General features: G+C 69.4%; 108 protein-coding genes, 2 tRNA genes and 1 pseudogene (2 of these 111 only partly in view). 75 read left to right on the top strand and 36 right to left on the bottom strand.

The window, feature by feature from the left end:
• Window positions 1-215 carry the start of a multifunctional oxoglutarate decarboxylase/oxoglutarate dehydrogenase thiamine pyrophosphate-binding subunit/dihydrolipoyllysine-residue succinyltransferase subunit gene (locus ncot_RS13190; protein ID WP_206064963.1) on the bottom strand. The gene continues 3,544 nt to the left of window position 1, outside the view, so only the first 215 of its 3,759 coding nucleotides appear in the window; the start codon lies at window positions 213-215; its stop codon lies beyond the left edge, outside the window.
• A 144-nt stretch (window positions 216-359) separates the two neighbouring features.
• Between ncot_RS13190 and ncot_RS13185 the strand changes: the two genes are divergently transcribed.
• Window positions 360-1,106 (top strand): hypothetical protein, encoded by a 747-nt coding sequence (locus tag ncot_RS13185; protein ID WP_168618030.1) that lies wholly within the window; start codon window positions 360-362, stop codon window positions 1,104-1,106.
• A complete protein-coding gene (locus ncot_RS13180) occupies window positions 1,106-2,002 on the top strand; it encodes an LCP family protein (protein ID WP_168618029.1) in 897 nt (298 codons plus the stop codon). Before ncot_RS13185 ends, ncot_RS13180 begins: the two co-directional genes overlap by 1 nt.
• 137 nt (window positions 2,003-2,139) lie before the next feature.
• Here ncot_RS13180 and ncot_RS13175 read toward each other — a convergent pair whose 3' ends face one another.
• Window positions 2,140-3,486, bottom strand: coding sequence for a choice-of-anchor P family protein (locus tag ncot_RS13175; RefSeq protein WP_168618028.1), 1,347 nt, complete (start codon window positions 3,484-3,486; stop codon window positions 2,140-2,142).
• 274 nt (window positions 3,487-3,760) lie between these two features.
• Window positions 3,761-3,833 (bottom strand) — tRNA-Arg (locus ncot_RS13170).
• A 93-nt stretch (window positions 3,834-3,926) separates the two neighbouring features.
• Between ncot_RS13170 and argS the strand changes: the two genes are divergently transcribed.
• From argS to ncot_RS13030, 28 genes are all read left to right on the top strand, one after another.
• A complete protein-coding gene (gene argS, locus ncot_RS13165) occupies window positions 3,927-5,600 on the top strand; it encodes an arginine--tRNA ligase (RefSeq protein WP_168618027.1) in 1,674 nt (557 codons plus the stop codon).
• A 6-nt stretch (window positions 5,601-5,606) separates the two neighbouring features.
• Window positions 5,607-7,043: a diaminopimelate decarboxylase gene (gene lysA, locus ncot_RS13160; RefSeq protein ID WP_168618026.1), complete on the top strand. Its 1,437-nt coding sequence runs from the start codon at window positions 5,607-5,609 to the stop codon at window positions 7,041-7,043.
• 14 nt (window positions 7,044-7,057) lie between these two features.
• Window positions 7,058-8,353 (top strand): homoserine dehydrogenase, encoded by a 1,296-nt coding sequence (locus tag ncot_RS13155; protein WP_168618025.1) that lies wholly within the window; start codon window positions 7,058-7,060, stop codon window positions 8,351-8,353.
• A complete protein-coding gene (thrC, locus tag ncot_RS13150) occupies window positions 8,350-9,429 on the top strand; it encodes a threonine synthase (RefSeq protein ID WP_168618024.1) in 1,080 nt (359 codons plus the stop codon). The genes ncot_RS13155 and thrC overlap by 4 nt, the downstream gene beginning before the upstream one ends.
• Window position 9,430: 1 nt before the next feature.
• Window positions 9,431-10,360, top strand: a complete 930-nt coding sequence (gene thrB / locus ncot_RS13145) for a homoserine kinase (RefSeq protein ID WP_168618023.1) — start codon at window positions 9,431-9,433, stop codon at window positions 10,358-10,360.
• Window positions 10,361-10,636: 276 nt separating this feature from the next.
• Window positions 10,637-12,790 carry a transcription termination factor Rho gene (gene rho / locus ncot_RS13140; protein WP_168618022.1) on the top strand — a complete coding sequence of 718 codons (2,154 nt, stop codon included), beginning with the start codon at window positions 10,637-10,639 and terminating at the stop codon, window positions 12,788-12,790.
• 80 nt (window positions 12,791-12,870) lie between these two features.
• Window positions 12,871-13,245 carry a response regulator gene (locus tag ncot_RS13135; protein ID WP_168618021.1) on the top strand — a complete coding sequence of 125 codons (375 nt, stop codon included), beginning with the start codon at window positions 12,871-12,873 and terminating at the stop codon, window positions 13,243-13,245.
• Complete coding sequence (locus ncot_RS13130; protein WP_168618020.1) at window positions 13,242-14,291, top strand: HEAT repeat domain-containing protein; 1,050 nt, start codon at window positions 13,242-13,244, stop codon at window positions 14,289-14,291. Before ncot_RS13135 ends, ncot_RS13130 begins: the two co-directional genes overlap by 4 nt.
• Complete coding sequence (locus ncot_RS13125; RefSeq protein WP_168618019.1) at window positions 14,288-15,754, top strand: glycosyltransferase family 2 protein; 1,467 nt, start codon at window positions 14,288-14,290, stop codon at window positions 15,752-15,754. Before ncot_RS13130 ends, ncot_RS13125 begins: the two co-directional genes overlap by 4 nt.
• The gene (locus tag ncot_RS13120) at window positions 15,754-17,280 is read left to right on the top strand and encodes an ATP-binding protein (protein ID WP_168618018.1); all 1,527 of its coding nucleotides are present in this window, start codon (window positions 15,754-15,756) and stop codon (window positions 17,278-17,280) included. Before ncot_RS13125 ends, ncot_RS13120 begins: the two co-directional genes overlap by 1 nt.
• A gap of 171 nt (window positions 17,281-17,451) precedes the next feature.
• On the top strand, window positions 17,452-17,676 hold the full coding sequence (rpmE, locus tag ncot_RS13115; protein ID WP_168618017.1) for a 50S ribosomal protein L31: 225 nt from the start codon (window positions 17,452-17,454) through the stop codon (window positions 17,674-17,676).
• Between the two features lie 97 nt (window positions 17,677-17,773).
• Entirely contained in the window at window positions 17,774-18,847 is a 1,074-nt protein-coding gene (gene prfA, locus ncot_RS13110; RefSeq protein ID WP_168618016.1) for a peptide chain release factor 1, read from the top strand.
• Window positions 18,844-19,731: a peptide chain release factor N(5)-glutamine methyltransferase gene (gene prmC, locus ncot_RS13105; RefSeq protein ID WP_168618015.1), complete on the top strand. Its 888-nt coding sequence runs from the start codon at window positions 18,844-18,846 to the stop codon at window positions 19,729-19,731. Before prfA ends, prmC begins: the two co-directional genes overlap by 4 nt.
• Window positions 19,732-19,735: 4 nt before the next feature.
• Window positions 19,736-20,389, top strand: coding sequence for an L-threonylcarbamoyladenylate synthase (locus ncot_RS13100; RefSeq protein WP_168618014.1), 654 nt, complete (start codon window positions 19,736-19,738; stop codon window positions 20,387-20,389).
• A 56-nt stretch (window positions 20,390-20,445) separates the two neighbouring features.
• A complete protein-coding gene (locus tag ncot_RS13095) occupies window positions 20,446-21,576 on the top strand; it encodes an MraY family glycosyltransferase (RefSeq protein WP_168618013.1) in 1,131 nt (376 codons plus the stop codon).
• A gap of 108 nt (window positions 21,577-21,684) precedes the next feature.
• Window positions 21,685-22,128, top strand: coding sequence for a hypothetical protein (locus ncot_RS13090; RefSeq protein WP_168618012.1), 444 nt, complete (start codon window positions 21,685-21,687; stop codon window positions 22,126-22,128).
• Between the two features lie 30 nt (window positions 22,129-22,158).
• On the top strand, window positions 22,159-22,401 hold the full coding sequence (locus tag ncot_RS13085) for an AtpZ/AtpI family protein (RefSeq protein ID WP_168618011.1): 243 nt from the start codon (window positions 22,159-22,161) through the stop codon (window positions 22,399-22,401).
• A 25-nt stretch (window positions 22,402-22,426) separates the two neighbouring features.
• Window positions 22,427-23,251, top strand: a complete 825-nt coding sequence (gene atpB, locus ncot_RS13080) for a F0F1 ATP synthase subunit A (RefSeq protein ID WP_240937899.1) — start codon at window positions 22,427-22,429, stop codon at window positions 23,249-23,251.
• 90 nt (window positions 23,252-23,341) lie between these two features.
• Window positions 23,342-23,551, top strand: a complete 210-nt coding sequence (gene atpE / locus ncot_RS13075; protein ID WP_057324598.1) for an ATP synthase F0 subunit C — start codon at window positions 23,342-23,344, stop codon at window positions 23,549-23,551.
• Window positions 23,552-23,588: 37 nt separating this feature from the next.
• Window positions 23,589-24,125 (top strand): F0F1 ATP synthase subunit B, encoded by a 537-nt coding sequence (locus tag ncot_RS13070; RefSeq protein WP_168618010.1) that lies wholly within the window; start codon window positions 23,589-23,591, stop codon window positions 24,123-24,125.
• Window positions 24,125-24,934 carry a F0F1 ATP synthase subunit delta gene (locus tag ncot_RS13065; RefSeq protein WP_168618009.1) on the top strand — a complete coding sequence of 270 codons (810 nt, stop codon included), beginning with the start codon at window positions 24,125-24,127 and terminating at the stop codon, window positions 24,932-24,934. Before ncot_RS13070 ends, ncot_RS13065 begins: the two co-directional genes overlap by 1 nt.
• Before the next feature lie 52 nt (window positions 24,935-24,986).
• Window positions 24,987-26,627, top strand: coding sequence for a F0F1 ATP synthase subunit alpha (gene atpA, locus ncot_RS13060; protein WP_168618008.1), 1,641 nt, complete (start codon window positions 24,987-24,989; stop codon window positions 26,625-26,627).
• A gap of 47 nt (window positions 26,628-26,674) precedes the next feature.
• Window positions 26,675-27,607 carry a F0F1 ATP synthase subunit gamma gene (locus ncot_RS13055; RefSeq protein ID WP_168618007.1) on the top strand — a complete coding sequence of 311 codons (933 nt, stop codon included), beginning with the start codon at window positions 26,675-26,677 and terminating at the stop codon, window positions 27,605-27,607.
• A gap of 18 nt (window positions 27,608-27,625) precedes the next feature.
• On the top strand, window positions 27,626-29,080 hold the full coding sequence (gene atpD, locus ncot_RS13050; RefSeq protein WP_168618006.1) for a F0F1 ATP synthase subunit beta: 1,455 nt from the start codon (window positions 27,626-27,628) through the stop codon (window positions 29,078-29,080).
• Window positions 29,080-29,481 carry a F0F1 ATP synthase subunit epsilon gene (locus ncot_RS13045; protein ID WP_168618005.1) on the top strand — a complete coding sequence of 134 codons (402 nt, stop codon included), beginning with the start codon at window positions 29,080-29,082 and terminating at the stop codon, window positions 29,479-29,481. Before atpD ends, ncot_RS13045 begins: the two co-directional genes overlap by 1 nt.
• Window positions 29,482-29,539: 58 nt before the next feature.
• Window positions 29,540-29,995, top strand: a complete 456-nt coding sequence (locus ncot_RS13040; protein WP_168618004.1) for a DUF2550 domain-containing protein — start codon at window positions 29,540-29,542, stop codon at window positions 29,993-29,995.
• Between the two features lie 113 nt (window positions 29,996-30,108).
• Window positions 30,109-31,020 (top strand): ATP-binding cassette domain-containing protein, encoded by a 912-nt coding sequence (locus ncot_RS13035; RefSeq protein ID WP_168618003.1) that lies wholly within the window; start codon window positions 30,109-30,111, stop codon window positions 31,018-31,020.
• Window positions 31,017-31,841 (top strand): ABC transporter permease subunit, encoded by an 825-nt coding sequence (locus ncot_RS13030; RefSeq protein WP_168618002.1) that lies wholly within the window; start codon window positions 31,017-31,019, stop codon window positions 31,839-31,841. Before ncot_RS13035 ends, ncot_RS13030 begins: the two co-directional genes overlap by 4 nt.
• A 131-nt stretch (window positions 31,842-31,972) precedes the next feature.
• On the opposite strand, the gene ncot_RS13025 is transcribed toward ncot_RS13030, so the two are convergent.
• On the bottom strand, window positions 31,973-32,545 hold the full coding sequence (locus ncot_RS13025; RefSeq protein ID WP_168618001.1) for a cob(I)yrinic acid a,c-diamide adenosyltransferase: 573 nt from the start codon (window positions 32,543-32,545) through the stop codon (window positions 31,973-31,975).
• Between the two features lie 274 nt (window positions 32,546-32,819).
• Here ncot_RS13025 and ncot_RS13020 point away from each other — a divergent pair, with 274 nt between their 5' ends.
• The 4 genes from ncot_RS13020 to ncot_RS13005 all read left to right on the top strand — a co-directional run bounded on the left by ncot_RS13020 (window position 32,820) and on the right by ncot_RS13005 (window position 36,510).
• On the top strand, window positions 32,820-33,128 hold the full coding sequence (locus ncot_RS13020; RefSeq protein ID WP_168618000.1) for an STAS domain-containing protein: 309 nt from the start codon (window positions 32,820-32,822) through the stop codon (window positions 33,126-33,128).
• Between the two features lie 128 nt (window positions 33,129-33,256).
• Window positions 33,257-35,275, top strand: coding sequence for a protein meaA (locus ncot_RS13015; protein ID WP_168617999.1), 2,019 nt, complete (start codon window positions 33,257-33,259; stop codon window positions 35,273-35,275).
• 87 nt (window positions 35,276-35,362) lie between these two features.
• The gene (locus ncot_RS13010; protein WP_168617998.1) at window positions 35,363-35,536 is read left to right on the top strand and encodes a hypothetical protein; all 174 of its coding nucleotides are present in this window, start codon (window positions 35,363-35,365) and stop codon (window positions 35,534-35,536) included.
• Window positions 35,537-35,604: 68 nt separating this feature from the next.
• Complete coding sequence (locus tag ncot_RS13005) at window positions 35,605-36,510, top strand: FAD-dependent oxidoreductase (protein WP_168617997.1); 906 nt, start codon at window positions 35,605-35,607, stop codon at window positions 36,508-36,510.
• Window positions 36,511-36,515: 5 nt separating this feature from the next.
• Here ncot_RS13005 and ncot_RS13000 read toward each other — a convergent pair whose 3' ends face one another.
• Together ncot_RS13000 and nucS are read right to left on the bottom strand one after the other, a co-directional pair.
• On the bottom strand, window positions 36,516-37,118 hold the full coding sequence (locus ncot_RS13000; RefSeq protein WP_168617996.1) for a DUF952 domain-containing protein: 603 nt from the start codon (window positions 37,116-37,118) through the stop codon (window positions 36,516-36,518).
• Window positions 37,119-37,202: 84 nt separating this feature from the next.
• The gene (nucS, locus tag ncot_RS12995; RefSeq protein WP_168617995.1) at window positions 37,203-37,901 is read right to left on the bottom strand and encodes an endonuclease NucS; all 699 of its coding nucleotides are present in this window, start codon (window positions 37,899-37,901) and stop codon (window positions 37,203-37,205) included.
• Window positions 37,902-38,273: 372 nt separating this feature from the next.
• On the opposite strand from nucS, the gene ncot_RS12990 reads away from it, so the two are divergent.
• Window positions 38,274-39,503, top strand: coding sequence for a 3-hydroxyacyl-CoA dehydrogenase NAD-binding domain-containing protein (locus tag ncot_RS12990; RefSeq protein WP_168617994.1), 1,230 nt, complete (start codon window positions 38,274-38,276; stop codon window positions 39,501-39,503).
• Between the two features lie 82 nt (window positions 39,504-39,585).
• Window positions 39,586-41,418, top strand: coding sequence for a 3-hydroxybutyryl-CoA dehydrogenase (locus ncot_RS12985; RefSeq protein WP_168617993.1), 1,833 nt, complete (start codon window positions 39,586-39,588; stop codon window positions 41,416-41,418).
• Between the two features lie 71 nt (window positions 41,419-41,489).
• Here ncot_RS12985 and ncot_RS12980 read toward each other — a convergent pair whose 3' ends face one another.
• The 4 genes from ncot_RS12980 to ncot_RS12965 form a co-directional block, all read right to left on the bottom strand.
• Window positions 41,490-41,957, bottom strand: coding sequence for a VOC family protein (locus ncot_RS12980; protein WP_168617992.1), 468 nt, complete (start codon window positions 41,955-41,957; stop codon window positions 41,490-41,492).
• Entirely contained in the window at window positions 41,957-42,559 is a 603-nt protein-coding gene (locus tag ncot_RS12975) for a DUF664 domain-containing protein (RefSeq protein ID WP_168617991.1), read from the bottom strand. The genes ncot_RS12980 and ncot_RS12975 overlap by 1 nt, the downstream gene beginning before the upstream one ends.
• Window positions 42,560-42,650: 91 nt before the next feature.
• Window positions 42,651-43,259 (bottom strand): hypothetical protein, encoded by a 609-nt coding sequence (locus ncot_RS12970; RefSeq protein WP_168617990.1) that lies wholly within the window; start codon window positions 43,257-43,259, stop codon window positions 42,651-42,653.
• A 76-nt stretch (window positions 43,260-43,335) separates the two neighbouring features.
• Window positions 43,336-43,947, bottom strand: a complete 612-nt coding sequence (locus ncot_RS12965) for a hypothetical protein (RefSeq protein WP_168617989.1) — start codon at window positions 43,945-43,947, stop codon at window positions 43,336-43,338.
• A gap of 112 nt (window positions 43,948-44,059) precedes the next feature.
• Between ncot_RS12965 and ncot_RS12960 the strand changes: the two genes are divergently transcribed.
• On the top strand, window positions 44,060-44,857 hold the full coding sequence (locus tag ncot_RS12960) for an alpha/beta fold hydrolase (RefSeq protein WP_168617988.1): 798 nt from the start codon (window positions 44,060-44,062) through the stop codon (window positions 44,855-44,857).
• Between the two features lie 95 nt (window positions 44,858-44,952).
• On the opposite strand, the gene ncot_RS12955 is transcribed toward ncot_RS12960, so the two are convergent.
• Entirely contained in the window at window positions 44,953-45,492 is a 540-nt protein-coding gene (locus ncot_RS12955) for a CGNR zinc finger domain-containing protein (protein ID WP_168617987.1), read from the bottom strand.
• A gap of 39 nt (window positions 45,493-45,531) precedes the next feature.
• Here ncot_RS12955 and ncot_RS12950 point away from each other — a divergent pair, with 39 nt between their 5' ends.
• Window positions 45,532-46,512, top strand: a complete 981-nt coding sequence (locus tag ncot_RS12950) for a DMT family transporter (protein ID WP_168617986.1) — start codon at window positions 45,532-45,534, stop codon at window positions 46,510-46,512.
• A 49-nt stretch (window positions 46,513-46,561) separates the two neighbouring features.
• Here the strand turns inward: ncot_RS12950 and ncot_RS12945 are convergent, their stop codons facing one another.
• From ncot_RS12945 to mce, 4 genes are all read right to left on the bottom strand, one after another.
• On the bottom strand, window positions 46,562-47,776 hold the full coding sequence (locus ncot_RS12945; protein ID WP_168617985.1) for an AI-2E family transporter: 1,215 nt from the start codon (window positions 47,774-47,776) through the stop codon (window positions 46,562-46,564).
• Window positions 47,777-47,784: 8 nt separating this feature from the next.
• Window positions 47,785-49,113 carry a hypothetical protein gene (locus ncot_RS12940; RefSeq protein WP_168617984.1) on the bottom strand — a complete coding sequence of 443 codons (1,329 nt, stop codon included), beginning with the start codon at window positions 49,111-49,113 and terminating at the stop codon, window positions 47,785-47,787.
• Between the two features lie 125 nt (window positions 49,114-49,238).
• Window positions 49,239-50,579 (bottom strand): crotonyl-CoA carboxylase/reductase, encoded by a 1,341-nt coding sequence (gene ccrA / locus ncot_RS12935; protein WP_168617983.1) that lies wholly within the window; start codon window positions 50,577-50,579, stop codon window positions 49,239-49,241.
• Window positions 50,580-50,669: 90 nt separating this feature from the next.
• Window positions 50,670-51,122: a methylmalonyl-CoA epimerase gene (gene mce / locus ncot_RS12930; protein ID WP_168617982.1), complete on the bottom strand. Its 453-nt coding sequence runs from the start codon at window positions 51,120-51,122 to the stop codon at window positions 50,670-50,672.
• Between the two features lie 127 nt (window positions 51,123-51,249).
• Between mce and ncot_RS12925 the strand changes: the two genes are divergently transcribed.
• From ncot_RS12925 to ncot_RS12900, 6 genes are all read left to right on the top strand, one after another.
• On the top strand, window positions 51,250-52,452 hold the full coding sequence (locus tag ncot_RS12925) for an acetyl-CoA C-acetyltransferase (RefSeq protein WP_168617981.1): 1,203 nt from the start codon (window positions 51,250-51,252) through the stop codon (window positions 52,450-52,452).
• A gap of 1 nt (window position 52,453) precedes the next feature.
• Window positions 52,454-53,455 carry a methylmalonyl Co-A mutase-associated GTPase MeaB gene (meaB, locus tag ncot_RS12920; protein WP_168617980.1) on the top strand — a complete coding sequence of 334 codons (1,002 nt, stop codon included), beginning with the start codon at window positions 52,454-52,456 and terminating at the stop codon, window positions 53,453-53,455.
• A 141-nt stretch (window positions 53,456-53,596) separates the two neighbouring features.
• Window positions 53,597-53,767 carry a hypothetical protein gene (locus tag ncot_RS12915; protein WP_168617979.1) on the top strand — a complete coding sequence of 57 codons (171 nt, stop codon included), beginning with the start codon at window positions 53,597-53,599 and terminating at the stop codon, window positions 53,765-53,767.
• 6 nt (window positions 53,768-53,773) lie between these two features.
• Window positions 53,774-54,295, top strand: coding sequence for a PH domain-containing protein (locus ncot_RS12910; protein WP_168617978.1), 522 nt, complete (start codon window positions 53,774-53,776; stop codon window positions 54,293-54,295).
• 59 nt (window positions 54,296-54,354) lie between these two features.
• The gene (locus ncot_RS12905) at window positions 54,355-54,843 is read left to right on the top strand and encodes a MarR family transcriptional regulator (protein ID WP_168617977.1); all 489 of its coding nucleotides are present in this window, start codon (window positions 54,355-54,357) and stop codon (window positions 54,841-54,843) included.
• A gap of 23 nt (window positions 54,844-54,866) precedes the next feature.
• Window positions 54,867-56,150: a hypothetical protein gene (locus tag ncot_RS12900; RefSeq protein WP_168617976.1), complete on the top strand. Its 1,284-nt coding sequence runs from the start codon at window positions 54,867-54,869 to the stop codon at window positions 56,148-56,150.
• A 111-nt stretch (window positions 56,151-56,261) separates the two neighbouring features.
• On the opposite strand, the gene ncot_RS12895 is transcribed toward ncot_RS12900, so the two are convergent.
• On the bottom strand, window positions 56,262-57,365 hold the full coding sequence (locus tag ncot_RS12895) for a serine/threonine-protein kinase (protein WP_168617975.1): 1,104 nt from the start codon (window positions 57,363-57,365) through the stop codon (window positions 56,262-56,264).
• 20 nt (window positions 57,366-57,385) lie between these two features.
• A complete protein-coding gene (locus ncot_RS12890) occupies window positions 57,386-58,141 on the bottom strand; it encodes an SDR family oxidoreductase (protein WP_168617974.1) in 756 nt (251 codons plus the stop codon).
• A 259-nt stretch (window positions 58,142-58,400) separates the two neighbouring features.
• Here ncot_RS12890 and ncot_RS12885 point away from each other — a divergent pair, with 259 nt between their 5' ends.
• On the top strand, window positions 58,401-59,360 hold the full coding sequence (locus ncot_RS12885; RefSeq protein ID WP_168617973.1) for a tetratricopeptide repeat protein: 960 nt from the start codon (window positions 58,401-58,403) through the stop codon (window positions 59,358-59,360).
• A 100-nt stretch (window positions 59,361-59,460) separates the two neighbouring features.
• Here the strand turns inward: ncot_RS12885 and ncot_RS12880 are convergent, their stop codons facing one another.
• The 6 genes from ncot_RS12880 to ncot_RS12855 form a co-directional block, all read right to left on the bottom strand.
• A complete protein-coding gene (locus ncot_RS12880) occupies window positions 59,461-60,240 on the bottom strand; it encodes an NUDIX hydrolase (protein WP_168617972.1) in 780 nt (259 codons plus the stop codon).
• Between the two features lie 85 nt (window positions 60,241-60,325).
• Entirely contained in the window at window positions 60,326-61,222 is an 897-nt protein-coding gene (locus ncot_RS12875; protein ID WP_240937898.1) for a phosphotransferase, read from the bottom strand.
• Entirely contained in the window at window positions 61,219-63,396 is a 2,178-nt protein-coding gene (glgB, locus tag ncot_RS12870; RefSeq protein WP_240937897.1) for a 1,4-alpha-glucan branching protein GlgB, read from the bottom strand. The genes ncot_RS12875 and glgB overlap by 4 nt, the downstream gene beginning before the upstream one ends.
• A gap of 14 nt (window positions 63,397-63,410) precedes the next feature.
• Window positions 63,411-64,802: a hypothetical protein gene (locus ncot_RS12865; RefSeq protein WP_168617969.1), complete on the bottom strand. Its 1,392-nt coding sequence runs from the start codon at window positions 64,800-64,802 to the stop codon at window positions 63,411-63,413.
• Window positions 64,799-66,499 carry a maltose alpha-D-glucosyltransferase gene (treS, locus tag ncot_RS12860; protein WP_168617968.1) on the bottom strand — a complete coding sequence of 567 codons (1,701 nt, stop codon included), beginning with the start codon at window positions 66,497-66,499 and terminating at the stop codon, window positions 64,799-64,801. The genes ncot_RS12865 and treS overlap by 4 nt, the downstream gene beginning before the upstream one ends.
• Window positions 66,496-68,559, bottom strand: coding sequence for an alpha-1,4-glucan--maltose-1-phosphate maltosyltransferase (locus ncot_RS12855; protein ID WP_168617967.1), 2,064 nt, complete (start codon window positions 68,557-68,559; stop codon window positions 66,496-66,498). Before ncot_RS12855 ends, treS begins: the two co-directional genes overlap by 4 nt.
• Before the next feature lie 158 nt (window positions 68,560-68,717).
• Here ncot_RS12855 and glgP point away from each other — a divergent pair, with 158 nt between their 5' ends.
• Complete coding sequence (gene glgP, locus ncot_RS12850; protein ID WP_168617966.1) at window positions 68,718-71,312, top strand: alpha-glucan family phosphorylase; 2,595 nt, start codon at window positions 68,718-68,720, stop codon at window positions 71,310-71,312.
• Window positions 71,313-71,367: 55 nt separating this feature from the next.
• Here glgP and ncot_RS12845 read toward each other — a convergent pair whose 3' ends face one another.
• Together ncot_RS12845 and glgX are read right to left on the bottom strand one after the other, a co-directional pair.
• On the bottom strand, window positions 71,368-72,138 hold the full coding sequence (locus ncot_RS12845) for a potassium channel family protein (RefSeq protein WP_168617965.1): 771 nt from the start codon (window positions 72,136-72,138) through the stop codon (window positions 71,368-71,370).
• Window positions 72,139-72,149: 11 nt separating this feature from the next.
• On the bottom strand, window positions 72,150-74,324 hold the full coding sequence (glgX, locus tag ncot_RS12840; RefSeq protein ID WP_168617964.1) for a glycogen debranching protein GlgX: 2,175 nt from the start codon (window positions 74,322-74,324) through the stop codon (window positions 72,150-72,152).
• Window positions 74,325-74,389: 65 nt separating this feature from the next.
• Here glgX and ncot_RS12835 point away from each other — a divergent pair, with 65 nt between their 5' ends.
• From ncot_RS12835 to ncot_RS12775, 13 genes are all read left to right on the top strand, one after another.
• On the top strand, window positions 74,390-75,187 hold the full coding sequence (locus tag ncot_RS12835) for an enoyl-CoA hydratase-related protein (RefSeq protein WP_168617963.1): 798 nt from the start codon (window positions 74,390-74,392) through the stop codon (window positions 75,185-75,187).
• Between the two features lie 114 nt (window positions 75,188-75,301).
• Entirely contained in the window at window positions 75,302-75,688 is a 387-nt protein-coding gene (locus ncot_RS12830; protein WP_240937896.1) for a hypothetical protein, read from the top strand.
• 162 nt (window positions 75,689-75,850) lie between these two features.
• Window positions 75,851-76,717: a DUF6801 domain-containing protein gene (locus ncot_RS12825; protein WP_168617962.1), complete on the top strand. Its 867-nt coding sequence runs from the start codon at window positions 75,851-75,853 to the stop codon at window positions 76,715-76,717.
• Between the two features lie 248 nt (window positions 76,718-76,965).
• On the top strand, window positions 76,966-77,766 hold the full coding sequence (locus ncot_RS12820) for an electron transfer flavoprotein subunit beta/FixA family protein (RefSeq protein ID WP_168617961.1): 801 nt from the start codon (window positions 76,966-76,968) through the stop codon (window positions 77,764-77,766).
• 11 nt (window positions 77,767-77,777) lie between these two features.
• Entirely contained in the window at window positions 77,778-78,728 is a 951-nt protein-coding gene (locus ncot_RS12815) for an electron transfer flavoprotein subunit alpha/FixB family protein (protein ID WP_168617960.1), read from the top strand.
• A gap of 153 nt (window positions 78,729-78,881) precedes the next feature.
• Entirely contained in the window at window positions 78,882-80,132 is a 1,251-nt protein-coding gene (locus tag ncot_RS12810; protein WP_168617959.1) for a glutamate-5-semialdehyde dehydrogenase, read from the top strand.
• A gap of 43 nt (window positions 80,133-80,175) precedes the next feature.
• Window positions 80,176-80,634, top strand: a complete 459-nt coding sequence (locus tag ncot_RS12805) for a hypothetical protein (protein ID WP_168617958.1) — start codon at window positions 80,176-80,178, stop codon at window positions 80,632-80,634.
• A gap of 22 nt (window positions 80,635-80,656) precedes the next feature.
• Entirely contained in the window at window positions 80,657-80,806 is a 150-nt protein-coding gene (locus ncot_RS12800; RefSeq protein WP_168615749.1) for a hypothetical protein, read from the top strand.
• Between the two features lie 2 nt (window positions 80,807-80,808).
• Window positions 80,809-81,420 carry a nicotinate-nucleotide adenylyltransferase gene (gene nadD, locus ncot_RS12795; protein ID WP_168617957.1) on the top strand — a complete coding sequence of 204 codons (612 nt, stop codon included), beginning with the start codon at window positions 80,809-80,811 and terminating at the stop codon, window positions 81,418-81,420.
• Window positions 81,417-81,794 carry a ribosome silencing factor gene (rsfS, locus tag ncot_RS12790; protein WP_168617956.1) on the top strand — a complete coding sequence of 126 codons (378 nt, stop codon included), beginning with the start codon at window positions 81,417-81,419 and terminating at the stop codon, window positions 81,792-81,794. The genes nadD and rsfS overlap by 4 nt, the downstream gene beginning before the upstream one ends.
• Entirely contained in the window at window positions 81,791-82,447 is a 657-nt protein-coding gene (locus ncot_RS12785; RefSeq protein WP_168617955.1) for a histidine phosphatase family protein, read from the top strand. The genes rsfS and ncot_RS12785 overlap by 4 nt, the downstream gene beginning before the upstream one ends.
• Window positions 82,448-82,483: 36 nt before the next feature.
• A tRNA-Ala gene (locus tag ncot_RS12780) sits at window positions 82,484-82,556 on the top strand.
• Window positions 82,557-82,700: 144 nt separating this feature from the next.
• Window positions 82,701-83,510: an alpha/beta fold hydrolase gene (locus tag ncot_RS12775; RefSeq protein WP_168617954.1), complete on the top strand. Its 810-nt coding sequence runs from the start codon at window positions 82,701-82,703 to the stop codon at window positions 83,508-83,510.
• A 12-nt stretch (window positions 83,511-83,522) separates the two neighbouring features.
• Here ncot_RS12775 and ncot_RS12770 read toward each other — a convergent pair whose 3' ends face one another.
• The gene (locus ncot_RS12770) at window positions 83,523-83,930 is read right to left on the bottom strand and encodes a hypothetical protein (RefSeq protein ID WP_168617953.1); all 408 of its coding nucleotides are present in this window, start codon (window positions 83,928-83,930) and stop codon (window positions 83,523-83,525) included.
• 167 nt (window positions 83,931-84,097) lie between these two features.
• Between ncot_RS12770 and ncot_RS12765 the strand changes: the two genes are divergently transcribed.
• Both ncot_RS12765 and ncot_RS12760 read left to right on the top strand, forming a co-directional pair.
• Window positions 84,098-85,054, top strand: a complete 957-nt coding sequence (locus ncot_RS12765; protein ID WP_168617952.1) for a sensor histidine kinase — start codon at window positions 84,098-84,100, stop codon at window positions 85,052-85,054.
• Window positions 85,051-85,704, top strand: coding sequence for a response regulator transcription factor (locus tag ncot_RS12760; protein WP_168617951.1), 654 nt, complete (start codon window positions 85,051-85,053; stop codon window positions 85,702-85,704). Before ncot_RS12765 ends, ncot_RS12760 begins: the two co-directional genes overlap by 4 nt.
• 95 nt (window positions 85,705-85,799) lie before the next feature.
• Here ncot_RS12760 and ncot_RS12755 read toward each other — a convergent pair whose 3' ends face one another.
• Together ncot_RS12755 and ncot_RS12750 are read right to left on the bottom strand one after the other, a co-directional pair.
• Entirely contained in the window at window positions 85,800-86,561 is a 762-nt protein-coding gene (locus ncot_RS12755) for a 3-oxoacyl-ACP reductase family protein (protein WP_168617950.1), read from the bottom strand.
• 75 nt (window positions 86,562-86,636) lie between these two features.
• Window positions 86,637-87,260: a hypothetical protein gene (locus ncot_RS12750; RefSeq protein WP_168617949.1), complete on the bottom strand. Its 624-nt coding sequence runs from the start codon at window positions 87,258-87,260 to the stop codon at window positions 86,637-86,639.
• A gap of 283 nt (window positions 87,261-87,543) precedes the next feature.
• On the opposite strand from ncot_RS12750, the gene leuS reads away from it, so the two are divergent.
• The 5 genes from leuS (at window position 87,544) to holA (ending at window position 95,415) form a co-directional block, all read left to right on the top strand.
• A complete protein-coding gene (leuS, locus tag ncot_RS12745) occupies window positions 87,544-90,072 on the top strand; it encodes a leucine--tRNA ligase (RefSeq protein ID WP_168617948.1) in 2,529 nt (842 codons plus the stop codon).
• A 75-nt stretch (window positions 90,073-90,147) separates the two neighbouring features.
• The gene (locus tag ncot_RS12740) at window positions 90,148-91,014 is read left to right on the top strand and encodes a DegV family protein (protein ID WP_168617947.1); all 867 of its coding nucleotides are present in this window, start codon (window positions 90,148-90,150) and stop codon (window positions 91,012-91,014) included.
• Between the two features lie 107 nt (window positions 91,015-91,121).
• Window positions 91,122-92,072 (top strand): helix-hairpin-helix domain-containing protein, encoded by a 951-nt coding sequence (locus ncot_RS12735; protein WP_168617946.1) that lies wholly within the window; start codon window positions 91,122-91,124, stop codon window positions 92,070-92,072.
• 9 nt (window positions 92,073-92,081) lie between these two features.
• Window positions 92,082-94,382, top strand: a complete 2,301-nt coding sequence (locus ncot_RS12730) for a ComEC/Rec2 family competence protein (RefSeq protein WP_240937893.1) — start codon at window positions 92,082-92,084, stop codon at window positions 94,380-94,382.
• 40 nt (window positions 94,383-94,422) lie between these two features.
• Window positions 94,423-95,415, top strand: coding sequence for a DNA polymerase III subunit delta (holA, locus tag ncot_RS12725; RefSeq protein WP_168617945.1), 993 nt, complete (start codon window positions 94,423-94,425; stop codon window positions 95,413-95,415).
• Between the two features lie 81 nt (window positions 95,416-95,496).
• On the opposite strand, the gene rpsT is transcribed toward holA, so the two are convergent.
• The 3 genes from rpsT to ncot_RS12710 all read right to left on the bottom strand — a co-directional run bounded on the left by rpsT (window position 95,497) and on the right by ncot_RS12710 (window position 97,515).
• The gene (gene rpsT / locus ncot_RS12720) at window positions 95,497-95,757 is read right to left on the bottom strand and encodes a 30S ribosomal protein S20 (RefSeq protein ID WP_168617944.1); all 261 of its coding nucleotides are present in this window, start codon (window positions 95,755-95,757) and stop codon (window positions 95,497-95,499) included.
• Between the two features lie 164 nt (window positions 95,758-95,921).
• Window positions 95,922-96,866 carry a phosphotransferase gene (locus ncot_RS12715; protein ID WP_168617943.1) on the bottom strand — a complete coding sequence of 315 codons (945 nt, stop codon included), beginning with the start codon at window positions 96,864-96,866 and terminating at the stop codon, window positions 95,922-95,924.
• A 154-nt stretch (window positions 96,867-97,020) separates the two neighbouring features.
• Window positions 97,021-97,515: a DUF4189 domain-containing protein gene (locus ncot_RS12710; protein ID WP_168617942.1), complete on the bottom strand. Its 495-nt coding sequence runs from the start codon at window positions 97,513-97,515 to the stop codon at window positions 97,021-97,023.
• A gap of 265 nt (window positions 97,516-97,780) precedes the next feature.
• Between ncot_RS12710 and lepA the strand changes: the two genes are divergently transcribed.
• The 5 genes and pseudogenes from lepA (at window position 97,781) to hemW (ending at window position 104,714) form a co-directional block, all read left to right on the top strand.
• Window positions 97,781-99,664, top strand: a complete 1,884-nt coding sequence (lepA, locus tag ncot_RS12705; RefSeq protein ID WP_168617941.1) for a translation elongation factor 4 — start codon at window positions 97,781-97,783, stop codon at window positions 99,662-99,664.
• Window positions 99,665-99,716: 52 nt separating this feature from the next.
• Window positions 99,717-100,646, top strand: a pseudogene (locus ncot_RS12700) (aminoglycoside phosphotransferase family protein).
• Between the two features lie 65 nt (window positions 100,647-100,711).
• Entirely contained in the window at window positions 100,712-101,350 is a 639-nt protein-coding gene (locus tag ncot_RS12695; protein WP_168617940.1) for an MOSC domain-containing protein, read from the top strand.
• A 123-nt stretch (window positions 101,351-101,473) separates the two neighbouring features.
• A complete protein-coding gene (locus tag ncot_RS12690) occupies window positions 101,474-103,294 on the top strand; it encodes an AMP-dependent synthetase/ligase (RefSeq protein ID WP_168617939.1) in 1,821 nt (606 codons plus the stop codon).
• Between the two features lie 157 nt (window positions 103,295-103,451).
• Window positions 103,452-104,714: a radical SAM family heme chaperone HemW gene (gene hemW / locus ncot_RS12685; protein ID WP_168617938.1), complete on the top strand. Its 1,263-nt coding sequence runs from the start codon at window positions 103,452-103,454 to the stop codon at window positions 104,712-104,714.
• A 178-nt stretch (window positions 104,715-104,892) separates the two neighbouring features.
• Here hemW and ncot_RS12680 read toward each other — a convergent pair whose 3' ends face one another.
• Window positions 104,893-105,747: a DUF3097 domain-containing protein gene (locus tag ncot_RS12680; protein ID WP_168617937.1), complete on the bottom strand. Its 855-nt coding sequence runs from the start codon at window positions 105,745-105,747 to the stop codon at window positions 104,893-104,895.
• 19 nt (window positions 105,748-105,766) lie between these two features.
• Window positions 105,767-106,594, bottom strand: a complete 828-nt coding sequence (locus ncot_RS12675; protein ID WP_168617936.1) for an MBL fold metallo-hydrolase — start codon at window positions 106,592-106,594, stop codon at window positions 105,767-105,769.
• A gap of 297 nt (window positions 106,595-106,891) precedes the next feature.
• Between ncot_RS12675 and hrcA the strand changes: the two genes are divergently transcribed.
• The 4 genes from hrcA to ncot_RS12655 all read left to right on the top strand — a co-directional run bounded on the left by hrcA (window position 106,892) and on the right by ncot_RS12655 (window position 111,311).
• Window positions 106,892-107,914 carry a heat-inducible transcriptional repressor HrcA gene (gene hrcA / locus ncot_RS12670; RefSeq protein ID WP_168619332.1) on the top strand — a complete coding sequence of 341 codons (1,023 nt, stop codon included), beginning with the start codon at window positions 106,892-106,894 and terminating at the stop codon, window positions 107,912-107,914.
• 47 nt (window positions 107,915-107,961) lie between these two features.
• On the top strand, window positions 107,962-109,140 hold the full coding sequence (gene dnaJ / locus ncot_RS12665) for a molecular chaperone DnaJ (protein WP_168617935.1): 1,179 nt from the start codon (window positions 107,962-107,964) through the stop codon (window positions 109,138-109,140).
• Entirely contained in the window at window positions 109,140-109,880 is a 741-nt protein-coding gene (locus tag ncot_RS12660; protein ID WP_168617934.1) for a 16S rRNA (uracil(1498)-N(3))-methyltransferase, read from the top strand. The genes dnaJ and ncot_RS12660 overlap by 1 nt, the downstream gene beginning before the upstream one ends.
• 78 nt (window positions 109,881-109,958) lie before the next feature.
• Entirely contained in the window at window positions 109,959-111,311 is a 1,353-nt protein-coding gene (locus ncot_RS12655; RefSeq protein WP_206064961.1) for a cytochrome P450, read from the top strand.
• On the opposite strand, the gene ncot_RS12650 is transcribed toward ncot_RS12655, so the two are convergent.
• The 3 genes in view from ncot_RS12650 to ncot_RS12640 are tightly spaced (at most 28 nt apart) and all read right to left on the bottom strand, a layout consistent with a single transcriptional unit that may run on beyond the window.
• Entirely contained in the window at window positions 111,294-112,337 is a 1,044-nt protein-coding gene (locus tag ncot_RS12650) for a winged helix DNA-binding domain-containing protein (protein ID WP_168617933.1), read from the bottom strand. The genes ncot_RS12655 and ncot_RS12650 overlap by 18 nt on opposite strands.
• Before the next feature lie 28 nt (window positions 112,338-112,365).
• On the bottom strand, window positions 112,366-113,337 hold the full coding sequence (locus ncot_RS12645) for a Gmad2 immunoglobulin-like domain-containing protein (RefSeq protein ID WP_168617932.1): 972 nt from the start codon (window positions 113,335-113,337) through the stop codon (window positions 112,366-112,368).
• Between the two features lie 25 nt (window positions 113,338-113,362).
• Window positions 113,363-114,229, bottom strand: the 3' portion of a protein-coding gene (locus ncot_RS12640) for a Gmad2 immunoglobulin-like domain-containing protein (RefSeq protein WP_168617931.1). It continues 180 nt past the right edge of the window; only the last 867 of its 1,047 coding nucleotides appear in the window; the start codon falls outside the window, past its right edge — the gene reads right to left on this strand; it ends in the stop codon at window positions 113,363-113,365.

Here is a 114,229-nt window from a genome sequence, read left to right as displayed (position 1 = left end):
GTCTTGGGGGCCTGAGCGGCAGGCTTGCTCGCCGGACCGGCGTCACCCGAGGCCGCAGGACCGGCCCCGTTGGAGCCGCCCTTGCCCTTGAAGTAGGCGGCCCATTCCGAGCCGACACTGGACGGATCCTTCTTGTACTGCTCATACATCTCGTCGACGAGCCACTCGTTGGCTCCGAAGTCGATGAGGGGGTTGTTCTGCGAGGACTCAGCCACGGCTAGGTTCGCCTCTTCCAGTGCGGCATTGTGGGTTGACGATTCAAGCGTCAAGGCTAGACCCACCCGGCAACAAATGCAGAGGCCGGTGGCACCTTTCGTGCAAGGTGTTGCGAGACACACCGTGGAGGAGGTCGAGGAGTCGTGGAGAAGAAGCGATGCAGAGGTCCGCTGGGAGCGCTGGTGGCGCTGGTGCTGGTCCTGTCGATGGGGGCCTGCAGCGGCGATGACGACGCCGACGATCCGGCCCGACCGGGGCCTTCTGACCCGGGATCCAGCCGGGCCGAGCGCGTCGTGCAGCTGAAGGCCAGCACCGGCAAGGTGACCGGCGCGCTGCCGCGCAAGGTCCACCGGCGCGTGGTCGCCAAGGTGGCCAAGCGGGTCGACCAGTGGTTCGTGGCCGCGTGGCTGGGTGGCGAGTACCCGCGCAAGGCCTCGCGCAAGGCCATGGGTCGCGCCTGGCCCGGCTTCACCCGGGGGTTGTCCGTCCAGGCTCGCAAGGACCTGGACGAGACGACGAACGCCAGGCTGGCGCCGCGGATCGATGACGTCACGGCGGTGCGCAAGAAGGTGAAGGTCGACATCCTTGCGGTGCACGGCAGGGCCGCCGGTGCCACGGCTCGGTTCCGCCTGGTCTTCGACACCTCGGGCGACGTGGAACGACGAGTCCAGGTACGCGGCCAGCTGTCGCTGACCCAGGCCGGGAACGGCTGGAAGGTCTTCGGTTACGACGTACGCCGGTCGCAGGGCGCCATACCCGAGCCCGGCCAGGGGGCCGAACGCAAGAAGGACCGGAAGGCCCACGGGAAGAAGCCCGGCCAGGGGGCCGAACGCAAGAAGGACCGGAAGGCCCAGAAGGCCAAGGAGAAGCGGAAGGAGGACAAGAAGTGATGCGACGCATGATCCGCAACGTCGCCGTTGCTGCGACGCTGGCACTCACGGCACTGGTCGTCCCGAACGGTGCGGTGAACTCGACCGACGCCACCCTCGTCAAGGTGCAACGGGCACACGCCGTGGACCTCTCGCCCGACGTCATCTGGATCCTCGCCCTCGGATCCGATGCCCGGCCGGGGCAGAACGTGACGCGCAGTCGAGCCGACGCCATTCAGCTCGTCGGCATCAACACCCGCACCGGTGCTGCCACCAGCATCGGGATCCCTCGTGACTCCTGGGTCTCGATCCCCGGCCACGGCTCCAACCGGATCAACACCGGCCTCTACTACGGCGGACCCCAGTTGATGGCCCGTGCCGTCGAGGGCCTGACCGGCGTCGAGGCCGACTACGTCATGGTGGCCAGCTTCTGGGGCCTGCGCCAGATGGTCGACGCGATCGGTGGGGTCAGCGTCGACTCACGTCACGCGTTCAGCGATCCCTACCTCCGCCCCCGTGGGTTCAGGGTCGGCCGGCAACACCTCAACGGGATGGGTGCCCTTGCCTTCTCGCGCGTGCGCAAGTCACTGCCTCGCGGTGACTTCGACCGCTCCGCCAACCAGCAGGAGACGCTGCGCGCGATCCAGGAGCAGGTGCACCGTCGCGCCGCCGAGCCGGGCTTCCTCGACCGCGGGGCGCTGGCGGTGCTCAAGCACATGGACGCGCAGGTGGCGCCCAAGGAACTGTTCAAGATTGCCCGGGCGGTGGCAGCGGTGCGCTCCGACCGGATCACCCGCTGTGTGGTCAACGGCAGCATCGGCAACATCGGCGGAGCCAGTGTCGTCCTGCCGTTCACGGCGCAGGCTCGCAGGTACGGCAACGACGCTCGCCGGGACGCAGTCATCTCCAGATGCTGACGGGGCTCGGCTGAACGGGCTCGGCTGAACCGAGTGCTGCTGAACGGGCTCGGCCGAACGGGATCGGCTGAACGGGCTCGGAAATCACGGAAGGGACGGTCCCGTTCGGGGGCCGTCCCTTCCGTGATCTCAGCGGGTCAGGACTTGCGGATGCGTGCCTTGGCGAAGCCGAGGTTGAGCGTGCCGAGCGAGCCGTCGAGCAGGTCGAGGCGCAGCGCAGTCACCTCGATCGAGGTCTTGGACTTCTTCTTCACCATGAAGGAGATCTTGACGACTCCGGGGATCTCGACCGCCTTGCCCGGGGCGGGCAGGGCGATCTTCTCTCCGCCGATGAGGATCTCGGCGACCTTGCTGCCCTTGATGGACTTGACCAGCTTGCCGTTGGCCCTGCGCTTGACGTTGGCGCGGCCGACGACACCGCTGACCTCGATGCCGGTGTCACCTGCCTTGAGGGACAGGTTGGCGACGCGGCCCATGGTCCAGGCCGTGGCCCGGTTCCGGGAGCGCTGCTTGCCGTAGGTCAGGGCCTCGACCGCGCCGACCTTGAGCAGGTTGGCGTTGAGCAGGTCGACGCCGGCGGTGGAGTTCTTCAGGACCTTGCCGTCGGTGCCCTCGCACTTGAGGACCTTGTTGCCCAGGGGACCGAGCTTGACCGTGCCGTCGAGCAGCGAAGCCTTGATCGCCTGGCCCTTGCCGGTCATCACGCCCGAGGTCACACCCTTGGCGATGCGGGCGTTGGCCCGGCCGATGCGCACGGAGATGTCGTCACCGCCGCCGGGGGCGGCGTCGGGGCCGTAGAGCTTCACGCGCAGGCTGGTGGCGCGGGCACGAGCGTGCTTCTTGGTGACGTTCTCGGTCTTGTCGCCGAGGTTGAGCACTCCGAGACCCGGGATCGGCAGGCTCCCACCGTTCTTCTGGATCTCCTTGAGGAGGACGTTCAACGGGTTGGCCACGCCGTCGAGGATGTCGTCGAGGACGGTTCCGGTCTTGGCGTTGATCTTCAGCGCGTCGAAGGTGGCCTTGGCGTGCAGCTTGCCGGACTTGCCCGCAAAGGCGTTCGCCTTGGTGGACAGGCCGGTGATCTCGATGCGGATGCCGTTCGGGTCGCCCAGCGTGACCGCAGCCACCTGGTTGGTGCTGAGCGTGCCGACGCGACCGTTCTTGCGGTAGCTCGAGGTGTTGCTGGTGATCGTGCCGACCTTCAGCACCCCGGCGACGTTCGTGTCCGCGATCGACTTGTGGTCGCGCTTGCCGGTGTTGCGGGTGCAACCGACGGTCGAGTTCGCCGTCGGGGACGAGGTGACCCCGACCAGTCCGGTGGTGGCCTTGGTGCCGTAGGCATATCCATTGAAGACGTAGTCGGTGGTGCGCTTCGCGGCTTGGGCCGACTGGGCGTCGGCGCCCGCAGTGATGGACAAGGTGCCTGCCGCGGCCATCGCGGCCACGGTCGAGGCGGCAAGGAATCGCCGCACGGACGTCTTCATGTGTTCTCCCCAGAATGAATGAAATTGGTTGTTCGGCCGAAGACTGCTCCCGAGTGGCCTCTTAAGCTAGAACGTTTGGGGGGCAGATCTGTTACGAAGTCTTTCGCAAGTTCTTGCAAGGCGTGGCGCTTTCGCGAGAACTGGGATGAGGGCGCCCCACGCCACTTGGGCCGCGCAGTGATGCGGCACACAGGCCGGATCGGCCCGAAATCCAGGAGTCCCGGGCCCAACGAGTGGGACCGGGACTCCTGCGATCTCTTCCGAGATGATTGTGCGCCTCCGGCAGGATTCGAACCTGCGGCACCTGGTACCGGAAACCAGTGCTCTATCCCCTGAGCTACGGAGGCATGCGCACCCAGTGCTGTGACCGGGCGCGCTGCAGAAGACTACCGGTCGATACTCGAGTGAGGGAAACCGACTCCCGCCGATAGGCTGGGCGGGTGAATCCCGAGCAGCTCTCCTCCGCCGTCGTCACCGTCCTCACCTCCCTCGTCGACGAGGGAGCCCTCGTCCTCCCCGACGGGGTCCCGACCGAGGTGACGATCGAGCGTCCCCGCCAGAAGGGCCACGGAGACTACGCCACGAACGTGGCGCTGCAGCTGGCCAAGAAGGCCGGGACCAACCCGCGCGCCCTGGCCGAGCTGGTCGCAGCGAAGCTCGCCGACTCCGACGGTGTCGCGGGCGTCGAGGTCGCCGGCCCGGGATTCCTCAACATCAGCGTCGACGCCGGGGCCCAGGGCCAGGTGGCCGCGAGCGTGGTCGCGGCAGGGACGTCGTACGGCACCTCCGAGACGATGGCCGGCCAGCGGATCAACGTCGAGTTCATCTCGGCGAACCCGACCGGTCCGCTGCACCTCGGCCACACCAGGTGGGCCGTGCTCGGTGACGCCATCGGGCGCGTGCTCTCGGCGGCCGGTGCCGATGTGACGCGTGAGTTCTACATCAACGACCGCGGCGTCCAGATGAACCACTTCGCCGACTCCATCGTCGCCTCGGCGCTGGGAGAGCCCAAGCCCGAGAACGGCTACGCCGGCGGCTACATCGACGACCTCGCCCGCCAGGTGGGAGCGGCCAGTCCCGGCATCTTCGACCTGCCCGACGAGGAACGTCGGGCTGCGGTGCGGGCGAAGGGGTACGAGATCCAGCTCGCGGAGCAGCAGCGGGCACTGGAGGTCTTCAACACTCACTTCGACGTGTGGTTCTCCGAGCTGTCGTTGCATGACGACGGTGCGGTGCCCGAGACCCTGGCCAGGCTCAAGGAGCTGGGCCACGTCTTCGAGGAGGGGGGCGCCCTGTGGATGCGCACCACCGACTTCGGCGACGACAAGGACCGGGTGCTGATCAAGTCGGACGGCGAGCTGACCTACTTCGCCTCCGACACTGCCTATTACCTCAACAAGCGCGCCCGGGGCTTCGACCACTGCATCTACCTGCTCGGCGCCGACCACCACGGCTACGTCGGACGGCTCCGGGCGATGGCAGCCTGCGCGGGCGACGACCCGGCCGAGACGCTCGACGTGATGATCGGCCAGCTGGTCAAGATCCTGCGTGACGGCGAGGAGCTCAAGCTCTCCAAGCGGGCCGGCACGATCGTCACGCTCACTGAGCTCGCCGACGAGATCGGTGTGGACGCGTTGCGCTACTCCCTGGCGCGCTATCCCGCGGACTCCCCGCTCACTCTCGACGTCGAGGAGATCACCAAGGCCTCCAACGACAACCCGGTCTACTACGTGCAGTACGGCCACGCCCGCACCTGCCGGATGATCGAGAACGCCTCCGACCTGGGGATGAGCCTGCCCGAGGGCGACTCGTTCGACCCGGGCCTTCTCTCCCACGAGCTCGAGGGCCGCCTCCTCCGGGCCCTGGCCGAGTTCCCGCGGGTGGTGGCGAGCGCCGCCGAGCTCAGGGAACCGCACAGGGTCGCGCGTTACCTGGAGGACACCACGTCGGTGTTCAACAAGTGGTACGACACCCGCGAGTGCCGGATGTTGCCGCAGGGTGATGAGCCGGCAGGTCCGCTCAACGAGGCGCGCCTGGTGCTGGTCCACGCGACCCGGACCGTGCTCGGCAACGGGCTCGACCTGCTCGGTGTCTCTGCTCCCGAAAGGATGTGAGCCGCAGTGCCCACCGCCCACCCGTCCGGCTGGGCGCACGCCGATGGTGCCCTGCGTGGGCCCCAGTGGTTGCGCGAGCCTGACGACTCCAACACCCTGGTCCAGCAGCTCTGGTCCTCGACCGCCCACAAGAACGACGACGGCGCGCTGGTCGTGGGGGGAGTGGACCTGCGTGACCTGGTCGCCGAGCACGGCTCTCCGGCGTACGTCCTCGACGAGGACGACTTCCGTGGCCGCGCCCGCGCCTTCCGCGATGCCTTCGCGGCCTACGACGTCTACTACGCGGGCAAGGCGTTCCTGTGCACGACCGTCGCCCGGTGGATCGCCGAGGAGGGCCTCTGTCTCGACGTCTGCTCCAACAGCGAGCTCACCGTCGCGCTGAGGGGCGGCGTGGACCCGGCCCGCATCGGCTACCACGGCAACAACAAGTCGACGGCAGACCTGCGCCGCGCCGTGGAGGTCGGGGTCGGCCGCATCGTCGTCGACTCCTTCCACGAGATCGACCGGCTGGTCGAGATCGGTGCGCGCGCGAAGGTGATGATCCGGGTCACCGCCGGCGTCGAGGCGCACACCCACGAATACATCGCCACCGCCCACGAGGACCAGAAGTTCGGCTTCTCCATCACGGCAGGCGACGCCTTCGAGGCGGTACGCCGGGTGCTCGCGGCGCCTGGCCTCGAGCTGCTCGGACTGCACAGCCACATCGGCAGCCAGATCTTCGACTCCTCCGGGTTCGAGGTGGCCGCGCGACGGGTGCTGGCCCTGCACGCCCGGGTCTCGGACGAGCTGTCGGTCACCATGCCCGAGATGGACCTCGGCGGGGGCTTCGGCATTGCCTACACGACGCAGGACGACCCGTCCGACCCCGCACAGCTGGCCACCGAGATGAGCAAGATCGTCGAGCACGAGTGCCGGGCGCTCGGCGTCGACGAGCCGCGGCTCTCGATCGAGCCCGGCCGGGCGATCGTCGGACCCAGCATGTGCTCCATCTATGAGGTGGGCACAGTCAAGGAGGTCGCACTCGACGGCCCCAAGGACGCCAACCCCCGGCGCACCTACGTGTCGGTCGATGGGGGCATGAGCGACAACATCCGCACTGCCCTCTATGACGCTGACTACTCCTGCACCCTGGCCTCACGACGCTCCGACGCGGCGCCGGTGCTGGCGCGGGTGGTCGGCAAGCACTGCGAGGCCGGTGACATCATCGTCAAGGACGAGTTCCTGCCCGGCGACGTGGCCCCCGGCGACCTCGTGGCCGTCCCCGGGACGGGTGCCTACTGCCGCTCGATGGCGTCCAACTACAACCACGCCCTGCGCCCACCGGTGATCGCTGTGCGGGACGGTGTCGCGCGCGTCGTCGTACGACGAGAGACTGAGGACGACCTGCTGGCCACGGACGTGGCCGCTCAGGACGCACGGCACACGGATGGAGCAAGCAGTTGAGTCAGGCAAGCAGCATGGGGTCCGGGAAGCGGCTGAAGGTCGCCGTCCTGGGCTGCGGATCGGTCGGGTCCCAGGTGGTGCGACTGCTCACCGAGCAGAGCGACGACCTGACCGCCCGGATCGGCGCCCCCGTCGAGCTCGTGGGCGTGGCGGTCCGCCGCCTCGACGCGCCGCGTGAGATCGAGGTGCCCGAGGGCCTGCTGACCACCGACGCCGAAGGACTGTTGACGCGCGGTGACATCGACCTCGTGGTGGAGGTCATCGGTGGCATCGAGCCGGCCCGTGGGCTGATCCTGACCGCCCTGGAGAACGGCGCCTCGGTGGTCACCGCCAACAAGGCGCTGCTGGCCGAGGACGGCCCGACCCTGTTCGACGCCGCCGCCAAGGCCGGCCGCGACGTCTACTACGAGGCCGCGGTCGCCGGCGCCATTCCCATCCTGCGTCCCCTGCGCGAATCACTGGCCGGCGACAAGGTCACCCGTGTGCTGGGCATCGTCAACGGCACCACCAACTTCATCCTCGACAAGATGGAGACCTCCGGGGCCGGCTTCGCCGAGGCCCTCGAGGAGGCCCAGGAGCTCGGGTACGCCGAGGCGGACCCCACCGCGGACGTCGAGGGTTTCGACGCAGCCGCGAAGGCCGCGATCCTGGCCAGCATCTCCTTCCACACGCGCGTGAACGCCGCCGACGTCTATCGCGAGGGCATCTCCGAGGTGAGCGCGGCCGACGTGCAGTCGGCGCGCGACATGAAGTGCGTGGTCAAGCTGCTGGCGATCTGTGAGCTGAAGGACGGTGCGGTCTCGGCGCGCGTCCACCCGGCGATGATCCCGGCCACGCACCCGCTGGCGTCGGTGCGAGAGGCCTACAACGCAGTGTTCGTGGAGTCGGAGGCTGCCGGCCAGCTGATGTTCTACGGCCCCGGTGCCGGTGGTTCACCGACCGCCTCGGCCGTCCTGGGCGACCTGGTCTCGGCGGCTCGCAACCGGCTCAGCGACACCCGCGGCCCGGGTGAGTCGGCGTACGCCGATCTCGCGGTGCTGCCGATGGGCGAGACCGTGACCCGTTATCACGTCGCCATCGACGTGATGGATCGAGCCGGTGTGCTCGCCGCGGTGGCGCAGGCGTTCGCCGAGCACGGCGTCTCCATCCAGACGGTGCGTCAGGAGGGCCGTGGTGAGGACGCTCAGCTCGTGGTGGTCTCGCACCGTGCGACCGACGCCCAGCTCGCCGCGACGGTGGCGCACCTGCAGGACATGGACATGGTTCGTGAGGTCACTTCGGTGATGCGTGTGGAAGGGGAGAGCGAATGAGCGGCAGCACCGGCGTCCACCAGTGGAGGGGCGTGATCGAGGAGTACCGCGACCGCCTCGACATCCCCGCGGGCACACCGGCGATCACCCTTCGCGAGGGTGGCACCCCCCTGGTCGAGTCGGGCTGGCTCTCCGGGCTGACCGGCGCGCAGGTGTGGTTGAAGGTCGAGGGCGACAACCCGACCGGCTCGTTCAAGGACCGTGGCATGACCGCCGCGATCTCGGTGGCCGCGTTCGAGGGTGCCAAGGCCGTGGTGTGCGCGTCGACCGGCAACACGTCGGCATCGATGGCCGCCTACGCGGTCAAGGCCGGGCTCAAGCCGTTGGTGCTCGTGCCCGAGGGCAAGATCGCGGCCGGCAAGATGGCCCAGGCGATCGTGCACGGGGCCCAGGTGATCATGGTCCGCGGAAACTTCGACGACTGCCTGCAGATTGCCCGCGGCCTGTCGGAGAACTACCCGGTGGCGCTGGTGAACTCGGTCAACCCGATCCGGCTGCAGGGACAGAAGACTGCCTCGTTCGAGATCGTGGACTTCCTCGGTGACGCCCCCGACTTCCACTTCCTGCCGGTCGGCAATGCCGGCAACATCTCGGCGTACTGGTTGGGATACAACGAGTACGTCGCCTCCGGCAACGCCACCCGTCGACCGGTGATGCGAGGCTTCCAGGCCGAGGGCGCGGCCCCGCTCGTCACCGGTGAGCCGTTCCCGGACCCGGAGACCAAGGCGACCGCGATCCGCGTCGGCAACCCGGCGTCGTGGAAGCTCGCCGAGGCAGCCGCGAGTGAGTCCGGCGGCCACTTCACGGCGCTGAGCGATGCCGAGATCCTCGCCGCGCAGCAGAAGCTGGCCTCCAGTGACGGCGTCTTCGTGGAGCCCGCCTCGGCGGCCGGCGTCGCCGGGCTGCTCAAGGCACTCGAGGCGGGGGAGAGCTTCACCGGCACGACGGTCGTGATCACCGTGACGGGCCACGGCCTCAAGGACACCGCCACAGCGCTGGAGGGGTTCGGCGAGCTGGTCGACAACGTGGTGGATCCCGATGTCGACGCGGCAGCGGCCGCCGCCGGCCTCGTCTGACATGGTCCGTTTCATCGAGGGACCGATCACCGTGTCCGTCCCGGCCACCTCGGCCAACCTCGGGCCCGGCTTCGACTCCCTCGGGCTGGCTCTCGCCCTGAGGGACGAGCTGACCGCCGAGGTGACCGATGACGGAATCGTGATCGGGATCGAGGGGAACGGTGCTGACGACGTGCCGCGCGACGAGTCGCACCTGGTCGTGCGGGCGATGCGGGCCGCCTTCGACGTCATGCAGGGCCAGCCCCGGGGGCTGCGGCTGCACTGCCTGAACCGGATCCCCCACGCTCGCGGGATGGGGTCGTCGTCGGCCGCCATCGTCGGAGGCATCGTCCTGGCACGGGCGCTGGTGGCCGGCGGACAGCTGGTGATGGACGACGAGGCGGTGTTCCGCCTGGCCGCGGAGCTGGAAGGTCACCCCGACAACGTCGCGCCCGCGCTCCACGGAGGGTTCGTGATCTCCGGTCGGGAGGCCAACGACTTCTGGGCCGCGACGTCCGCCCTCGATCCCCGGGTGTCCGCGGTCGTCTTCATCCCGCCCACACCGGTCTCCACCGAGTCCGCGCGGGGCCTGTTGCCGGAGTCGGTTCCCCACGCCGACGCGGCAGCGAATGCCGGGCGTACGGCGCTCCTGGTGGCCAGCCTCGCCGGAAAGCCCGAGCTGCTTCCGCTCGCCACTCGCGACTACCTGCACCAGGACTACCGCGAGTCGGCGATGCCCGAGTCCTGGGCGCTGATGCGTGCGCTGCGTGCTGACGGGCACGCCGCCATCATCTCCGGGGCCGGACCGACGGTCCTCGTCTTCACCGACGGACCCATGCAGCCGCTGGGTGACTGGTCGACCGGGGCTGCGGCACTGGTGGCACGCTGCCCGGAAGGCTGGACCGCGTTGCACCTGGACCTCGAGACGACCGGGGCACGCCTCGCCGGCTGACCGGGGATCCCCGCGTGGCGGCGTTGTCGTCGCCGCGCCGGTCGGGGTGGTCCCGCCCGGGAGTCGTCGACGCCGGTGTTAGGCTGACTGCGCGCCATGATCATTCGGCGTTCGCACTTGACCCGGCTCGCCCGGCGCGGTGCACCTCTCCTTGTTCGTCCGTCGTGAGTCGACCGTCACCCACGGTGATCCCGCCTCCGGAGGCGACGAGGCACACACACGAGATGTCGACGGCACTCGAGCCGCATCGGCACAGATACGTGGTAAGGACCTCACGTGACGGAATCCACCGAATCGACCACCGCCGCAGCCTCGGCTCCGAAGAAGCGCAGTGGTGGACTCAACTCCATGCTGATCGCCGACCTCAAGGCGATGGCGGGTGCCATCGGCATCAGCGGCGCCGAGAGCATGAAGAAGGCCCAGCTGGTCGCGGCGATCAAGGCCGTCCAGACCGAGCACGCCAACTCCACCAAGGGTGCGGCGGCCGCGAAGGCCCCCTCGAAGCGGGCGTCGGACCCAGCCCAGGCACAGGACACGACGCAGGACACGACGCAGGACGCGACGCAGGGCACGGTGCAGGACTCGTCGGCGCAGCAGGCGGGCGACCACGTTGCCACCCGCGACGGGTCGGCTCCTCGTGCTGATGGCGCGAGCAACGACAAGCAGGACCACCGAGGTGGCCGCCGCCAGCAGGATTCCGAGCAGCAGTCCGGCCAGGGCCGTGACAAGCAGGGCGGCGACAAGCAGGGGCGCGACAAGCAGGGGCGCGACCAGGAGCAGGGCCAGCAGAACCAGCAGGGCGGCGAGCAGCAGTCCGGCCAGGGCCGTGACAAGCAGGGCGGCGACAAGCAGGGCGGCGAGAAGCAGGGGCGCGACAAGCAGGGCCGGGACAAGCAGGGGCGCGACCAGGAGCAGGGCCAGCCGAACCAGCAGAACCAGCAGAACCAGCAGGGCGGCGAGCAGCAGTCCGGCCAGGGCCGTGACAAACAGGGCGGCGACAAGCAGGGGCGCGGCCAGCAGCAGGGCCAGCAGAACCAGCAGAACGCCCGGGGTCAGCAGGGCCGTGACAAGCAGCAGGACCAGCAGGACAGCGGGCAGGACGACAAGCAGCAGGCCGGCCAGGGGCGCGACAACCAGCAGAACCAGAACCAGCAGAACCAGAACCAGCAGGACCACGACGACCAGGGCAACACGAGTCGCAACCGTCGCCGCCGAGGGCGTGACCGCTCCGAGCGCAACGAGCGTGGCGGTCGCACCCGCAACGAGCCCGACACCACGATCCTCGAGGACGACGTCCTCGTGCCGGCTGCGGGCATCCTCGATGTCCTCGACAACTACGCCTTCGTCCGCACGAGCGGCTACCTGCCCGGAGCCGACGACGTCTACGTCTCGCTCTCCATGGTGCGCAAGTTCGGCCTCCGTCGCGGAGACGCGATCGTCGGCCAGGTCCGCCAGCCGCGTGAGGGCGAGCGCAAGGAGAAGTTCAACCCGATGGTCCGCATCGATGCGGTCAACGGTGCCGACCCCGAGTCGGTGCGCAACCGGGTCGACTTCTCCCAGCTGACTCCTGTCCACCCCTCCGAGCGACTCCGCCTCGAGACCGACGCGAGCAACCTGATCGGGCGGATCGTCGACATCGCGGCACCGATCGGCAAGGGACAACGTGGCCTGATCGTGTCGCCGGCCAAGGCCGGCAGGACGACGGTCCTGCAGTCGATCGCCAGCTCGATCACGACCAACAACCCGGAGTGCCACCTGATGGTGGTCCTGATCGACGAGCGGCCCGAAGAGGTCACGGACTTCCAGCGTTCGGTCAAGGGCGAGGTCATCTCGTCGACCTTCGACCGTCCGGCCAGCGACCACACCACGGTCGCCGAGCTGGCCATCGAACGAGCCAAGCGCCTCGTGGAGCTCGGGCACGACGTGGTCGTGCTGCTCGACGGGATCACTCGACTGGGCCGTGCCTACAACATGTCGACGTCGACCAGCGGTCGGGTGCTCCCGGGAGGCGGTGACTCGGCAGCACTCCACCCGCCGAAGGCGTTCTTCGGCGCTGCCCGCAACATCGAGGGCGGCGGTTCGTTGACCATCGTGGCGGCCGCGCGGATCGAGTCCGGTTCGAAGATGGACGACGTGATCTTCGAGGAGATCAGGGACACCGCCAACATGGTGCTGCGGTTGCGCGGGGAGCTCGCCGAGAGGCGGGTCTTCCCGGCGATCGACGTCGTGCAGTCGGGCACCCGACGCGAGGACCTGCTGCTGGGTGAGGAGGAGGTCGAGATCATCGCGGAGCTGCGCCGATCCTTCTCCGGGATGGCAGTCGAGGAGGCTGCGGAGACGCTGCTGCAGCGGCTGAAGAAGTCCCGGAACAACATCGAGCTCCTCACCCGTCTGCAAAGGTCGACGCCCGCCACCGGCACCGGCGGCTGACACTCGGTCCGGGTGACCCGCCTCGAGGCGCATGGGGTGTTGGGAACGACCGGGTGATTCGTCGCGGCTAGGCTGCCGTCATGGCAAAGATCGTGGTGGCCGACGACGACGAGGACATCCGTGAGCTCGTGGCCTTCAAGCTCAGGCAGAACGGACACGACGTCCGATCGGTCGGTGACGGGGCCGCGGCCGTGACCGCCTGTCTCCAGGAGCTCCCCGACCTCGCGTTGCTCGATGTGATGATGCCGGGCATGAGTGGGCTCGACGCGGCTCGTGCGCTCCGCCAGGAGCAGGCGACGGCCCGGCTGCCGATCATCATGCTGACCGCGCGGGCGCAGGAGTCCGATGTGGAACAGGGGTTCGCGGTGGGCGCCGACGACTACATCACCAAGCCGTTCTCCCCGCGGGAGCTCGCATCCCGGGTGGCCGCAGTGCTGGCACGGAGCGGTAGGTGACGTTCCTCCTCTGGACGGTCGTGTGGTTCCTCGGGGCGTCGATCGTCGCCGTGGTGGCCCTCGTGGTGCTGCGGGTGACCACGGATCGTCGGGCGGCCCGGCTCCAGCAGGAGCATGCCGTCGTGCGCGAGGTCGTGCTGTCGTTCGTGATGGGGGAGGACGACGAGGTGGAGAGGGCCCGGGACCGCATCGTCGGCATGCGGGGTGGCGAGTGGGACCGCACGGAGTCCCAGATCTTCAGTCTCCTGCCCAAGGTGCGCGGGGAGACGCGTGAGCGGCTGGTCGCCGTCGTGCGCGAGCGCGGGGCGGCACAACGGGCTCGGCAGCTGGTGCGAAGCCGGTCGGCCGTGATCCGCTGTCGTGGGGCCCACCGGCTGGGCGCGCTCCGCGACCCCGGCGACGGACCGGTGCTGGCCACGTTGCTCGACGACCGGCAGTTCCTGGTCAGACGAGTGGCGCTGCGGGCGCTGGGCAGCATCGGAGACCCGACGCGCGTCCCAGCCGTGCTGTCGTGCGCCGACGAGCCAGCGATGACCAGGGACGTCGTCTCCGCCCTGCAACGCATGGGCATCGAGGCGTCGCCCGAGCTGCGCCGCCAGCTCGAGACGGCGCTCCGGACCGACCACGACCACGATCGTGTCGCCGAGGTCGCGGCCATCGCGCTCGGGCTGATCGGTGACACCGTCGCGGTCCCCTTGCTGGTGCAGGCTCTCGCGGCCCGCGACGGTGCGGTCCGGGTCGCTGCCGCGACGGCGCTCGGCGCCATCGGTAGCCAGGTCGCCGTTCCGGCGTTGGTGGAACAGCTCGACAGTGACGACGACCGGTTGCGCGAAGTCGCCGCGCGGGCCCTCGGCGAGATCGGTGACGTGCGGGCCGCAGCCGCCCTCTCCCGAGCCCTGATGGCCTCGCCGCGGTTGGCCGCCCGCGCCATCGCAGCAGCCCTGCTGCGCCTCGGGGAGGCCGGTCGTGCGGAGCTGCGGGCCCACACGTCGCCCTACGCCGGCGAAGCCCTCGCCGTGGACGCATTGAGGAGTGCCGCCCGATGAGCTGGCTCCAGGTCTTCCCTGCTCTCGTCGAGGCGATGGGCTGGTTCTTCATCGCCTACTCACTGATGATCAACACCAGCTTCCTGGTCCTCACCGTGCTGGCTGTCTCCGACTTCATCGGCCATCGACGGCGGGCCGAGTTCGCGGCGTACGACGAGTCCTTCGGCGAGCCGCTGGCGCGGGGCGTGTCCGTCCTGATGCCGGCCTACAACGAGGAAGCCACCATCGTCGAGTCGGTCCGGGCGATGCTGTCGATGCGCTACCCCGACTTCGAGATCGTCGTCGTCGACGACGGCTCCAAGGACGCAACCGTCGCCGTGCTGATCGAGGCGTTCGACCTCGTCGAGGTGCCGCTCGTCGTGGATGACGCGGTGCCGACCGAGAGCGTCGTCGAGGCCACCTACCTCTCACGCCAGGGCAACAACAACCTCGTGCTGGTGACCAAGACCAACGGCGGAAAGGCCGATGCGCTCAACGTGGGCATCAACCTGGCCCGCAAGGAGCTGGTGTGCATGGTCGACGCCGACTCCCTCCTGGACCCGGACTCGTTGCTGCACGTCTCCCGCCCGTTCGCGGACGATCCGGAGAAGGTGGTCGCCGCCGGGGGAGTGATCCGGGTGGCCAATGGTTCGAGCGTCCGGCGTGGACGGGTCACCGACGTCCGCATGCCGCGCCGGTGGTTGGCCAGGGTGCAGGTCGTCGAGTACCTCCGCGCGTTCATGATCGGTCGCGCCGGCTGGTCGGCAACCGGCGGACTGTTGATCATCTCGGGTGCCTTCGGCATCTTCCGCAAGGACGTCCTCTTCGAGGTCGGCGGACTCGCGACCGACTGCATCGGTGAGGACGCCGAGCTGGTGGTGCGCATCTATCGCTGGATGGGCGACATCGACCACGACGGCCGAGTGGTCTTCGTCTCCGAGCCCGTGGCCTGGACCGAGGCCCCCGAGGACCGGAGCGTCCTGGCCAAGCAACGACGGCGCTGGCACCGAGGCCTGGCCGAGATCCTCGGTCGTCACCGCGGTATGTTGCTCCGCCCCAAGTACGGCGTGATCGGGATGATCACCATGCCCTGGTTCGTCCTCTTCGAGCTGCTGGCACCGTTCCTCGAGCTCTTCGGGCTGGCCTACTTCCTGGTCGTCCTGGGCCTGCTCGGGCTGGAGCACCTGGACTGGCTGGGAGGACACGACCTGGTCGATCTGTGGCTGGTGGTGCTGCTGCTGGCGGTGTCGATCCTCTACGCGTTCCTGCTCACCCTGGTGGCGCTGCTGGCCGAGGAAGTGTCCTACCGCCGCTACAGCGGGGTGCGCGACCTGCTGCGTTCGATCCGGGGCGCCGTCGAGGAGAACTTCGGTTATCGCCAGCTGACCGCCTGGTGGCGAGTCGGGGGTGCGATGGAGGCGGTTCGCAAGTCCACGCCGGACTGGGGCGACATGAAGCGGCGCGGATTCGGAGGCTCGGACTGATGGCCGACAAGCCGAGCACCGTGGCCTCACTCGTCACCCGAGCGCTCGCCCCGATCCTTCTCCTCATGATCGTCCTCGGGGTCCTCGGTGTCATCGGGGTCTACCGGACCAACGCCACCGTGAACCACGTCCTTGATGACGTGGCGCCGGGCATCGCAGCCAACCGGGAGTACCTCCAGGTGATGACCGATGCCGAGACCGGGGTGCGCGGGTGGGTCATCCAGGGGAAGCCGAGCGCCCTGCAGCCCTATCGGCGTGCGCTGGTGAGGTTGCCCGAGGTCACTGCCTCGCTCCAGGGCTTCGCGGACCTGAAACCGGGCCTGGGTGAGCTCATCGACAGGCAGAGCGAGCTCAGCGAACGCTGGTTGACTGTCTACGCGCGCCCGCGTCTCGCCGCCGAGCCCGGCGACGACGGTTACGACCGGAGGAAGTTCGTCCAGGGCAAGCGTGCCTTCGACGAGCTGCGCGCCACGAACGCGCGCATCGACGCCTCGTTCGACGACGAGGCGGATGAGGCGCGCCACACCGCACGCCTCGCCTACCGGCGGGCGGTGGTCGCGGTCGTCGTGCTGACCGTGCTGGCCGCCCTGGTCGGCTGGGTGCTGGCCAGACGACTGAGACGACGAGTCGCAGATCCTCTCAGGGAGCTGGAGAGGACCGTCCACCTGCAGGCCGCAGGGGACATCTCGGCCCGGGCCCGGGTGTTCGGCCCGAGCGAGGTGGCCGCTGTCGCCACCGCGTTCAACGTCCTGGCCGAGGAGAACGAGCGGGCCCAAGCAGTGGAGACCGAGTCCAGTGCACGACTCCTCCAGCTCGATCACGCGAAGGACGACTTCGTCTCCAACGTCTCCCACGAGCTGCGCACTCCGCTGACCAGCATCAAGGGCTACCTCGAGCTCCTGCAGGAGACGTGTGGGCCGGTCGAGGGCACCGAGCAGATGTGGCTCGTGGTCAACCGCAACGTGCACCGCCTCGGGTTGTTGATCGAGGACCTGCTCGCGCTGGCCAACGTCGAGTCCCGTGACACCACCCTCACCGAGGTCCACCTGGACGAGGTCGTCGACGACGTGGTGACCGATCTGCGCATCGCGGCATCCAACCGCGACATCGACTTCGTCCTCGAGCTCCCCGGTTCGCGGGTGCCGGTGCTGGCCGACAAGATCCAGGTCATGCGCGCCGTCCTCAACGTGGTCTCCAACGCGGTGAAGTTCTGCCGGGCCGGGGGCCGCGTCGAGGTGCGCCTGGTCAATGACGGGCAGGAGGCGACGCTGACGGTCCGCGACAACGGCATCGGGATCCCCGCAGGCGAGCTTCCCCGCCTCGGGTCACGCTTCTTCCGGGGGACCAATGCGGTCGACCTCCAGATCGGTGGCACCGGTCTGGGGATCCGCATGGTCCAGACGATCGTGGCCAAGCACGGCGGACGGGTCAGCATCGACTCCGTCCAGGACGAGTACACCGTGGTGACGATCCAGCTCCCCGTGCGCGGGGGGTCGTACGACGGGACGGAGCCGGTGCGGGACTGACCCACCGCCGGGTCGGAGCCCATCACACCGGCAACGGCCACTGCGGCGGCCTCGGGGGAATAGCCCGATTGGCGGGTTGGTTGACCACGGTGGCACACTTGTGCGCTGGTTCCGGTTCACGTCCCACATCCGGTGGTGGCGACCCGGCGACTGTCAAAGAGTGAGGGCATCATGCAGAAGGACATTCACCCCGAGTACGTCGAGACCCAGGTGACCTGCACCTGTGGCAACTCGTTCACCACCCGCAGCACCGTCACGAGCGGCTCCATCCACTCCGACGTCTGCTCCGCCTGCCACCCGTTCTACACGGGCAAGCAGAAGATCCTCGACACCGGTGGTCGCGTGGCCCGCTTCGAGGCCCGCTACGCCAAGGCCGCCAAGAAGGCCGACAAGTAGCTTCCACAGGACGCCGGTCCCCGCATGCGTGCGGGTGACCGGCGTCCTGCATTTGTCTGACTGTCGCCCTTCCGTCCCTGCCCAGAGGAGTCCGCCCGTGTTCGAGGCCGTCGAGGGTCTGCTCGCCGAGCACACTGCCATCGAGTCGCAGCTGGCTGCTCCCGAGACCCATGCCGACCAACGGCTCGCCAAGCAGCTCAACCAGCGTTACGCCGAGCTGTCGTCGATCGTGCGCACCTGGCGGGAGTGGCACGAGCTCGGTGATGACCTCGAGGCCGCGCGCGAGCTGGCCGCTGAGGACTCGGCCTTCGCCGAGGAGGCCGAGGCGCTCACCGTGCGCCGGACCAAGGTCGAGGAGCACCTGCGCCACCTCTTGGTGCCCAGGGACCCCAGCGATGCCAAGGACGCAATCCTCGAGGTCAAGTCCGGCGAGGGTGGCGAGGAGTCCGCGCTGTTCGCCGGGGACCTGCTCCGCATGTACACCCGCCATGCCGAGCAGCGTGGCTGGAAGACGGAGGTCCTCGACTCCACCCCGTCCGACCTGGGCGGCTTCAAGTCGGTCACCGTCGCGGTGAAGGCCAAGGGCACGCCCGAGCCGGGGGAGGCGCCGTACGCGCTCCTCAAGTTCGAGGGGGGTGTGCACCGGGTGCAGAGGGTCCCGGTCACCGAGTCCCAGGGACGCGTGCACACCTCGGCTGCCGGCGTGCTGGTGATGCCCGAGGCCGAGCAGGTCGACGTCACCATCGATGACAACGACCTGCGCATCGACGTCTTCCGCTCCAGCGGCCCCGGCGGCCAGAGCGTGAACACCACCGACTCCGCGGTGCGGATCACCCACCTCCCGACGGGCATCGTGGTCAGCTGCCAGAACGAGAAGTCGCAGCTGCAGAACAAGGAGTCCGCGATGCGGATCCTGCGGGCCCGGATGCTCGCGGCCGCGGAGGACGAGGCCAACGCCGAGGCCAGCGAGGCCCGGAAGTCGCAGGTCCGCACGGTGGACCGCTCCGAGCGGATCCGCACCTACAACTTCCCGGAGAACCGCATCTCCGACCACCGCACGGGATACAAGGCCTACAACCTCGACACCGTGCTCGACGGGGAGCTCGGGCCGGTGATCGACAGCTGTGTCCAGGCCGACCTCGCCGCGCGCCTCGAGGCCCTCGAGCAGTGAGCAGTGCAGTCCGGCAGAGCCTGAACGAGGCCACCGCGACGCTGCGGGACGCGGGCGTGGCGAGCCCTGACTTCGACGCAGCAGAGCTGCTCGCGTTCGTGCTCGACACCCGCCGAGCACTGTTGCTGATCAGTGCTCCGCAGCCGACTCCCGCCCAGCTCGAGCAGTACGCCGACCTGGTCGCCCGCCGTGCCCGTCGCGAGCCGCTGCAGCACCTGACCGGTGTCGCGGCCTTCCGTCACGTCGAGCTCGCCGTGGGGCCGGGCGTCTTCGTCCCCCGCCCGGAGACCGAGCTGCTCGCCGGGTGGGCCATCGAGCAGGCTCGCTCCCTCGTCGGTCGAGTGGCCGGCGAGGAACCAGCCGGCGTGTCGGGACCCCCGGTCGTGGTCGACCTGTGCACCGGCTCCGGCGCGATCGCGCGAGCCGTCGCCGACGAGGTACCCACCGCCCGGGTGTACGCCGTCGAGCTCGACGAGGGCGCCCACCGGTGGGCCGAACGCAACCTCGACGGCACCGGGGTGGAGCTGCGCCACGGCGACATGGCCGATGCGTTCGACGACCTGGTCGGCACCGTCGACGTGGTGGTCTGCAACCCGCCGTACATTCCCCTGGAGGCATGGGAGTCGGTGGCGCAGGAAGCGCGTGACCACGACCCGCACCTGGCCCTCTTCTCCGGTGACGACGGGCTGGTGGCCATGCGTGTGCTCGAGCGGCGTGCTGCGCTGCTGCTGCGCAGCGGGGGTGTGGTCGGCGCCGAGCATGCCGACGTGCAGGGCGATTCCGCCCCGGAGGTGTTCACCGCGACCGGACGGTGGAGCGAGGTGCGCGATCACCCCGACCTGGCAGGTCGTGCGCGCTTCGTCACGGCGAGGCTGGCACGATAGCCCCGTGAAGTACCCGATCACCGACGAGTCCGAGCGCGAGTCAGCAGTCGAGGCTGCCACGGTCGCCGTACGCAACGGGGACCTCGTCGTGTTCCCGACCGACACGGTCTACGGACTGGCCGCGGACGCCTTCTCCGAGGAGGCGGTGCGGTCGCTCCTGGCCGCCAAGGGTCGTGGTCGCGAAATGCCGCCACCCGTCCTGGTGAGCACGGCGACCACCCTCGATGCGCTCGCGGTCGAGGTGCCGGCCTGGGCGAAGGCCCTCGTCGAACGCTTCTGGCCCGGCCCGCTCACCGTCGTCTGCAAGCAGCAGCCGTCGCTCAGGTGGGACCTCGGTGACACCCGCGGCACCGTGGCGGTGCGGATGCCCGACGAGGCAGTGGCCCTGGCGGTGCTGGAGCGCACCGGCCCGCTCGCCGTGAGCTCGGCCAACCTCACCGGCCAGCCGGCCGCGCTGGACGCCGACAGTGCCGATGACATGCTGGGGGACAAGGTCGCGGTGATCATCGACGGCGGTCGCTCGCGTGGTGAGGTGCCGTCGACGATCGTGGACGCGACCGGCGAGCAGGGCCGCATCCTGCGGCGTGGCGCGATCTCGCTCGACGAGCTCAACGAGGTGCTCGAACCGCTCGGCGCGTCCATCACGGACGAGGGCTGAGGGCATGCCGCCCTCCTCCGCGCTGTCGGGCCACGGCCCTGCGGGAGACGTGGCTGATGCGTGAGTACCTCCTGGTCTTCCTCGTTGCCGCCTCGGTCACCTACCTGCTGACCGTGATCGCCCGCGAGATCGCGTTGCGCCTCGGTGCGGTCGCGCGGGTGCGTGACCGCGACATGCACGTCATCCCGATCCCGTACTTCGGCGGGCTGGCCCTGCTGGGCGGGCTGACCGCGGCGTACTTCGTCGCGAAGCAGCTGCCGTTCCTCTCCCTCAGCGCCCCGAACGTGTTCCGCGACGCCGGGGTGGTGCTGGTGGCCGGTGCCCTGATCTGCATGGTGGGCGTCCTCGATGACCTGGTGGAGCTGGATGCACTCACCAAGCTGGGCGGCCAGGTGCTCGCCGCCGGCTTCCTGATCGCCTTCGGCGTGCAGTACCTCTTCTTCCCGGCTCCGGGCGGTGGCCAGTTCTCGGTGGACCAGTCACAGTCGGCGCTGCTGACGGTGCTGACCATCCTGACCACGGTCAACGCGGTCAACTTCATCGACGGTCTCGACGGGCTCGCTGCGGGGGTCGTCGGCATCGGCGCCGGCGCGCTGTTCGTCTTCTGCTACCAGATCGCCAACCTGAACGGGCAGTCGTTGGGAGTGACCGGTGCCCTGCTGAGCGCCGCGCTCGCCGGGGCCTGCTTCGGCTTCCTGCCCCACAACTTCTACCCGGCGCGACTCTTCATGGGCGACAGCGGGTCGATGCTGCTCGGGCTCTTCCTCTCGGCGTCCGCTCTGACCCTCTCCGGGCAGTTCTCGGCGACCGACGTGACCCGGGGAGGGGGGGGAGCCCAGGCCAGCCTGCTGCCGACGCTGCTCCCGATCATCGTGCCGCTCTCGATCCTGATCGTGCCCTTCGCCGACCTCGTGCTCGCGGTGATCCGACGCACCCGCCGGGGCGAGATGTTCTACCAACCGGACAAGCAGCACCTGCACCACCGGATGCTCGAGATCGGCCACTCGCACCGACGAGCCGTGCTGATCATCTGGTTGTGGACCGGGCTGATCGGCTTCGGCACCGTCCTGGCCAGCCTCTACGCGACCACGTGGACCTGGGTCGGGCTGGTGATCTGGTTCGTCTCGACGGTGGGGCTGACCTTCGTGGTGCCGCGGGTCAAGGGCCTCGACCCGGTGGTGGAGTAGCCCGGTTGGCGCCCCGTCGGGACTTTGTGCTACTTTTCACAAGCGTTCGAAGAGCGCTCGAAAAGCCCTGATTCCCAACGCCCTGATTCCTAGAGAACGGCCGCCATCATGACGACCGAGTCGAAGCGCAACACCGCCAGTGGCGGATCTGTGCTCCTCGGGGCGGCAGCCGGGGCCCTTGCGCTGGGCGTGCTCGCCAGCCTGGTCGGTGCCCTCGTGTCCGGCTCCGCCGCGGCGTACGGCGCCCTGGCCGGCACCGTGATCGTGGTCCTGGTGTTCGCCGGGGGAGCGTCCCTGGTCAACCTGGTGGCGGGCATCAACCCCGCGGCGTCGCTCCTGATCGCGCTGCTCACCTATGCGTTGCAGGTGCTGCTCATCGGGATGATCTTCTTCGCCATCGCCGAGTCGGGACTCGTCGGTGACGTGCTGGCTGCGGGTTGGCTGGCCGGTGCCGTCATCGTCGGAACGGTCGGCTGGATGCTCTGCCAGATCGTCCTGACCACCCGTCTGCGCCTGCCGGCCTACGAACTGACGGATGCGGGTGCGCGATGAACTTCCACGACTGCTATTGTCCGGTTCGCGATGGCTCAGCAGAAACCTCCAACCGCGCACCCCGCCAACACCTCCGATCAGCCACAGGGCGACCCGTGGCACGCCTTCGGATACATCGTGGCCGGCGTGTTCGTCTACGGAGCGCTCGGCTGGGGCCTGGATCGCTGGCTGGGCACCACCTACCTGGTGGCCATCGGGATCCTGCTCGGAGCAGTGTTCGGGATCTACATGACCTGGGCCCGATTCAGACCACCGCCAACAGACCAGAAGTAGCAGAGCTGCCGACACAGGAGACACCGTGAGTTCTATCGCGACGTCCGTGACTCGCGCCGACGGCTTCACGCCGCCGGGCCCGGGAGACTTCAACCTCCCGCCGATCGGTCCGGACAAGACGTTCGAGTTCCTCGGGCAGGAGATGTTCCTCGGCGTCACCAAGCCGATGATCCAGCTCGTGCTCGTGGCCGGAGTCGTCTTCCTCTTCTTCTGGGCCGCCTCGCGCAAGCGTGCCATGGTGCCCGGACGCCTCCAGTTCATCGGGGAGCAGGGCTACGGCTTCGTCCGCAACTCCATGGGCCGCGACATCATCGGCAGCAAGGACTTCGCGCGCTACACGCCATACCTCTTCGCGTTGTTCTTCTTCATCCTGATCAACAACTTCCTGGCCAGCATCCCGTTCTTCCAGTTCCCCACGTTCTCCCGCGCCGGGCTGGTCTACAGCCTCGCGGCGATGAGCTGGCTGGTCTACAACCTGGTCGGCATCAGGAAGCACGGCTTCCTCGGCTACCTCAAGCTGATGTGTGTGCCCTCCGGCGTCAGCCCGGCGATGTACCCGCTGCTGATCCCGCTCGAGTTCATGTCGAACATCCTGGTCCGCCCGGTCACGCTGGCCCTCCGTCTGTTCTGCAACATGTTCGCCGGTCACATGCTGCTGATCCTCTTCGCCCTCGGCGGTGAATACCTCATCGTCGAGATGGCCGGGGCCTACTCGGTCGTCGGCGTGCTTGCCTGGGTGCTGTTCATCGTGATCTCGTTCCTGGAGCTGCTGATCCAGTTCCTGCAGGCCTACGTGTTCGTCCTGCTGAACGCGATGTACATCCAGGGATCGCTCGCCGACGAGCACTGATCCACCTCCGGTTCACCCGCACCACCCAGCACTTGTCCCACCCCAGTTTTCCAACAAGGAAATAACCGAAAGGAACAAGCCGTGCTTGCTATGGCTATCGAAGGCTCCGCGAACATGATCGGCTACGGCCTCGCCGCGATCGGCCCCGGTATTGGTATCGGTCTGATCTTCGCCGCCTACATCAACGGTGTCGCCCGTCAGCCGGAGGCCCAGGGCCGCCTGCAGACCATCGCCATCCTGGGCTTCGCGCTCGCCGAGGCACTCGCGATCATCGGTATCGCCCTCGCGTTCGTCCTCTGACCCAGACTGACGTAGGACCCGGAAGAAGGACCTGCCCATGCAGACACTGACCATCCTCGCCTCGGGCGAAGGTGAGCTGAACCCGCTCATCCCTCACCCGATCGAGATCGTGCTCTCGTTGGTCGTCTTCGGCCTCCTCTTCTTCGCCGTGAAGAAGTGGGTCGTGCCGAACTTCGAGGCGACGTACGCCGAGCGCACGTCGGCGATCGAAGGTGGCCTCGCGGCCGCCGAGACCAAGCAGGCCGAGGCTGACGCCAAGCTGGCCGAGCTCGACCGCCAGCTCTCGGAGGCCCGGCACGAAGCCGCGCGCATCCGTGAGGAGGCACGTGAGCAGGGCGCCACGATCGTGGCGGAGATGCGGGAGCAGGCCCAGGCTGAGTCCAACCGCATCGTCGAGCACGGCAAGGCACAGATCGAGGCTGAGCGCCAGCAGGCGGTCACCTCGCTCCGGGCCGAGGTCGGCACCCTCGCGACCGGCCTGGCCGGTCGCATCGTCGGGGAGAGCCTGGATGACGAGGTTCGCCAGAGCCGCGTCGTCGACCGCTTCCTCGCCGAGCTCGAGGGAGCCAACTGATGTCCATGCGTGGAGCCTCGGCCGATGCACTGGCCGCACTGTCGACGGAGCTGGAGAGCCTGCTCTCCGGTGACGCCGACGCCGTACGGGTCGGCGACGACCTGTTTGCGGTGGCTCGCCTGGTCCGCCAGGACGGTGCGTTGCGCCGGGTCGCCACCGACCCGTCGCTTCCCGCCGACGCCAAGCAGGGCCTCGCGCAGGACCTCTTCGGTGGCAAGGCCAGCGATGCCGCACTGCAGCTCGTCAAGAGCGCCGTGGGTCGTCGCTGGACCCTCAACCGCGACCTTGCCGACGCCATCGAGCGCCTCAGCGAGATCGCCATCGTGCGGTCCGCCGGCAACGACAGCGGTCGCCTCAGCGACGAGCTGTTCGCCGTGGGGCAGCTGGTCAGGGACAACTCCGACCTCCGTGACGGACTGTCCGACCCGGCCCGCAGCACCGAGGACAAGTCGGCGCTGATCGACAACCTCCTCGGGGGCAAGACGCTGCCGGCCACGGCAACCCTGGCCAAGCAGGCCCTGGGTGGCAGCTACCGGACCGTCTCGGCTGCGCTGGCGCAGTACCAGCAGGTCGCCGCCGAGGTGCACAGCCAGAGCGTGGCCGAGGTGCGCGTGGCTCGACCACTCTCCGAGGCCGACCGCACGCGACTGAGCGCCGCCCTGGCCCGCCAGTACGGCCGCGAGATCCACCTGAACGAGGTCGTCGACCCCGACGTGATCGGCGGTCTCCGCGTGGAGATCGGTGACGACGTCATCGATGGCACCGTTTCCAGCCGGCTCAGTGACGCCGGCCGCAAGCTCGCCGGCTGAACCCAGTGCGGCACCTGAACCGAACCGAGCAGATTCAAGATAAGGAAGTGTGATGACGGAGCTTTCGATCCGTCCGGACGAGATCCGGGACGCGCTGCAGCGCTTCGTGTCGGACTACAAGCCCGAGACCGCCAGCCGTGAAGAGGTCGGCCTCGTTGCCGAAGCCGGCGACGGCATCGCCCGCGTCAGCGGCCTGCCCTCTGTCATGGCCAACGAGCTGCTCGAGTTCGAGGACGGCACCCGTGGCCTGGCCCTGAACCTCGACACCCGCGAGATCGGTGTCGTCGTGCTGGGTGACTTCGACGGCATCGAGGAGGGCCAGACGGTGCGTCGCACCGGCGAGGTCCTCTCGGTCCCCGTCGGCGACGGCTACCTCGGCCGCGTGGTCGACCCGCTGGGCAACGCCATCGACGGCCTGGGTGACCTCGAGACCAGCGGTCGCCGTGCCCTCGAGCTCCAGGCGCCCGGCGTCATGGAGCGCAAGTCGGTGCACGAGCCCCTGGCCACCGGCATCAAGGCGATCGACGCGCTGACCCCGGTCGGCCGCGGCCAGCGCCAGCTGATCATCGGTGACCGCGCGACCGGCAAGACCACGATCGCCATCGACACGATCATCAACCAGAAGGCCAACTGGGAGTCCGGTGACCCGGACAAGCAGGTGCGCTGCATCTATGTCGCCATCGGCCAGAAGGGCTCGACCATCGCCTCCGTGCGTGGCGCCCTCGAAGAGGCCGGCGCGCTGGAGTACACGACGATCGTCGCGTCCCCCGCGTCCGACAGTGCTGGCTTCAAGTACCTCGCCCCCTACACCGGCTCGGCCATCGGCCAGCACTGGATGTACGACGGCAAGCACGTCCTCATCGTCTTCGATGACCTGACCAAGCAGGCCGAGGCCTACCGCGCCGTGTCCCTGCTGCTGCGTCGCCCGCCGGGCCGTGAGGCCTACCCGGGTGACGTGTTCTACCTGCACAGCCGTCTCCTCGAGCGCTGCGCGAAGCTGTCCGACGAGATGGGCAAGGGCTCGATGACCGGCCTTCCGATCATCGAGACCAAGGCCAACGACGTCTCGGCGTTCATCCCGACCAACGTCATCTCGATCACCGACGGCCAGATCTTCCTGCAGTCCGACCTGTTCGCGGCCAACCAGCGCCCGGCCATCGACGTCGGTGTGTCGGTCTCCCGCGTGGGTGGTGCCGCGATGACGAAGGCCGTCAAGGCCGTCACCGGTTCGCTCAAGGTCGACCTGGCGCAGTTCCGCGCGATGGAGGCGTTCGCCATGTTCGCCTCCGACCTCGACGCGGCCTCGCGCCAGCAGCTCGACCGTGGCCAGCGCCTGATGGCCCTGCTCAAGCAGCCGCAGTACTCGCCCTACCCGATCGACGAGATGACCGTCTCGTTGTGGACGGGCACGTCGGGCCGCCTGGACAAGGTGCCCACCGACGACGTGCTGCGCTTCGAGAACGAGTTCCTCGACTACCTGCGTCGCTCGCACGACGGCATCCTTGCCGGCATCCGCGAGTCCCAGAAGTTCGAGGACTCGACCGAGGACCAGCTCGCTGCGGCGTACGACTCCTTCCTCGACCAGTTCGAGACCTCGGACGGCCAGTCCATCAAGGCCGGCACCGAGACGCACGAAGCCCTCGAGGACGAGGACGTCGAGCAGGAGCAGATCGTCAAGCAGAAGCGGGGCTGACCGCACGTGAACATCGATCCTCAGACGAGCGGCGGAGGTGATCTCTGATGGCTCTCTCAGTGCGTGAGTACCGCGCGCGGATCAAGTCGACGGAGTCGATGAAGAAGATCACGCGCGCCATGGAGCTCATCGCTGCGTCCCGCATCATCAAGGCGCAGCAGCGGGCGCAGGCGGCAGCGCCGTACGCCCGTGAGCTGACCCGTGCGGTCTCGGCGGTGGCGTCGTTCTCGAACGTCGACCACGCCCTGACCACCGAGGTGGAGAACCCCACGAAGGCCGCGGTCCTCATCGTGACGAGCGACCGTGGTCTGGCCGGGGCCTACTCCTCGAGCGTCCTCAAGGAGGCCGAGCGCCTCATCGAGAAGCTGCGCGGCGAAGGCAAGAAGATCGACGTCTACATCTCGGGACGCAAGGGTGAGGCGTACTTCAAGTTCCGCGGTCGCCCGATCGTGCAGAGCTGGACGGGCTTCTCCGACCAGCCGACGTACGACGTGGCGCACGACATCGGTGAGACGCTGATCCAGGCGTTCCTCAACGACGACGAGACCGTGGCGGACGAAGGCGTGGCCCCCGGTGCCGACGAGGTGCACGTGGTCTACACCCGGTTCCGCTCGATGCTGGTCCAGGAGCCCACCGCGGTGCGGCTGCTGCCCCTGGAGGTCGTCGAGGGAGTCGAGGCTCCCGAGGAGTCCGAGCTGCTGCCTCTCTACGAGTTCGAGCCGTCGCCTTCCGACGTCCTCGACTCCCTGCTCCCGCGCTACGTCCAGAGCCGGATCTTCTTCGCCCACCTGCAGGCCGCCGCTTCCGAGCTGGCAGCACGTCAGAAGGCGATGAAGGCCGCAACCGACAACGCGGACGAGCTCATCAAGAAGTACACCCGTATTGCCAACCAGGCCCGTCAGGCCGGCATCACCCAGGAAATCAGCGAGATCGTCGGTGGCGTGAATGCCCTCGCCGACGCCAACGCCGGCCAAGACTGAAGCGGAGAAGTGAGAGAAATGACTGCGACTACCACAGAGTCCACTGAGACCACCGCGGGTGGTGTCGGGCGCATTGCCCGCGTCATCGGCCCGGTTGTGGACATCGAGTTCCCGACCGACTCGATGCCCGGCATCTACAACGCGCTCACGTGCGAGTTCGAGCTGAACGGCGAGACCAAGACCATCACGCTCGAGGTCGCCCAGCACATCGGTGACGGCATGGTCCGTGCCATCTCGATGAAGCCCACCGACGGCCTGGTCCGTGGCGGCCAGATCATCGACACCGGTGAGTCCATCACGGTGCCGGTGGGCGACGTCACGCTCGGTCGCGTGTTCAACACGACCGGTGACTGCCTGAACCTCGAAGAGGGCGAGACCCTCGAGGTGAACGAGCGGTGGGGCATCCACCGCAAGGCACCTGCCTTCGACCAGCTGGAGTCGAAGACCCAGATGTTCGAGACCGGGATCAAGGTCATCGACCTGCTCACGCCGTACGTCCAGGGTGGAAAGATCGGCCTGTTCGGTGGTGCCGGTGTCGGCAAGACCGTGCTGATCCAGGAAATGATCGCCCGTGTGGCCAAGAACCACGGTGGTGTGTCGGTGTTCGCCGGTGTCGGTGAGCGCACCCGTGAGGGCAACGACCTCATCGTCGAGATGGAGGAGGCCGGCGTCATCGGCCAGACCGCCCTCGTCTTCGGCCAGATGGACGAGCCGCCGGGCACGCGTCTTCGTGTCGCCCTGTCAGCGCTCACGATGGCGGAGTACTTCCGCGACGTGCAGAACCAGGACGTGTTGCTCTTCATCGACAACATCTTCCGGTTCACGCAGGCCGGCTCCGAGGTCTCCACCCTGCTGGGCCGGATGCCGTCCGCCGTGGGCTACCAGCCCAACCTCGCCGACGAGATGGGTCAGCTCCAGGAGCGGATCACCTCGACGCGTGGTCACTCGATCACCTCGATGCAGGCGATCTACGTGCCGGCTGACGACTACACGGACCCGGCCCCGGCCACGACGTTCGCGCACCTCGACGCCACCACCGAGCTCTCGCGAGAGATCGCCTCGCTCGGTATCTACCCGGCCGTCGACCCGCTGACGTCCACCTCGCGGATCCTCGACCCGCAGTACATCGGCAACGACCACTACAACACCGCGGTCCGCGTCAAGCAGATCCTGCAGCGCAACAAGGAGCTGCAGGACATCATCGCGATCCTCGGTGTCGACGAGCTCTCCGAGGAGGACAAGGTCATCGTCTCGCGGGCCCGTCGCATCCAGCGGTTCCTCTCGCAGAACACCTACGTCGCCAAGCAGTTCACCGGCATCGAGGGCTCGACCGTCTCCATCGGCGACACCATCGAGGCATTCACCAAGATTGCCGACGGCGAGTACGACCACGTCGCCGAGCAGGCCTTCTTCATGTGCGGTGGCCTCGATGACGTCGAAGCCAAGTGGGCCGAGATCCAGAAGAGCCTGTGATGAGTGACGACACCCTGCAGGTCGAGCTGGTCTCAGCCGACCGCCTGGTGTGGTCGGGCGAGGCCAGCCAGGTCCGCGCCCGCACCACGGAAGGCGACGTCGGCATCCTGCCGAACCACGCTCCCGTGCTCGCGTTGATGGTCCACGGCGTCGTCGACGTCACCACGACCGACAACGAGACCTGGGTCGCGGCCGTGGACTCCGGGTTCCTCTCGGTGGCCAACAACCGGATCTCGATCCTGGCCGAGCACGCCGAGATGGCTCATGACATCGATCTGGAGAAGGCCAAGGCCGATCTGGAGCGGGTCAAGAAGTCCGGGGAGCTGCTCGAGGACGCCGAGAACGCGCTCGAGAGTGCGTGGGCCGAGGCTCGCATCAACGCAGCCGAACGGGCCTCCTGACAACTCAATGATCCCGACCGTTAGAGTGTCGCCACCCGGCACTTCTGAGGAGGGATGAATGCCACTGTGGCAGTGGATCGTCGACGTGCTCGGCGTTGTCCTCCTCGCTGTCGTGGTCTTCGGCGTCGCCCTCGTCGTACGCCGTCGCGTGCTGTCCCGCAACGGCGGCACATTTGAGCTCAGTCACCGCGCCCGGTCCGCAAGGACCGGGCGCGGTTGGGTTCTCGGCCTCGGTCGCTACTCAGGCGAGACCCTCGAGTGGTTCCGGATCTTCTCCCTGTCGCCGCGCCCGCGGCACAGCTGGTCGCGCAACCAGCTGGTCTACCGGGGTCGCCGTGATGCCGAGGGCATCGAGCAGATGTCGCTCTACGCCGACCACCTCATCGTGGCCGTCGAGACCGACACCGGGCCGCTGGAGTTCGCGATGAGCCAGAGCTCCCTGATGGGCTTCCAGTCCTGGCTGGAGGCGGCCCCACCCGGCGCTGACTGGACCCACAAGCGGCCACGCCGCTGAGGTCCACGTCGCGGGCACGGCCCTGCTGGCCACGCCACTCCGGAGTCCCTGAGGGCGTCCGCTAGGGTCGCCTCGAACCCGACTCCGGACGCCGTCAACCAGCGAGGACGACCATGCAGGGCTCCGCCATCGAGATCAACGCACTCACCAAGGACTTCGGCTCCGTCAGGGCGGTCGACACGTTGAGCTTCACCGTCGAGCCGGGGGTGGTCACCGGATTCCTGGGGCCCAACGGCGCCGGCAAGACGACCACGCTCCGCATGCTCCTCGGGCTCGTGGCACCCGACAGCGGCACGGCGACCATCGGCGGTCACGCGTACGCCGACATCGAGCGCCCCGCGGCGACGGTCGGCGCGGCGCTCGAGGCCGCCAGCTTCCACCCGGGACGCACCGCCCTGGACCACCTGCGAGTGCATGCCCCGCTCGTCGGGGTGTCGGACCGACGGTGCCGTGAGGTTCTGGGCCATGTCGGGCTGGGTGCGGCGTCCGATCGCCGGGTCGGCGGCTTCTCCCTCGGCATGCGGCAACGCCTCGGGCTGGCCACCACGCTGCTCGGGGACCCCGGCGTACTCGTGCTCGACGAGCCGGCCAACGGCCTCGATCCCGAGGGCATCGTGTGGCTCCGGGGGTTCCTGCGTCACCTGGCGCATGACGAGGGGCGCACGGTCCTGGTCTCCAGCCACGTCCTCGGTGAGGTGCAGGCCACCGTCGACAACGTCGTGGTGATCGCCGGGGGAAGGCTCGTCCACGAGTCTCCGTTGGCGGACCTGGTCGCGATGGCCGCCAACAAGGTCAAGGTGGTCACGCCCGACGTCGAGGGGTTCGTGCGGTTGGTCCGGGCCCGCGGATGGGCCCACGAGACGGTCAGCGGCGGGCTCATGGTGACGGGGCCCGGCCCCGCCGAGGTGGGGGCCGCAGCCCATGGCGACGGCCTGGAGATCCACGGGCTCTCGGGCGAGGGGATGGGCCTGGAGGAAGTCTTCCTGAAGCTGACCGACCCACGGCGGGGAGAGGTGGCAGCATGATCGCGACCCTGAAGAGCGAGTGGCGCAAGGTCCTCACCACCAAGCTGTGGTGGGTGCTGGCGTTGGTGATGTTCGTCTACATGGCGTTCCTGGGCGGTGTCCTCGGCTTCTCCTTCGTGCAGTCCCCGGAGCAGGCGACCGGCGGCGCAGGGGGTGGCGGCGTGATGACTGGGCTCGAGGCTGCGCAGGCGACCTACACCATCGGTGCGTCGCTCGGCTACGTGTTCCCGTTGATCGCGGGCGCGCTGGCGATGACGGGGGAGTTCCGGCACCAGACGATCACCCCGAGCCTGCTGTTCCAACCCCGGCGTTCGGTTCTGCTCGGCGCCAAGCTGCTGGTCAACCTTGCGATGGGCCTGTTCTACGGCGTGGTCGGAACGCTCGGCGCGATCGCGGGCGGCGCACCGTTGCTGGGCACGATCGGTGACGGTCTCTACCTCGACAACAGCGAGGTCCTGGGCAACATCTTCTTCTCCGTGATCGCGTTGGCGATCTGGGCGGTCATCGGGGTCGGACTGGGCACCCTCCTGCCCAACCAGGTGGCCGCGATCGTGGTGATCCTCGCCTTCACCCAGTTCGTCGAGCCCATTCTGCGGATCGGGCTGGCGGCCGGTGGTGAGGCGGCTGATCTCGCGGCCCTGACGGAGGCAGCCAAGTTCCTGCCCGGCGCGGCTGCGGAGGCGCTCGCCGGGTCATCGTTCTATGCGGCATCCGGTCTGGAGCTGCTGGGTCGTTGGCCCGGTGCCGTCGTCCTGGTGGCCTACGCGGTCCTGTTCGCGCTGATCGGGCGCTTCACCACCCTGCGCAAGGACGTCACCTGAGTTGACCGGCGCCTGGTCTGACCGGGGCTTGGTCTGACCGGGGCCTGGTCTGACCGGGTTCGCCAGCCGCCGGCGCACGAGCCGGTTGTGTCGGTCGCGCCCGGTCGGGCGTCAGGAACCCGCGGTTCGCGTCAGCGCTCGCCGCCGGGCACCCAGAGGACGTCCCCGTTCTCCCGGTTGGCGTGGCGGGCCAGGATGAACAACAGGTCCGAGAGACGGTTGAGGTACTTGATCGCCAGCACGTTCATGGTGTCCTCGTGCTCGGTGAAGGCCAGCCAGCCGGCCCGCTCCGCACGGCGTACGACGGTGCGCGCGACATGGAGGTGGGCCGCGCCGGGGGTGCCGCCGTTGAGGATGAAGGAGCGCAGCTTCTCGAGCGGTTCGTTGAAGTGGTCGCACCAGCCCTCGAGCCGGTCGACGTACTCCTGCTCGACGCGCAGCGGCGGGTACTCCGGGTTCTCGACGATCGGGGTGCAGAAGTCGGCGCCGACGTCGAAGAGGTCGTTCTGGATCGTGGTGAGGACGGTGGTCACCTCTTCGTCGAGGTTGCCCTGGGCCAGCGCGACCCCGATGAACGCATTCGCCTCGTCGACCGTCGAGTAGGCCTCGAGACGCAGGTCGTTCTTCGAGGTGACACTCATGTCGCCGAGTCGGGTCTGGCCGGCGTCGCCGGTGCGGGTGTAGATGCGGGTGAGGTTGACCATGCTGACGAGGGTAGTGGGCTCGCCCGTGCCGGGGATCGACGGGCCGAGCGGGCTCCGGGACCGGTAGTCACACCAGCCTCATGTGTCACATACCGGACGCCTTCCGGACTGAACGTCCGCCCAAGGGGTACTGGCGGAAAGAAGTGGATTTCCCGCGGTTTTGGGACAACGCTTTGGGTGTGTCACACGTCATGGTCAGTGGAACCATGCGTCACAGTCAGTGAGCAGCAGTTGTCGAGGGTGACCATCGGGGGTCACCAATGAGGAGGCGAACATGGACATCGTCAGCGACGGATCCACGCTCGTTCTTGCTGGCCAGTTCGACGTCCGGAGCACCTTGGAGGTCCGGGCCGCGATCTACGACCACCTCGCGTCCACGGTTGACGACGTCGTCGTCGATCTGACCGAGGTCACCACTGTGGACCTCACCGCGCTGAAGGTGCTGGCGGTGGCCACGCGATCGGCCGCGCGCGACGGGCGACACCTGCGCCTGCGCGGGTGCGGCCCGGCAGTGCGTCGCCTGCTCCACCTGTCGCACCTCTTCCGTCTCGTCGACGTGGAGCGTGAGCCGATCTCCGCCTGACGGAGAGACGATCCGGCTCGGTCGTCGGCCCCCCCGGGTCCTGGTCGCACACGGCCACCCGGGCGATGTAGCCAGGCCCACACGTGAGATCAGTGTCCGAAGGCTGGACTTCGCTCTAGGCTCCTCCCATGAGCAACTCTGGAGAGAACCCGGTGGCCAAGGATCGTCCCTGGGTCATGCGCACGTACGCCGGCCACTCGACCGCCGAGGCGTCCAACGCGCTCTACCGCAACAACCTCTCGAAGGGCCAGACCGGCCTGTCGGTGGCCTTCGACCTGCCCACGCAGACCGGCTACGACCCCGACTCGCCCCTCGCCCGCGGTGAGGTCGGCAAGGTCGGGGTGCCCGTTCCGCACATGGGGGAGATGCGCAAGCTCTTCAAGGACATCCCGCTCACGGAGATGAACACCTCGATGACCATCAACGCGACGGCCATGTGGCTGCTCGCGATGTACCAGGTCGCCGCTGAGGAACAGAACCCCGAGCTCGACCCGGCCGAGGTCGCCAAGCAGCTCGCCGGCACCACCCAGAACGACATCATCAAGGAGTACCTCTCCCGGGGGACCTACGTCTTCCCGCCCGAGCACTCCCTGCGGCTGATCAGCGACATGATCGCCTACACGGTGAACCACATCCCCAAGTGGAACCCGATCAACATCTGCAGCTACCACCTGCAGGAGGCCGGGGCCACGCCCACACAGGAGCTGGCCTACGCCCTCGGCACCGCGATCGCCGTGCTCGACGCGGTCAAGGACTCGGGCCAGGTCTCCGACGACGACTTCGAGAAGGTCGTCGGTCGCATCTCGTTCTTCGTCAACGCCGGTGTCCGCTTCGTCGAGGAGACCTGCAAGATGCGGGCCTTCGTGCAGCTGTGGGACGAGATCACCAGCGAGCGCTACGGCGTCCAGGACCCCAAGATGCGACGGTTCCGCTACGGCGTCCAGGTCAACTCCCTCGGGCTGACCGAGGCGCAGCCGGAGAACAACGTGCAGCGCATCGTGCTCGAGATGCTCGGCGTGACGCTGTCCAAGAACGCCCGCGCCCGCGCCGTCCAGCTCCCTGCGTGGAACGAGGCGCTCGGCCTGCCGCGGCCATGGGACCAGCAGTGGTCGCTGCGGCTGCAGCAGGTGCTGGCCTTCGAGTCCGACCTGCTCGAGTACGAGGACATCTTCGACGGCTCCCACGTCATCGAGGCCAAGGTGAACGCGCTGGTCGAGGGTGCCAAGGCCGAGATGGACCGGGTGCAGGCGATGGGCGGGGCGATCCCTGCCGTCGAGTCGGGCTACATGAAGTCCGAGCTGGTCTCCGCCCACGCCGCCCGCCGCGCCCGGATCGAGTCGGGCGAGGAGAAGATCGTCGGGGTCAACAGCTTCGAGACCACCGAGCCATCGCCGCTGACCGCGAACCTGGACGAGGCGATCATGACCGCCGACCCGGGTGCCGAGGCGGCCGCCAAGGCCTCGGTCGAGGCCTGGAAGTCCGAGCGCGACGAGCAGGCCGTCGCCGACGCCCTGGCCGAGCTGGCCGCCGATGCCAAGTCCGACGCCAACCTGATGGAGTCGACCCTGGCCGCTGCCCGCGCCGGCGCCACCACCGGCGAGTGGGCCGGCACGCTGCGCGAGGTGTTCGGCGAGTTCCGTGCGCCGACGGGTGTCTCCGGCGCGGTCGGCGTTGCCGACGCCGGTGCCGAGCTCGCCGCCGTGCGCGACCGGGTCAAGGCCACGGGCGAGGAGCTGGGTGGACGCCTGCGCCTCTTGGTCGGCAAGCCCGGCCTCGACGGCCACTCGAACGGCGCCGAGCAGGTCGCCGTGCGCGCCCGGGACGCCGGCTTCGAGGTGATCTACCAGGGCATCCGGCTGACGCCCGAGCAGATCGTGGCGGCTGCCGTCGCCGAGGACGTGCACTGCGTCGGGCTCTCGATCCTGTCGGGCTCGCACATGGAGCTGGTCCCGGCGGTCCTGAAGGGTCTCGAGGAGGCCGGCATGGGTGACGTCCCCGTGATCGTGGGTGGCATCATCCCGGACTCCGACGGCAAGGCGCTGATCAGGAGCGGGGTCGCCGCGGTCTACACGCCCAAGGACTTCGGCCTGACCGAGATCATGGGTGGCATCGTCCAGGTGATCCGTTCGGCCAACGGGCTCGACTGAGTCCCGTCGGAGCCCGGCCGGGCCGCCCAGTGCGATCTGCGTCACAGTAGGTGAGGCAAGCCTTAGCTGGCTTGCTACTCTCCATGGGTGAGCAAGGGCAAGAAGCCGAAGAGTGAGTGCTGCGTGTCGAAGGAGCGCTGCAAGCGCTGCCCCATCCGCATGCTCAAGGACGGCACCCTTCCCGCTGGCTACACCGTGAAGAAGCGCAAGCTGGTCAAGGTCAAGAAGAAGGACGCCAAGAAGCTCGCCAAGGCCGCCTGAGCTCGGTCCTGGGCCCGCTGGGCGTGCGTCGCCCGCCGACGCGGGGCGACGTACGGCAGACTCTCCCCATGGCACGCGTGGTCGTCGTGGGAGCGGGAGTCGTCGGACTCACCTGTGCGGTGCGCCTCCTCGAGGCCGGCCACCGGGTCGACCTGCTGGCCCGAGACCTGCCGCTGGAGACGACGAGCGCCGTGGCGGCCGCGATCTGGTATCCGTACCGCGCCCTCCCGCAGGACCGAGTCACGGCATGGTCCGGTGCGTCGTACGCCGAGTTCGTCGGGCTCGCGGGGGAGACGGGCACCGGGGTACGCATGGTGACCGGGACCGAGGTCTTCGCCGAGCGCAAGGCCGACCCGTGGTGGCGCAGCGCCGTTCCGTCGCTGGATCGCGAGACGGCGCTGCCGAGCGGGTACGCCGACGGCTGGACGTTCACCACGCCCATCGTCGAGATGCCGGTCTACCTGCGCTGGCTGACCGGGCGGGTCGAGGCGCTCGGCGGCACGATCACACGGATGAACCTGCAGTCACTCCCGACGGGGGCGGACCTGGTGGTCAACTGCGCGGGGCTGGGCGCCCGTCACTTCGCCGGCGACAAGTCGGTGGTGCCGGTGCGTGGGCAGGTGCTGGTCGTGGATCAGGTCGGCATCGACCGGTGGACGATCGACGACGCGGGGCCGACCTATGTCATACCGCGGTCGAAGGACGTCGTGGTCGGTGGTACCGCCGACGAGGGCGACTGGAGCCGTACGCCGTCGCCCGAGACCGCCCGGGAGATCCTGCAACGCGCCAGCCGACTGGTGCCGGAGCTGGAAGGTGCCCGCGTCCTGCGGCACAAGGTCGGCCTCCGACCCGTTCGGCCCGCGGTTCGCGTCGAGCAGGTGGGACAGGTGATCCACTGCTACGGACACGGCGGAGCCGGCGTCACGATGTCCTGGGGGACCGCCGACGAGGTGGTCCTGCTCGCGGGGCGGTGAGTCGATCAGGGCCGGGAGGCCTCGCGGGTCTCGATCCTCCGCCCGCGCCATCGCATGGCCGGGATGACGATCGCCAGGCCGACCAGCAGGCCGACGAGCAGCCCGAGGGGAGCCCACCTCGTGCCGGACACGGCCCGGGCTGCGTAGTAGCCGCCGACGACCAGGCCCATCAGGACGACCCCGGCCACCATGCGCACCACGACCTCGCCGAGGAAGAGCCGGGCGAAGCTCTGGCTCGCCGGTTGCGCCGGTTGCGTCGGTTGCGTCGGTTGCGTCGGTTGCGTCGGTTGCGCTGCCCGGCGCGGGATCGGTCGCTCCGCCACCACGGCCGCCGGGTTGATCGGCCCGTGGACGTGCGGGTAGGTGGTCTCGCCGACCCGGTCCTCGCTCCAGCGTGCGGTCAGCAGGTCCGTGTCGATCACCAGGAGCACCAACGGCTCGGTCGCCTCGGAGTAGTAGCGCTCGAGCACCGCCTCCCACTGGTCCTCCCGCGAGGCGTGGATGAAGCCTTCGTCCTCGAGCGAGCGGCCGTACGTCGACTGCGCGTAGGAGCCGGCCAGCTTGGCGGCCTCCCAGCGTGACTTCTCGGCGATGTGGAAGATCTGCATGCCGGTGATCATCTCAGCCGTGGAGCGTCCGCGGCTCGGGCCCCCGGTGCCCGGGGCCCCGGAGTCCCGAGCTCGGGGGAGACGTCAGAAGAGCCGCTCGGTGGGATCGTCGAGGCCGCGCAGTGCGTTGTAGTCGACCGTCGCGCACTGGATGCCCCGGTCGCCGGCCAGCACCTTGGCCTGGGGGCGGATCTCCTGGGCCGCGAAGATGCCACGCACCGGGCCCTTCGCAGTCAGCAACGGGTCGCGGTTGAGCAGCTCGAGGTAACGGGTCAGCTGCTCGACACCGTCGATGTCGCCGCGCCGCTTGATCTCCACGGCCACCGATGCGCCGTTCTCGTCACGGCACATCAGGTCCACCGGGCCGATCGCGGTGGGGAACTCCCGGCGTACGAGCTTCAGACCGGGGGCGATCGTCGCCGGGTGGTCGGCGAGCAGCTCCTGGAGGTGCTTCTCGACGCCGTCCTTCTGCAACCCGGGGTCGACGCCCAGCTCGTGCTCGGAGTCGTGGTGGATCTCCTCGAGGAGGATCCGGAGGGTGTCCTCCGGTCCCTTGGCCGTGCTCCGCGACGTGACGGTCCACTCGATCTGGCCGTCGTCGTTCACGCCCTCGCGCAGGATGCACGGCGGCGACATCCAGTTGAGTGGCTTGTAGGAACCGCCGTCGCTGTGCACCAGCACGGATCCGTCGGCCTTGATCATCAGGACACGGGTGGCCATTGGTAGGTGGGCCGAGAGCCGGCCGGCATAGTCCACCTGGCAGCGCGCAACGACGAGTCTCACGGAAGGTGAGGCTACCGGCCCGTGCCGGACTCGCGAACATGACGTATGACGCGACGTCGTTCGCACGGCTGCGCAGCGCGACCTGGCCGGTCTCGCCGAGCTCGAGGTCGAGGGCGGGGGCGAGGGCGGCCAACGGTTCGACGACCTCTTCGGCGGTGTCGACTGGGGCGATCCCGGCAGTGGGGAGGAACGGGCGGCGCGACCGGATTGCTGTTGGCGGCCGGGGATCCGGTCGTCGGATTCGCGCACGTCCTGGAGGAGGGCGGCGCCGCGCACCTGGAGCAGATCGTGGTGCCGCCGGGTGGGCATGGCCGGCGTATCACGGACTGAACGCTCATTACTGACCGGTAGGACACGTGTCAGCATTTCGGCATGACTGACACCGCAGCCACGAACGAGCAGATCCACGATGAGCTCGTCCTCCCGTATCTCAACCACGCCGTTCGGATGTACGAGACGTCGTACGCGACCCGTGCGGACATCGACGCGGCCATGCGCTTCGGCTGTGGCTACGCCAAGGGTCCGTTGACCGTGCTCGACGAGCTCGGCCTCGACGTCGTCCGCGATGCGCTCGCCGCTCGCTACGCCGAGACCGGCGACAACCTGCACAAGCCGGCCGACCTGCTCGAGAAGCTCGTCGCGGACGGTCGCCTCGGGGCAGCCGCGGGCCGCGGCTTCTACACCTACGCCGGCGGCGCCGTCGTCGGTGACGAGGAGACCCCGTCGGCCGACAGTGCTCCCCAGCTGCGCCACGAGATTGCCAAGGTCGGTGTGGTCGGGACCGGCACGATGGCCTCGGGGATCGTCGAGGTCTTCGCCAAGGCCGGCTACGACGTGGTGGTCGTCGGTCGCTCGACCGAGAAGACCGACGCCGTGGTCGCGGCGATCACCACGTCGCTGGACAAGGCAGTCTCGCGCGGCAAGCTCGACGAGGCCGGCAAGGCAGAGGTGCTGGCGCGGCTGACCGGCGCCACCTCGCGTGAGGACCTGGCCGACGTCGACATCGTGGTGGAGGCGATCGCGGAGGACCTGGCCATCAAGACCGAGCTCTTCCGTGACCTCGACCGCATCTGCAAGCAGGGCGCGATCCTGAGCACGACGACCTCGTCGCTGCCGATCACCGACCTGGCCGGTGCGACCGGCCGTCCCGGCGCCGTCATCGGGATGCACTTCTTCAACCCGGCCGCGATCATGAAGCTGGTCGAGGTGGTCACCACCGAGCTGACCGACCCCGAGGTCGACGAGACCGTGCGTGCCCTCACCGCGAAGGTGGGCAAGGTCGCCGTCTCCTGTGGCGACCGCGCGGGCTTCATCGTGAACGCTCTGCTGTTCCCCTACCTGAACGACGCCGTCAAGCTCGTCGACGAGCGCCGCGGCGACATCGAGGCCGTCGACGCCGCGATCAAGGAGCAGGCCGGTTTCCCGATGGGTCCGTTCGCGCTGCTCGACGTGGTCGGCAACGACGTGTCCCTGGCCATCCAGCAGGAGCTCTTCGCTGAGTTCAAGGAGCCCGGCTTCACTCCGGCCACCGGTCTCGAGAAGGTCGTCGCCGACGGCCACCTCGGCCGCAAGACCGGTCGGGGCTTCCACGACTACAGCTGATCGAACCACGCCGCTCCTCGGGTGGGCGGTCTGCCAGAGGGAGCAGCTCGGGCGCTGAGCGAATCGTGCGATCATCGGTCGCATGACGACCTCAGCGCCCGAGTCCCTTCCTGATGCTGCCTCGCCCGAGATCACCACGATCGGGGTGATCGGCCTCGGCACCATGGGTGCCGGGATCGCCGAGGTGTTCGCCCGCAACGGGTTCACCGTCCTCGGCGTCGACCAGGACGAGGAGGGCGTCGCTCGCGGGCGTCAGCACCTCGAGCACTCCACTGCTCGAGCGGTGGCCCGCGGCAAGCTCTCCGAGGATGAGGCGACGGCGCTCCTGGGTCGCATCTCCCTCGGCACCTCGATGGACGACCTGGCGCCCGCCGGCTTCGTGGTCGAGGCCGTGGTGGAGTCGTTGGAGGTGAAGAAGTCGATCTTCGCCCAGCTCGACACGATCGTTTCCCCCGACGCGATCCTCGCCACCAACACCTCGTCGTTGTCGGTCACCGAGATCTCCACCGCCAACTCCCGGCCCGGTCGCGTCGTCGGCGTCCACTTCTTCAACCCGGCGCCGGTGCAGAACCTGGTCGAGATCGTGCGCACCGTCGTCACCGAGGCCGACGTGCTCGAGCGGGTCAAGGCCCTGGTGGAGCAGGTCGGCAAGAACCCGGTCGTCTGCGGCGACAAGGCCGGCTTCATCGCCAACACCCTGCTGTTCGGCTACCTCAACCACGCGGTGTCGTTCTTCGAGGGCAAGTACGCCTCACGTGAGGACATCGACGCCGCCATGCGGTTCGGTTGTGGCTACCCGATGGGGCCACTGGCGCTGCTCGACCTGATCGGCCTCGACACGGCGTACGAGATCCTCGACACGATGTACAAGCAGGGCCGTGATCGGCTGCACGCGCCGGCGCCGATCCTCAAGCAGATGGTCACTGCCGGAATGCTCGGCCGCAAGACCGGTCGCGGTTTCTACACCTACGAGGGGCCCGACAGCTCCAAGGTCGTCCCCGACGCGACGACCCCGTCGGCCGACACGGCCCCGCAGCTGCGCCACGACATCAAGCAGGTGGGCGTGGTCGGCACCGGCACGATGGCCTCCGGCATCGTCGAGGTCTTCGCCAAGAGCGGGTACGACGTCATCTGTGTCGGTCGCTCGCAGGGCAAGGTCGACGGCGTCCGCGCCACCATCGAGCGCTCGCTCGACAAGGCGATCCAGCGCGGGAAGATGGAGGAGTCGGCCAAGGCCGAGGTCCTCGGCCGGTTGACCGGATCGACCTCGCTCGACGACCTCGCGGGCGTCGACATCGTGGTGGAGGCGATCGCGGAGGACCTGTCGATCAAGACCACGCTCTTCGAGAACCTCGACGAGATCTGCCGGGACGGCAACGCGGGCAGGGGGGCGATCCTGGCCACCACCACGTCGTCGCTGCCGATCATCGCGATGGCCAAGGCGACCTCGCGTCCGCAGGACGTAATCGGGATGCACTTCTTCAACCCCGCCGCGATCATGAAGCTGGTCGAGGTGGTCAGCACCGTCGCCACCTCCGACGACGTGGCCGAGACCACGCGCGCGCTGTGCGACAGGGTCGGCAAGGTCGCGGTCTCGTGCGGCGACCGGGCCGGCTTCATCGTGAACGCGCTGTTGTTCCCCTACCTCAACGACGCGGTGCGGATGCTCGAGGCCCACTACGCCACGGCCGACGACATCGACACCGCGATGAAGCAGGGCTGTGCCCTGCCGATGGGACCGTTCGAGCTGCTCGACGTCGTCGGCAACGACGTCTCCCTGGCGATCCAGAGGGAGCTCTACCTCGAGTTCCGTGAGCCCGGCTTCGCACCGGCCCCGTTGCTGGAGCACCTGGTCACCGCGGGCTACCTCGGCCGCAAGACCAAGCGCGGCTTCCGCGACTACTCCTCCCGTTGATTCCCCCGATAGTCCCTAACCTCACGCAGGCGGTCGGCCGGATTCACCTGCGAGACGTTAGGGACTATCGCTCAGTCGAGGCAGAACTCGTTGCCCTCGGGATCGGCCATCACGATGAAGCCGGCGCTCATCGGGGGAGCGGGCTCGAACCGCTCGCCACGCGTGGCGCCGAGCGCGACCAGGCGCTCGCACTCGGCCTCGAGGGCCGCCATCCGCTGGTCGCCCTCGAGCCCCGGAGCGGCGCGTACGTCGAGGTGCACGCGGTTCTTCGCGGACTTGCCCTCGGGCACGCGTTGGAAGAACAGCCGCGGGCCGACACCGTCGGGGTCCTGGGCCGCGGAGGCGGAGTTCCACTGGTCCTCGGGGACGCCGACGGACGCCAGGAAGGAGTGCCAGGCACCGAAGACGTCCTGGCCGTCGCTCGTCTCCTGTCCCGGTGGTCCGGGGTTGGTGTAGCCCAGCGTGGCCGCCCAGAAGCGGCTCAGCGCCTCCGGGTCGGCGCAGTCGAAGGTGATCTGCACCTGGCGAACGTCGCCCATCACGCCTCCTGTGCCTCGGCGCGGCGCCACGGCTTGATCCACGGCGTCTCGGGCCAGCCCTCGCGGCCGGCGATCAGCTCGAACATGGTGGCGCCGTCGATGGACTCACGAATGATGTCGGCGTGACCGGAGTGGCGGGCCAGCTCCTCGATCAGGTGCAACCACACCCAACGAACCGACCACGACTCGACGTCCGGCGGGTTCCACGGTGCGGGCGGCACCGGCACCGGGGTGTCCAGGTCGATGGTGGCGATCGCGTCGAGGACCCGGGCACTGGCCTCGTCGAAGGCGCTGAGCACGGCGTCCACGGTGTCGTCCTCGAGCCAGGTGATCATCCGCTCGCGCTCGGCGTGCTGCTCCTCCAGCGGTCGGTCGTCGACGGCCAGTGCTGGCGCAGCCAGCACGGTGGCACCCCACACCAGCTGGTTGTGCGTGGCGTGCTTGACGAGGGCTCCGACGCTGAGCGAGCTGCGGGTCGGCGTCAGGCCAGCCTCCTCGTCCGTCAACCCGTGGATCACGGCGCGGTAGGCGTCCTGCTGCTGGATGACATAGGCGCGGAGGCCGTCACGTTCGTCGACGACCGGGGGAGCCTGGGCGGGCATGGTGTGTCCTCTCGTTGGTGTGCCCTGAGCCTCTCGCAGATTGCGGTCAGGAACTGTCTGCCATCGCAGGCGACGCACGATCGATCGTGGCTCAGGGAGTCTCGCCACCCGCCAGGTCGACCAGGCGTACGGCGACCGCGTCGAGGTCCGCGCGCAGAGCGGACTGCTCACGCATGGGCAGCAGGTCGTCCCACAGGGGCAGGAAGGTGCCGCGGAGCTGGTTGGTGCCGGTCGGTCGGGCCATCAGCCACCAGTGCAGGTGTTCCGTGCCGTCGCCCCACCGGAAGACCTGGAGCCGTGGTATGTCGAGCACCTCGCACGCGGCCCGCTCGACGGCCACCGTCAGCTGCCCCATCCGGGCCGCCTCGTCGGGTGTCAGGTCGCTCAGGTCGCCGTGGCGACGGGGCATCGGGAACGCGACGAACGGGAGTGATGTCGGCTCGAACGGCGCGCCCAGCATCATCAGGTCGTCGCGCCAGAAGATGTAGGACGGGTCGTCGCTGCGCGAGCACTGCTCGCAGTCGATCCCGCCTGCTCCACGTCGGGGCTGCTCGTCACCGAGTGGCTCGAGTGGACGGGGTGTGAGGGTGTCCTCCTCGAAGGGCCACGTCGGCCAGGAGGTCCAGGGGGCCTCGCGGGGGCCGTCACTGGCCAGGCGGGCATGGACTCGGGCGTGCCAGTCGGCTGCGGACTCGGTCATCCGTCCACTGTGCCGGACCCGGGGGGGCCGCCGCCAGTGAATGACCGGCGGGAGTCGGACGAGGGGCGGATGCAGGTCAGGTGAGGTCCCACAGCGCCGGGTCGTCCTCGTAGTCGGCGGCCCCCTCATAGCCCACGGCGGCAAGCGCGGCGTCCTCGACGAAGACCACCGAGCAGGCCGTCGCCGACTCCCCGGGAGCAAAGCTCAGCGGAATCCCGCCGGGGCACTCGGCCAGCTCGGACAAGGCCGAGGAGTCCAGATCGGCGCCCTCGACGTCGACGCCGGTCAGGCGGACGAGGAGGCCCTCGAGGGAGGTCTTCCCGACGTTCTTGACCGTGAACGTGACGTAGTAGGGCGTCCCCTCCCGCTCATCTGCGAAGGGGCTGTCCGTGGGCAGGTCGTCCATCGAGCCCGCGATGGGGTCGTCAGTGACGGTCACCTCGAGGGCTCCGGTCACGTCCGGGGCGTCGAAGCTCCCCTCCTTGAGCCACGGCACTGAGGCGGTGTCGCCGGGGGAGAGCACCGCGTCCGGCGGGGTGAACCCGTCCGGGCCGACCTCGGTGGGCACGGCCGGATCCGGCCGCCAGGCATCGGCCGTGCCGCCGTCGTCCGCCTCGTCCGTGCCGCAGGCGGTGATGAGGACCGCGCAGGCGCTGCCGGCGACGAGGGTGCGGATCGATCGGCGCATGCAGGCTCCCGGGAGTTGATCGGTGTCGGCCCTGGGCGAGGGCCTGAGCAGGGGCCACGCCGAGGCGTCGCTCACCCTACCCACGCCCGGCGCGCCGGGAGCAACAGGCACAATGTCGGACGTGACCTCCAGCGACCTCCACCTGACCGAGCTGGGTGACGCCGGCCCACGCGTGGTGTTCTTCCACGGCCTCTTCGGCCAGGGCAAGAACTGGACGCATGCCGCCAAGCAGCTGGCCGGCAACCATCGGGTGACGCTGGTCGACATGCCCAACCACGGCCGCTCGGGCTGGACCGAGCACCTCGACTACATCGCGTTCGCCGACCAGCTGGCCGAGCTCTTCTCCGCCGACGACCCGGTCCGCCTGGTCGGACACTCGATGGGCGGCAAGATCGCGATGGTCCTCGCCCTGCGCCACCCCGACCTGGTCGAGCGACTCGTCGTGGTCGACATCGCGCCCGTGACCTACCCGAGCACCAGTGAGTTCGCCGGCTACATCAAGGCGATGCAGGCGATGGACCTCGACGCGCTGCAGCGCCGCTCGGACGCGGACGCAGCATTGTTCGAGGCGGTGCCGAACCGCACGGTGCGCAGCTTCCTGCTGCAGAACCTGCGCCACGACGACGCGGGCTGGCGCTGGCAACCCAACCTCGAGCTCCTCGGCCACGAGAACGCCGTCCTGGGGCGTTGGCCCGAGGACCAGCTCGAGGGCGTGCCGGCGTACGACGGCAAGGTGCTGTGGATCGCGGGCACCGAGTCGGCCTACATCACCGACGACCACGCGGAGGCGATGGTGCGCTGGTTCCCGCGGACGTCGCGGATCACCATCAAGAAGGCGGGCCACTGGGTGCACTCGCAACAGCCCGAGGTCTTCCAGCAGGTGCTGGAGCGGTTCCTCGCTGCGCCCTGACCCGAGGGCCCCAATGCCTCCCATCCGAGCCGGACGGCGTCAGCTGCGCCACGTGAGGGACCATCGGCGCGCGCGTCGGGATCAGGCCGGGTGAGTCAGGGAGTGTCGGCCCGGCGGGCACGATAGGCGGCCACGGCGGCGCGATTGGTGCAGGCGGTGGAGCAGAACCGGCGGGACCGGTTGCGAGAGAGGTCGAGCACGAGACCCTCGCAGTCGGTGTCGGCACAGATCCCCATGCGGGACAGCTCGTCGCCGCGGATCACGTCGATCATCGCCATCGCCGTCTCCACCAGGATCCTGGTGGCCCACGGCTGCTCGGGCGAGGTGGCGTGCAGGTGCCAGTCCCACTCGTCGTGCCGGACGAGCTGGGGGAGGGCCCGCGCGTCGGCGAGGTGCGCGTTGACCAGCTCGACCGTCCGATCGCGCTCGCTGGTGAGCAGGGTGCGCAGGACGGGCCGGAGCTCGCGGACGGCCTGCAGCTCGGCGCCGGTGCGGTCGCGGCGACCCGTGTAGTCCCACGTGCTCCAGAACGCGTCTGCTTCATCGATCGTCGTCATGGTGTCGGCGTCGACAGCGCTGTTCACGAGGGCGACCGCAGCCTGGAGCGACAGCTCGGTGTCATGAGTGAATGACATGTTGACACCTTACATGGCGGACTCGTAGTGTCATCTGTCATGACGACAGTGACACATGACGCGGCGGTGGTGTCGTCGTCGCGGACCGGCTCGGGCCTGATCTTCGCCCTCGCCTCCGCCGCCTCCTTCGGCCTCTCCGGCTCGCTCGCGCGGGGTCTGCTCGACTCCGGCTGGTCGGCCGGGGCCGCGGTGACCGTGCGCATCGGCCTCGCTGCACTGGTCCTGCTCGTCCCGGCCCTGGTCGTGCTGCGCGGTCGCTGGGCCCTCGTGCGCCGCAACACGTTCCTGATCACGGCGTACGGTGTGGTGGCGGTCGCCGGGTGCCAGCTCTGCTACTTCTACGCGGTGGCCCACATGCAGGTCGGTGTGGCGCTGCTGATCGAGTACACCGCACCGGTGGCGGTCGTGGTCTGGATGTGGTTGAGGCACGGCCACACCCCGGGGCGGCTCACGCTGCTCGGAGCGCTGGTCGCCGCAGTGGGCCTGCTCCTGGTGCTCGACATCGTCTCCGGCGCCTCCCTCAGCGTGGTCGGCGTGCTGTGGGCGCTGGGCGCGATGGTCGGGGCCGCGACCTACTTCGTGCTCTCCGCGGACGAGGACAACGGCCTGCCGCCGCTCGTGCTGGCCGCCGGGGGCCTCACGGTCGGCACCGTCGTCCTCGGTGTGGCCGGCCTGCTCCGACTGGTCCCGATGGCGGCGTCGACCACCGACGCGGCGTACGCCGGGGCGCGCGTCACGTGGTGGGTCCCGCTCGTGCTGCTGGGCCTGGTGACCGCGGCGCTGGCCTACACCACCGGCATCGCGGCCGGGCGCCGCCTGGGGTCACGGCTGGCGTCGTTCGTCGCGCTGACCGAGGTGGTCGCGGCACTCGGTTTCGCGTGGCTGCTGCTGGACGAGCTGCCTCGCTGGATCCAGCTGGTCGGCGGGGTCTTCCTGCTGGCGGGCGTGGTCATCGTCAAGCTGGGGGAGCCCCGCGCGCCCGACTTCCCGAACGCCGGCGACGCCGTGCACGCCGCCTGAGGTCGGAGCGCGACGCGAAGCTCGCCCCGGCACCCGGAAGGGGCAGGGGTCAGCGGTGGTCCTGGCGCCGGATGAAGACCTCGCGGGTCAGCAGCAGGATGGCGGCGGCGGTCGGGACGGCCATGAGGGCGCCGAGGACGCCCATGAGGCCACCGCCGACGAGCGCCGCGATGACGATCACTGCACCCGGGATGTCCACCGAGCGTGACATCACCTTGGGGTAGATCGCGTAGTTCTCGACCTGCTGGTAGACCACGTAGAAGATCAGGCAGGCCACCCCGATCTTGGGGTCGGTGGCAAAGCCGATCAGGGTCACGATCACGGCGCCGATGGTGGCGCCGATCATCGGGATGACGTCGAGCAGGGCCACCACGAACGCCAGGGCGACGGCGTACTCCCCGAGGCCGACGACGAAGAGGAACACCAGCGAGGTGAGCCCGGCACAGACAGCCACGACGAAGGCGCCCGAGACGTAGCCGCCGATGCCACGCAGCACCTCGTCACCCAGCGCCGTGACGCGGGGGCGGCGGGAGGCCGGCGCGAGCTGGTAGATCGCCTTCTTGGTGGCGGGCAGCGAGGCCAGGAAGTAGAGCGTCAGTACCACGACGATGAAGGTGTTGGCCAGTGCCGAGAGCACGGCCACCCCGAAGCCGAGCACGCCGCCGAACGCCTTCTGGGCAAGGTCGCCGTCCTCGATGTACTCCTTGGCCTTGCCGATCAGGTCGTAGTCGGCGTTCCACTCCTGGACCCGCTTGTTCTCGAGCAGCATGTCGAGCCAGCCGGGGGCGTTCTTGGTGAGTGCTGCCACCTGCTCGGTGATCACCGGCACGATGGCCGACAGGAACAGGGCGAGGGCACCGAGGACGAGGACGATGACCGCGATCACCGAGACGGAGCGCGGGAGGCCACGTCGGATCAGCCACTCGACGAGCGGGTTGAGCCCGGCGGCCAGGAACATCGAGACCACGATCAGGACCAGGACGCCGCTGATCGAGAGGACCTGCTGGCCCAACCAGAATGCGGTCAGTGCACCCAGGCCGCCGAAGAAGCCGATGTAGTAGGGCGAGTGGTTGATGGGTGGCCCGGGCTGCCCGAGGCCGTCGTCGTGGTGGTCGGGCGCCGAGTCCACGCCCTCCTCCGGGTGCTCGGTGCCATCGCCGGCCCCACCGGCAGAGCGTTCCGCATCGTCGGCGGCCTCGTCGAGTGCGCCGTCCGCCGACGGCGCCACGCTCGGCTCGGGTGACTGCCCACCGCGCTCACTCATCTGCTCGCTCAGTCGTCGCCGAAGCCGGCGACCACGTCACGCAGGGCACCCAGCTGTGCGGTGATCGCGTCACGCCGCTTGGTCATCCGGTCGACCTCGGCACGGACGGCGGCCAGCTCACGGTCAGCATCGGCCTGGCCCGAGGCCGTGAGGCTCTCGGCCTGGCTGCGGGCCGAGGCGACGATCTGCTCGGCCTCGCGGCGGGCACGGGTGAGCAGGGCGTCGGACTCGGACTGGGCCTGCTGCCGGTGGGTGGTGGCCTGGCCCATCGCCTCCGTGGCACGTTCCTCGGCAGCGGCGGCGCGCTGCTCGGCCTCCTCGACCAGGCGACGGGTCTCGGCGGTGGCGTTGGAGTGGTGGTCAGCCGCTTCCTTGGCCAGGCGCTCCTTCTCGACAGCGAGCGTGCGGCGAGCCTCCTGGACCTCGCGGTCGGCGGCGGCCCGGGACTTCTCGGCCTCACGGGCAGCGCTGACCTTCGCGTCGTTGCTCTCCTGCTCGGCAGCCAGGCGCAGCTGGTCGGCCTCACGCTTGGCTGCTGCGCGCAGGTCGTTGGCCTCGTTGCGGGCCAGGGCGCGCTCCTGCTCGGCATCGGCGATCAGCCGGGCACGCTGCTCCTCCAGCTCGTTGAGCTGGACCACCCGCATGTCCTCGGCCTCGCGGGTGGCATCGGCGCGGATCGCCTTGGCGTCCTTGCTCGCCTGGGCCCGGATCTCGGTTGCCTCCCTGACCGCCTGCAGCCGGATGTCCTCGGCCTCCTCCTCGGCGAGGCGGAGCAGCTCGTTGGCACGGCCACCGAGGCCGGCGTAGGACGGGGTCTCCACCTCGGCGACCTGCTTGCGCAGGTCGGCGGCCTCGGACTCGAGCTCGATGACGCGCTTCTCGGAGGCGCTCAGGCTGTTGCCCAGCCCGGCCTTCTCGTTGGTCAGCTGCGAGAGCAACCGGTCGACGGCGTCCTTGTCGTAGCCGTTGCGTCGCACGACGGGCAGGGTGGGCAGCTGGGTCTGCTGGCCGGGTCGCGGAGCGGAGGCGGCAGCGACCCGTGGCGCGGGGGCAGCGGCCGAGTGGTTGGTGGACGGTGCGGCCGGGGCTGCGGGCCGGGCCGTCGACTGGCCCTGCGACTGCGTCGAGGGGCGAGTCGTGGGCTGGGCCGCGGACTGGGCGGCGGGACGGGTCGGCCTCGCGGCCGGCGACTGCTTCGTGGCCGAGGAGCTGGGTTCCCGGGTCGGCTTGGGTTCGTCCTTGACCGCGGGCATCACCTGGGTGGCGTCGTCAGCTCCCTTGGTGCCTCCTCCAGTGGTCGGTTCCTCATCGAAGATGGACAGGCCGTCGTCACTCATCTGTGTGTTCCCTCGTCAATTCTCGAACGTGCGTCCCGGTTGCATCACCCAGTGTTGCGGATGGACGAAACAAACACACCCCGGCTCGCACAACTTGTGCGAACCGGGGTGTGATTTGGGTCAGGTCAGACGCCGCGGAAGGCGTTGATCTGGTCGATGTGCTTCTCACGCAGCTCGTTGTTGAGCACCCCGAGCCCGGCCTCCGGGGCGAGGGCGAGCACGCCGACCTTGCCCTGGTGCTTGTTCTGGTGCATGTCGAGGGTGGCCTGGCCGACCTCGTCGAGCGCGTAGGTGCGCGACAGCGTCGGGTGGATCTTGCCCTGCGCGATGAGGCGGTTGGCCTCCCACGACTCGCGGTAGTTGGCGAAGTGCGAGGAGACGATGCGCTTCAGGTTCATCCACAGGTAGCGGTTGTCGTACTCGTGCATGTACCCCGTCGTCGACGCGCAGGTGGTGATGGTCCCGCCCTTGCGGGTCACGAACACGGAGGCGCCGAAGGTCTCGCGGCCGGGGTGCTCGAAGACGATGTCGATGTCCTCGCCACCGGTGAGCTCACGGATCTTCTTGCCCAGGCGCAGCCACTCCTTGGGGTTCTGCTCGGTGCCCTCGTCGTTCCAGAACTGCCACTGCTCCTCGGAGCGGTTGATGATGAGCTCGGCGCCCATCTTCCGGCAGATCTCGGCCTTCTCCTCGTTGGAGACGACACAGATCGGGTTCGCGCCACCGTTGAGCGCGTACTGCGTGGCGAAACCACCGAGACCGCCGGAGGCACCCCAGATCAGCACGTTGTCACCCTGCTTCATCCCACCACCGTTGCGGGACACGAGCTGACGGTAGGCCGTGGAGTTCACCAGGCCGGGGGAGGCGGCTTCCTCCCAGGTGAGGTGCTCGGCCTTGGGCATCAGCTGGTTGGACTTGACCAGCGCGATCTCGGCCAGGCCGCCGAAGTTGGTCTCGAAGCCCCAGATGCGCTGCTCGGGGTCGAGCATCGCGTCGTTGTAGCCGTCGGCGCTCTCCATCTCCACCGAGAGACAGTGCGCGACCACCCGGTCACCGGGGTTCCACTTGGTCACGCCGGGGCCGGTCTTCAGCACGACGCCGGACAGGTCGGAGCCGACCACGTGGTAGGGCAGGTCGTGGCGCTTGGTCAGCGGCGAGAGGCGGCCGTAGCGCTCGAGGAAGCCGAAGGTCGAGACCGGCTCGAAGATCGAGGTCCACACGGTGTTGTAGTTGATCGCCGACGCCATCACCGCGACGTACGCCTCGCCGGGGCCGAGCTCGGGAAGGGCGACGTCCTCCACGTGGAGGGACTTGCGAGGGTCCTTCTCCTTGGTGGTGAGGCCCTCGAACATGCCGACCTCGTCCTTGTGGACGGTCACGGCCTTGTAGGACTCGGGAAGGTCGAGGTTGGCGAAGTCCTCGGAGGCGGTGTCGCCGGCGAGGATTGCGTCAAGAATCTGCTGCACGGAGGAACTCCCTGATCAGTTCAGTTGCGTGGTGATTGGGCACAACGTACCGGCCGGTAGCCGGCCGTGGTGGGGGATGAGACGGAGGTCTCAGGCGTGTCCGTCCGCGGCCGGCTCGACCAGCTCGACGAGAACCCCGCCGGCATCCTTGGGGTGAATGAAGTTGACGCGCGAGTTCGACGTGCCGCGCTTGGGCTCGGGGTAGAGAAGGCGCAGGCCCCGCTCCTTGAGCACGGCACTGACCTGCTCGACATCGGTGACCCGGTAGGCCAACTGCTGGATGCCCGGGCCCGAGCGCTCGATGAACTTCGCGATCGTGGACTCCGCGTTGAGCGGAGCCAGCAGCTGGATGCGGGCGTCCGAGTCGCCGACGGCGACCATCGCCTCGCGGACCCCCTGCTCCTCGTTGATCTCCTCGTGGACGACGGTCAGGCCGAACGCGTCCCGGTAGAAGGCCATGGCGACATCGAGGTCGGGGACGGCGATGCCGACGTGGTCGATGGCGGTGAACAGGTGCTCAGGAATGTCGAGAGGTGCGGTCATGGCCCCATCGTCCAACGTCCGCCCGAACCTGAGTGATGACGTCCACATCCGGGACACGTGTTGCTCGATACGACCGCGGGGTTAGGCTCGAAAGCATTCCATTCGTGAAACTGCAGGAGGAACCCCCATGTCGTCCACGTCCGGCGGATCCGTCATCGTCGCTGGGGCCCGTACCCCGGTCGGTCGCCTTCTCGGTGGCCTCAAGAGCCTGAGCGCCGCCGACCTCGGTGGCGTCGCCATCAAGGGCGCCCTGGAGAAGTCCGGCGTCGCCGGCGACCAGGTCGACTACGTGATCATGGGCCACGTCATCCAGGCCGGTGCCGGCCAGATCACCGCACGCCAGGCAGCAGTCAAGGGCGGCATCCCGATGAACGTCCCTGCGATCACCATCAACAAGGTGTGCCTCTCCGGCATCAACGCCATCGCGATGGCCGACCAGCTGATCCGTGCCGGTGAGCACGACATCGTGGTCGCCGGCGGCATGGAGTCGATGACCAACGCGCCCCACGTGCTGCCCAAGTCCCGCGAGGGGTTCAAGTACGGCGACGTGTCGCTGGTCGACTCGATGGCCTACGACGCCCTCTACGACCAGTTCACGAACCAGCCGATGGGCAACCTGACCGAGTCGTGCAACGCGGTCGGCACCAAGCTCAGCCGTGAGGAGCAGGACGAGTTCTCGGCGCGCTCCCACCAGCTGGCCGCGACTGCCTGGAAGAACGGCGTCTTCGACGACGAGGTCGTGCCGGTCACGATCTCCTCGCGCAAGGGCGACGTCATCGTCAGCCAGGACGAGGGCATCCGCGGCGACACCACGGCCGAGTCGCTGGGCGGCCTGCGTCCCGCCTTCGACAAGTCCGGCACGATCACCGCCGGCTCGTCCTCGCAGATCTCCGACGGTGCTGCCGCCGTCGTCGTGATGAGCAAGGCCAAGGCCGAGGAGCTCGGCATCGAGTGGCTCGCCGAGATCGGTGCCAGCGGCCAGGTCGCCGGCCCCGACTCGACGCTGCAGCTGCAGCCGGCCAACGCCATCGCGAAGGCAGCCGAGAAGGAAGGCATCGCGGTCTCCGACATCGACCTGTTCGAGCTCAACGAGGCCTTTGCCGCCGTCGGCATCGAGTCCGCCCGCCAGCTCGGCGTCGACCAGGACAAGGTCAACGTCAACGGTGGCGCCATCGCCATCGGTCACCCCGTCGGCATGTCGGGTGCCCGCATCGTGCTGCACCTGGCGCTGGAGCTCCAGCGTCGGGGCGGTGGCACCGGCGCGGCCGCCCTGTGCGGCGGCGGCGGCCAGGGCGATGCCCTGATCGTCAAGGTCCCCGCGAAGGCCTGATTTGGCCACCGAGCAGAACGCAGCGACGGCCGACCGACCCAGGGGTCGGTCGGCCGTCGCCGTTCCCGACCTCGTTGACAGGGCGCGCGCCGGCGACATCCGGTCGGTCGGCCGGTTGATCTCGCTGGTCGAGGACGAGTCGCCGCTGCTGCCCGAGGTGATGGCCCAGCTGGCGCCGTTCGCCGGCCGGGCGCGCATCGTCGGCATCACCGGCTCGCCCGGGGTGGGCAAGTCGACCTCCACGAACGCGCTGGTGACCGAGCTGCGGGCGCAGGGGCATCGGGTCGGCGTCCTGGCCATCGACCCGTCGTCGCCGTTCTCGGGTGGCGCGCTCCTCGGCGACCGGGTGCGGATGGGCGACCACGCCCTCGACAAGGACGTGTTCATCCGGTCCATGGCCTCGCGCGGTCACCTCGGCGGGCTGGCCTGGAGCACCCCGCAGGCCATCCGGGTGCTGGATGCCGCCGGCTACGACGTGGTCATCATCGAGACGGTCGGTGTCGGTCAGAGCGAGGTCGAGATCGCCGGCCTGGCCGACACCACCATCGTCCTGCTCGCTCCCGGGATGGGTGACGGCATCCAGGCCGCCAAGGCCGGGATCCTCGAGATCGGCGACCTCTACGTCATCAACAAGGCCGATCGCGAGGGTGCCACCACGGTCCGTCGTGACCTGCGAGGGGCCCTCGCCCTGTCGCAACGCGCCGACGACGCCTGGAAGCCGCCGATCCTGATGACCACCGCCCAGAACGGCGAGGGAGTGGCCGAGGTCGCCTTGGAGATCGAAGCACACCACGCCTGGCTGGAGGAGCACGGCGAGCTGCTGCGTCGGCGTACCCGCCGTGCCCGTGACGAGATCGAGGCCATCGCGGTGACGGGTCTGCGCAAGCGGTGGACCGGGCTCAGCCAGCACACCGAGCTCGACGACCTCGCTGACCGGGTGGTGCGCGGGGAGACCGACCCGTGGGCCGCCGCCGAGGCGTTGCTGCGCACACATCTGGGCTGAATCGCCCCGATGCGCGGAATCGCCGGCGCCCGGGCGCGCCTCCGGGACTCTCGCGGCGAGAATTGCCACAATGGTCGGGCATGCGTTCAGGCGCCAGCAGAGCCATGCCCCGAACACTTCCCCCCACGGATGGAGATTGAGATGAACGCCAAGAAAGGCGTGCTCGCCGTCGTCATCCTCTTCGTCGGGTTCTACATGTTCAAGGACCCGAGTGGACTGGCCGAGCTGGCCAGCGCCGGAGCAGGTGAAGGCTGGTCGCTGACCACGCAGCTCTTCGACGCGACGATCCGCTTCCTCAACGAGCTGTTCTAGGGCGGCATGGGCTTGGTCAGGGCCCTCACGGACCCGAACATCCGCAAGCACCTCCTCCGCGACGAGGGCGAGGTGATCGTCGACGAGGTCATGCACCACTGGCTGGTCTATGCGCTGCCGGTCCTCGAGGTCGCCGCGGCCCTCGCCCTGCTGGTGGTCTTCCCGTTCGTCGACCTCGACCTCGCCTGGTTCCCGTTCCTGCTGGCGTTCGCCCTGCTCGGACACGCCGGGTGGAAGGTCCTGGCCAACTTCCGGGACCGGTTCGTGATCACCAACATGCGGGTGTTCCGGGTCAACGGCGTGCTCAGCCAGCACCTCGCGACGATGCCCTTGAGCCGCATCCTCGACATCACCGTCGTCAAGCCCTTCCACGGTCGGCTGCTGGGCTTCGGGCACTTCGTCTTCGAGTCGGCCGCGCAGGAGCAGGGCCTGCGTGACATCCGCTACGTCGGCAGGCCCGACCAGCGCGACCTCTCGATCCAGCGCGTGGTGCAGCGCTCGGGCCTGCGCGGACCTCGGGTCAACTAGGGTATGTCTCTCACGTCCGGGCCGTCGCGAGCGTCGCGGCAAGGAGGCACGACACACCCATGACCCTCGACTTCGACCCGATCGACGAGGCCGCGCGCCAGTGGGCACAGCGTTGGGACAACGCGACCGCGATGCATGCGGTGACCTCCTTGATGCGGGTGCACCAGCTCGTGCTCGGACGCCTCGACGCGCTGCTCAAGCCGCACGGCCTGACGTTCGCCCGCTACGAAGCGCTGGTGCTGCTGGTCTTCTCGTCCCGGGGCTCGCTGCCACTGGGCAAGATGGGGGAGCGGCTGCAGGTGCACCCGACCTCGATCACCTCCATCATCGGTCGCCTGGTCGACTCCGGCCACGTCGTCCGACGGCGCCACCCCGACGACGGGCGCACCGTCCTGGCCGAGATCACCGAGTCGGGGCGCGCCGTGGTGGAGGCGGCCACCGTCGACCTGACCAGCCACGGCTTCGCCCTCGACTCGATGGACGACGACTCACTGGCCCGCCTCTCGGACCTGCTGCGCCCGGTGCGCCAGGCGTCGGGTGACTTCTGATCCGTGCTGGGTAGGGTGCGCTCGTGACGTCGATCCCGGGCCCCGTCGTACGCCGAGCAGCCGCGTTGGCGTTGGTCGTCGTGGTGGCCCTCTCACCCGGTGCCCACGCGGATTCCGACGACGGCGGCAACCCGATCGACCTGGGCGGCACCCCGACGGGGACCAGCACCGACGGTGGCAACCCGGTGATGGTGGAGGCCGGTCTGTGGAGCTTCACGATGGACCGGGGCGAGTCGCTGCCCCGGCAGTTCGCCTACCGGCGTACCGACGGTGACACCTCGGTGCACGTCTCGGTCACCGCGACCCCGGGGGAGCCCGGTGAGACGCTCAAGGTCGAGGCGTTCGCCCAGGACGGGACCTCCTGCGGCAGCGACACCGCCTCGGCCCACTCCGACGACGCCTGGTCGGCGGTCGGTGCCGACCTGGAGGTCGGACCCGAGGCGTTCGGCGACCGCAACTCGCCCTGCCTCACCGACGAGGTCATCCGCTTCGAGGTCGGTCCCACGACGTCACCACGCGCGAGTGACTCCGACCTGCCGATGACCATCAAGATCGTGGAGGAGAGCCCACTCACCAACCCCGACCAAGAGCTTCCCGAGGTGCCCGAGGCCGAGCCGCCGTTCCGGGCTCCCGGAACCGGGGAGGACCGGGGCGACGTGGAGGGCAGCACGTCCTTCGACGCGCCGCTGCTGGAGTCCGGCACCTGGACCAGCACGGTCCACGAAGGGGAGCAGCGTCTCTATCGCGTGCACCTCGAGTGGGGCCAGACCCTGGCCGCGCAGGTGGACGTCGCGGCGTACGGGGAGTCCGAGCTCGAGGAGATGAGTCCCTTCGCGCCTGACCTGGAGGTGGAGCTCTACAGCCCGATGCGTCGGGACGTGGACTCGTCGTTCGACGACACGACCTCGTCCGGGAGCACGGGGGACGAGGCCCTGGAGCTGACCTCCGGGGTCGGCCCGGTGCGCTACCTCAATCGCTACGACGGCCTGAACGCCTACCTGCCGGGCGACTACTACGTCTCCGTCCGTGCGGAGACACCCTATTCGGACCGAGCCACCGTCGACGTCGCGTTCACCCTCACGGTCGAGGTCCAGGGAGACGTCGCCGGCAAGCCGACGTATGTCGACGAGAAACCGTTCCTGGTCGGCGAAGGAGTGCGGTCCGGTGCGGCCTCGGGGAACCCGCCGCCCGAGCCCGACGGTTCCGGCTGGATCGACGCACGGCACCTGTCAGGGCTGGGTCTCGGTGCGTTCGGGCTGGTCTGCCTGGGCCTGGGCGGCCTGTTGCTGCGCCGCCGGTCATCCTGAACCGACCGCGCCACGGGCCCGCCCGCTCCGCCGGTCGGGGACCATCCGAGGGGCGTTCGCGCCGGCGGCCCACGGGCGTGGGTGGCTCGGACGAGCAGCAGTCGTGCCGGCTCAGGCGAGCAACAGGTAGCCGGCGCCGAGCAGGCTGAGCACCCCGACCAGCAACAGCAGGAACGCGGGAAGCCGCGAGGGGCCGGAGGGTCGGGCCGGGTGTGTCGAGGGAGCAGTCTGCACCCGGGTCGCTGCTCCGTGCTCGACACGGGTGGCGGCCGCTGTCGCCGGATGGTTCGACGGAGCGGGCGCCGGGGCACTGGCCGGGAGCGCCGGAAGCTCCAGAGAGGCGAACTCGTCGCGGATCACGATGCGCTCCCCGGGCTCGGGAGGCAGCGTCTCCAGCTGGAGCGAGGCGAGCTCGGAGCGCAGCTGGGCTGCTGACTCCGGGCGACGTCGCGGGTCCTCGTCGGTGGCGCGGACGAGCAGGTCGGTCAACGCGTTGCGTGCCGGGTCGTCGGTGTGCAACGCGTCCGTGCCGGACGCGGGCGAGCCCGAGAGGGGGGAGCCCGACACCGGGAAGTCCGACACGGGGGAGTCGGAGGTGGGGCGCACGCCGGTGAGCATCTCGAGACCGACCCGGCCCACCGAGTAGAGGTCGGAGCGGAAGTCGGGGTCCGAGCCCCGCCACTGCTCCGGAGCCATGTAGCCGGGGCTGCCGATCACCATCGAGGCCCTGGTCATCCGCGGCTCGTCCAACGGGGCCGCGATGCCGAAGTCGGTCAGGCGCAGGTGCGGCCGACCCGCACCGGTCGGCTCCAGCAGCAGGTTGGCGGGCTTCACGTCACGATGGACGATGCCGGCGGCGTGCACGGCCTCGAGAGCCTGCAGGGTCTGGTCGACGAGCAGGGCCGTCCATCGCACCGGGAGTGCGCCGTGCTCCTTGAGGAGGCCGGCGACCGATCCGCCGCGGACCAGCGGCATGGTGAACAGCACGCGATCGTCCATGCCGGCCCAGGACTGCGGAGTGACCACGTGGCGGTGGTCGATGCGCATCGACTGCTCGCGCACGAAGCGCAGGAGCGAGGAGGCATCGGACTGCCGCAGGATCTTGGCGGCCTTGACCTGGTTGTCGGAGCGGTCGAGGACACACCACACCGTGCCCATGCCGCCCATCGCGATGGGGTCCAGCAGCTCGTAGCGGCCGGCGAAGACTTCACCCACGGACGGAACCCCGGCCCATGTCAGTGGGCGATGCGTGCGCCACCGGCGCCGCTTCCGTTGACCATCAGGGTCTGGCCGGTGATGAACGCGGCGCCGCTGCTGGCCAGGAAGAGTGCGGCCTCGGCGACGTCGTGGAGGGTCCCGGTGCGCTGGGTCCGGGTGCGGGTCAGCACCGGGCCGGACTCCTTGTCCAGGTCGCCACGTTGGGGGGCCTGGCGCGGCACCACGACGGTGGAGGCCACCGCATTGACCCGGATGCCGTTGCTGCCCCACGCAGCGGCCAGCCGGGACGTGGTGTTGAGCATCTCGGTGTGGGCGTTGGCCCCGCCCACCGCCATCTCGCACCAGCGGCGCAGGTGGTGGGTGCTGATCACCGCACCACCGCCGCGCATCTGGCTCTCGGCCAGGCGGTGGCGCAGGCGATGGGCCAGCTGGGTGGGGCCGAGCAGTCCGAGACGCACCGAGTGGGAGACGAACTCCTGCTCTTGGGCGTCGGCGGTGTGCGGCACCCGGGCCCCGGCAGCGTTGACGAGGATGTCGACGGGGCCGACCTGCTCGGCAACCCGCACGATCGAGTCGTGGTTGGTCAGGTCGAGCCGCTGGTAGTCGTAGTCCTGCAGCCGGGCGTCGTAGGCCGAGCGGAGCGACTGCGTGCCGGTGACGGTCACCGATGCCCCCGCACGGGCGAAGCGTCGCGCGATGGTGTTGCCGAGACCGCGAGTGCCTCCGACCACGAGCACACGGCGGTGCGTGAAGTCGTACGACGGATTCGCCACAGAACTCCCTCCGAGACTGGTACTTTTGCGCGCGCTTTCAGGTTCCGGTCGAGAACAATCACCGCCACCGACGGGGACGAGGCGTCGGGGCTGACTGATGTTCCATCGAGCCGAGGAGCATCATGTCATGAATCGAGGTCGTCCGGGAGTCCGGCACGGGTGCCGGGGCACGCTGGTCGGAGTGGGTGCGAAGTCGTGTCACCCGAAGCGATCAAGGGGTGATTCCGGCCCGATTGCGACCATCGGGGAGGATGGGGGCATGAGCCAACAGCCGTTCTCCCGTCCTGGTGCCATCGACCTGTCCGGACTGCGTCGTCCGGCGTCCCAGCCTGCCGCCGCGCCCTCCGCCGGCGGCTCCCCGGCGAGTGCCGGAGGCGGCGCGGCGACCGGCGCCTACTCGGTCGACGTCACGGAGCAGTCCTTCCAGACGGTGATCGAGTCGTCGATGACTGCTCCGGTGGTGCTGGTCTTCCACTCGCCCACCCAGTCCCCGGAGAGCAGCACCTTTGCTCGCGACGTGGCCGCCGTCGCCGACGAGTACGAAGGGCGCTACCTCGCAGGCCTCGTCGACGTCGACGCCTCGCCGCAGATCGCCCAGGCCATGCAGATCCCCCAGGTGCCGCTGATGCTGGTGATCATCGACGGTCGACCCGCGAGCCAGCCGATCCCGGGCGCGCTCAGCCAGGACGAGCTGCGCACGCTCTTCAACCAGCTGGGCCAGCAGCTCACCGCCCAAGGCATCGCCGGCCGGCACCAGCCCCTCGCTTCCGGTGGTGCCCAGGGCGACGAGAACGCCGAGCCCGAGATGGATCCGCGCTACGCGGCCGCCCAGGACGCGCTGGCAGCCAACGACATCGACCTGGCCGTCGCCGAGTACCAGAAGCTCGTCGACGCCAACCCTGCCGATGTGGAGGCCGCCGGGGGCCTGGCGATGGCGCAGGTGCTGCGGCGGGTCCAGGACGTCGACCTCAACTCCGCGCGCGAAGCCGCCGCCCAGGCGCCCGACGACGTCGAGGCCCAGACCCTCGTCGCCGACCTGGACCTGACCGGTGGCCACGTCGACGACGCGTTCAACCGCCTCGTCGAGCTGGTCCGGCGTACGTCGGGCGACGACCGCGACAAGGCCCGCACCCATCTGCTCGGCCTGTTCGCTGCGGTCGGCAACGAGGACTCGCGCGTGATCCGCGGCCGTCAGAACCTCGCGTCCGCGCTCTTCTGAGCGCAGGTCGGGACGCCGGCCCCTGAGCAGCCGGAACGCCGGCGTCCCGCTGGCCTGCGAGCGGGCACTCGCGGGTCAGGACTGACGGCGGAGGAGTCCGTCAGGCCTGCCCGGACTCGGTGTACGCCGTGCCGTTGCCGCGAAGCGTGGCGAGAGTGGCCGCCACCCGACGGTGGGTGAAGTCGGCTGCCCGCTCGCCGATCTCGTCGAGCGTCAGGAACGCAGCCTCGCGGATCTCGCGCTCCTCGAAGACCATCTCGTCGACGAGTGAGGCGTCCTGCTGGCCACCGTCGAAGACCAGGCAGACCGCGTCGTCCCAGCCCGACCACGGCGGCAACCAGTCGGTCAGCAGGAGCTCGCCGGCGGGCAGGTCGACCCCGAGCTCCTCGGCCAGCTCCCGGCTGGTGGCCAGACGCGGTGACTCCCCGACCTCGACCACACCTCCGGGGAGGTCCCAGTCCTTCTTGTAGGTCAGCCGGCACATCAGCACGCGATCACGGTCGTCACGCACCAGCATCTGCCCGATCGCCCGCTTGCGTGGCAGGAAGGAGTTGAGCATCGCGCGAAAGCCCTGGCCGTCGGACAACGGCGGGTCGTCGCGCAACCGGGCCAGCACGACGCAGTCGCCGGAGGCATCGCGGCGTACGCCTTCTCGCCGCAGACCCGCCCACGTGGCGATGCGTTGGCCGACCTCGTCGTCGACCGGCACGAACGCCTCGACGCGAGCGTGGTCGTGGAGTGCGGACTCGACGGCCGTGGCGACCAGCCCGATCGCCTCCCGCAGGGAGCCCTCGCCGACGTCGCCGGACCACGAGACTCGCGCGGCACCGTCCGGGCTGGGCTCCACGGACACGGGCACGGTCCTCGGCTGCTCGGTCACGGCCGCCACCCTAGGCCATGTCACCCACGTCGTCGCCGGCCGCACACCCCCGCCGACGGCCGTGACCGGGGGACACGCCCCGGGGTCATCCCGGTCTGCGGGTGAGGGCGAGGAGGTGGTCGTGGGCCCGGCCGGCGACCGGGTTCTCACCCGCTCGAGAGGCGAGGTCGAGAAGGGCCCACAGGTCCGCCGCCCGCGCCAGCTCGAGGAGACCGTCGGGGCCGTCGTGGCCGACGCCGTCCACCCGGACCGACTCCAGCACCGCCGCGACGAAGGCGGGAGAGCGCTCGAAGCGGAGCAGGTTGCCGAGGTCGGCCACCGGCAGCCCGGCATGCGCGAACTCCCAGTCGAGCACCCCGGTCACGGCTCCGCTCCGGGGATCGACGAGCAGGTTCTTCGGGTTGAAGTCGCTGTGCACGAGGCAGTGCCGGTCGACGGGGTCGAGCAGGTCCTGGCTGCGGTCGGCCAGGTCGAGCAGGGCGTCCCGGTCGGTGGTCGCCCAGGCCGACAGGGCGGGCCCGGACAGCAGGCTCTCGGCGAAGGCCCGCAGGTCGGCCGCTTCCGGTCCGAACGAGCCGACCCGCAACGAGGCATCGACGAACGGACCGCCGCTCAGGAACGGCATGCGGTTCAGCCGGGTGAGCAGCTCCGCCAGGTTGGCGCCGATGCGAGCCTCCAGCTCGGCATCGGCGTCGGGCAGCACGAGGTCGAGTCGCTGCCCGGGCAGGAACGACGTGACGAGGATCCCCGGCAGGTCAGAAGCCGGGTCGGGGCGGCGTACCTCCAGGACCTCCGGGACGGGCAACAGCCCGCGCACCAGGCGCAGCACGGCGGCATCGATGTCGACGGCATCGTCGCCCCGCGCGGCCGAACGCCCCGCATGGATGCGTACGACGACCTGCTCGTCGCCGCTCGTCCCGAGGAACGTCTCACCACTGTGCCCGCCCTCGAGCGGCACCAGTCCTGCGTCGAGCAAGGTCACTCGGCCCGGGCGTGGCGCAGCCAGACGGTGGCGAGCGGCGGGACGGTGATCGTGGCCCGGGCCGGCTGTCCGGACCATTCCCCGGCCTCGGCCTCGACCCGGCCCAGGTTGCCCACCCCGGAGCCGGTGTAGCCGGTGGCGTCGGTGTTGAGCACCTCTTCCCAGGAGCCGACCCCGGGCATGCCGATGGTGTGGTTCTCGTAGGGCAGTGGCGAGAAGTTGGCGACACAGACGAGATCGGGGGAGTCCGGTGCCCGGCGGACGAACGAGAAGACGTTGCGCTGAGCGTCGTTGGCGTCGATCCACGCAAAGCCCGACGGGTCGTGGTCGGCGACGAACAGGGCCGGGGTGTCGCGATAGATCGCGTTGAGGTCACGCACGAGGTCCTGCATGCCCCGGTGCTCCACGTGGTCGAGCAGCCACCAGTCGAGCTGGCGTGCCTCGGCCCACTCCGACTCCTGGCCCAGCTCACAGCCCATGAACAGCAGCTGCTTGCCCGGGTGGGCCCACTGCCAGGCCAGGTAGGCCCGCAGGTTCGCCAGCTGCTGCCAGCGGTCGCCGGGCATCTTGCGCAGCAACGAGCCCTTGCCGTGCACCACCTCGTCGTGGGAGAGGGGCAGCACGTAGTTCTCCGCGTAGGCGTAGACCATCGGGAAGGTGAGCTGGCCGTGGTGGTGCACCCGGTGCACGGTCTCCTGCTGGACGTAGGCCAGCGAGTCGTGCATCCACCCCATGTTCCACTTGAAGCCGAAGCCCAGGCCGCCCTGGTCGGTGGCGCGGGTGACACCGTCCCAGGCGGTCGACTCCTCAGCGATCATCATCACCCCGGGCACCCGGCGGTAGACGGTGGCGTTGAGCTCCTGCAGGAACTGCACGGCTTGGAGGTTCTCCCGTCCTCCGTGCACGTTGGGAGTCCACTCGCCGGGCTCGCGCGAGTAGTCGAGGTAGAGCATCGACGCGACGGCATCGACCCGCAGGCCGTCGACGTGGAACTCCTCGAGCCAGTAGAGCGCGCTGGCGATGAGGAAGTTGCGGACCTCGTTGCGACCGAAGTCGAAGATGTAGGTGCCCCACTCGGGGTGCTCGCCCAGGGACGGGTCGGGGTGCTCGTAGAGCGGTGTGCCGTCGAACCGGGCGAGCGCGAACTCGTCCTTCGGGAAGTGCGCCGGCACCCAGTCGAGCAGGACACCGATGCCCGCCTGGTGGAAGCGATCGACCAACAGGCGCAGGCCGTCGGGGTCCCCGAATCGTGCCGTGGGCGCGAAGTAGGAGGTCACCTGGTAGCCCCACGAGCCGCCGTAGGGGTGCTCCATCACCGGCATCAGCTCGACGTGGGTGAAGCCCAGGCCGCTCACGTAGTCGACGAGCTCCTCGGCCAGCTCGGCGTAGTCGAGCGGCTCGGAGCCGTTCCGGCGCCAGGAACCCAGGTGCACCTCGTAGACCGACATCGGGCTCTCGGTGGGTCGACGCTGCATGCGTTGGCGCAGCCACAGGTCATCGCCCCAGGCGTACGCCGACTCGGTGACGCGCGACGCCGTCTGCGGCGGCACCTCGGTGGCGAAGGCGAGTGGGTCGGCCTTCTCGCGCCAGTGGCCGTCTGGACCGAGCAGTGCGAACTTGTAGGACACACCGGCGAGCACGTCGGGCAGGAAGATCTCCCACACCCCCGAGGTGCCGAGCTGGCGCATCGGCGTGGACCGGCCGTCCCAGCTGTTGAAGTCTCCGATCAGCCGGACGCCGCGTGCGTTGGGGGCCCACACGGCGAACGACGTGCCGGTGACGCCACTGTCATAGGTGCGCCGGTGCGCGCCGAGCACGTGCCACAGCTGCTCGTGACGCCCTTCGTTGATCAGGTGGAGATCGGTCTCGCCGAGGGTCGGCAGATAGCGGTAGGGGTCGTCGTACGACGCGGGGTCCCCGTCGTAGGCGACCGCGAGGCGGTAGTCGGGCACCTCGGAGACGGGGAGCTCGCCGACCCAGACTCCTTCGTGCTCGTGGGTCAGCGGCGTGCGCTGCTGGCCGTGCAGCACCTCGACGGAGGAGGCCAGTGGGCGCAGCGCGCGCACCGTCACGGAGCCCTCGTGGGGATGCGCGCCGAGCACGGAGTGCGGGTTGCCGTGCCCACCTCCGACGAGCAGCGCGAGCTCGGATGGTTCGATCGGTTTGACCGGCACGGTGAACCCCTTCCTCAGGCCGTCAACCGGGTGAGCCCGGCCAGCGGGATGGCCAACCAGGACGGCCGGTTGCGGGCCTCGTAGACGCATTCGTAGACGGCCTTGTCGGCCTCGTAGGCGGCCAGCAGCAGCTGCTCGTCGGAGGACAGCTGCCGGCCGGCGTAGGCGGAGACGAACGCATTGCGGTTGCGCTCGGTCCACTCGGCACCGCGGTAGGCGCGTTGACGGCCGCCGGTGTCGTCGGAGCCCTGGAACGCGCGTTGCACGACGGCCGACGCGTAGTCGAAGGAGCGCAGCATGCCGGCGACGTCACGCCAGGGGGAGTCGGGCAGCAGCCGGTCGGCCAACGGCTTGGCGGGCTCGCCCTCGAAGTCGACGATCTTCCAGCCCTTGACGGTGCGCAGGGTCTGGCCCAGGTGCAGGTCACTGTGGATGCGCTGCACGGCCACGTCGGCGAGCGAGACGAGGCGGCCGTAGATCTCGTGCAGCCGCTCGGCGTGCTCGGCCAGCTCCGGCACCACCTCGATGGCCTCGGTGAGCCGGTCCTGCATGGCCGCGGCCAGGGCCGCCAGCCCGACCTCGTCGAACGTCTCGGTGGGGAACGCCTCGGCCAGGGTGTGGTGGGTCTCGGCCAGGGCCACGCCGAGTCGCTCGCTCTCCGCGGCGAAGTCGCCCCCAACCTCGTCGGCGTGGAGGTCGGCCTCGGCGAACAGGTTGCGGACGCTGGACTGGGCCAGCTCCCAACCGTCACTGGCGGTGCGCAGGAACTGCTGCAGCATGGCCAGCTGGATGATCGAGTCGGAGGTCTCGTCGACCGTGTCCAGCCAGCCGTAGAGGGCGGCCACGTGGTCCGACCCGGCCTCGGTGAGCACGTGGTGGATCTGGATGTCGGGGTTCACTCCGGGAGTGACCTTGCGGAAGACCTTCATCAGGGAGTCGTCACCGAACGCCACCGACGAGTTGGACTGCTCACCGCTGAACAGCGTGGAGTGCACGCTGAGGTCGAGCTCGTGGCCCGGCAGCCGGTGGAAGACGAGCTGGTCCTGCTGCGTCGAGGAACCGCCTTCGGCCTCGGCGAACGCGCTCAGCCACTGGCCCATCGCGTCGCGGTCGTGCACCGCGTCGTACACGTGCGAAGGGCCGAAGTCGGGGTCGTCCCAGGTGCCGACGAGAGCGTGCTCGAGGCGGTCGTCGGCCTCGGACCGAAAGGCCAGCGGCACCTGGTAGAGCTCCTGGTCGCCGTCGTCGTAGGTGATCTCGGCCAGGTCGATGGCGACCCGGGGACCGTCGCCCGTGCTCGGCAGCACGCCCGCCCGGCGGGTGCCGGTGACGGTGAACGTGCGGCCCTTGCCGCCGAACCAACGTGCGGTTCCGACGAACTCGGTCAGTTGGTCCAGGGCAGTCATGGTGCGGTCTCCTCCTTGGGCAGCCGGAACCAGTAGAAGCCGTAGGCGCCGAGCGTGAGCAGGTAGGGCAGCTCGCCGACCGCGGGGAACGGGACACCGCCGAGCAGCTCGATGGGGCGGCGTCCCTCCCACTCTCGCAGGTCGAGCTCGACGGGTTGCGGGAAGCGGGAGAGGTTGTTGACGCACACGATGACGTCGTCGCCGTGCTCGCGCGCGTAGGACAGCACGCTCGGGTTGGAGCCGCCGAGGTCGACGAACGTGCCGAGCCCGAATGCGTCGTGCTGGCGACGGGCGTGGATCATCCGCCGGGTCCAGTGCAGCAGCGACGACGAGTTCTCCATCTGGGCCTCGACGTTGACGGCCTGGTAGCCGAAGACCGGGTCCTGGATCGCCGGCAGGTGCAGCTTGCCGGGAGTCGCCGCGGAGAACCCGGCGTTGCGGTCGGGCGTCCACTGCATCGGCGTGCGCACCGCGTCGCGGTCACCGAGCCAGATGTTGTCGCCCATCCCGATCTCGTCGCCGTAGTAGAGCACGGGGGAGCCCGGCAGCGACAGCAGCAGGGCGGTGAACAGCTCCATCTGGTTGATGTCGTTGTCGAGCAGGGGAGCCAGCCGCCGGCGGATGCCGATGTTGGCCTTCATGCGCGGGTCCTTGGCGTATTCGTCCCACATGTAGTCACGGTCCTCGTCCGTGACCATCTCCAGGGTGAGCTCGTCGTGGTTGCGCAGGAAGATGCCCCACTGGCAGTCACTCGGGATGGCGGGCGTCTGCTCCAGGATCTCGGAGATCGGGTAGCGCGACTCCCGGCGCACGGCCATGAAGATGCGCGGCATCACCGGGAAGTGGAAGGCCATGTGGCACTCGGTGCCGACGCTGCCACCGTGGCCGTCGTCCTCGGGGCCGAAGTAGTCGACGACGTCGCTGGGCCACTGGTTGGCCTCGCACAGGAGCACTCGTCCGGGGTACTTCTCGTCGACGAACCGGCGGCACTTCTTGAGGAACTCGTGGGTCTCAGGGAGGTTCTCGCCGTTGGTGCCGGGCCGCTCGTAGAGGTAGGGGACCGCGTCGAGCCGGAAGCCGTCGAGGCCCATGTCGAGCCAGAAGGCCATCGCCTCGAACATCGCCTCGTGGACCAACGGGTTGTCGAAGTTGAGGTCGGGCTGGTGGCTGAAGAAACGGTGCCAGAAGTACTGCTGGCGCACGGGGTCCCAGGTCCAGTTCGACGGCTCCGTGTCGACGAAGATGACCCGGGCCTCCTGGTAGAGCTCATCGGTGTCCGACCACACGTAGAAGTCGCCGTAGGGACCCTCCGGGTCCTCCCTGCTGGCCTGGAACCACGGGTGCGCGTCACTGGTGTGGTTCATCACGAAGTCGATGATCACGCGCATGCCGCGCTTGTGTGCCTCGTCGAGGAACTCGTGGAAGTCCTCCACCGATCCGGCCTCGGGAAGGATGTTGGTGTAGTCGGCGACGTCATAGCCTCCGTCACGCAACGGCGAGGTGAAGAACGGCGGCACCCACAGGCAGTCGACCCCCAGCCACTGCAGGTAGTCGAGCTTCTCGGTCAGCCCCTTGAAGTCGCCGGTGCCGTCACCGTTGGAGTCGCGGAAGGAGCGCACCAGGACTTCGTAGAAGACCGCGGTCTTGAACCATTCCGGCTGGTCCCCGGCGATGGCGTCGGTCAGGCTCTCTGTCAACGGGGACTCCTCACGGTCAGGATGTGCGCAGGTTCGACGGACGGGTCGAGACGGACGTAGTTGTGCTCGGTCCAGTTCCAGGTCTGGTCGGTGAGCTCGTCGTGCACGACGAAGGACTCGTGCGGGTCCAGTCCCAGCGCAACGAGGTCGAGGTGGACCATGCTCTCGCGGGTGGCGTGCGGATCGAGGTTGACCACCACGATCACGATGTCGCGGTGGTTTCGAGACGGTTGCTGTGCGCCCTCCTCAACCACCGTCGGGTCGGTGGTTGAGGAGCGAGGAACGAGCGTCTCGAAACCACCGGACACAGTGTGTTTGCTGAAGCAGAGGATCGAGTCGTCGTCGGTGCGGTGCACGGTCACGTTGCGCAACAGCTGCAGCGCGGGGTGGGACCGGCGCAGCTCGTTGAGCTTGGTGAGGTACGGCGCCAGGGTGCGTCCCTCGGCCTCCGCGGCCGCCCAGTCACGGATCCGGATCTGGTACTTCTCGGAGTCGAGGTACTCCTCGGAGCCGGGCTTGACCGCCACGTGCTCGTAGAGCTCGTAGCCCGCGTAGACCCCCCAGCTCGGGGCGCCCATGGCCGCCACCGTGGCCCGGACCTTGAACGCTGCCGGACCGCCGTACTGCAGGTAGGCGTGGAGGATGTCGGGGGTGTTCACGAAGAGGTTCGGACGCATCAGGTGGTCGGACTCGTGGGAGAGCTCGAGCAGGTAGTCGCCGAGCTCCTGCTTGCCGGTGCGCCAGGTGAAGTAGGTGTAGCTCTGGTGGTAGCCGATCGCGCCGAGACCGTGCATCATCGCCGGACGCGTGAACGCCTCGGACAGGAACAGCACCCCGGGGTCGAGGCGACGTACCTCGGCGAGCAGCCGCTCCCAGAAGGCCAGCGGCTTGGTGTGCGGGTTGTCGACCCGGAAGATGCGGACGCCGTGCGACATCCAGTGGCGCACGACGCGGAGCACCTCGGCGTAGATGCCGACCGGGTCGTTGTCGAAGTTGATCGGATAGATGTCCTGGTACTTCTTCGGGGGGTTCTCGGCGTAGGCGATGGTGCCGTCGGCACGGGTGGTGAACCACTCGGGGTGCGCCTCCACCCACGGGTGGTCCGGGGCGGCCTGCAGGGCCAGGTCGAGGGCGACCTCGAGCCCGAGCTGCTCGGCCCGGGCCACGAACGCGTCGAAGTCGTCGAAGTCACCGAGGTCGGGATGGATCGCGTCGTGGCCGCCGTCGGCCGAGCCGATCGCCCACGGCGACCCGGTGTCGTGCGGCTCCGGGGTCAACGTGTTGTTCGGACCCTTGCGGTTGATCGTGCCGATCGGGTGGATCGGTGGCAGGTAGACGACGTCGAAGCCCATCGACGCGACGGCGTCGAGGCGTTTCGCAGCGGTGCGGAAGGTGCCGCTGGTGACGCGGCCGGTGGCGGTGTCGCGGACCGCCCCCTCGGAGCGCGGGAAGAACTCGTACCAGCTGCCGAACAGTGCGCGCGGACGGTCGGCGTACGCCGGGTAGGGACCCTCGACCGTGACCAGCTCGCGCAACGGGTTCGCGGCGAGGACGGCACGGAGCTCGGGGGTCTGGAGGACGGCCAGCCGGGCAGGGGCGGGGCGTGCCGTGTCGCCGGCCGCCTCGATCCCGGCCGTGACGAGCGCGGTCGCCCGCGTGTCGGTGGAGCCCAGCTGGGTGAGCACCTGCTCCAGCAGCAGTCGCCCCTCGGTGAACATCAGCTCGGTGTCGATCTCCGCCGGGATCTTGATGTCGGCGGCGTGCTGCCAGGTCGCGATCAGGTCGGACCACGCGTGGATCTCGAAGGTCCACGGTCCTTCCAGGTCGGGAGTCACCCAGGCACTCCAGTGGTCGGGCAGGTGGGGGCTCAGCTCCATCCTCACCGGCGCCCGGCGCCTTCCGGTGGGATCGGTGAGGACCACCTCGGCGCCCAGCTTGTCGTGACCTTCGCGGAACACCGACGCAGTCACCGGGAACGGTTCGTGCAGCGTTGCCTTGGCTGGTTGGCGACCCAGGTCGACAACCGGGGTCACGTCCATCACGGGTATGCGTCCGACCATGGCATCAGACTTGCCGATCAGCGGGTTGCGCGCAAACGCCTCACCCGGAGACGGTGGTTTCGTCCAGGGCCGAGCTCCCGGGCGAAGCCCTTCGCGGTCTGCTCACTGCCGGCGAATTGTCCGGCGCGTGGTTCCGGGCGGTGGGCTACGGTCATGGCGTGCGTGCCATTCGAAGGTTCACCGTCCAGCCCGTCCTGCCCGAGGCACTCCACCCGTTGGGTGAGTTGGCCACCAACCTGCGTTGGTCCTGGCATCCGGAGACCCAGGACCTCTTCGGAGAGGTCGACGCCGACGTGTGGGAGACGGTGCACCACGACCCGGTGCGGTTGCTCGGGGCCGTCACACCCGATCGCCTCCACGAGCTGGCCGCCGACGCGGAGTACGTCGCCCGGGTACGCACCGGACACGAGGCCCTCCAGCAGTACCTGACCGAGGACCGGTGGTTCCAGAAGGCGTCGGCGGACCGGACCGGGTGGCCGGCCTCCGTGGCCTATTTCTCGCCCGAGTTCGGCATCACTGCCGTGCTGCCGCAGTACTCCGGCGGCCTGGGGATCCTCGCGGGCGACCACCTGAAGACCGCCTCGGACCTCGGTGTCCCGGTCGTCGGTGTCGGACTTCTCTACCGGCACGGCTACTTCCGCCAGCAGCTGTCGCGCGAGGGGTGGCAGGAGGAGTCCTACCCGGTGATGGACCCCGACGGGCTCCCGTTGTCGCTGCTCCGGGAGGCCGACGGCAGCCCGGCGCTGATCAGCGTCTCGGTGCCCGGCGACGTCCCCCTCCGCGCGCGCATCTGGGTCGCCGGGGTCGGCCGGGTCCCGCTGCTGCTGCTCGACACCGACATCGAGGAGAACGGTGGCGAGCTCCGCCACGTCACCGACCGGTTGTACGGCGGCACCACCGAGCACCGCCTGCTCCAGGAGCTGCTGCTCGGCATCGGAGGAGTGCGGGCCCTGCGCGCCCACTCCCGTCTCACCGGCGCCCCCGATCCCGAGGTCTTCCACACCAACGAGGGCCACGCCGGCTTCCTCGGGCTGGAACGCATCCGGGAGCTGACCGTCGACGCATCGGGTCCGCGGCTCGACTTCGACACCGCCCTCGAGGTCTCGCGTGCCGGCACCGTGTTCACGACGCACACCCCGGTTCCGGCTGGCATCGACCGCTTCCCGCGGGACCTGGTCAGCCAGTACTTCGGCGGGTTCCACGACTCGGGCGGGCCGGTTCCCGGCGTGCCGGTCGATCGGATCCTGGGCCTCGGTGCCGAGGACTACGAGGGCGGGGACCCGGGCGTCTTCAACATGGCCGTCATGGGCTTCCGGCTCGCGCAGCGCGCGAACGGGGTCTCCGAGCTCCACGGGCACGTCTCCCGAGGGATGTTCAACGGGCTCTGGCCGGGCTTCGACGAGGCCGACGTGCCGATCGGCTCGATCACCAACGGTGTGCACGCCCCCACCTGGGTGGCCCGTGAGGTGTTCGGTCTGGCCGAGGAGGCCGGCGCCGACGTCGGTTCGGACAGCCCTGAGGTCTGGGACGCGGTCGACCAGGTGTCGGCACGCAGGATCTGGGACGTCAAGCGCCAGCTGCGCGAGATCTTGGTCCAGGACGCGCGTCGTCGGATGCACGCGTCGTGGACACATCGCGGCGCCGCGGCCGCCGAGCTCAGCTGGATCGACTCCGCGCTGGACCCCGACGTGCTCACCATCGGGTTCGCGCGCCGGGTCCCGTCGTACAAGCGCTTGACGCTGATGCTGCGCGACCCCGAGCGGCTCAAGCGGATCCTGCTCGACCCCGAGCGCCCGGTGCAGCTGGTCATCGCCGGCAAGTCCCACCCGGCCGACGACGGCGGCAAACGCCTGATCCAGGAGATCGTGCGGTTCGCCGAGGATCCGGAGGTCCGGCACCGGATCGTCTTCCTGCCCAACTACGACATCGCGATGGCCCAGCCGCTCTATCCGGGCTGCGACGTGTGGCTGAACAATCCGCTGCGTCCCTACGAGGCCTGTGGCACGTCCGGCATGAAGGCAGCGTTGAACGGCGGCCTGAACCTGTCGATCCTCGATGGCTGGTGGGACGAGTGGTACGACGGTCGCAACGGGTGGGCGATCCCCTCGGCCGACGGGATCGACGATCCCGATCGTCGTGACGACATCGAGGCGAACGCGCTCTACGACCTGGTCGAGACCGAGATCGCGCCCCGGTTCTACGACCTGGACGAGTCGGGGGTGCCGTCGCGATGGATCGAGATGGTTCGCCACACCCTCAAGTCGTTGGGGCCCAAGGTGCTCTCCACACGGATGGTGCGTGACTACGTGGAGCAGCTCTACGTCCCCGCGGCCCGGTCCGCCCGCACACTCGGCGACCACTCGGTCGCGCGTGACCTGGCCGCGTGGAAGCATCGCGTCCACGCCGAGTGGCACGCAGTGCGCGTCGAGCACGTCGAGTCCCGGGGGGTGGCCGACTCACCCGCGGTCGGGTCGTCGCTGGCGGTGCGCGCCTTCGTCGCGTTGGGTGGGCTCGGGCCCGATGACGTCTCGGTGCAGGTGGTGCACGGCACCACCGGAGTCGATGATGCGCTCAGCGCCGTGCAGGTCGAGGAGCTGCGGGCCGTGGAGTCCTACGAGGGTGGGCGCCACCGCTTCGACGGCGCGATCGCCCTGGACCGCCCGGGCCCGTTCGGCTACTCGGTGCGGGTGCTCCCGAAGCACGCCCAGCTGGCCTCCGGAGCCGAGCTCGGACTCGTCACGCTGCCGGACTGAGCAACCCCTGCACTGTTCTCCTCGCGTGCGAGCCCGCGGGTGAGTCCGAGGCGGGTCACACGTCGCGACCGGGATCCTCGGCGACCTGCTTCGCGATGGGCTCGTTGGCGGGAGGCTCCCAGGTGCTGGCCTCGATCACGGCCGACTCGTCCCTCGTGGTCTTGCGTGCGGCGCGGGCGCTCAGCAGGGCGATGATCCGGGCCACGACCAGGGCGAGGTAGAGCATCCCTGCGATCTGCTCGAGCATCACGAATGATCGTGCCTGGGGCTGGATCGGCACGATGTCGGAGAGCCCGGTGGAGGTCAGCGTGGTCACCGAGAGGAACAGCATCTCGGTCCAGTTGCGAGCCGAGTCCGCGTCCACCGCGGCGGTGAACGAGTCGGGCCAGATGATCTGGGTGGCGGCGTAGACGTAGGCGAACGCCCAGGCCACCACGGTGAAGGTGGCGCCGGTGGCGAAGACCTCGTCCGTGGTGACCACGTCGTCGGAGAACATGTAGCGGATCAGCGCATAGGCCGTGTAGAAGTAGAAGACCGCGTGCAGGATGGCCGACCAGAGGGCCACGCCCTCGTTGCCCGGCATCGAGGCCTCGAGAATCGTCAGCACGGTCACGGGTACGCCGATCGTCGCGGCCACCCAGCTCAGTGCTGGGGTCATCCGGATGGCCATCACCGCGATCACCAGCACGATCAGGGCGAAGGTGCTGAACGCCGCACGGCCCACCGGCTGCTCGCCGAGGAACGGGTAGACCACGATGCCCAGCAGCTGCACGAACAGCAGCACCGCAGAAGGGTGCTGACGCGTCAGCTGGATCCAGTGCGACATCTTCGTGCTCCTCAGGTCTCGCGCAGCACCAGGACGGCGCGGGCGGCGAGCTCGAGGGTGTCGCCGGCCTTCGCGGGGAAGCCCGGTCCGTGCTCCGGGTCGGTGGACAGGACGACCTCGCCGGACTGCACCCAGGCGTTCTCGGGAAGTGTCAGGCGGACCGGTTCGGCGGAAGCGTTGAGCCAGATCATGAACGAGTTGTCCACCTGCTGCTCGCCGCGGGGGCCGGGGGAGCGGAGCGGTGCCCCGGAGACGAACATCCCCACCACGGCAAGGGACTCGTCGAACCAGTCGTCGGCGGTCATCTCCCGGCCGGTGGCGTGCAGCCAGGCCAGGTCCTTGGGTCCGTCCTGGATCGCCGGCCGCCCCTCGAACCAGTGCCGTTGGCGCAGCGCGGGATGCTCGCGACGCAGTCGCAGGGCGGCCTTGGTGATCTCGTAGACGTCCAACCAGGCGTCGTCGGGACGCCAGTCGATCCACGACGTCTCGTCGTCCTGGCTGTAGGCGTTGTTGTTCCCGCCCTGGGTGCGGCCCCGCTCGTCGCCCGCGGTCAGCATCGGCACCCCGTTGGAGAGGCAGAGCGTGGCCATCAGGTTGGCCGCCTGACGACGCCGCAGGGCCAGGATGTCGTCGTCATCGGTCTCGCCCTCGACTCCGTGGTTCCACGAGCGGTTGTCGTCGGAGCCGTCGCGGTTGTGCTCGCCGTTGCCCTCGTTGTGCTTGGTGTCGTAGCTGACCACGTCGCGCAGCGTGAACCCGTCGTGCGCGGTCACGAAGTTCACCGTCGAGTACGGCGAGCGGTCGTCGTCGGCGTACAGATCAGAGGATCCGGCCAGCCGGGTGGCGACGGTGCGGATCCCGGAGGACCGGCCACGCCAGAAGTCGCGGATGGTGTCGCGGTACTGGTCGTTCCACTCCACCCACGGTGGCGGGAACTCGCCGACCCGGTAGCCGTCCATCGATGCGTCCCACGGCTCCGCGATCAGCTTCACGTGACGCAGCACCGGGTCCTGGCCGATCGCGGTCAGCAGGTGGCAGTCCATGCTCACCTCGTGGCGGACCCGGGTCAGGGCGGAGGCGAGGTCGAAGCGGAAGCCGTCGACGTGCATCTCGGTGACCCAGTAGCGCAGCGAGTCGAGGATCAGTCGCAGCACCTGGGGATTGGACGCGTCGACGGTGTTGCCGCAGCCGGTGACGTCCCAGTAGGTGTCGTCGAAGCCCGCAGGGGTGCCGTCCTCGTGGGGCTCCGGGCGCACCCGGTGGTAGACCCCGCGGTCGTCGAGGCCGCGGAAGGACAGGCTCGGCCCCTGGGCCCCGCCTTCGGCGGTGTGGTTGTAGACCACGTCGAGGATCACCTCGAGCCCGGCATCGTGGAAGGCCTTGACCATCGCCTTGAACTCGGTGACCTGCTCGCCGCTGTCACCCGAGGAGGAGTAGGCGTTGTGCGGGGCGAAGAACCCGATCGAGTTGTAGCCCCAGTAGTTCACCCGTCCCTTCTCCATCAACCGCGGCTCGGAGACGAACTGGTGGACCGGCAACAGCTCCACGGCGGTCACGCCGAGATCGCGCAGGTAGTCGGTGACGGCGGGCGTGGCCAGGCCGGCGTACGTTCCGCGCAGCTCCGCGGGCACCCGGTCGTGCAGGGCGGTCATGCCCTTGACGTGCAGCTCGTAGATCACGCTGTCGCGCCAGCGGCGCCGCATCGGTGCATCGTCACCCCAGTCGAACTCGTCGTGTACCACGACGCTGCGTGGCACGTACGGCGCGGAGTCGGTCGGGTTGATCTCGTCGGGCGCGTCCAGCACGTGGGCGTAGATCGCCGGGTCGTGCGTGACCTCACCGGCGATGGCCCGGGCATTCGGGTCGATCAGCAGCTTGGCCGGGTTGAAGCGGAGCCCGTCGGCCGGCAGCCACGGGCCGTCGGCCCGGTAGCCGTAGTGGGTGCCCACCGCGACGTCGGGGATCGCGCCGTGCCAGATGCCGAGGGACTGCTCGGTGAGGGCGTGCTGCTTCTCACCACCGTGCTCGTCGAAGAGGCAGACGGTCATCCCGGTCGCTTCGGGGGCGTAGACCGCGAAGTTGGTGGCCTCCTCCGACCAGGTGGCGCCGAGCGGATGGTTCCGCCCCGGCCAGATGGGGGAGTGTTGTCCTGGGTGGGTCCAGATTCCTGGTGTCACCCGCGTCATTGTCCACGACCGGCCCCACTAGAGTCGCAACCGACACCACCCCACGCGACAGGAGCGGCAAGATCATGGGCAATTCCGACTCGGCTCGAGAGTTCGTCAACCTCGAGGTTGCGGACGGTGTGGGCACGATCCGCATCGACCGTCCCAAGATGAACGCACTCAACCTGCAGGTCCAGGAGGAGATCCGGTCCTGCGCCCAGGAGGCCACGGAGCGCGCCGACGTCAAGGCCGTGGTGGTCTACGGCGGGGAGCGGGTCTTCGCGGCGGGTGCCGACGTCAAGGAGATGGCCGACATGACCTACACGGAGATGGTCGACCGCTCTGCCGGGCTGCAGTCGGCCTTCACGGCCGTGGCCAAGATCCCGAAGCCCGTCGTGGCCGCGGTCACCGGCTTCGCGCTCGGTGGCGGCTGCGAGCTGGCGATGTGCGCCGACGTCCGCTTCGCAGCCGACAACGCCACACTGGGTCAACCGGAGATCCTGCTCGGGATCATCCCCGGTGCCGGTGGCACCCAACGCCTGACCCGGCTGGTCGGACCCAGCAAGGCCAAGGACATCATCCTCACCGGCCGTTTCGTGAAGGCCGACGAGGCGCTCGCCATCGGCCTCGTCGACCGGGTGGTGCCGGCCGACGAGGTGTACGCCGAGGCGGTGAAGTGGGCCTCCCAGTTCGCCAGCGCCGCGACGTACGCCGTTCGCGCGGCGAAGGAGTCGATCGACCGGGGCCTCGAGGTGGACCTCGAGACCGGGTTGGAGATCGAGCGGGTGCAGTTCGCTGCGCTCTTCGCCACCGAGGACCGCAGCATCGGCATGAGCTCGTTCGTCGAGGCGGGCCCGGGCAAGGCGCAGTTCAAGGGCGCCTGACCCGGCTCGCACGTGCTGGCTGCACGTCGAGGACCCGCAGCGTGACTCACCGGCGACCGGTGCGTTGTCCGTATATCGTGCCGTGACCGGTGTGCGACGAGTGGAAGGACGGCTGTGGCCGACAAGGAAGACAAGACCAAGGGCAAGTCCGGGACCAAGGCTGACAGTGACGGCTCCCGTCGGGCGCCGATCGAGATCAGCGTCGCCTCGGTGCGGACCCGCGTCGCCCAGGTGGTGTGGATCGTGTGCGTCCTGTTCGCACTCGTGCTGGCCCTGGGCGCGCTGAGCTACGCGTTGGAGGCCAACACCGACAACGGTCTCGTCGAGTTCGTGCGCGAGTGGGCCGGTCGTGTCGACCTGGGCATCTTCAGCATCGACAACGGCATCAAGCAGTTCGGCGGCGACAACGGCGAGATCAAGAACGCCCTGTTCAACTGGGGCCTGGGCGCGGTCGCCTGGCTGATCATCGGCAAGGTGCTCGACAAGGTCATCCGCCCCTGAGGCAACCGTGCGGTGACCGCCCACTGGTGTGATGCATGTCACGCTACTGGGCGGTCACTTTCATGCAGCAACTTGTTCTAGTGTGTCCGGTGCGTGTCGATCATCACTTCGGAGGGGAGTGACGGCACGCGCTGACAGCGAAAGCTGTGGAGGGATATACACATGTCTATTGCTATGCTCGGAACTGGTCTGCGCAAGGTCGCGGCGGTGGGTGCTCTGGCGCTCGCCTCGGCCGGCCTGTCCATCGCCACCACCAGCCCCGCCCAGGCCGAGAGTGCCTCGCTGAGCTACACCTGCACGGTGCCGATCCTCGGCGACAAGACCTTCACGGTGGTGGCCGACACCGACGCGCCGGCCAAGACCGTCGTGGGCCAGTCGTTCACCCCTGCCGTGGCGTCCACGGTGACGATCCCCGAGGACGTCGCCGGCCTGATCTCCGGTGTGCTCGGTGCCACCACCGTGGAGGGGACTGCTGTCGTCACGACTCTCGTCGGCGACCGGACGGAGGCCGTCGACCTGGCCGTGCCGCTCACCGAGATCCCGGCGGGCCCCCTGGCCGTCGTGGCGACCGGTGTGGGTGCGCCGGTGACGGCGACGAAGGCGGGCCAGCTCGTCCTCGCCTCGTCCGACTTCACCTCGCACCTGGTCTTCAAGAAGGCGGACGGCAGCGAGGCGCTCACGGCTGACGTGCCCTGCACCCTCGACGAGGGCCAGGACGCAACGGTCGACACCATCGCGGTCGCGAAGGCCGGCACCAGGACCAGCGCCTCGGTGAAGTACGTCAAGTCCAAGAAGCAGTTCAAGCTCACGGCCAAGGTCAAGGCGCCCGTGAAGGCGACCGGCACCGTGAAGCTCGCGGTCACCAAGAACGGGAAGAAGTTCAAGACCGTCAAGGCCAAGGTCAACAAGCGGGGCGTGGCCAAGGCCACCGTCAAGCGCGTCAAGAAGGGCAAGTACGTCATCAAGGCGACGTACTCGGGCAACAAGAACCTGAAGGCCTCCACGGACAAGGTGAAGAAGAAGGTCTGACCCGCTCCTGGGTGGATTCCGGGCCCGTCCCGCGCGAGTGCGCGGGGCGGGCCCTTTCGCGTCAGGGGCGGCGCTCGGAGCTCCGACGCTGTGACTGAACCCACCATGGACACTGTTCCGCGGGTGGGCGACCAACTAGTAACCTCACGAACAAATCCTCAGGTCACGGCCTGGGGGATGGAGCCGGTCGCGCGCAGCGGCCGCGCCGCAACCGACTGCACAGGAGGGGCCGAACCGGCCACACCACCATGAACATTGTTGTCCTCGTGAAGCATGTCCCCGACGCCACCGCCGACCGGCGGTTCGAGTCGGACAACACCGTTGACCGCGTTGGCGTCGACGGTCTTCTGTCGGAGCTCGACGAGTACGCCGTCGAGCAGGCCCTCCAGATCAAGGAGAAGGCCGAGGGCGATGTCACCGTGACCGCGCTCTCGATCGGCCCCGAGCAGGCCGTCGACGCCGTGCGCAAGGCGCTGCAGATGGGCGCCGACCAGGGTGTCCTGGTCACCGACGACGCGATCGCCGGTTCCGACGCCGTGGCCACCTCCCTGGTGCTCTCCAAGGCCATCGAGAAGATCGGCCAGGACAATGGTTCGGCCGACCTCGTGGTCACCGGCATGGCCTCGACCGACGCCGGCACCAGCCTGGTGCCCGCGATGCTCGCCGAGCGCCTCGGCCTGCCGCAGGTGACCTTCGCCTCCGTGGTGGAGACCCAGGGTGACCAGATCCGCGCCAAGCGTGACGGTGACGCCGCCACCGAAGTCATCGGAGCCACCCTGCCGGTGCTGCTCTCGGTGACCGACCAGACCGGTGAGGCCCGCTACCCGTCCTTCAAGGGCATCATGGCGGCCAAGAAGAAGCCGATGGAGACCTACTCGCTCAGCGACCTCGGCGTCGACGCCGGCCAGGTCGGCCTCGACGCCGCGTGGACCGCGGTCGAGGAGACCACGGCCCGCCCGCCGCGCACCGCCGGCGAGATCGTGACCGACGAGGACGGCTCGGGCGCCACGGCGCTGGCCGAGTTCCTTGCCTCCAAGAAGTTCATCTGAGGAGCCTGAACATGTCTGAAATCCTGGTACTCGTCGACCACGTCGACGGCAACGTCCGCAAGACCACCAACGAGCTCCTGACGATCGCTCGTCGCCTCGGCGAGCCGTCGGCCGTCTTCATCGGCTCCGGGGAGGCCCCCGTCGACGCCCTGAAGAAGTTCGGTGCCGAGAAGATCTACGCCGTCGACGACGCCGAGATCAAGGGCTACCTGGTGGCCCCCAAGGCCGAGGTGCTGGCTCAAGTCGTCGAGAAGGCTGGTGCTGACAGCATCGGCGCGATCCTGATCCCGTCCTCCGCCGAGGGCAAGGAGATCGCCGGTCGCCTGGCCATCAAGATCGAGTCCGGTGTCATCACCGACGCCGTGGACGTCACCGACGGCGGCGTCACCACGCAGTCGGTCTTCGCCGGTTCCTTCACGGTCCAGGCCAAGGTCAGCAAGGGCACGCCGATCATCACGGTCAAGCCCAACTCCGCCGCTCCGGAGGAGGTGGCCGGTGCCGGCGCCGTCGAGCAGTTCGCAGCGACGATCTCCGACGCCGCCAAGTCCGCCCAGATCGTGGCCTCGCAGCCGCGTCAGTCCACCGGTCGCCCCGAGCTCACCGAGGCCGCCATCGTGGTCTCCGGCGGTCGTGGCACCGGCGGCAACTTCGAGCCGGTCGAGAACCTCGCTGACGCGCTCGGTGCCGCGGTCGGCGCGTCGCGTGCCGCCGTCGACTCCGGCTGGAAGCCGCACACCTTCCAGGTGGGCCAGACCGGCAAGACCGTCTCGCCGCAGCTCTACGTGGCGAACGGCATCTCCGGTGCCATCCAGCACCGGGCCGGCATGCAGACCTCGAAGACCATCGTGGCCGTCAACAAGGATGAAGAGGCCCCGATCTTCGAGCTGGTCGACTTCGGTGTCGTGGGTGACCTGCACACGGTCCTCCCAGCGCTGACCGAGGAGATCAACAAGCGCAAGTGATCGGACCCTCGCCGAGTCGGCACGAGTTGACGCCCCCTGTGGTCAACACGTGCCGACTCGGCGCATTTCCGACACGTCTGGCGGCGGGTCGGCGCGGTTGGCGGTGACTGAGACAGGGCCGCCGCCCCCTGCCCGCGCGACTAGGCTTGAGGGATGAGCATCGAGCAGGACGTCCGCGACGCAGCGCTGAGGGCCAGGGAGGCCAGCCACGACCTCGCGGTCGCGACCCGGGCCACCAAGGACTCCGTCCTGCTGGCCATGGCGGCCGCCCTCGAGGCGGAGCAGGAGTCGATCCTCGCTGCCAACGCCGAGGACGTGGACCGGGCAGAAGCCTCGGGCACACCCGCCAACATCATCGACCGACTGCGTCTCGATGCGGAGCGGATCACCGCGATGGCTGACGGACTGCGACAGGTTGCCGCCCTGCCCGACCCCGTGGGCGAGGTGCTGCGCGGTGGGGTGCTCGCCAACGGCTTGGAGCTGCGCCAGGTGCGGGTCCCGTTCGGTGTCGTCGGCATCATCTACGAGGCACGGCCCAACGTGACCGCGGATGCCGCCGGCATCTGCCTCAAGTCCGGCAACGCGTCCTTGCTCAAGGGCTCCAGCAGTGCGCTCTCGTCGAACGCACGCATCGTCGAGGTCCTGCGGACGGCGATCGAGCAGCAGGGCGTCGGCCCCGACGTGCTCCAGCTCGTGCCGGGCGAGGGCCACGAGGGTGCCAAGGCGCTGATGCGGGCCCGCGGACTGGTCGACGTACTCATCCCGCGAGGCGGGGCTGGGCTGATCCGCAGCGTGGTCGAGGAGTCGACCGTGCCGGTGATCGAGACCGGCGTCGGCAACTGCCACGTCTACGTCGACAGGGCGGCCGACCTGGAGAAGGCGGTGGCGATCGTGATTAACTCCAAGACCCACCGCACCAGTGTCTGCAACGCAGCGGAGTCCCTGCTGGTGCACGAGGACATCGCCGACGAGTTCCTGCCCACGATCATCGACGCCCTCCAGGACAAGGGTGTCACGCTGCACGGTGACGAACGCTTCTGCGAGTACGACGGGGTGGAGCAGGCCTCCGCGGAGGACTACGCCGACGAGTACCTCAGCCTCGACATCGCGGCGGCCGTCGTCCCCGACATCGAAGCGGCGATCCGGCACATCCGCGCCAACAGCAGCCAGCACACCGACGCGATCGTCACCGAGGACCAGCAGGCCGCCCGCCGCTTCGTGGCGGCCGTCGACTCGGCCGCCGTGCTGGTCAACGCCTCCACGCGCTTCACCGACGGTGGCGAGTTCGGCTTCGGGGCGGAGATCGGGATCAGCACCCAGAAGCTGCACGCGCGCGGCCCGATGGGGCTGCCGGAGATGACCAGCACGAAGTACGTCGTGACAGGGGACGGTCACATCCGCTGACCACCCCCTGTAGCGTCAGCACCATGCTTGGGGGGTCGGGGGAGTGAAGGCGTTCTTCGGCACGCTCGGATTCAGCATCCTCTCCGCGGTCGTGCCGGTCTTCAACGTCGAGGTCTACCTCGTGGCGTTGGCCACCCAGATCCCGAGGTCCGCCGCGTTGCCGGTGGCGATCGCGGCCGGCGCGGGCCAGGCGCTCGGCAAGGTCCTCTGGTACCACGGCACCGCGAAGTCGATGGAGCTCCCGTGGATGAAGCGCCGCATGGAGTCCGAGAAGTGGAAGCGCAGCTTCGCGAAGTGGCAGAACCGCATCGAGGAGCGGCCGCGGTTGGCGGCGGCCTTCATGTTCTCCTCCTCGTTGGTCGGATTCCCGCCCCTGCTGGTGATGGGTGCCATCGCCGGTGCGCTCCGCTTCCGCATGTCGATGTACGTCGCGACGATCTTCGTCGGCCGCACCCTGCAGTCGTGGGCGATCCTGGCGGGGCTGACGCACTTGTTCCACTGAGCCTCACGATAGGATCGCGCCCATGTCGTTGACCTCTTTGATCCTCGCCGCCTCCGAGACCTCCAGCGAGCCTGCCGTCAATCCCTACGTGGTCGGGGTGATCACCCTGGCGATCCTGCTGGTGTCACTGCTCATCGTGATGGCCATCGGTGGCGGGCGCGAGCACAGCTGACCATGGGAGAGCGCCGTCGCGTGGGGGTCATGGGTGGCACCTTCGACCCGATCCACCACGGACACCTCGTCGCAGCAAGCGAGGTGCAGGCGTGGTTCGACCTCGACGAGGTCATCTTCGTGCCGACGGGTGATCCGTGGCAGAAGTCCGACCGGCAGGTCTCGCCGGCCGAGCACCGCTACCTCATGACGGTGATCGCCACGGCGGCCAACCCGTTGTTCACCGTGTCCCGGGTCGACATCGACCGTGACGGGCCGACGTACACCATCGACACGCTGCGCGAGCTCGGCGCGTTGATGCCTGACGCCGACCTCTACTTCATCACCGGCGCCGACGCGTTGGCCAACATCTTCACCTGGCGCGACGTCGACGAGCTGTTCTCGCTGGCCCGGTTCGTGGGGTGCACCCGTCCGGGCTACGAGATGGAGATGAAGAGCCTCGAGGGGATCCCCGAGGACCGGGTCACCCTGGTCGAGATCCCCGCGCTGGCGATCTCGTCGACCGACTGCCGCAACCGCAAGGAACGAGGCGAGCCGGTCTGGTACCTCGTCCCCGACGGTGTGGTGCAATACATCGCCAAGCACAACCTCTATCCGTCTGGAGCAGCTTCTTGACCGCCACCGAGCACGCAGTTGAGCTCGTCCACGCGGCGGCCCGTGCCGCCTCCGACAAGCTGGCCCAGCGCATCATCGCGTTCGACGTCTCCGAGCAGCTGGCCATCACCGACGCCTTCCTCCTCGCCTCGGCTCCCAACGACCGCCAGGTCAAGTCGATCGTCGACGAGATCGAGGACAAGCTGCGCGCGATCGACGCCAAGCCGATCCGCCGTGAGGGCCACCGTGACGGTCGTTGGGTGCTGATCGACTACGGCGAGATCGTGGTGCACGTGCAGCACGAGGAGGAACGTGAGTTCTACGCCCTCGAGCGACTCTGGCGCGACTGCCCCGAGATCGGGCTCCCGGACGACGTCGTCTCGCACGAGCCGTGAGTCGGCGCCTGGTCCTGCTCCGGCACGGGCAGACCGACTGGAACGCGATCGGGCGTGGCCAGGGGCATGCCGATGTCGAGATCAACGACCTCGGGCACGACCAGGCCGCGGCAGTGGGGCCGGTCATCGCGGCGTACGCCCCGAGCATGCTGTGGTCCTCGGACCTGGCCCGCGCCCGCCAGACGGCGACGTACGTCGGCAAGGAGTGCGGTCTCGAGCCGCAGCTGGACGCGCGCTTCCGGGAGTTCGACCTCGGGGAGCGCACCGGCCTGACCATGGCGGAGTACGCCGAGCAGTTCCCGGCCGAGTACGCCGACTTCCGCGCCGGGCACTTCACGGCCGTCCCCGGCGGCGAGACCTCGACCGAGGTGGCCCTGAGGTTCCGTGCGGGCCTGGATGACGTCGTGGGAGCCCTGGCGGCGGGGGAGACCGGGGTCGTGGTCTCCCACGGAGCCGCGCTGAAGGTGGCCACCATCTCGTTGCTGGGCTGGCCGGCCGACCACGCCTCGGGGTTCCAGGGCCTGGACAACTGTGGCTGGGTGGTGCTCGACGAGCTCGTCGAGGGCGGGCGATTCCGGTTGGCTGCCTGGAACCTCACGGCCACTGCCACCCCTGCCACCCCCGATTTCGCATCTGGGCCCAGGACTGGTTAAACTTCCCGACGTTGTTCGCCGCAAGGCAGCAATGATGGGGCTGTGGCGCAGCTGGTAGCGCACCTGCATGGCATGCAGGGGGTCAGGGGTTCGAGTCCCCTCAGCTCCACAACACGAGGAAGCCCGGGCCGCTGGCCCGGGCTTCCTCGCATTTCCGGGTCCGGGGTGGACGCTGCGGACCTGCGTCGACGTCTTTGTGTGATACTCCCGGTCACACCCACCCGAGCGGTCACACCCACCCGAGGAGAGCCTGATGGTCCTGTCCCACCTCGTCCACGACCGTGCCGGTAGTGGTGAGCCCGTCGTGCTCATCCACGGGATCGGTCACCGCCGTGCGGCCTGGGCGCCGATCTTCGACAGGCTCGCCGCGAAGTACGACGTGATCGCGGTCGACCTGGCCGGCTTCGGCGAGTCGGCGCCGTACCGCAAGGACCAGCCCTACGACATGGACAACGCCTGCCGGGACCTGGCCGCCAACTTCGAGGAGTGGGGCGTCCACCGCCCCCATGTCGTCGGCAACTCGCTCGGTGGCGCGATCGCGCTCGAGCTGGCTGCGCGCGACCTCGTCTCCTCCGCCACCGCCCTGAGCCCGGCGGGCTTCTTCGGCCGGTTGTCCAGGTTCCGCGCGCTGGTTCCGCTGTGCCTCATGTGGGCGGGAAGCCATGCCCCGGACGCGGTCCTGCGCGCCGTCTCGGCCTCGTCCGCGGGCCGTCGGGTGATCGGCTTCCCGCTCTACGTGCACCCCGAGAGGGCCACGGCGGAGGCGACGTACGGCGACTGCCTGGCGATGAAGCGCGGTTCTGCCTTCCTGCCCACCCTCCAGGCCGGCGTCACCTATGTCTTCGACTCGCGGGTGGACGTGCCGACGACGGTCGCCTGGGGAACCGCTGACCGCTTGCTGCCCTACGCCCAGTCCCGCACCGCGAAGCTGAGGCTGCCCGGGGCTCGGCATGTTCCGTTGGCCGGCTGCGGCCACGTGCCGATGATCGACGACCCGGACACCATCATCGACCTGGTCGACGAGACGATCGGGCGCGAGTCCGGCGCAACAGACGTGGCCTGACGGCCCTCGGGATCAGTCCCGAGCGCTGACCAGTCGCCGGAACTCGGGTGTCACCTGGATCTCCGAGGAGGCGACGACAACTCGGTCGATGCCGGTGCCGGCCGCGCCGCCGGCGTCGAGGTCGGGCAGCGCGTCGCCGACGGATGGCAGCTGGTGCGCCGCGGAGGCGGCGATCTCGTGGCGGAGCAGGCCCTCGACGGCGTCGATGACCGTGCTGGCCCCGTGGTCGTCGATCGCCGCGGTGAACTCGACGCCCAGTCGCGCGGTCACCCCGTCGCTCGTGTTTGCCTGGGCCACGGCCCACAGGTGCTTGCGCGGGGGCGACGTCTCACGCCCCGGGGCGCACCGACGGCGTACGACGGTCGGCAGGGCAAGTGCGATCGCGGCCAGGGCGGCAAGACCTAGGACCAGCTCGATCACGAGTGCCTCCTTCGGAGTTGGCGCGGTCGCCCCGCTCGGGGTGAGCGGGGCGCCGCTGGCTCCAGTCTCGGCGACCGTGCGTGCGGAGCCCATGGGGTCCGGCACCCAAAGCGGGGTGCGGCGGGCAACCCGCGTCGCGCGGGGCACGTTGATGCGACGATGGCCGCATGCTCAGTGCGCACGGGTTCTCCCTCTCCTCCCGGGTGATCGCCATCAACGGTCTGCTGTTCGCCCTCGGGACGGCACTGCTGGCCTTCTCCCCAGCCACGGTCTCGAGCCGACCGTTGTGGTCGGAGGTGATCGTCCTGGTCGTCGGGCTGGCGGTGATGATCGTGGCCAACGGTGTCCTGGTGGGTGGCACGCTCAGGCCGCTGGACCGCCTGGTCACCCAGCTGGACCGGGTGCGCTCCACGGAGCCGGTCGAACGACTCCCGGTGCCTCGCTCCGGCCTGGGCCATGACCTCGCCGAGTCCGTGAACGACCTGTTCGCACGGATCGACACCGCGCGGCGGGACAGCAGCCTGGCCGCCCTCGCCGCCCAGGAGGCCGAGCGGGCCCGCATCGCCCAGGAGCTGCACGACGGCGTGGGACAGTCGCTGACCGCCGTCCTCCTCGAGCTCGGGGCGATCGTCGAGCAGGCCGACCCGGACACCGCAGCCGCCCTGACCGGGGTCCGCGAGACGACCCGGGCCAGTCTCGACGAGGTGCGCGGGGTGGCCCGGCAGCTGCGGCCACACGTCCTCGAGGACCTCGGCCTGCGCAGCGCCCTGGTTGCCCTGACCACGGAACTGTTCAGTCACGGGGAGACCCACGTCCGGCGCGGGATCATGCCCGGCCTGCCCGCGCTCGACGATCCCGTGGAGCTCGTCGTGTTCCGGGTGGCGCAGGAGGCGCTGACCAACGTCGCCCGGCACGCCCGGGCCCGGACCGTCGAGCTGACGCTGAACCAGGTGGGCACAGACGTGGTGCTCACCGTGAGGGATGACGGGATCGGGATCGCACCCGGGGCCGTCGGGACCGGCGTACGCGGGATGCGCGAGCGAGCGACGCTGGTCGACGGCCAGGTGGAGATCGGGCGCCGCGACGGTGGCGGGACCCAGGTGCGACTGGTGGTGCCGGCATGAGCGAGACCGCGCGGATCCTGCTCGCCGACGACCACGCGCTGGTACGCCGCGGGGTGCGGATGATCCTCGACCAGCATCCCGACTTCACCGTGGTGGCCGAGGTGGGGGACGGTGCGGAGGCCGTGGCGGCGCTTCGGGACACAGCGGTGGACCTGGCCATCCTCGACGTGGCGATGCCGCGGCTGACCGGTCTGCAGGCGGCCCGGGAGATCTCCCGGCGCCCCGACGCGCCCACGATCCTGATGCTCTCCATGCACGACAACGAGCAGTACTTCTTCGAGTCGCTGCGGGTCGGCGCGTCGGGCTACGTCCTCAAGTCCGTGGCCGACCGCGACCTGGTCGATGCCTGTCGTGCTGCCCTGCGCGGTGAGTCGTTCCTCTATCCGGGGGCCGAGTCGGCGCTGGTGCGCGACTACCTCGAACGGATCCGTCGCGGCGAGCGACTGCCCGCCGCCGTGCTGACCCCGCGTGAGGACGAGGTGGTGAAGCTGATCGCCGAGGGGAATTCGTCGCGCGAGATCGCCCGGGAGCTGACGATCAGCGTCAGGACGGTCGAGCGCCACCGAGAGAACATCCTCGGCAAGCTCGGCATGCGTGACCGGACCGAGCTGACCCGCTATGCGATCCGGGTCGGCCTGATCGAGCCCTGAGCGGCGCAACGAGTGCCTGTTCGGCCGTCAAGAACTGCCCGTTCGCGCAGCAAGGATTGCCCGTTCGCGCAGCAAGAACTGCCCGTTCGCGCGGGTCAGGCGATGGTGAGGCCACCGTCGACGGGCAGGGTCTGTCCGGTGATGTAGCCGGCTGCGTCGGAGGCCAGGAACACTGCGGTGGCGGCGAGCTCGCGCGGGTCACCCTTGCGACCGGACGGGATCCGGCCCTGCTGCTGCTCGAGGTAGCCGGGCGGGTACTGCGACGTCATCTCCGAGAGGAAGAAGCCCGGGGCGATCGCGTTGACCCGGATGCCCTTGCGGCCGGTCCACTGCTGGGCCAGGTCGCGGGTCAGCCCGATCAGGCCGGCCTTGCTGGCGGCGTACGCAGCCTGGGGGAGTCCCGCGGTGGTGAGCCCCAGGACCGAGCTGATGTTGATGATCGCGCTGCCCGGCTGCATGACCCGGCCACAGGCCTGGGCCATCCAGTAGCAACCGTTGAGGTTCACGTCGATGACGCCGGTGAACTGCTCGACGCTCTCCTGGGTGGCGGGGACTGCGGTGCCGATGCCGGCGTTGTTGACCAGGATGTCGACCCGTCCGAACTCAGCCATCGCGGCGTCGACCAAGGCCTGGCACTGGGCCTGGTCGGCGACGTCGGTCGCCACCGTGAGCGGCTGTCGCCCGGCGGCGCGGACCAGGTCAGCGGTCTCCTGGAGGCGGTCCACCCGGCGCGCGCCGAGCACGACGTCGGCGCCGGCCTCGGCCAGGCCCTGCGCGAACGCGACACCGAGACCGCTGGAGGCACCGGTGACGATGGCGACCTTGTCGTCGAGGCGAAACATGTCTGTGAGAGGCATGGCGGCCACTATGCCGCATCGCCCGACCGGGACCTCAGGCGATCAGGACTCCACCCGACCGGGGCCCCGGGGCGATCACGGTCGCCACACGATCGGGTTCCCGCGGTAGGCGCCGGAGTCGTAGTGCACCTCGGAGATCGACGTGCCGTCGTCCGTCAACGCGACCGCGACGCACATGGTGCCGGTCTCGCCGGCCTTCTCGACGGGCAGCTCGTCGTCGCAGCCGTCCGCGATGCCGAACACGGTCTGGTTGCCGTTCTCGTCGAGGCCGGACCAGTCGATCAGTGCCAGGGCGAGGGCGTCCTCGAGGTCGTCGATGGCGCGCACCTCGATCGTGATCAGCGCGGTCTCGCCGAAGCCCTGCCCGGAGCCGGCCATCTTCACGCCCTTCACGGTGTACTCGACCTGCGCCTTGGGGTTGCCCGAGGCGTAGACCTCGACCACTGCGGGATCGCCGTACGACAGGACGGTCCCGGGTGCGGTGGCCCCGGCGCCGGCCGCGGGCGGCGGCGGTCGGGTCACGCTCGGTGGCGCAGGGTCCGGGGCGACCGGAGCTGCCGTGGCCTCGCTGCTGGGACTGCCGGAGGGGGTTGCGGGCTCGCCCACGGTGCCACCGGAGGCGCTGCTGGTCCCTTCACAGCCGGTGAGCGTGAGGGCCGCGAACGCAGCCACGACGGGAAGCAGGAGACGAAGGCGCACGGCTGACCTCGGTTCGGACGCGATGAGTGGGGAGCGAGCTCTTCCTGCCCGGCCTCGGCCCTCGCGAAACCCCGGGCGGAAATCCGTTGCTCCTGCGGTATCATGGCGGTATGCCTCAGCGGTTCCTTCTTCGCCAGCCGCGCTGATCGATCATCGATCAACGCGGCCACCCTCCTGCCCGGAGGGTTTTTTTGTGCGCTGAACAGTGTCCTGGACAGCTCGCTGACCAGGGCGACGGGATGGCAGGAACCGCGGCAGTCGCGGAAGACACGAGGAGACGCAGATGAGTGAGCAGGCCGGGAACGAGCGGGAGACGTACGACGTCGAGGCCGTCCAGGACAAGTGGCAGCGGGTCTGGGAGGACATCGCGCCCTTCAAGGCGGACGACGACTCCGAGCGCGAGAAGCGCTACGCGCTCACGATGTTCCCCTACCCCTCCGGCGACCTGCACATGGGCCACGCCGAGGTCACCGCACTGCATGACGTGATCGCGCGCTACTGGTGGCAGAAGGGCTACGAGGTCCTGAACCCGATGGGGTGGGACTCCTTCGGCCTGCCCGCCGAGAACGCCGCGATCCGCAACGACGCACACCCTGCCGACTACACCTACGGCAACATCGCCACCCAGCTGGAGTCCTTCCAGAAGTACGGCGTGAGCTTCGACTGGTCACGTCGCTTCAACACCTCCGACCCGACGTACTACCGATGGACCCAGTGGCTGTTCCTGAAGTTCCACGAGAAGGGCCTGGCCTACCGCAAGAACAGCCCGGTGAACTGGTGCCCCAACGACCAGACCGTGCTGGCCAACGAGCAGGTGCTGGCCGACGGTTCGTGCGAGCGGTGCGGCGCCGAGGTCACCAAGCGCGAGCTGACCCAGTGGTACTTCCGCACCACGGCCTACGCCCAGGAGCTGCTGGACTGTCTGGACGACCTGCAACCGACCTGGTCGGACAAGGTGGTCAACGCCCAGCGCAACTGGATCGGTCGCTCCGAGGGCGCCCACGTCGACTTCGTGGTGGCCGACGCTCCCGGGGCCCGTGCTGAGGAGCCGGGGGACGAGGCGTCTCGAAGCATCACCGTCTACACGACCCGACCGGACACCATCTTCGGGACGACGTTCATGGTCGTCGCCGTCGACGCCGCGCTGGCCGACGAGCTGGTCACCGATGAGCAGCGGCCGGCCTTCGAGGCCTACCGCGACGAGATCCGCAAGGCCTCCGAGATCGAGCGGATGGCGACCGACCGCCCCAAGACCGGTGTCGACCTGGGCGTCACTGCTCGCAACCCGGTGACCGGGGAGCAGATCCCGATCTGGGCCACCGACTACGTCCTGGCCGACTACGGCACCGGCGCGGTGATGGGGGTGCCCGGCGGTGACCAGCGCGACTGGGAGTTCGCCACGCAGATGGGCCTGCCGATCGTGCGGACCACGGAGCCACCGGCCGACTTCGAGGGCGAGGCCTACAGCGGCGAGGGACGCACGATCAACTCGCCGGCCGAGGGCGCTGACGCGCCGTTGGACATCAACGGCCTGGCCGTCGAAGAGGCCAAGAGCGCCACGATCGCGTTCCTGGCCGAGCAGGGCACGGGTGAGGCCACGGTCAACTTCCGGCTGCGTGACTGGCTGCTGTCGCGGCAGCGCTACTGGGGTGCCCCGATCCCGATCATCCACTGCCCGGTCGACGGAGAGGTCCCGGTTCCCGAGGACCAGCTGCCCGTCGAGCTGCCCGAGCTGCGTGGCGCCGACCTGAAGCCCAAGGGCACCTCGCCGCTGGGGGCGGCGAGCGAGTGGGTCAACGTCTCCTGCCCGACCTGTGGTGGCCCGGCCACGCGCGACACCGACACCATGGACACCTTCGTGGACTCGTCCTGGTACTTCTTCCGCTACGTCTCCCCGCACGACGAGACGCAGGCCTTCGACTCCGAGCTGGCCAACGCCTGGGGACCGATCGACCTGTACGTCGGCGGCGACGAGCACGCCGTGCTGCACCTGTTGTACGCGCGCTTCTTCACCAAGGCGCTGCGTGACATGGGCCTGGTCACCTGGGACGAGCCGTTCTCGGCGTACCTGTCCCAGGGCAAGGTGGTCAACAACGGTCGCAAGATGAGCAAGTCGCTGGGCAACGGCGTCAGTCTGGGGGAGCAACTTGCGGAGTTCGGTGTGGATGCCGTCCGGCTGACCCTGGTCTTCGCCAGCCCGCCGGAGGACAACATCGACTGGGCGGATGTCTCGCCCGGTGGCTCGGTGCGCTTCCTGCAGCGCGCCTGGCGGTTGAGTGGTGACGTGACCAGTGCTCCGGGGGTCGACCCGTCGGCCGGTGACGTCGCCCTGCGCAAGGCCACCCACAAGACGTTGCACGAGGCCGAGGGCCTGGTCGAGAACCACCGCTTCAACGTGGTCGTGGCCCGCACGATGGAGCTGGTCAACGCGACCCGCAAGGCGATCGACTCCGGCTGCGGCCCCGAGGACCCGGCCGTGCGCGAGGCGGTCGAGGCCGTGGCGATCCTGCTGTCGTTGGTGGCGCCCTACACCGCCGAGGAGATGTGGGAGCGGCTGGGTCACCAGCCCACCGTCGCCCGGGCCGGTTGGCCGACCGTCGACGAGGCGCTGCTGGTCGAGGACTCCGTCGTGGCCGTCGTGCAGGTCCAGGGCAAGGTGAGGGCTCGTCTCGAGGTCTCGCCCGACGTCAGCGCGGCTGACCTGGAGGCCGCCGCGATGGCGGACCCGGCCGTGGTGAAGGCCCTGGACGGCAGGACCGTGCGCAAGGTCATCGTGCGTGAGCCGAAGCTCGTCAACATCGTCGCCAGCTGACGGTGGTCGAGGAGCGAGGCACGAGCGTCTCGAAACCACCACGGCGTGCCGGCGACCTACCGATAGTCTTGCTCCATGCCTGATCGCCGGATCGCCGTCGTCACGGACTCCACGTCGTCGTTGACCGCCGAGGAGGCCGCTGAGCACGGCATCGTCGTGATCCCGCTGCAGGTGATCATCGGCGCCACGTCGTACGACGAGGGAGTCGGCGGGGCCAGCCCGCAGATGGTTGCGGAGGCGTTGAAGAACTTCACGCCGGTCTCGACCTCGAAGCCGACGCCGACCGGGATGCTCGAGGCCTACCAGCGTCTGGTCGACGAGGGGTACGACGAGATCGTCGCGGTGCACATCTCCGGAGAGATGAGTGGCACGTTCGACTCGGCCCGGGTGGCGGCCCGCGACGCGCCGGTCCCGGTGCACGTCGTCGACACCCGTCAGGTCGGTCCGGCCGTCGGGTACGCCGCCATCGCGGCGGCTGAGGCGATCGCCGCGGGTGCCAGTGGCGAGGACGCGGTGGAGCTGGCCAGGTCGTGGGCCGAGGCCTCGACCACGCTGTTCTACGTCGACACGTTGGAGTACCTGCGCCGGGGCGGACGCGTCGGCAGCGCCGCCGCGTTCATCGGCGGTGCCCTGGCGGTCAAGCCGTTGCTGCGCATCGAGGACGGGAGCATCGTCTCGTTCGAGAAGGTGCGCACCGCCGGCAAGGCCCTGGGTCGTCTGGAGGACAAGGCGGTCGAGGCAGCCGGGGACCGCCGGGTCCACGTGGTGGTGGCCCACCTGTCCAGCCCGGACCGGGCCCACCAGCTGGCGTCGAAGATCTCGGCCCGGGTCGATCTCGCGGCTCCGATCAGGAACGCCGAGCTCGGCGCGGTGCTCGGGGCACATGTGGGTCCAGGCATGGTGGCGGTCTGCGTCTCACCGGCCGACCGCGCCGACCTCTGAGCCCGGCCCGGTGGTCCGTGCACCTTCGTGCACGCTCTTCAGGCGGTCATCCACAGGCTCCGGGCCGAGGGCTTTCGCCGCTCGCCGGCTGAACCTAGCGTCGGGCCATGCGTTCGCGAGCCCAAGCATCTGAGCACGCCGAGACGGTCAGCCGCCGTCTGCGGCTGTTGAGCGCCGAGCTCAACGGGATCCGTCCGCCGGTGGAGCCCCTCGCCCTCGACGAGCCACACACGCACCTGCGCGAGTTGCGTCCGGCGGGTGGAGAGGGGGCCAGCGGTGCTGACCCTGCCGAGGCGGAGCCCGCGACCACACTTCCCCCGAGTGCTGAGTCCCGAGCCGTGGCCGAGACACTGCCACCCAAGGTCCCGGTCGGCGGACGGCATGCGGCCCGACGAGGGTCCTCGTGGCTGGACCTCTCGCCCTTCTGCGGCTCGGTGTCGTTGACCCCGACGACGCTGGCCGTGATCGCCGTCGTCGTCGCGGTCGGCCTGGGGATCACTGCATGGTGGGTGGTCCGCGACGACCCCGGGGTCCCGGTGGTCGCTCCCACGGCCGGACCGGCGCTGGCCACGCCGGTGACAACCGCCGGGGCAACGGCCCCGGGCAGCGGGGTGCCCTCGACCGACGTGGTCGTCGACGTCACCGGCAAGGTCCGCCGGCCGGGGATCGTGGTCCTGCCCCCTGGCTCCCGGGTGGTCGATGCGATCAAGGCGGCCGGCGGCCCCCGCCGCGGAGCCGACCTGACCGGGTTGAACCGGGCCCGGCCGGTGCAGGACGGCGAGCAGATCGTCGTCGGCGTCCCGGCGCCACCGGGAGTGGCCGCGTCCTCCGTCCCCTCCGTCCCCTCGTCCCCGGGCTCGACCGGCGACCTGGTCAGCCTGAACACGGCAACCACGACGGAGCTCGAGACCCTCCCCGGAGTCGGCCCGGTCACGGCGGCCGCGATCGTGGACTGGCGTGAGGCGAACGGTGGCTTCGCCAGCGTCGACCAGCTCCTCGAGGTCGACGGGATCGGTGAGAAGACGTTGGCCCAGCTCGCACCCCACGTGACGCTCTGAGCCTGCGCGGTGTCGCTGCCCCTCGACGCTGCTCGACCGGCGGACGACGACATCGCGGCCGACCTGCGGATGCCTGCCGCCGGGCTGGCCGCCTGGGTCGGGGGCCTGGGCGGGCTGCTGGCCCCAGTGCCCGCCGTGCTCGGTGCCGTGGCGCTCACCCTGGTGGCGCTCCGACTCGTCGGGTCCGCGCGTCTGCGGAGGTCGGTCGTGGCCTGGTTCCTGGTCGCGCTGGCGGTCGGCTCGTGCGCCTGGTTGCGCGACCTGGCCGTGCGGGAGGGGCCCGCTGCCGAGCTGGCACCGACTCGCGCCGCTGTCGAGGTGCGGATGACGGTCACGTCCGACCCGCGCCCCGTGCAGGGACAGTTCGCCACGTCGATCACGATGCGCGCCGACGTCACCCGCCTGACCAGCCGAGGAACGTCCTACGAGGTGCACACGCCGGTCCTCGTGATTGCCGAGGAGTCCTGGTCCGAGGTCGAGCTCGGCACGACGATGGTCGTGAGCGGCAGGCTCGGGCCGGCCGACGGCCACGACGTCGCGGCGGTGCTGGTGCCGTGGGGCGGGCCCACGGTGGTCGAGCCCCCCTCGATGATGTGGCACGGCGCGGGTGCCGTGCGCCGATCCATCCGAACCAGCGTCGCGGCCGGGCCCTCACCGGCCCGCGACCTGGTGCCGGCGCTGGTCGACGGTGACGACCAGGGGCTGCCGGAGCAGGTGAAGGAGGAGTTCCGGGTCTCCGGACTGACGCACCTCCTCGCGGTGTCCGGCACCAACCTCACCCTGGTCGTCGGATTCCTCCTCGTGGTCGGGCGTTGGTGCGGAGTGCGTGGCAGGTGGCAGTACCTCCTCGGTGCCGTGGGCATCATCGGCTTCGTGCTGCTGGCCCGCACCGAGCCCAGCGTCGTACGCGCCGCTGCCATGGGAACGGTGGCGTTGATCGGGATGGGGACCAACGGGACCGGGCGCGGGGTTCGCGCGATGGGTGTGGCCGTGGTGGGACTCCTGCTGCTCGACCCGTGGTTGGCCACGACGGTCGGCTTCGCGTTGTCCGTGCTGGCGACCTCGGGGATCCTGCTGCTCTCGCCAGCCTGGTCGCGGGCGTTGGCGCACTGGATGCCACTGTGGATGGCACAGGCACTGGCCGTGCCGACGGCGGCCCAGCTGGCGTGCACGCCCGTGGTGGCCGCGATCTCCGGGCAGGTCAGCCTGGTCGCGGTGCTCGCCAACCTGGCCGCCGGACCGCTCGTCGCACCCGCCACCGTGTGCGGACTCCTCGGCGGACTGGCCGGGCTGGTGTGGGGGAGCGCCGGCCGGACGTGCGGGTGGGTTGCGTGCCAGTGCGCCCGCGCGATCATCGCGATCGCCGACCGCGCTGCCGGCACGTCGCTCCCGGCGGTGGAGTGGGGCACCGGGTGGCTCCCGCTCGCCCTGCTCACCGTCCTGTGCCTGGCCCTGGCCCTGGTCCTCGGCCCGCTCCTGACCCGGCGTACTCCCGGGATCGCCTGCGTCACCGTGATGGTCGTCGTGGTGCTGGTCCCCCTGCCGTCTCCCGGTTGGCCGCCCGACGGGTGGGTGATGGCCGTCTGCTCGGTCGGTCAGGGAGACGGCATCGCGCTCAACGCGGGGCCGGGGCGCGCGGTGCTGGTCGACGCCGGACCGGAGTCGGCAGACCTCGACCACTGCCTGGACCGTCTCGGTGTCGAGGAGCTGTCCCTGGTGGTCCTGACCCACTTCCACGCTGACCACGTGGACGGGCTCGCGGAGGTGATGAGCGGGCGGCGGGTGGGGGAGGTCCTGGTCAGCGCGTTGCCGGAGCCGGCGGCTCGCGCGGTGGCGGTGCAGGCGGAGACGGCGGGGCGCACCCGTGTGCCGGCGTACGGCGAGGTGGTGCAGGTCGGTGCGGTCCGCCTGCAGGTGATCGGTCCGGTTCCCGGGACGGTCGTGGCAGATGATCCCAACAACTCGTCGCTCGTGGTCCTTGCCGAGGTGCACGGCGTCAGCATCCTGCTCACCGGCGACGTGGAACCCGACGGCCAGAGCCGGCTGGCCGCCGCCCACCCCGGCCTGCGGGTCGACGTGCTGAAGATTCCCCACCACGGCAGCCGCTTCCAGGACATGGAGTTCCTCCTCGGCCTGCACCCCGCCGTGGCCATCGCGTCGGTGGGAGCCGACAACGACTACGGTCACCCGGCGGCCTCGACGATGGGTCCGCTGCGCGACTCCGGAACGAAGGTCTTCCGCACCGATCGTGACGGCGACGTCCTCGTGGTCGACGACGGGGACCAGCTGCGGGTTCGCGCCCGGGGCTGACCGTCGCGGTGTCGGCGCGCTGTGGCAGGCTGGACGCACCATGGCCGGACCTCGAGCAGCAGACGTGATGGGCCACGTCACCTTGGTGACCGGGCCCGAGGAATTCTTCAATGAACGCACCGTGGCCGCGGTGCGTGCCGCCGTGCGTGCGCACGACGCGGAGGCTGAGTCGTCCGAGGCCCAGGGCAGCGACCTGACCCTGGCCACGCTGGGGGAGCTGGCCGCGCCGTCACTGTTCTCCACGACGCGGTGCGTGGTCGTTCGTGGCCTGGAGAACCTGCCGGACGAGTCCGTCGCCGGGCTCCTCGACTACGCCGCTGCGCCCGCCGACGACATCGCCCTGGTGCTGGTGCACGGTGGTGGGCAGAAGGGCAGTGGGGTCCTCAACAAGCTGCGCAAGCTCACGGCGGTCAACGAGGTGAAGTCGGCCTCGATCAAGGGGGCGGAGTTCCCCCGCTTCGTGTCGTCCGAGGTGCGTCGCCACGGATCCACCATCGAGGAGGAGGCAGCCGACTTCCTGGTCCAGGCCATCGGCCAGGACATCCGTTCGCTGGCGGCCGCCGCCCACCAGCTGGTCAACGACTTCCCCGGCGAGACCCTGACCTCCGACAAGGTGAAGCGCTACTTCGGTGGCCGGGCGGAGGCGAAGTCCTTCGCGGTGGCCGACAACGCATTCTTCGGGCGTCGGGCCCTGGCACTCGAGGAGCTCCGCTGGGCGCTCGACGGAGGCACCCCGCCCGTCCTCATCACCTCGGCCTTCGCCAGTGGCGTGCGCGGGCTCGCCCGTTACGTCTCTGCTCCACGGGGCATCCGTGAGGCCGACCTGGCCCGCGAGGTGGGTGTGCCGCCGTGGAAGCTCCGTACCCTGCGCGAGCAGTCGCGTACCTGGACCCCCCAAGGGCTGGGTGAGGCGATCCGGGCCGTGGCCCGCGCAGACGCAGACATCAAGGGGGCCGCCCATGACGCGGCCTACACCCTCGAGCGACTCGTGCTCACCGTGGCGGGGCTGCGGCAGCAGCGCTCAGGTCGCTGACGGCGGACGGCATCACGGGCATGCAAAAAGGCGCCGACCCGAGGAACGGGTGGGCGCCTGATGCCGAGCAGGAGGGCTACGTCAGAGCGTTGCGGCCTTCTTGCTGATGGCCGACTTGCGGTTGGCGGCCTGGTTCTTGTGGATGACGCCCTTGGAGGCAGCCTTGTCGAGCTTCTTGTTGGCCTCGGTGGCAGCAGCCACGGCGGCGTCCTTGTCGCCAGCCTCGGCGGCCTCGCGGAACTTGCGCACCGCGGACTTGAGGTTGGTCTTGACGGCCTTGTTGCGCTCGTGCGCCTGCTCGTTCTGGCGGTTGCGCTTGATCTGGGACTTGATGTTCGCCACGTTGCTGCGCTTTCACTTGGTTCGGACTGGATTCAGGTCTGGGGTGGGTCGGTGGGAACCAACCCGGTGGGCCGCGGGAATTCAGCCCGTGGCGTGTCAGCGAAGAGGGCGCCAGACACGCAAGGGGAAACTCTATCAGCGGCGGGGGTACGCCCCAAATCGACTCAGCAGTCCCAACCCCGGCGTTCGCAGAGCCATCCCCACACGACCTGCCCCTGCCAGGCCTGGGCGTGGCGGATGTGGGGCGAGCTCGGCGGCACCGGGTCATCGGCGGACTTGAGGAAGTAGCCGGCGAACAGGGCCAGGGCGATGTCGAGGTGCTCGGCCGGGACGTCCCGAGTGAGGGCACGCGAGGCCAGGACTGCTTCGACGTCGATGCCGTCACCACGCGGGCCGATCAACGCGGCCAGCGTGTCGAACCAGGGCGCGGCCAGCACCGGCCAGCTCCAGTCGCAGATCCACAGCTCGCCGTCGCTGCCGAGCAACGTGTTGTCGTCGCGGATGTCGGTGTGCTGCAGGGTGGATCCGGCGAGTGCCTCGGGGAAACGAGCTGCCAGCCCGGCCGCCTCGTCGGCGTGGGTGAGGTCCGGGTGGTTGGCCCGCACGGTGTCCCAGTACGCCGGCCACGCGGCCAGGTCGTCGGTGACGGGCGCCAGGCCCAGCTCCGGCGGGGGCGTGACCTCGACGACCTGCTCCAGTGCGTCGAGCAGACGATCGAGGTGGTCCGGCTGCCAGGGGCGGGTGGGCAGCTGCCCGTCGACATGCTCGATCCCGAGCACCACCCAGTCGTCGTCATCGTGGGTCCACAGCAGGCGGGGTGCGGGTACGTCGTCCTGCAGTGCGAGCAGCTTGCGGGCCTCCTCCCGGTAGGAGAGCGCGAACATCCGCTGCGCCTTGACCGAGGCAGCCTTCACGAAGTGCTGGGTGCCGTCCGCGCAGGTGAGCACCGAGGCGAAACCGGGGGTGAACCCGCCTCCCTGGGACACCGCACCGGTCACCGGTGAGCCGCAGTGCCCCTCGACCAGTCCGCGAATGTGCGCTGGCAGGAACTGCCACTCGAGACGGCGGGCAGTGCGACCACTCGGCGGCGGGGACAGTTCGGTGTTCACGCGGGGTTTCCTCCTGGTCGGGACGGGGGCGACGCTATCGGCAGTCGCCGCGCCCGGACCCAGCAGGCGGACGGATCCAGCAGCCCGCGTGGGCCGACGAACGACGAGGCGCCGGCGGACCACAGTCCACCGGCGCCTCGAAGCTGACAGTTGCTCAGCGGTAACGCGTGGTGCAGACGAAGGCGTAGCGCTCGGCGCCGCGGCCGACCTTGCGCTTGGCCTTGCGGATGGCCTTCTTCTTGTTGAAGGCGATCGCGGTCCGGGCCTTCACGACCTGGCCGTCCTTCACCCGGACGGCCACGGCGCCACAACCGTTGCGGACCCACAGGGCCAGCTTGCAACGCTTGTTGACGTCGGAGTTGGCCTTGCACATGGCCATGGAGGACTTCTTGGCCCTCGTCTTGGTGCGCTTGTCGTAGGAGTAGCCACCGGTGAACTCCTTGAAGTTCACGTGGATGGCGCCGTAGTACAGGCGACGGGATGTCTGGTAGGCCGCCGTGGTGGGGGCGACGTCCACGGAGCCGGCGGTGGTTCCGGCGCTCGGGCCGGTGCTCGGGTCGGCGCTGGCGCTCGTGTTGAACGCAGCGAGGATCCCGAACGTCAGCAGCAGCGTGGCGATCACTGCCAGCAAACGGTTGGTCTTGCGCATGATCCAGTCCTCTCGGGTACGTATTCAGTCGATCGAATCACGGCTTACCCCCGCATTTCCTGTGGCAAACCCAGATCGCCGAAGAAGATGGCCGAATCCGTCGAACCCGTGCCTGCCGGGTTCCGTCGGCGTCGCGGCAACCCGTCGGGTGCGAGCGCTCGGGGCAGCAGCTCGTGCCGGTTCGGTGGTTGCTCGCCCGCGTGGGACAATGGCCAGCCGTACGCCGTAGCCCAGCGCCACAGCCCAGCACCACAGCCCAGAGAGCATGCCGTTGACCTCGCAAGCGCCGCAGCCAGGCCACACCGATCCCGCGATCCTGCGCAACTTCTGCATCATCGCGCACATCGACCATGGCAAGTCGACCCTTGCCGACCGGATGCTCCAGCTGACCGGGGTCGTCGACGAGCGTGCCGCCCGCGCGCAGTACCTCGACCGCATGGACATCGAGCGCGAACGCGGCATCACGATCAAGAGCCAGGCCGTCCGGATGCCGTGGACGGTCACTCCGGAGTCGGCCGCGGAGCACGACATCGACGCCGGCACCTACGTGCTGAACATGATCGACACTCCCGGCCACGTCGACTTCACCTATGAGGTGTCCCGCTCGCTCGAGGCCTGCGAGGCAGCCATCCTGCTGGTCGACGCGGCCCAGGGCATCGAGGCCCAGACGCTGGCCAACCTCTACCTGGCGATGGGCGCGGACCTGCACATCATCCCGGTGCTGAACAAGATCGACCTGCCCAGTGCCAATGTCGAGAAGTACGCCGCCGAGCTGGCCGGACTGGTCGGCTGCGAGCCGGAGGACGTGCTGCTGACCAGCGCCAAGACCGGGCTGGGCGTCACCGACCTGCTGGACCAGATCGTCAAGCAGACCCCGCCGCCGGTCGGCGCCGCCGACAAGCCGGCGCGAGCCCTGATCTTCGACTCCGTCTACGACACCTACCGCGGCGTGGTCACCTACGTCCGTGTGATCGACGGCAAGCTCACCCACCGTGACCGGATCAAGATGATGTCGACCGGTGCCGTGCACGAGATGCTCGAGGTCGGGGTGATCAGCCCCGAGCCGGTCAAGGCCGGCGAGATCGGTGTCGGCGAGGTCGGCTACCTGATCACCGGCGTGAAGGACGTGCGCCAGTCCCGGGTCGGTGACACCGTCACCACCCAGCACCACGGCGCCACCGAGGCCCTCGGTGGCTACAAGCACCCCAACCCGATGGTCTACGCCGGTCTCTACCCGATCGACGGCGACCAGTTCGGCGACCTGCGCGAGGCCCTGGAGAAGCTCCAGCTCAACGACGCGGCACTGACCTACGAGCCGGAGACCTCCGGTGCCCTCGGCTTCGGCTTCCGCTGTGGCTTCCTCGGGCTGCTGCACATGGAGATCACCCGCGACCGCCTCGAGCGTGAGTTCAACCTCGACCTGATCTCGACCGCACCCAACGTGGTCTACGAAGTGCTCATGGAGGACGGCTCCGAGGTCGGGGTGACCAACCCCAGCGAGTTCCCCGAGGGCAAGATCGCCGAGGTCCGCGAGCCCGTCGTCCGCGCGACGATCCTGTCTCCCTCCGACTTCATCGGCACGATCATGGAGCTGTGCCAGACCAAGCGCGGCACCCTGCTCGGCATGGACTACCTCTCCGAGGACCGCGTCGAGATGCGCTACACCCTGCCGATGGGCGAGATCGTCTTCGACTTCTTCGACCAGCTCAAGAGCCGCACCAAGGGGTACGCCTCGCTCGACTACGAGCGCAAGGGCGAGCAGGCCGCCGACCTGGTCAAGGTCGACATCCTGCTGCAGGGTGAGCCGGTCGACGCCTTCTCGGCGATCGTGCACAAGGACGCGGCCTACGGCTACGGCGTGATGATGGCCGGCAAGCTCAAGGAGCTCATCCCCAGGCAGCAGTTCGAGGTGCCGATCCAGGCCACCATCGGTGCTCGGGTGATCGCCCGCGAGAACATCCGCGCGATCCGCAAGGACGTGCTCGCCAAGTGCTACGGCGGTGACATCAGCCGCAAGCGCAAGCTGCTCGAGAAGCAGAAGGCCGGCAAGAAGCGGATGAAGAACATCGGCACTGTCGAGGTTCCGCCGGAGGCGTTCGTCGCCGCACTCTCGACGACCCAGCCGACGGAGAAGTCCGGCAAGAAGTGACGTCCGCCCACGAGGGCACGGCTGTTGGAGCCGACCAGTGGATCCGGACGGCATGAGCATCTCCCTGCCCGCCTTCGTCGTCGGATTCGCCCAGCGCGGACCGGCCTGGACCGAGTGGGTCGACCGTCTCCCGAAGCTCGTGGAGGACGTGCTCGCGGAGTGGGAGCTCCGGCCCGATGGTGAGCCGATGCACGGCTGGACCGCTCTGGTGCTCCCGGTTCGTGACCGTGCCGGACTACCGGCGGTGCTGAAGCTGGTCTGTCCCGGCACACCGGCCGGTGACGAGGAGGAGCACGAGGCGCTGGCCCTGCAGCACATCGCCGGCAACGGAGCGGTGCGGCTGCTGCGGGCGGATCCGGGTCGGCGGCTCCTCCTGCTGGAGCGACTGCACACCGAGGACCTCACCGACGTCTGGGACCTCGAGGCCTGCTCGGTCGTGGCCGGCCTCTACCGGAGGATCCACCTGCGGGCGCTCCCGCAGCTGCGTCCCCTCCCGTCGTACGTCGACCGCTGGACCGCCGACCTCGCGCGGCTGCCCCGCGGCGCACCCATCCCGCGGCGCCTGGTGTAGCAGGCGGTCTCGCTGGGCCGTGACTTCGTCCAGGATCCCGGCAGCGTCGGCACGATGATCCACGGCGACCTCCACTACGAGAACGTGCTGGCCGCCGATCGTGAGCCCTGGTTGGTGATCGACCCCAAGCCGATGAACGGTGACGCGCACTACGAGCTTGCCCCGATGATGTGGAACCGTTTCGAGGAGCTCGCCGGCGACGTGCGTGGCGGGCTCCGTCGTCGCTTCCACACGTTGGTCGACGACGCCGACCTCGACGAGGACCGGGCGCGCGACTGGGTCGTCGTGCGCATGGTGCACAACGCCATGTGGGCGGTGCAGGACGCGGAGCGCGCCGACCGTGAGCTGTCGACCGAGGACCGCGACTGGGTCACTCGGTGCATCACCATCGCGAAGGCCGTCCAGGGCTAGCTGGGCTCGTCGACAGTCGCGAAACCGTGTGCCCGGTGGTGGGTGCGCGTGAAAGGATCCCCCGCATGACTGCGTCGGTCCTCCAGATCTCCATCGGCCTGCCTCGGGACGAGGAGTGGGCAGGCAACCTCAAGCGCACGGCGATCGACAAGAAGGCAGTGGCCGGCCCGGTCGACGTACGCCGTCACGGCATCGACGGCGACCAGGTCGCCGACACGGTCCACCACGGGGGACCCGACATGGCGGTCTACGCGTTCGCACGCGAGGACCTGGACAGGTGGGAGCGCGAGCTGGACGGCCCGATCCGCAACGGCTTCTTCGGCGAGAACCTCACCACGCAGGGCATCGACGTCAACGAAGCGCTCGTGGGGGAGAGGTGGCGGATCGGGGAGGTGCTCCTCGAGGTCGCCAAGGTGCGCATCCCCTGCTCGGTCTTCAAGAACTGGATGGGACTGGGCGGCTTCGACGACGTGGCATGGGTGAAGCGCTTCGCCGCCGACCAGCGCCCCGGCCCCTATCTGCGGGTGCTCGAGGAGGGGCGGATGGCAGCCGGCGACGAGATCGTCGTCGAGCACCGCCCTGACCACGGCATCACCGTGTCGCACATGTTCCGGGCCCTGACCACCGAGCGCCAGCTGGCTCCGGGGTTGCTCGCGGTCGAGGGACTTGCGGCCTCCGTCCGGGCACGGATCACCCGGACGTGATGGGGACTTCGTCCCATTCGCCGTCTGCTGGTCGGGATCGCGTGCGTGGCCGGGCGCGGTGATCTAGGTTACTCACAAGTCAATGAAGTGGAGCCGTGGTCCGCGGCCGCGAACAGGAGTGCCATGCCGATCAATCACGACGCGTCCTTCCTCGAGAGCATGCCCAAGAACGTCGCTGTTCAGTTCCTCGGTCGGGTCACGAAGTCGTCGGACAAGGAGGCCTACCGTTTCCCGGTCGGAGACACCTGGGAGTCCGTGACCTGGCAGCAGGTAGGGGACCGGGTCAACAACCTGGCCGCGGGACTCATGGCACTCGGGATCGAGCCCGAGCAGCGCGTCGGCATCGCCTCGTCCACCCGCTACGAGTGGATCCTGGCCGACCTCGCGATCATGCTCTCCGGAGCCGCCACGACCACGGTCTACTCGTCGACGAACGCCGATGACACGGCGTACATCCTCAGTGACTCCGGGAGCCGGATCGTCTTCGCCGAGGACGACGACCAGATCGCCAAGCTGGTCGCGCACAAGTCCGACCTGCCGCACATCTCCAAGGTGGTCACCTTCGACGGCCAGGCTGACGGTGACTGGGTGATCGGCATCGACGACCTCGCCGCGCTGGGCGAGACCTACCTCGAGGGCAACCCGAACGCGGTCGTCGAGCACGCCGAGGCGATCGAGCCCGAACAGCTCGCGACGCTGATCTACACCTCCGGGACGACCGGTCCTCCCAAGGGTGTGCGCCTGCGGCACCGGTCCTGGGTCTACGAGGGCGAGGCGATCGCGTCGCAGAACATCCTCGACGAGAGCGACCTCCAGTTCCTGTGGCTGCCGATGGCACACGCGTTCGGCAAGGTGCTGCTCTCGACCCAGCTGGCCTGTGGCTTCGCGACGGCCGTCGACGGCCGCGTCGACAAGATCATCGACAACCTGGCGGTGGTCAAGCCCACCTTCATGGGTGCTGCCCCGCGGATCTTCGAGAAGGCCTACTCCCGCATCGTCACGATGCAGGCCGCCGAGGGCGGTGCCAAGGAGAAGCTCTTCAAGAAGGCGTTCGCGGTCGGCCTCGAGGTCGACCGGCTGAAGCGTGAGGGCAAGTCGGTCCCGTTCGGCCTCAAGCTGCAGCACGGCCTCTTCGACAAGCTGGTCTTCGCCAAGGTCCGTGCCCGCTTCGGTGGACGGGTCCGCTTCTTCATCTCCGGCGCCGCGGCCCTGAACCGCGAGGTCGCTGAGTGGTTCCACGCAGCGGGCATCACCGTGCTCGAGGGCTACGGCATGACCGAGAACGCTGCTGGTGCGACGGTCAACCACCCCGACCAGTACAAGTTCGGTTCCGTGGGCGCACCGTTCCCGGGTAGTGAGGTCAAGATCGCCGAGGACGGCGAGGTCCTGCTCCGTGGCCCGCACGTCATGGAGGGCTACCACAACCTCCCGGAGGTCACCGCCGAGACGCTCACGGAGGACGGTTGGCTGCACACGGGTGACATCGGTGAGCTCGACGACGACGGCTTCCTGAAGATCACGGACCGCAAGAAGGACCTGTTCAAGACCTCAGGGGGCAAGTACATCGCGCCCTCGGCGATCGAGTCGCAGTTCAAGGCGATCTGTCCCTACGCCAGCCAGTTCCTGGCGATCGGCAACGAGCGCAACTTCGTCTCGGCGTTGATCACCCTGGATCCCGACCAGATGACCGACTGGGCGGCGCAGAACGGCAAGGAGGGGGCGTCGTACGCCGACGTCGTCGCCTCGCCCGAGGTGCGCGAGATGGTGCAGGGCTACGTCGACGAGCTCAACCAGCGCCTCAACCGCTGGGAGACGGTCAAGAAGTTCGCGATCCTCGACCACGACCTCAGCGTCGAGTCCGGGGAGTTGACTCCGTCGATGAAGGTCAAGCGCAAGGTCGTCGAGGGGAACCAGCAGGACGTCATCTCGTCCTTCTACGGCTGAGTCCCGCGCTGCCCGGAGGCAGCTGAGCTGGACCGAGAACGGGTGTCGGTGGAACGGTCCACCGGCACCCGTTCTCGCGTCCTCCTGCTTCCTCCTCTGCGCTCCTGCGTCACCGACCGATGCGTTCGCGCGCTGCGGTCGGTGGGAGGATGGGCCGATGCCCTCCGCGTTTCCTCCCGGTGACCCGGCCCCGTCCGACGGCCGCCTGCCCGGCTCCGCCCTCGAAGGCGCCGCGACGCGCCCCTTCGGGGTCTACGTGCACGTGCCGTTCTGCACGGTGCGGTGTGGCTACTGCGACTTCAACACCTACACCGCCACCGAGCTCGGCGAAGGTGTCACCCGGGCGACGTACGCCGAGTCCGCGATCGCCGAGATCCGTCGGGCGCGCACGGTGCTCGGCGACGTGGACCGCCGGGTCGACACGATCTTCTTCGGTGGCGGGACCCCGACCCTGCTGCCACCGGCGGACCTGACCGCCATCATTGCCGCGATCTCGGGGGAGTTCGGACTGGCCGACGACGTCGAGGTCACCACCGAGGCCAACCCCGACAGCGTGACGTCGTGGGATCTCGAGGCGCTGCGCGCCGGGGGCTTCAACCGGCTCTCGTTCGGCATGCAGTCGGCGGTGCCCCACGTGCTGCAGACCCTCGACCGCACCCATGATCCGCTCCGTGTGCCGGCCGTCGTCGACTGGGCCAGGCAGGCCGGCTTCGAGCAGGTGAGCCTCGACCTGATCTATGGCACGCCCGGGGAGTCGCTGGCCGACTGGCAGGTCTCGATCGATGCTGCGCTGGCCTGCACGCCGGATCACGTGTCGGCGTACTCGCTCATCGTCGAGGAGGGCACCGCGTTGGCCAGGCGGGTGCGGCGCGGCGAGGTGCCGATGACTGATGACGACGACCTCGCCGACAAGTACGTCGCGGCAGATGACGCGTTCGCCGCTGCCGGGCTGGGGTGGTACGAGGTGTCGAACTGGTCGCGCGACGACGCCTCCCGCTGCCGGCACAACCTGCTCTACTGGCAGGGCGCCGACTGGTGGGGCGTCGGGCCCGGCTCGCACTCCCACGTCGGTGGCGTCCGGTGGTGGAACGTCAAGCATCCCGCGGCGTACGCCGAGCGCATCGGTCGCGGAGTCAGTCCGGCGCATGCCCGGGAGACCCTGGACGAGGAGACCAGGCTCGTCGAGCGGGTGCTCCTGGAGATCCGGATCCGCGACGGGCTCGACATCGCGCTGCTCGACGACGCAGGTCGGGCGCAGCTGCCCGACCTGGTTGCTCGCGGACTCGTCGAGCCCGGTCCACTGGGAGACGCGCTGTCGGACGCTGCATCGCCGGACGACGCCCACCTTGCGGGTGCGCGCCTGGTGCTCACCCGCGACGGTCGTCTGCTCGCCGACGCCATCGTCCGCGACCTGGTCTGACCAGCTGCGTCTTCTTGATGCGCGAGCTGCGGGTTGCTGCGCGTCGGGACGACGGTCGTTGACCGTCCGGCACCTGCCCGTCGGCCCCGTGCCTCCAGAACCTGCGGTCCTGCGACAACAACTGCCCGTTCGCGCGACAACAACTGCACGTTCGCGCATCAAGAACTGCCCGTTCGCGCTAGGGGGCGGTGACGAAGTCGATGAGCTCCTCGACGCGACCGAGCAGCGCCGGGTCGAGGTCCTGGAAGCCGCGCACCCCACCGAGGATGTGCTGCCAGGCGCGGGCGATGTCGGTCTGGTTGCGGTGCGGCCACCCCAGCTGCTGACAGACGCCGTGCTTCCACTCGATGTTGCGGGGCACGTCGGGCCAGCGCTTGAAGCCGAGCCGTTCGGGCTTGACCGCAGCCCAGACGTCGATGAACGGGTGGCCGACGATCAGCACGTGCTTGCCGACCGGTGACTTGGCGATGGACTGCGCGATCCGGCTCTCCTTGGACCCGGGAACGAGGTGGTCGACGAGCACGCCGACGCGGCGGTCGGGGCCGGGCTTGAAGTCGCGCAGGTGGTCCGAGAGGTCGTCGACACCGCCGAGGAACTCGACCACCACGCCCTCGATGCGCAGGTCGTCGCCCCACACCTTCTCGACCAGCTCGGCGTCGTGGCGACCCTCGACGAAGATCCGGCTGGCCCGGGCCACCCGAGCCTTCGCGCCGTGCACGGCGACCGAGCCCGACGCGGTCCGGGTCGGCTTGGCGGGCGTCTTCAGCCTGGTCGGGCGGGTGAGGATGACGGGCTTGCCGTCGATCAGGAAGCCGGGCCCGAGGGGGAAGGTGCGGCGCTTGTTGCGCCGGTCCTCGAGGGTGACGGTGTCGATGTCACGGTCGACCGCAACGATCTCGCCGCACCAGTCGGTGGTCACCTCTTCGACGACCAGTCCGTTGTCGGCCTCGACGTCAATGGCACGGCCGTTGCGGGGCGCTCGCCAGTCGGTGTTGAGGACGTCGGAGCCGTAGCGGTCGGTGGGGGAAGTCACCGGGTCAACGCTAGTCGGATCAGATCAGCGGAAGCCGCTTCGACGCGCGGGGGAGTTGCTCGTAGCCACGGGCGACGGCGTGCTCCAGCAGCTCCTGTGGCCAAGGCCACTCGCCCTGCGCCAGCGCTTGAGACGCCGGGACGCCGCGTCCGGCAAGGTCGCGGATGGTCTCGGCGACGATGCCGATCTCGCCGCGCTGCTGGTGCACGAAGTCGAGATCGACCACGGCTCCGTGCCCGGGGACCACCACGGTCCGGTCCGTCATCAGGGAGATCGCCAGGTCGAGCGAGGTGGGCCACTCCATCGGCCAGCAGTCTTCGCCGTACGCCGGGGGAGCCGACTCCTCGACCAGGTCACCGGTGAGCAGCACATCGGCGTCAGGAACGCGGACGACGACGTCTCCCGCGGTGTGACCACGGCCGGGGTGCAACAGCTCGACCTGCCGGTCGCCCAGGTCCACCACGCGCGCCGACGAGAAGGTGTCGGTCGGGAGCACGACCGGCGAGGCATCGACCTCGGCCGCGCGCTCCCCGTCGTACGTCGGTCGGTCGTCGCGGAACGCGGCCAGGGCCGCGGCGGTCTCCTCGTGGGCCAGGACCGGCACGTCCTCGAAGACGGCGTTCCCGAGCACGTGGTCGAAGTGGGAATGGGTGTTGACCACCGCCACCACGGGTGCGGAGCTCACCTCCCTGACCCGGGCCAGGGTGTCGCGCACGGCGTCCAGGGAGGCGTGCGTGTCGACGACGACCAGGCCGGCCTCCCCACCGATCACCGTCACGTTGACGTCGAACCATGCGTGGCGGGCGACCCAGACCCGATCGGCCACCGCAGTCAGGGAGTCAGGCATCCGGCCAGACTAGTGGGAGTGGGAGCAGCGCGCGGACGCCCCTGCACGCTCGCCTGGTGCTGGAGGTCCGGAACCACGCCAGGGGCGCGGAGAGATCCGCGCGAGCTGGCGGCCCACGACCGGAACGTGATCAGGCCCGCGTCCAGCGTCTTCGGCTTCCGAGGTCCGGGCGAGTAGCATTGGCACTCGGTGTTTCGGAGTGCCAATCTTGACCCCGGGGTGCCGCCCACAGCCCCACTGCCAGACCCCGGGTGCACAGCGTCAGCACCCACCGAGCCAGGACGAGAGGTGAGCCACATGGTCGAGGCCCGTCGACTCGCCGTCCTGCGCGCCATCGTGGAGGACTACGTCTCCACCGAGGAACCGGTCGGGTCGCGCGCCCTGGTCGAGCGCCACAAGCTGGGTGTCTCGCCCGCCACGGTGCGCAACGACATGGCCGCGCTCGAGGAGGAGGGGTTCATCGCCCAGCCGCACACCAGCGCCGGCCGGGTGCCCACCGACAAGGGATACCGGCTCTTCGTCGACAAGCTGACCACGGTCAAGCCGATGAGTGGGCCGGAGCAGCGCGCGATCTCCTCCTTCCTCGAGGGCGCGGTCGACCTCGACGACGTCGTGCAGCGCAGCGTCCGGCTGCTCGCCCAGCTGACGCGCCAGGTGGCGGTCGTGCAGTACCCGACGCTCAGTCGCAGCACGGTGCGGCACGTCGAGATCGTGGCGCTGGCGCCCAACCGCCTGTTGCTGGTGCTCATCCTCAGCACCGGTCGCGTGGAGCAGCGCGTCGTCGAGCTCGCCGGCGAGCTGCCGGAGGAAGACCTCGCCCCGCTCCGGACCCTGGTCAACCGCGCCGTCATCGGCGAGGTGATCGCCACGGCCGCCACCGCCCTGGACGACGTGGTCGACCAGCTGCCGGAGGGCGGGCGACCTGTCGCCACCGCTGTCGTCGCTTCGCTCGTCGAGGCGATGTCCGACCACCGCTCCGACGAACGGGTGGCGGTCGGCGGAACCGCCAACCTGGCCCGGTTCGGCGACGGCTTCGACACCACGATCCGTCCCATCCTCGAGGCGCTCGAGGAGCACGTCGTCCTGCTCAAGCTGCTCGGCGAGGCAGGCACGGGTGACACGGTCACCGTGCGCATCGGCCACGAGGGCCCCTACCAGGAGCTGGCCACCACGAGTGTCGTCGCCACCGGCTACGGCCCGGAGGAGCAGGCACTGGCCTCGCTCGGCATCGTGGGGCCGACCCGCATGGACTACCCCGGCACGATGGCGACGGTGCGTGCCGTCGCCCGCTATGTCTCCCGCATCCTCGACGAGGCCTGAGACCCCCCACGAACACGAACCATCCTCCCAACGAACCAGAAGGACTCATGAGACAGGACCTGTACGAAATCCTCGGCGTCTCCCGCGACGCGGATGGCGACGCGATCAAGAAGGCGTACCGGAAGCTGGCCCGCCAGCTGCACCCCGACGTGAACCCGGATCCGGAGACCCAGGACAAGTTCAAGGAGGTCTCGCTGGCCTACGAGGTGCTCAGCGACCCGCAGAAGCGGGCTTCCTACGACCGTGGCGGCGACCCGTTCGGCGGAGGCATGGGCGGCGCCGGCGGCTTCGGCCAGGGTCAGGGGTTCTCCTTCACCGACATCATGGACGCGTTCTTCGGCGGCCAGGGTGGCGCCGGCCAGGCCGGCCGCGGGCCCAAGGCACGAGTACGCCGCGGCCAGGACGCCCTGATCCGCCTCGAGATCGAGCTCGCGGAGGCGGCCTTCGGTGTCACGCGCGAGATCAAGGTCGACACGGCGGTCGTCTGCGAGACCTGTCACGGGGGCGGTGCCGCCGAGGGCAGCGAGCCGATCACCTGCGAGACCTGTCGCGGGGCGGGCGAGGTCGCCCACGTCCAGCGGTCGTTCCTCGGTGAGATCCGCACCCTGCGCCCGTGTGCTGCCTGCCGCGGCTTCGGCTCGATCATCCCGGACCCCTGCCGTGACTGCGCCGGCGACGGTCGCGTCCGGTCGCGTCGCGGCCTGACCGTCAAGATCCCGGCCGGTGTCGACACCGGCACCCGGGTCCAGCTCAGCGGCCAGGGCGAGGTCGGCCCCGGAGGTGGCCCGGCCGGCGACCTGTTCGTCGAGATCCACGTGGCGCGCCACGAGACCTTCACCCGTCACGGCTCCGACCTGCGGTGCACGGTGACGGTGCCGATGACCGCGGCCGCGCTGGGCGTGACCCTGACCCTGCCGACGCTCGAGGCCGACGTCGCTGACGCCGACTCCGACGTGGACACGAGCTTCCCGCTCGAGGTGAAGCCGGGCACCCAGTCCGGGAGCGAGCAGGTCCTGCGGGCCAAGGGCGTCCCCGGCCTGCGCAACGTGGGACGCGGGGACCTGGTCGTCACCGTGGTGGTGGAGACCCCGACCAAGCTCGACGCCCGTCAGGAGGAGCTCCTGCGCGAGCTCGCCAACCTGCGAGGAGAGGAGGCCCCGACCGGCAACGTCGAGGCCGGCCACAAGGGCGTCTTCGGCCGACTGCGCGACGCGTTCAACCACTGATGACTCTCCCCGTGCACCTCGTGCCGACGCTCGCGGGCGTCGCCGCCGGCTCGGTCGTCCAGATCACCGGGGACGAGGCGCACCACGCGGTCGCCGTACGCCGCCTTCGGGTCGGTGAGTCGGTCGTGCTCACCGACGGGGTCGGCACGTCGGCACCCGGCGTCGTGGCCACCACCGGCAAGCGGGTGTTCACCGTCGAGGTCGCCGACGTGCACGTCGAGGAGAAGGCGCAGCCGTCGATCACCGTGGTGCAGGCCCTGCCCAAGGGGGACCGTGCTGAGCTGGCAGTCGAGGTGCTGACCGAGATCGGGGTCGACGTGATCGTGCCGTGGGCGGCCTCCCGCTCGGTGGCGGTCTGGCGCGGGGAACGCGTGGCCAAGTCCCACGCGAAGTGGACCGCCACGGCCCGCGAGGCCGCCAAGCAGGCCCGTCGCAGCTGGTTCCCGACGGTTTCTCCACTGGCCGGCACCGACGCGGTGGCCGAGCTGTTGGGCTCGGCCGATGGTGCCGTCGTGCTGCATGAGGACGCCACGCTGCCCTTGTCCGCCGTGGCGTTGGCACCGGATGCCACCATGGTCGTGGTGGTCGGACCCGAAGGCGGGATCAGCGACGAGGAGCTGGCCACCTTCCTGGCCGCAGGCGCACAGCCGGTGCGCATGGGCCGCGAGGTCCTGCGCACCTCGACCGCCGGAGTGGCGGCCGTGGCGGCGCTGCTGGCCCGGACCCCGAGGTGGTCCTGACCGGAGGCCGGCGCAGGGAAGGGACGGGTCGGGGAAAATCCTGATGTGGATCACCGCTGATTCAGCAACGCTGGAGGCATGACTCGCATGAAGCGCCACCTGCAGGGCCTGGTGCGCAAGACCCTGCTGCGCCTGGTGCCGGCGCAGACCCTCGACCTGTCCGCGCTCGACAACGTGCCGGACTCACTGGGCTGGCCGCTGAGGCGTGACGGCTTCGACCCGCCGCAACGGTTGGCCGCGACCCGTGCCGAGGACCCGGTGCACCACCTGACCACGCTGCTGGGGATGAACGTCTGGCTGGTCACCGGCCTTGCGGAGGGCCGACAGGTGCTGATGGAGCCGAAGGCCTACAGCACCGACATCCGCCCGTACGTCGGCCGGCGTGGCGCCGCCGACGGCGACATCGGGGGACTGGGCTTCACGGATCCACCCGACCACACCCGGCTGCGCAGGCTGATCACACCGGAGTTCACCATGCACCGGCTGGCCAGGATCCGACCGATGGTGACGCGCATCGTCGATCGACAGCTGGACGAGATCGCTGCGGCCGCACGAAGCAACGAGGTGGTCGACCTGGTGCCGACCTTCGCGTTCCCGGTGCCGTTCCTGGTCATCTGCGAGCTGCTCGGGCTGCCCGACCACGACCGCGACGTGTTCCGCAAGCTCGGCAGTGCCCGCTTCGACGTGACCGGCGGTGGCACCGGCACGCTGGGTGCCATCTCGGACTCGCGGGAGTTCCTCAAGGAGGCCACCGCACGACAGCGCCGTGAGCCCGGCCCGGGCCTGATCGGCCAGATCATCCGTCAGCACGGCGACGCCATCAGCGACCATGACCTGGCCGGGTTGGCCGACGGCGTCTTCACCGGCGGCATGGAGACCAGTGCCGGCATGCTGGCGATGGGCTCCGCGGTGCTCCTGGGGGACCGCGACTCCTCGGGCAACCGGCGCTCGTGGGACAGGCTGCGCGAGGACCCGGAGTCGGTGGGCCCGATCGTGGAGGAGCTGCTCCGCCATCTCTCCGTCGTCCAGGTTGCCTTCCCACGTTTCGCCAAGCAGGACCTCACCCTGGGTGCCCACCGGGTGCGCAAGGGCGACGTGGTCCTGGTGTCGATCCCGGGGGCCAACCGCGATCCCGCGGCCTTCGGTGGCGACGCCGACACGTTCGCCCCGGACCGCGCTCCGGCACCGCACCTGGCCTTCGGCCACGGACTGCACCGTTGCATCGGCTCCGAGCTGGCCCGCATGGAGCTGCGGGCCGCGTTCCCCGGGCTGGCACGCCGCTTCCCGGAGATGCGGCTGGCCGGTGGCGACCTGGGCTTCCGGCAGAGCTCGATCGTCCACGGCGTGGAGCGGCTGCCGGTGTTCCCTGGGCCTGAGAGCACCGCGCGCGAGCCGGTCGGCGTGGAGCCGGGGTCAGCTCGCCAGGAGTGATCGGGCGCGTTCCACCTCGTCGTCGAGCTCCTGCTCCTCGCGCCGGGTGAGGGCCCGGAACAGCTCCAGCTCGATCGCACCGTCGACGATGCGCCACAGCCCCTCCAGCCAGCCGTCGACGAACACGGTGCGGGCGTTGCCGCCGTTGAGCCCCATCCAACGCTGGCGGTTCTCCGGTGTGGTCACCCGGTCGCGCCCGGCGTGGGACAACCACACGTTGTCGTAGGTGCCGAGCAGCCGCACCGGCGCCGGCCGGTCCCCGGACACGAACGGTGCATCGGCGACGTCGTAGAGCGTCCGGCCGGACTCGTCGGTGTGCCGGACCAGGTCGTCCATCGCCTTCATCACCGGCCCCAGGCCGGTGACTCCGGACCACGCGGTGACGTCGGCGGATGTGCCGGGGCCGTGGGCACGCAGCCAGCGTCGCACGATCGTCTCGGTCTGGGGCGCCTGCAACGGGCGCTCCAGCCAGCGGTCGACGTACTGGTAGACCACGCCGCCACCCTGCTTCCAGCACCCGCGCGGCGGCAGCTGGGCGAGCGGCAGGTTGACCCGGGCCAGGTTGGTCAGGGCTGTCGGGGAGAGCCCGGGGAAGCGCTCCTCGAGAGCGACGCCGAGCAGCTTGCCCGACAACGGCCCGTGCGCGAGGAGCTCCGAGACTGCGCTCGCGAAGACTGCGGGCTCCAGGTGCCGGGCCTCACCGATGCTCTGGCTGGCGGCCCGCTCCTTGTCCTGGCGCGGCTGGGTCCACTGCCTCAGCGAGAGCGCGTCGCCGGGGACCAGCAGGTGGATGGTGCCGCGCATGGTGAGGAGCCGGACCAGACCACGTTCCTCGAGGCCGGTGCTGACGGCGCGTGGGTCGAAGTCCCGGATCCGCGCGGCCAGGCCCAGGTAGGGAGAGAGGTTCTCCTGGGCCTGGAGCCCGATGAGGTGCTCGACCATCGCTGGCACGCTGTGGTGGCTGCGTTCGAGGAGGTGCTGGCGGGCCAGCAGGGTGCGGTTGAGGTCGCGAGCGGAGAGCTGCACGACCTCAACCTAGCGGGCACCCCCGTGGCTACTTGACGACGATCGTCCTGGTGTCGACCGCGGGACCACTGCCCTCTGCGCCACCGCTCGGGTCGTCGTTGGAGACCCGGAAGGTGTAGTCGCCCGGGGCCAGCCCGGACACGTCGACCTCGACCTTCCACGGGAACAGCCGGTTGCCCATCCATCCGTCGGCCGTTCCGAAGCCCTCCTTGACCACCTTGTCGCCGTCGAGGACCGACCAGACGAGGTTGGCCTCGAAGCCGTTGTTGGCGCCGGTCGCGGTGAACTTCCCGGAGACCTGCTTGCCCTCGGCGGGGGAGGTGATGCTCATCAACGACAGGGTGTCCAGCACCTTCGCGTTGGACAGCGGCTCCGCGGCCGGCACCCCGAGCAGCGTGTCGGTGTGCGAGCCGTCGACCAGGAACTGCACGGGCTTGCGGCCCTCCCCGGCCCCGGCCTGCGCGGTGTAGATCAGCTGCTCGACACTCATCGCCGCGTCGGCCTTGGTCATCGACGCGGGGCGCTTGCGCAACGCGGTCCCACCGGGAGACAGGTCGACGGTGATCACGTCGCCGTCGTACGTCGCGTTGCCCAGCGCCGTGCCGTCGGGCCACGGGTTGCGGTAGTCGGGGTCTTCGGGCTGGGTGGACAGTGCCTCGCCGAGAGCACCCGTCAACATGTCGAGGCCGTCGCCACCGGAGAGCAGGTGGAACTCACGGAACAGGCGGGTCCCGCGCGGATCGTCGCCGAGGTAGTAGACCGGAACGGTGATGTCCTTGCCGGGGGCAGGTGCCTCGGTGCCGGAAGGCTCCGGCGCACTGCTGGACTCCGTGGCCGGACTCGGTGACTCCTCGATCGGTGCGGAGGACTCGGCCCGGCTGGGGTCGTCGCCGGCACTGTCGCCGGATCCCTCGTCACCACACGCGGTGAGGACCAGCAGCGACGAGACGGCCAGCGCCACGAGGGCGCGGCGGTGGCGGGCGTGGGGGGACAGGGTCATGGGAACCTCCTGGGCTCGGTGTGACTCATGGGACGATGATGGTGCGAGTGTCCTCCGCGGGACCGGCGCCCTCAGCACCGCCCGACGGATCGTCGTTGTAGGCGCGGAAGGTGTAGCGGCCGGGGGCCACCCCCGCCAGGTCCACCTCGATCCGCCACGGGAACAGACGATTCGTCTCCGCCGCCCCGGCGGCGGTGCCGAACCCGTCCTTGACGACGGCTCCCGTGGCGTCGACCAGCTGCCACCCGACCCACGCCTCGAAGCCGTTGTTGACGCCGGTCGCGGTGAACATGCCCGAGACCTCGACGCCCTCGCGGGGGGCAGTGATGCTCATCAGGGACAGGACCTCGGTGACCGTGTCGTTGGACAACGGCTCCGCGGCCGGCTCGCCGAGGACCGTGTCGGACTGCTTCCCGTCGACCAGCAGCCGCACGGGCCGGCGACCATCACCGGCCGCGGCCTGGGCGGTGAAGATGACCTGTTCGACGGCGAATGACGCCTCCGTCGCGGTCATGCCGGCCGGTCGTCGGCGCAAGGACGGTCCACTGGTGGACAGGTCGACGGTGATCACGTCGCCGTCGTACGACGCGCTCCCGACGGCCGTGCCCTCGGGCCACGGGTTGCGGTAGTCGGGGTCGAAGGGGCTGCCGGAGACGGCCTCGTCGACCGCCAGCCGCAGCTCCGCGCCCCCGGCCGCGTGCTTCGGGTGGAACTCGCGGAAGAGTCGGGGTCCGTCGGGCCCGTCACCGACGTAGTAGACCGGCAGCACGTAGTCGGCCCCGTCATCGCTCGGGCCGTCGGTCGTGCCACTGGTCCGTCCGTCGGGTGAGACGGCCGGGCCGGGGTCGGCGCTGTCGTCGTTGCCGAGGTTGCCGGCCAGCGCGATGGCGGT

The organism is Nocardioides sp. JQ2195 (assembly GCF_012272695.1).
Classification (GTDB): domain Bacteria; phylum Actinomycetota; class Actinomycetes; order Propionibacteriales; family Nocardioidaceae; genus Nocardioides.
Note: the sequence above shows the minus strand (reverse complement) of the source record. Positions and strands in the feature narration are given on the sequence as shown.

Bases quoted from the DNA above. Each gene is read 5' to 3' on its own strand.
- ncot_RS13120 (WP_168618018.1), top strand. From the start codon at position 15,754: ATGGCCGACAAGCCGAGCACCGTGGCCTCACTCGTCACCCGAGCGCTC.
- thrB (WP_168618023.1), top strand. From the start codon at position 9,431: ATGGTCCGTTTCATCGAGGGACCGATCACCGTGTCCGTCCCGGCCACC.
- ncot_RS13045 (WP_168618005.1), top strand. From the start codon at position 29,080: ATGAGTGACGACACCCTGCAGGTCGAGCTGGTCTCAGCCGACCGCCTG.
- ncot_RS12865 (WP_168617969.1), bottom strand. From the start codon at position 64,802: ATGACTGCCCTGGACCAACTGACCGAGTTCGTCGGAACCGCACGTTGG.
- ncot_RS13070 (WP_168618010.1), top strand. From the start codon at position 23,589: ATGCAGACACTGACCATCCTCGCCTCGGGCGAAGGTGAGCTGAACCCG.
- ncot_RS12735 (WP_168617946.1), top strand. From the start codon at position 91,122: ATGCGTTCGCGAGCCCAAGCATCTGAGCACGCCGAGACGGTCAGCCGC.
- ncot_RS13090 (WP_168618012.1), top strand. From the start codon at position 21,685: ATGACGACCGAGTCGAAGCGCAACACCGCCAGTGGCGGATCTGTGCTC.
- ncot_RS12975 (WP_168617991.1), bottom strand. From the start codon at position 42,559: ATGCCCGCCCAGGCTCCCCCGGTCGTCGACGAACGTGACGGCCTCCGC.
- ncot_RS12970 (WP_168617990.1), bottom strand. From the start codon at position 43,259: ATGACCGAGTCCGCAGCCGACTGGCACGCCCGAGTCCATGCCCGCCTG.
- ncot_RS12800 (WP_168615749.1), top strand. From the start codon at position 80,657: ATGTCGTTGACCTCTTTGATCCTCGCCGCCTCCGAGACCTCCAGCGAG.
- ncot_RS12915 (WP_168617979.1), top strand. From the start codon at position 53,597: ATGAACGCCAAGAAAGGCGTGCTCGCCGTCGTCATCCTCTTCGTCGGG.
- ncot_RS12710 (WP_168617942.1), bottom strand. From the start codon at position 97,515: ATGCGCAAGACCAACCGTTTGCTGGCAGTGATCGCCACGCTGCTGCTG.
- thrC (WP_168618024.1), top strand. From the start codon at position 8,350: ATGAGCGGCAGCACCGGCGTCCACCAGTGGAGGGGCGTGATCGAGGAG.
- ncot_RS13085 (WP_168618011.1), top strand. From the start codon at position 22,159: ATGGCTCAGCAGAAACCTCCAACCGCGCACCCCGCCAACACCTCCGAT.
- ncot_RS13015 (WP_168617999.1), top strand. From the start codon at position 33,257: ATGAGCAACTCTGGAGAGAACCCGGTGGCCAAGGATCGTCCCTGGGTC.
- ncot_RS12985 (WP_168617993.1), top strand. From the start codon at position 39,586: ATGACGACCTCAGCGCCCGAGTCCCTTCCTGATGCTGCCTCGCCCGAG.
- ncot_RS12835 (WP_168617963.1), top strand. From the start codon at position 74,390: ATGGGCAATTCCGACTCGGCTCGAGAGTTCGTCAACCTCGAGGTTGCG.
- ncot_RS12910 (WP_168617978.1), top strand. From the start codon at position 53,774: ATGGGCTTGGTCAGGGCCCTCACGGACCCGAACATCCGCAAGCACCTC.
- leuS (WP_168617948.1), top strand. From the start codon at position 87,544: ATGAGTGAGCAGGCCGGGAACGAGCGGGAGACGTACGACGTCGAGGCC.
- ncot_RS12825 (WP_168617962.1), top strand. From the start codon at position 75,851: ATGTCTATTGCTATGCTCGGAACTGGTCTGCGCAAGGTCGCGGCGGTG.
- ncot_RS13175 (WP_168618028.1), bottom strand. From the start codon at position 3,486: ATGAAGACGTCCGTGCGGCGATTCCTTGCCGCCTCGACCGTGGCCGCG.
- ncot_RS12925 (WP_168617981.1), top strand. From the start codon at position 51,250: ATGTCGTCCACGTCCGGCGGATCCGTCATCGTCGCTGGGGCCCGTACC.
- ncot_RS12950 (WP_168617986.1), top strand. From the start codon at position 45,532: ATGACGACAGTGACACATGACGCGGCGGTGGTGTCGTCGTCGCGGACC.
- ncot_RS12905 (WP_168617977.1), top strand. From the start codon at position 54,355: ATGACCCTCGACTTCGACCCGATCGACGAGGCCGCGCGCCAGTGGGCA.
- atpD (WP_168618006.1), top strand. From the start codon at position 27,626: ATGACTGCGACTACCACAGAGTCCACTGAGACCACCGCGGGTGGTGTC.
- ncot_RS12885 (WP_168617973.1), top strand. From the start codon at position 58,401: ATGAGCCAACAGCCGTTCTCCCGTCCTGGTGCCATCGACCTGTCCGGA.
- ncot_RS12810 (WP_168617959.1), top strand. From the start codon at position 78,882: ATGAGCATCGAGCAGGACGTCCGCGACGCAGCGCTGAGGGCCAGGGAG.
- ncot_RS13065 (WP_168618009.1), top strand. From the start codon at position 24,125: ATGTCCATGCGTGGAGCCTCGGCCGATGCACTGGCCGCACTGTCGACG.
- ncot_RS13135 (WP_168618021.1), top strand. From the start codon at position 12,871: ATGGCAAAGATCGTGGTGGCCGACGACGACGAGGACATCCGTGAGCTC.
- ncot_RS13180 (WP_168618029.1), top strand. From the start codon at position 1,106: ATGCGACGCATGATCCGCAACGTCGCCGTTGCTGCGACGCTGGCACTC.
- ncot_RS12815 (WP_168617960.1), top strand. From the start codon at position 77,778: ATGTCTGAAATCCTGGTACTCGTCGACCACGTCGACGGCAACGTCCGC.
- ncot_RS12660 (WP_168617934.1), top strand. From the start codon at position 109,140: ATGACTCTCCCCGTGCACCTCGTGCCGACGCTCGCGGGCGTCGCCGCC.
- ncot_RS12775 (WP_168617954.1), top strand. From the start codon at position 82,701: ATGGTCCTGTCCCACCTCGTCCACGACCGTGCCGGTAGTGGTGAGCCC.
- ncot_RS13125 (WP_168618019.1), top strand. From the start codon at position 14,288: ATGAGCTGGCTCCAGGTCTTCCCTGCTCTCGTCGAGGCGATGGGCTGG.
- ncot_RS12990 (WP_168617994.1), top strand. From the start codon at position 38,274: ATGACTGACACCGCAGCCACGAACGAGCAGATCCACGATGAGCTCGTC.
- ncot_RS12755 (WP_168617950.1), bottom strand. From the start codon at position 86,561: ATGCCTCTCACAGACATGTTTCGCCTCGACGACAAGGTCGCCATCGTC.
- ncot_RS12845 (WP_168617965.1), bottom strand. From the start codon at position 72,138: ATGTCGCACTGGATCCAGCTGACGCGTCAGCACCCTTCTGCGGTGCTG.
- rpmE (WP_168618017.1), top strand. From the start codon at position 17,452: ATGCAGAAGGACATTCACCCCGAGTACGTCGAGACCCAGGTGACCTGC.
- lepA (WP_168617941.1), top strand. From the start codon at position 97,781: ATGCCGTTGACCTCGCAAGCGCCGCAGCCAGGCCACACCGATCCCGCG.
- ncot_RS13040 (WP_168618004.1), top strand. From the start codon at position 29,540: ATGCCACTGTGGCAGTGGATCGTCGACGTGCTCGGCGTTGTCCTCCTC.
- ncot_RS13095 (WP_168618013.1), top strand. From the start codon at position 20,446: ATGCGTGAGTACCTCCTGGTCTTCCTCGTTGCCGCCTCGGTCACCTAC.
- ncot_RS13000 (WP_168617996.1), bottom strand. From the start codon at position 37,118: ATGCAGATCTTCCACATCGCCGAGAAGTCACGCTGGGAGGCCGCCAAG.
- ncot_RS13025 (WP_168618001.1), bottom strand. From the start codon at position 32,545: ATGGTCAACCTCACCCGCATCTACACCCGCACCGGCGACGCCGGCCAG.
- ncot_RS12740 (WP_168617947.1), top strand. From the start codon at position 90,148: ATGCCTGATCGCCGGATCGCCGTCGTCACGGACTCCACGTCGTCGTTG.
- ncot_RS13030 (WP_168618002.1), top strand. From the start codon at position 31,017: ATGATCGCGACCCTGAAGAGCGAGTGGCGCAAGGTCCTCACCACCAAG.
- ncot_RS12960 (WP_168617988.1), top strand. From the start codon at position 44,060: ATGTCGGACGTGACCTCCAGCGACCTCCACCTGACCGAGCTGGGTGAC.
- ncot_RS12765 (WP_168617952.1), top strand. From the start codon at position 84,098: ATGCTCAGTGCGCACGGGTTCTCCCTCTCCTCCCGGGTGATCGCCATC.
- ncot_RS12820 (WP_168617961.1), top strand. From the start codon at position 76,966: ATGAACATTGTTGTCCTCGTGAAGCATGTCCCCGACGCCACCGCCGAC.
- ncot_RS12695 (WP_168617940.1), top strand. From the start codon at position 100,712: ATGACTGCGTCGGTCCTCCAGATCTCCATCGGCCTGCCTCGGGACGAG.
- ncot_RS12965 (WP_168617989.1), bottom strand. From the start codon at position 43,947: ATGCGCCGATCGATCCGCACCCTCGTCGCCGGCAGCGCCTGCGCGGTC.
- ncot_RS13020 (WP_168618000.1), top strand. From the start codon at position 32,820: ATGGACATCGTCAGCGACGGATCCACGCTCGTTCTTGCTGGCCAGTTC.
- glgX (WP_168617964.1), bottom strand. From the start codon at position 74,324: ATGACGCGGGTGACACCAGGAATCTGGACCCACCCAGGACAACACTCC.
- ncot_RS12945 (WP_168617985.1), bottom strand. From the start codon at position 47,776: ATGAGTGAGCGCGGTGGGCAGTCACCCGAGCCGAGCGTGGCGCCGTCG.
- hemW (WP_168617938.1), top strand. From the start codon at position 103,452: ATGCCCTCCGCGTTTCCTCCCGGTGACCCGGCCCCGTCCGACGGCCGC.
- ncot_RS12675 (WP_168617936.1), bottom strand. From the start codon at position 106,594: ATGCCTGACTCCCTGACTGCGGTGGCCGATCGGGTCTGGGTCGCCCGC.
- ncot_RS12955 (WP_168617987.1), bottom strand. From the start codon at position 45,492: ATGTCATTCACTCATGACACCGAGCTGTCGCTCCAGGCTGCGGTCGCC.
- dnaJ (WP_168617935.1), top strand. From the start codon at position 107,962: ATGAGACAGGACCTGTACGAAATCCTCGGCGTCTCCCGCGACGCGGAT.
- atpA (WP_168618008.1), top strand. From the start codon at position 24,987: ATGACGGAGCTTTCGATCCGTCCGGACGAGATCCGGGACGCGCTGCAG.
- ncot_RS13005 (WP_168617997.1), top strand. From the start codon at position 35,605: ATGGCACGCGTGGTCGTCGTGGGAGCGGGAGTCGTCGGACTCACCTGT.
- ncot_RS12940 (WP_168617984.1), bottom strand. From the start codon at position 49,113: ATGAGTGACGACGGCCTGTCCATCTTCGATGAGGAACCGACCACTGGA.
- hrcA (WP_168619332.1), top strand. From the start codon at position 106,892: ATGGTCGAGGCCCGTCGACTCGCCGTCCTGCGCGCCATCGTGGAGGAC.
- ncot_RS13055 (WP_168618007.1), top strand. From the start codon at position 26,675: ATGGCTCTCTCAGTGCGTGAGTACCGCGCGCGGATCAAGTCGACGGAG.
- ncot_RS13035 (WP_168618003.1), top strand. From the start codon at position 30,109: ATGCAGGGCTCCGCCATCGAGATCAACGCACTCACCAAGGACTTCGGC.
- mce (WP_168617982.1), bottom strand. From the start codon at position 51,122: ATGACCGCACCTCTCGACATTCCTGAGCACCTGTTCACCGCCATCGAC.
- holA (WP_168617945.1), top strand. From the start codon at position 94,423: ATGGCCGGACCTCGAGCAGCAGACGTGATGGGCCACGTCACCTTGGTG.
- atpE (WP_057324598.1), top strand. From the start codon at position 23,342: ATGGCTATCGAAGGCTCCGCGAACATGATCGGCTACGGCCTCGCCGCG.
- ncot_RS12690 (WP_168617939.1), top strand. From the start codon at position 101,474: ATGCCGATCAATCACGACGCGTCCTTCCTCGAGAGCATGCCCAAGAAC.
- ncot_RS12655 (WP_206064961.1), top strand. From the start codon at position 109,959: ATGACTCGCATGAAGCGCCACCTGCAGGGCCTGGTGCGCAAGACCCTG.
- ncot_RS12980 (WP_168617992.1), bottom strand. From the start codon at position 41,957: ATGGGCGACGTTCGCCAGGTGCAGATCACCTTCGACTGCGCCGACCCG.
- ncot_RS12760 (WP_168617951.1), top strand. From the start codon at position 85,051: ATGAGCGAGACCGCGCGGATCCTGCTCGCCGACGACCACGCGCTGGTA.
- ncot_RS12645 (WP_168617932.1), bottom strand. From the start codon at position 113,337: ATGACCCTGTCCCCCCACGCCCGCCACCGCCGCGCCCTCGTGGCGCTG.
- ncot_RS12855 (WP_168617967.1), bottom strand. From the start codon at position 68,559: ATGGTCGGACGCATACCCGTGATGGACGTGACCCCGGTTGTCGACCTG.
- nadD (WP_168617957.1), top strand. From the start codon at position 80,809: ATGGGAGAGCGCCGTCGCGTGGGGGTCATGGGTGGCACCTTCGACCCG.
- ncot_RS13155 (WP_168618025.1), top strand. From the start codon at position 7,058: ATGGGGTCCGGGAAGCGGCTGAAGGTCGCCGTCCTGGGCTGCGGATCG.